This window comes from Hansschlegelia plantiphila (genome assembly GCF_027922265.1).
Lineage (GTDB): Bacteria > Pseudomonadota > Alphaproteobacteria > Rhizobiales > Methylopilaceae > Methylopila > Methylopila plantiphila.
Window position 1 is genome coordinate 279897 of record NZ_BSFI01000004.1, and the last position, 115343, is coordinate 395239.

Here is a 115343-nt window from a genome sequence, read left to right on the forward strand (position 1 = left end):
CGCCTCGATCACGCCGGGGAAGGCGTCGGGCGCGATGGGGTCGCCGGCGCCAGCGGCTTCGGCGAGCTCTTCGAGGAACACGGAGACCGCCTCGGCGTCGTCGCTTTCCGCGCCCTCGCTGAGCGCCTCATAGGCGTGCGCCAGCGCCGCGACGAGCCGGGGCAGTCCGACCTCGCGCTCGGTCGCGCAGGCGGCAAGCGGTCCGAGCGCATGCCCCAGTCGTTCGACGAGATCGAGCGCCGCCGCCCGGTCGTGGGCGTCGAACCGCTTTGCGGGGCCGCGCAGGCTCACATCCGCGTCCGGCGCCAGAGCGCGGGCGATCCCGTCAAGTCCGGCGCCGGGGACGGGCGAACGCAGGATCGCGACGTCGAGCGTGTCGACGGCGCGTTGGTGGGCGCCCGCCAACCGGCAGGCGGGCGCGCGCAGCAGGGTCAGCACGGCCTGGGGGCGCGGGTCGAGCGCGGTCTCGGCCGCGAGCCGGAGCAGGGCGCCGGCGGGCGTGGAGGCGAGCGCGCGGCCGGCGCTGTCGTCGATCGCGATGTCCCAGCGTTCGAGCTCGGCGGCGACCCGCGCCGCGAGGTCGCGGTCGGGCGTCACGAGCGCGGCCGTCCTGCCCGGCGTCGCGATCGCCTCGCGCAGCGCGACTGCGATCGCCGCCGCCTCGCCGCGGGGATGCGGCGCGTCGACCAGTGTGACGCCCGCCAGCGCCGCCGCGACGGTCCCCGCGCCCGGCGGCCGCGAGCCCCAGGCGTCGGTGGTCTCCGCCGGGCGGAGCGCGTCGGCGGCGACGCGCGCGCGAGCCTTGAGCGGCGCGGAAACGTCGCCGAGCGTCCGGATTTCGCTGCGCGCAAGGCCGAGCGCCCGCACCAGCCGCGCGAGGCCGCGTTGCGGGTGGCCGTAGAGGCCGGGCCCGTCACCTTCGAGCAGCAACGTCCAGCTTGAGTCGTCGAGGCCGTCGACGTCGAAGCCCGGCAGCACGACGGCGCCCTGGCTGTGGGTCGCGATCGCCTCGATCAGCCGTCTTGTCGCCGGCGCCGAGCCCGTCGAGCCCGCCGCGATCACCGGGCCGCGGGCCTCTCGCGCGCGACGCGCGGCGGCGTCGAGCTGCAGGCGGCGGCGCCGGCTCGGATCGAGCCGGCCGTTCGCCTCGACATGCTCGGGCCAGGCGCGCAGCGCGACCCGCAGGAAGGCCTGGGTAATCGCCCAGTACTGGTCGTGCTCGCCCGGCGTAAGCGCGTCGAGCGCGCCGACGTCGACCTCCTCCGTCTCGATCGCGTCGATCAGGGTTTCAAGCTCGCCCGCGAGGTGGATCGCGTCGGCGGCGGTGGAGGGGACCAGCGGGCCGTGGGCGGGGCCGAGCCGCAGCGCCGAACGGTCGAGGCTCTCCGCGAATTTCGAGACCAGCCGGGCGAGCGTCAGCCGGCGTTCGAGCGGCGCCGCGGAAGGCGGCAGCTCGGCGTCGGCCTCGTCGAGCGGGTCTGCGAGCGCGAGATCCTCGTCGACGTCGCCGAGCGGGGCGATGCGCGGCAACAGCGTTGCGCGGCCGTCGAGCGCCTCCAGGAAGGCGTCGCGCAGGCCCCGCGCGGCGCGGCGGGTCGGCAGATAGATCGTGGCGTCGGCGAGCGCGATCGGGTCCCCCCGCGGCGCAAAGCCCGGCACGACGTCGCCGTCCAGCAGCCCGCGCGCCAGCGTCGGCAGGAACGCCGCGCCGGCGGGAATGGTCAGGACGTTCGGTCGGGGAGGAGAATCGGCCATCCGTCCGCCAGCATAGCGCGTGGACGCCGGCGCTTCTGCTCCCAGGCTCACGCCGATATCCCGGCTCTTCGGCCGGGACACGACTGCGACGGCGGCGCTTCCTTATCTCTCCCCACGCTGGCGCCGGGAGAGATGGGAGCGCTCACGCCATAGGCGCTGCGATCGCTTCTTCCGCTTCGGTGATGGCCTGCGGCGTGCCGACGTGCAGCCACAGCCCGTCGAGTCGCATGCCGTAGAGACGGTCGCGCTCGATCGCCTCGTTCCACAGCCGGTTCAGCGAGAACGGACCGTCCGGCGCATGGGCGAAGACAGAGCGCGGCATGATGGCGACGCCGGCATAGGCGAAGGGGGTGACTTGAGCCTCGGCGCGGCGGCGAAGCCTGCCGTCGGGAGAGAACTCGAAATCGCCCGCGCCGTCATAGCCGACGCTCGCGGTGAGCGCCGCGATCAGCAACAGCGCGTCCATGCGCGACGGATCCCAAAACGCCATGAGCCGGGCGAGGTTCGAGCTCGCGCCGTCGATCCAGAACGTGTCGGCGTTGAGGATCAGGAAGGCGTCGCCCGCGAGCTGCGGCAGGGCCTTCACGACGCCGCCGCCGGAATCGAGCAGGTTGGCGCGCTCGTCGGATATCGTGATCCGCGGATGGGTGCGTCCGGCGAGATGCGCCTCCATCTGCTCCGCGTGGTGATGCACGTTGACGACGGCGTGCTCGACGCCGGCCTTTTCGAGCTGGCCGAGGGCGTGGTCGATCAGCGCCTGGCCCGCGACCTCGACGAGCGGCTTCGGCGTCACGTCGGTGATCGGCTTCATGCGCGTGCCGAGGCCCGCCGCCAGAACCATGGCGTCGGTGATCCTGTTCAAGCCGCGGTCTCCACAGCGCCGAGATGGGCCTCATACCAGGCGGCGAGATCGCCGAGGTCGGGGTGGGCGAGGTTCGCCGCGAGCGCCCGGCGCACGCGCGGCAGATTGCCGAGATAGCCGGGCTTGCCGTCGCGCTTGGCGAGCCGGACGAAGATGCCGAGGATCTTGGTCGCCCGCTGGGCGCCCATGGTGGCGTAGGCGCGCGCGAACAGGCGCGGCTCGAAGGCGGGGTCCGCCTTGCGGCGCGCCGCGAGGTAGCGCGCGGCGAGCGCCATTTCGAGCTCGTCGTCGACGTCGGCGCGCGCGTCCTGCAGCAGCGAGACCACGTCATAGGCCGGCGGCCCGAGCGCCATGTCCTGGAAGTCGAGCACGCCGAGGCGCTTCAGTCCCTCCTCGCCTCCGCGCCAGGTCAGGTTGGGCGAATGATAGTCGCGCAGCGTCCAGGTCAGCGGCTCCGACAGCACCGGCTCGAGCGCGGCCGCCCACAGCGCGCGGAACTGCTCGCGGGCCTCCGGGTCGGGCGAGAATCCGGAAACCTCCGGCAGGTACCAATCGTTCAGCAGGTCGCATTCCACCAGGAAGGCGGAGGGGTCGTAGAACGGCGGCCGGTAGAGCTCCGCCCCGACGGGGAGCTCGATCGGCAGGGTGCGGGTGTGCAGGTCCGCGAGCAGGTCGATCGCGGCTTCGTAGCGGCCTGCGATCGGCGCGACGCCGACGATCGGCTCCTGGCCGAGATCCTCGACCAGCAGGAAGCCGGTCCTGATGTCGGAGGCGTAGATCTCCGGCGCGCCGTAGCCGAGCGCGCGCAGGCCGTCGGCCACCGCCACGAACGGCCGCACGTCCACCGCGAGCTTGGCGAGCGCGGCGTAGCTTTTTCCGTCGCGCACCGGCGGACCGGCGGGACGAGGCGGGGCGTCCATCAGGATGGCGGTGCGGCCGCCGAGCGAAAGCCGCTCATAGATGCGGCCGGAGGCGTCGCCCTGGATATGGGCGCGGGAGGCCTCGGCCCAGCCAGCCGATTCGAGGAAACGCTGCCCGTCGCGCAGCCGCGCGAGGCGGGCGGCGAACGCGCCATGGCCGCGCAGCCGGGCGCGCCGCGCATCGTCGTTCGACCCGAGGTCGAGGATCAGCTCCAGCCGGTCCGGCGGCAGGTCGGGACCGAGCCGGTCAGGCCATTCGACGAGCACGATCGCGTCCTCGCCCGCCTCGTCCCAGCCGAGCTCCTCGAGCTCCTCGGGGCCGGACAGCCGGTAGAGATCGGCGTGCACGATGACGCCGCGCGGCAGGTCATAGGTCTGGAGCAGGGTGAAGGTGGGGCTCGGCGCCTCGAGCTCCGGGTCGCCGGCCCGCGCCCGCACCAACGCGCGGGCGAAGGTCGTCTTGCCGACCCCGAGATCGCCGCCGAGCGTCATCAGGTCGCCGGGCTTCAGCGCGCGCGCGACGGTGGCGGCGAGCGAAGCGGTCGCGGCCTCGTCGGCCAGCATGACCTCCCAGGTCGGATCGGCGGCGGCCTCGGCCGCCGGCGCGGTCCGCGCGGTGTAGGCGGGCCCTCTCATTCGGCGGCCTCGGTCTCGAGGCTGCGAAGCGGGAAGCGGCAGGTCACGGTGGTGCCTTCTCCGATGTTGGATTCCAGCGAGACCCTGCCGCCATGAAGCTCGACGAAGGACCGCACGATCGACAGGCCGAGACCAACGCCGCGGTGATGCGCGCCGGCGGTGCGGCTCTCGAAGCGGTCGAACACCTTCTCCACCAGCTCGGGCGGAATGCCGCTGCCCTTGTCGGCCACCCTGAAAACGATGTCGTCGGGCGTCCGTTCCGCGCTCACGCTGATGGCGTAGCCGGGCTTGGAGAAGCCGATGGCGTTGGCGAGCAGGTTGAACAGCACCTGCCTGACGCGCTTTCCGTCGGCGACGAAGATCCCGACGCTCGGCGGGCATGAGATCTCAAGCCCGAGGCCCGCCTCCGACAGCCGGTCGCGCACCCCCTCGACCGCCGCGTCGATCGCCTCGCGGACGTTGATCGGCTCGAGCTCCAGAGCCATCGCGCCGGCGTCGATCGTGGTGAGGTCGAGGATGTCGTTGATGATCGCGAGCAGCGCTGAGGAGGAGGACAGGATGTGGTCGACATATTCGCGCTGCTTCTGCGACAGCGCGCCGAGGCGCGGGTCGCCGAGCAGCTGGCCGAAGCCGATGATGTTGGTGAGCGGGGAGCGCAGTTCGTAGGAGACGTGGCTGGTGAAGTCGTTCTTCAGGCGGACCGCGGCCTCCACCGCTTCCGCCCGCTCGCGGAGCGCGCGTTCGACATGGACGCGCGCCGTCACGTCGGTGAAGGTCGCGAGAGTGCCGCCGTCAGGCAACGGCAGTGTGACGACGTCGATGACGCCGCCTCCGTCGCGCTCGACGCGCGCAGCGACCGGTTGCCGCTCATCCGGCATCGCGGTCATGGCCATCCTGAGCTTGCCCCAGAGCGCGGCGTCTGGATCGCGCGCGCGGCAGGCGTTCAGGACGTCCTCGGCGTGCGGGCGGTTCGCGAGCTGCGCCGGGGTGAGCCGCCACAACGCCTCGAAGGCGGGGTTGTGAAGGTGCAGCCGGCCGTCCGAGCCGAACACGGCGACGGCCTCCTGCAGGTGGTCGATGGTCTCGCGCTGGACCTTCGAAAGCGCGTTGAAGCGGCTTTCGAGCGCCAGCCGCTCGGTGACGTCGTCGAACAGATAGGTGACGCCGCCTTTCGGATTCGGGGCCGCGACGACGCGAAGCGTCCGCCCGTCGGGCAGGTGCCACCAGTGCTCGCGGGCCTCGATCGCGCGATAGGCCTCGTGGAGCTGCAGCTTCCAGGTGCGGAAGTCGGCCTGCTCCGGCAGCTTCCGATCGGCGCGCAGCTTGTCGAGGATCGCGGGATCGCTCGGTTCGCCGTCGAGAAAGGCGGGGTCGAGCGACCAGAGGCGGGCGTAGGCCTGGTTGTGGAAGGTCAGCACGCCGTCCGCCGAGAAGATAGCGACGGCGGTCGCGAGTTCGTCGAGGGTGCGGCGGTGAGCGTCCATCTGGCGGGAGAGATCGGCCCGCACGTCCTCGAGCTCCGAGACGTCGGTGGCGATCGCGGCCGAGCCGTTCCGGGAGGGCGCCTCGACGACGTCGAAGATGCGGCGGGAGCCTGCGAACACCGCAGGCGTCCGCTTGCGGAACACGGCGCCCGCGTCGTTGGCGCGCCGGGCGGCGGCGCGCTCGTTCTGGTCAAGGAACTCCGCGCCCTGTTCGACCGCCGCGGGGCCGTCCTTGGCCTCGACCGCGCGGGCGTAGGCTTCGTTGGCGTAGACGAGGCGGCCGTGCTCGTCGCGCAGCCAGACCGGCTGCGTGAGCGTCTCGGCGAGCGCGGTGAAGCGGGCGAGGGCCCCGAGCAGCTCGGAATTGCGGGTCTCGATCTCGGCGCGGGCGAGACGCTCGCCGGTCACGTCGCGGAGCCGCAGGATGACGGAGGCGCCGACCGGCCGTCCGTCGGCCTCGACATGGCCGCTCTGAAGGGTGCGGAGCATCACCCGGAACGGCTCGCCGCGGCGGCGCAGCGCCTCGAGGCGGGTCTCGAGCCCCGCCGCGGCTTCGGGCTCGAGCCAGCTCCCGAACGCGAGCAGCCGCCCGCCCGCGGGCGCGCCGGGTATCCCTGCGAGGTCGCCGACGATCTCCGGCCGGGCCACGCCCGCGCGCCAGACGACGATGGTCTGGGCGTCGCCGGCGGCGAGCGTCTCGGCGACGTCGAGGCGGCGGCGGAGCTCGGCGATGGCGGCGTCCGCCGCCGACTGGCTTTCGACGTGCCGGGCGCGGGCGCGCAGCAGCATGATGGAGGTCGCGACCGCGACGAACACCGCGCCGAGAAACAGCGCGAGCGCCGCGGTCTCGGAGGTCCCGAGCGTCGCGGCCTGCGCGGGCCCTGGAATCAGGGCGACGACGGCGACCGCCGTCGCCATCGTGAAAGCGGCTTGCGGCCGCGGCCTTTCGGACATTTGGCGAAGCCCCCGTCGACGACAGGGCGGCGGATCGCCGTTTCCCGTCCCCGAGCGCGTCTGCCCCCGCGCGCTCGTCCCGAATCGCTTCCCAAGGTACCGGCCAAAAGCGCGGTCCCCAAGAGTCCTTAACGGGAACGGGCGCCGAAAAATCGGCGCCCGTTGCGTCTCAGTACCGGTCGATGTCGGTGAAGATCAGTACCGGTAGGTCTCGGGCTTGAACGGGCCCGCCTGCGGCACGCCGATGTAGCTCGACTGCTTGTCGGTCAGCTTGCTCAGCTTCACGCCGATCTTGTCGAGGTGCAGCGCCGCCACCTTCTCGTCGAGGGTCTTCGGCAGCACGTAGACTTGGCGTTCGTATTTGCCGTCCTTGTTGTTCGCCCAGAGCTCGATCTGCGCGAGCGTCTGGTTGGTGAACGAGGCGGACATCACGAAGGAGGGGTGGCCGGTCGCGTTGCCGAGGTTCACGAGGCGGCCTTCCGACAGGACGATGATCTTCTTGCCGTCCGGGAACTCGACCTCGTCGACCTGCGGCTTGATGTTGTCCCACTTGAAGTTCTTCAGCGCGCCGATCTGGATCTCGCTGTCGAAGTGGCCGATGTTGCAGACGATCGCCCGGTCCTTCATGGCCCGCATGTGGTCGACCGTGATGACGTCGACGTTGCCGGTCGCTGTCACGAAGATGTCGGCGCGCTTGGTGGCCTCCTCCATCGTCACGACCTCGTAGCCTTCCATCGCCGCCTGCAGCGCGCAGATCGGGTCGACTTCGGAGACGAGAACGCGGCAGCCGGCCTGGCGGAGCGAAGCGGCCGAGCCCTTGCCGACGTCGCCGAAGCCCGCCACCATCGCGACCTTGCCGGACATCATGACGTCGGTGCCGCGACGGATCGCGTCGACCAGCGACTCGCGGCAGCCATAGAGGTTGTCGAACTTCGACTTGGTGACGCTGTCGTTGACGTTGATCGCCGGGAACAGCAGTTCGCCCTTCTTGGCGAAGTCGTAGAGGCGGTGGACGCCCGTCGTGGTCTCTTCGGTCACGCCTTTGATGGCGTCGGCGTTCTTGGTGTACCAGCCCGGATGCGACTTGAGGCGCTTCTTGATGGCGGCGAAGAGGATGGTCTCCTCCTCGTTGGTCGCGCCTTCGAGGAAGGCGACGTCGCCGGCTTCCGCGCGCTTGCCGAGGTGCAGCAGCAGGGTCGCGTCGCCGCCGTCGTCGAGGATCATGTTCGGGGTGCCGCCGTCGGCCCACTCGAAGATCTTGTGCGTGTACTCCCAGTACTCCTCCAGCGTCTCGCCCTTGACGGCGAACACCGGGGTGCCGTTCGCGGCGATCGCGGCGGCGGCGTGGTCCTGGGTCGAATAGATGTTGCACGAGGCCCAGCGGACGTCGGCGCCGAGCGCCTTCAGCGTCTCGATCAGCATCGCGGTCTGGATCGTCATGTGCAGCGAGCCGGCGATGCGCGCGCCCTTGAGCGGCTGCGTCGGGCCGAACTCGGTGCGGCACGCCATCAGGCCGGGCATCTCGGTCTCGGCGATCGCGAGCTCCTTGCGGCCCCACGCGGCGAGCGAGATGTCCTTCACGATGTAGTCGGTGAACGGAGCTTCCTTGAGGGCGGCGCTCGAAGTGCTCATTCGGCTTGATCCTTGCGTTTCGAGGGCGCGCGCCTGTAGGCGCCGGCGCCGATCACGTTCGACGGCCACTTCCGTAGCACGCCAGGGGTCGACGTTCAATAAACATATAAAGAAGTCTTTATGTATGACTCCGGGGCTGAGCTTCAGGCGGCAGCCGACCCGTGCGCCGGGGCGCGGCGCACAGGTCGTCATGGCCCGCGGAGCCGCCTTGGGACTGAAGCGCTATCGAAAAGGACGCCGATGATCGGCGGGCGCGCCGCTCAGCGGGCGGGGAAAGCGAAGGCGAGCAGGGCGGAGGAGACCGCGGGGGTCCAGCGCCTGGCGCTCGACGCGACGTCGCTTGGTCGGGAAGGTCCGTTCGCGGCGTAGGACGACAGCGGCTCGTCGCCGGCCCCGCGGAACCGCGCGAAGGCCAGCGCGACGCGCGCGTCGATCGGGCCGGCGCCCGCGACGGAGGCGTCTGAATCGGACTGTGGGGTCGCGAGACGATCCATGTCCGCGCGGACGCCGGCCGATACCGCATCGGCGTCAGGGTTCGCGGCAGTCACGATCCGCCCGAAAGTCATCTCCGCAGGCGGAGCGACGCTCGAGATCGGCCGCCACGCATCCTGGTCGAGAAAGCCGTGGGCAGGCTGCGGATGGGTGAGCCCGGCCTCGGTCCAGAAGACGTCGTCCGCATGACCGGATCCGACAGCGGCTAGCGACGCCGCCGCGCTGATCAGAACCCAATGCTGCAGGCGGCGAATCCGCCGGGGCGTACTCATCCTTAATGCATAAGGCGGGGCGACGACGGAGCCGAGTGGGAAATGCCGGCCTGGGGCGGTTCGTCGCGCCCGTGATATTTCGGCCGCAGTGTGGCCGAAGCGCGGCGCCCCAATGGACGATCACGAGGAAGAGAAGCGCCGATGAAAACAGGATCGTCCGTCACCATCTCTATCGCGCCGCCGGCTTCGGTCCGGCCTGTGAGGGAAGACCCAGACGCATGAGAAGCCGCTCGATCGTCGCGCGTATCCCCTCGGTCGCGCTTGCCGCATTCGTCGCCGCAATGGCGCTTGCGCCCCTCGACGCGGACGCTCGGGCAGGCCGCAGCATGAGCTTCGGCAGCCGCGGTTCGAAGACCTTTTCAGCCCCGCCGCCGACGGCGACCATGCCCGGCGCGGCGCCGATCCAGCGCTCGGTCACGCAGCCCGGCGCCGCGATCGGCGCGCCGTCGGCGATGCAGCCGGCGCGCCGCGGTTTCTTTGGCGGCGGCCTTGGCGCCGGCTTGATGGGCGGATTGCTCGGGGCGGGTCTGTTCGGCCTGCTTGCGGGCAACGGCCTGTTCGGCGGGCTCGGGTCGCTGTCGTCCGTCTTCGGGCTGCTGCTGCAGATCGGGCTGATCTTCATCGCCGTCCGGTTCGTGATGTCCTGGCTCGCCCGGCGCAACGCGCAGCCGTCGCCTGCGGCGGCCGGCGGGCCCTCGAATTTCGGTTTCAGCGGCTTCGGCGGCGGTGGTTCGCGCGATCGGCCGGACGTCGCTCCGCAGCCGGCAGCGCCGCTGACGCTCGAGAAGGCCGATTTCGACGTGTTCGAGCGTCTGCTGTCCGAGGTGCAGGCCGCGTGGTCCGGAGAGGATCTCGGGCGGATGCGCGCGATATCGACGCCTGAGATGGTCGAGACCTTCGCGGACGACCTCGCCGAAGACGCGAGCCGCGGCGTCGTCAACCGCGTCCGCGACGTCAAGCTGCTGCAGGGCGACCTCGCCGAGGCGTGGCGCGAGGGCGGGCGCGACTATGCCACCGTCGCAATGCGCTATAGCCTGATCGACATCACCGAGGATCGGGCTACCGGACGGATCGTCGACGGCGATCCGCAGACGCCCATCGAGGCGACCGAGCTGTGGACCTTCGTCAGGTCCCGCGGCGGAAACTGGCTGCTCAGCGCGATCCAGCAGACGGGCTGAGCAGGTCCGCGTCCGCGAAGCGGCGTCCCGGCTCCTGGCCGGGGCCCGCTATTCTTCTTCGCCGAACCTGTTCTCGACCAGCGCGGCGATGGCGGCCAGCGCCTGCGACGCGTCCGCGCCCTCGGCCTCGACATGGATCGTCGTGCCAGGCCCCGCCGCCAGCATCATCAGCCCCATGATCGAGGTCCCGCCGACGGTCTCGCCTGCGCGGCTCACCCGCACGTCGGCCTCGAAGCGCTCGACGGTCTGGACGAACTTGGCGGAGGCGCGGGCGTGAAGGCCGCGTTTGTTGATGATCGCCAACTCGCAGGAAACGCAGTCGTCACCCGTCTCCACGAGCTCTCCCCCACAGTGAAGTACATTCTTCTTATTTGCCGGAGAGCACGCGGCTCGCGACATTGATGTACTTGCGGCCCGCCTCCTGAGCCTGGATCACCGCCGCGTCAAGCGGAAGATCGGACCGGACGCTCGCGAGCTTGATCAGCATCGGCAGATTGATGCCGGCGATGACCTCAACCTTGCGGCCGTCCATGCACGAGATGGCGAGATTGGACGGCGTGCCTCCGAACATGTCGGTCAGCACCGCGACCCCGTCGCCGCTGTCGACGTCGCGCACGGCGGCGAGGATGTCGCCGCGGCGCAGCTCCATATCGTCCTCGGGATCGATCGTGACAGTCGCGATCTGATGCTGCGGACCGACCACGTGTTCGAGCGCGGCGCGAAACTCACAGGCGAGACGCCCATGGGTGACGAGGACGAGGCCTATCATGCAGTCTCCGCGCAAAACTCATTGCGCTCCGGGTCGGGGCCGCCACGCGCCACCCTGGCGCAGCTGGTCCGGATATAGGGCGCGTGCGGCGCCGAAGACGCCACTTTTTCATGTTGCGCCGCGAACGCAAGGGTAGAAGCGTCACAGGTCGGCCGTGAAAAGCACCTTCGGACGCCGAAAAGCGCCAGCGAGGCCGCGTCGGGATCATTCCGCATCACCGCCAGCCTCGGCAGCCAGACTCCGTTGAGACAGGCGCGCAGGGTGGCGGCGTCCGGGCTTCGCTCCGGTTGCATCTCGATATCGACGACGAATCTGACGACAGCCTCGGCCATCCATGGCGCGGGAGAAATCCCGAGGCCACGGCGTTCGACGAGGCCGGACAGCGTCGCCGGCGGGGAGGCGAGCAGGCGGCCGTTGACGGCGGCGAGCCGCACCCGGTCGTCGGCGACCAGCCGGGCGAAGAGCCCCTGCGCCTCAGCGCGCTCGATCAGCGCCAGCGACAGGCTGGATTTGCCGGCGCCCGACGGACCGCGGATCAGCACGCCGGCCTCGCCGACGACGACGCAGTTGGCGTGGATCGTGGGCGCCGCGCTCACGCCAGCGCCGCCTGCAGGCGCACGACGAAGCGCGCTCCGATCACCTTCGGCTCAACCTCGGCGGACGAGGCGACACGGTTCTCGGCGCGGATGCTGCCGCCCTGCGCCTCGACGATCTGTTTGGAGATCGACAGGCCGAGCCCCGAATTCTGACCGAACCCCTGTTCCGGACGGTCGGTGTAGAAGCGCTCGAAGATCTTTTCCATCGCGTCCGGCCTGACGCCCGGTCCTGCGTCGTCCACCACGATCTCGACGAAGGAGCGGACGCGCCGGCATGTGACCTTCACGACCCCGCCGGGCGGAGAGAACGAGCGGGCGTTGTCGACAAGGTTGGTGATGACCTGCGCAAGACGCGAATCGTGGCCGAGCACGAGATAGGCGTCGCGGCCGCGCGCGGCGTCGGTGACCTTGAGCTCGACGGTGACGCCGCCTTCGCGCGGGGCGACGTTCTGCATGTCGATCACCGTCGTCAGCAGCTTCACCATGTCGATCGGCTCGGCGTCCTGTCGCTGCAGCTCGGCGTCGAGGCGGCTCGCATCCGAGATGTCGCTGATCAGCCGGTCGAGGCGGCGCACGTCGTGCTCGATCACGGCGAGCAGCCGCGCCCGGGACTCGTCGGACTTCGCGACCGGAAAGGTCTCGACCGCCGAGCGCAGCGAGGTCAAAGGATTTTTCAGCTCGTGGGCGACGTCGGCCGCGAAGCGCTCGATCGCCTCGATCCGGCCGTAGAGCGCGCTCGTCATGTCGCGCAGCGCGCCGGAGAGATGGCCGATTTCGTCCGAGCGGCTGGTGAAGTCGGGAATCTCGGCGCGGTGCTTGTAGCGGTGACGAACGCGTTCGGCGCCGTCGGCGAGCTTGCGCACCGGCCCCGCGATCGTGCTGGCGAGCAGCAGCGACAGCAGGATCATGACGGCTGCGGCGACGAGGAACACGCGCATGATCGCGAAGCGCTCGGCCTGGACGATGGCGTCGATGTCGCCGCCCTGCGTCGAGAGCAGCAGCACGCCGGTCACCGCCCGGAAGCGCTGCACGGGAACTGCGACCGAAACGATGATCTCGCCGGCGTCGTTGACGCGCACGACGCTGTTCGGCGAGCCGGTGAGCGCTTTGGTGACTTCCGGGTAGCCGCGGCCGTTCGCGGCGCCGAGTTCGGCGTAGACCGGCAGGTCCGTGCGGCGGAACCAGCCCTTCACGGTGCGCTCGATGGTTTCGAGCACGCCGGGATCGTTCAGCCGCGGGGGCGGCAGGTCGAAGCGCAGGATGTCGCCGCGCGCATAAAGCGAGCGAGAATCGAGCAGCAACGAGCCGTCGCGGTCGTAGATCCGCGCCCGGGTGCGGGTCGGCGTGATCAGCCTGCGCAGCACCGGCGCCACGCGTTCGGGATTGATCGGGAACTCGAGGCTCTGGATGCCTTCCTCGCCGGGGGACGCCGTCTGGCCGGCCTGCAGCTCGATCAGCTTGTCGGGGTCGACATAGAGCTGGTTGGTCTCGACGGTCGCGGAGGAGGCGATCGCGCCGGCGATGATCTCGCCCTGGATCAGCAGGCTCTGGACGCGCGCGTCGATCAGGCCCGCGCGGAACTGGTTGAGGTAGAGGATGCCGGAGACCAGCGCGACCAGGCCGGCGAGGTTCAGCACCACGATGCGGCGGGTGAGGCTCGAGAAGCCCAGCGTCCGCAGGCCGCCGAGCGCGCGGCCGACTTTCGCGCGCCACGGCTCGCGCGCGACGCCTTCTTCCTCGCCTTCAGTGTGGACGATCTCGTCCGCGCGCTCGGCTTCGACGCTCATGTGCTTTCGGACTGAGACGCCTGTTCGCGCTCAGATCTCCTTGAAGCGGTATCCGACGCCGTACAGCGTTTCGATCATGTCGAAGTCGTCGTCACAGGATTTGAACTTCTTGCGAAGCCGCTTGATGTGGCTGTCGATGGTGCGGTCGTCGACATAGACCTGATCGTCATAGGCCGCGTCCATCAGGGCGTTGCGGCTCTTCACGACGCCGGGGCGCATGGCGAGCGCCTGAAGGATCAGGAACTCGGTGACCGTCAGCGTCACCGGCTCGCCCTTCCAGGTGCAGGTGTGGCGCTCCGGGTCCATCATCAGTTGGCCGCGCTCGATCGCCTTGGAGTCCGGACCCTTCACGGCGCCGGGGAGCGGGATCTCCTTGGCGGCGGAACGGCGGAGCACCGCCTTGACGCGCTCGACCAGCAGCCGCTGCGAGAACGGCTTCCGGATGAAGTCGTCGGCGCCCATCTTGAGGCCGAACAGCTCGTCGATCTCCTCGTCCTTCGACGTCAGGAAGATCACCGGCAGCTCGGACTTCTGGCGGAGCCGCCGCAGCAGCTCCATCCCGTCCATGCGCGGCATCTTGATGTCGAAGATGGCGAGATCCGGCGGCGCGGTCCGCAGACCCTCGAGCGCCGCCGCGCCGTCGTTATAGGTCTGGATCCGGTACCCTTCCGCTTCGAGAGCGATGGAGACCGAAGTCAGGATGTTGCGGTCGTCGTCGACCAGGGCGATCGTCGGCATGGCGCCTTCTTCTATAGCATAGACTGCGGCCGATGAACCGGTTCGGCGTGGCTTAAATGTGACCGAGCCGCTTCACTCCCAAGAATGTCAAGCGGTTCGTTCGCGCCAGGCCGGCCCGTACGGAGCTTCAGGACCCAGCATGACCACAGCGAAACTTGCCGCGGCGCCCGCAGCGGGGCGCGAATTCGACCCTGTCGCGACGGCCCGAAGCCTGTTGCGCGCCGCCCGTCGCGCGAGTCTTGCGACGCTCGATCGCGCGGGCGGACAGCCTTACGTCTCCCTGATCGGGATCGCCTCGGACGAGGACGGCGCGCCGCTTCTGCTCGTCTCCAATCTCGCCCGGCACGCCGCCAACATCGCCGGCGACGCCCGGGCGAGCGTGCTCGCCGCCGAGATCGGCGTCGGCGACCCGCTCGCCCATCCGCGCGTCACCCTGTTCGGGCGCTGCACAGCGGTGGACAAGTCCGCGAAGAAAGCGCGCTGGCTGGCGCGGCAGCCGGACTCCGCGATGTATTTCGACTTCGCGGATTTCCACATGCTGCGGCTCGAGCCCGAGGGCGCCCACCTCGTCGCAGGCTTCGGCCGGATCGTGGACGTCGCCTGGAACGAACTTCGCACCGAGATCGGGGATGCGGCCGCCCTGTTCGGGGCCGAGCCCGGAATCGTCGCTCATATGAACGAGGACCACGCCGACGCGACGCGGCTTTACGCGACCAGGCTGCTCGGCGCGCCGGACGGCGATTGGCTGTTCGAGGGCGTCGACCCGCTCGGCTGCGAGCTCGGGCTCGATGGACGCTCGCTCTACCTGCCGTTCCCCGAGCGCGTGACGTCTGCGGCCGACGTCCGCCGCATGCTGGTGCGTCTGGTGGGGGAAGCCAAAGCAGGCGAGGCGGCGGGATAGTGAAAGAAAGCGGTCGCCGCGAGGTCGACGTCGCTTTTCGTGATCCGCCGCCACGGTTATTGTCGCTTGACCGTCACCTTGAGGTCTTTTTTCGCTGGTTGGTGTCGCGCGCTGCGTGATAGCGACCGCGGACTTCTTACGGCCGCTCCTTCGGCGGAGGATCGATATCTTGAGGCAGACCGGCGTATGGAACGAAACCCACGGCGCTGAGGCGTTTGGGTTCGAGGGACTGGCTGGCGTGAGCTGGAACCTCTGCGAGGCGGCTCTCGTCGAACGCGCCGTCCGCCGCGGCGAGGCGGCGCTCAGCGCCACCGGCGCGCTTGTCGCCGAGACCGGCGGATCGCTGGTCCGGGACACCCTCGTGGTTCGCGACGAGACTACGGAGGCAACCGTCCCGTGGCATGCGAACGCCGCGATCTCCCCGGAGGCCTTCGAAGCGCTGCTGCTCGATTTCCTCGGCCACGCCGCCGGCAAGGAGCTGTTCGCGCAGGATCTCCATGTCGGCGCCGGAATGCCGACCCGGGTGTTCTGCGAGCACGCCTGGCGCGCGATGGCCGTGCGCACGATCCTTTCACGACCGGGTCGCGCCGAGCTCGCCGACTTCGCTCCGGCGCTCACCGTGCTCGATCTGCCGAGCTTCCGCATCGACCGCGAGCGCCACGGCGTCCGGTCCGGCGCAGTGATCGCGATCGACGTCGCCCGGCGCATCGTGCTCGTCGGCGGCGCCTGCCCGGCGGCCGCGATCACCGACGCGGCGTTCTTCGTGCTCGGTCATGTCGCGGCCGAAGACGGCGCTCTGCCGTTCAGGGCGGCCGCCAATGTCGGTCCGGACGGCAAGGTGGCGCTGTTCCTCGGCCGCGCCGGCGCAGGCAAGACGACGCTCGTCGCCGATCCGGGCCGGGCGTTCGCCGGGGACGGCGGGTTCGTCTGGGACGCGTCCGGCCTCTCGATCGTCGATGCAGGGCTCAGCGGCGCGACCGAAGGCGCGGCGCCTGACGTTCTCTCCGCCGCCAGCGGCTTCGGCGCGGTGCTGGAGAACGTCGCGCTCGACGGAGACAGCCGAGCGATCGACTTCGGCGATGCGGCCAGGGCCGGCCGCGGGCGCTACGTCTTTCCGCGCCCCGCATCCGCTTATGCAGGCGCGCAGCTCGGACATCCCTCGGACATCGTTATGCTGGTCTCGGACGCCTTCGGCGTGATGCCGCCGATCGCCAGGCTGACGGCCGCGCAGGCCCACTACCAGTTTTTGTCGGGCTACGCTCAGGACGCCGGCTCGACCGAGCCCAAGGCCGACTTCTCGCCCGGCTTCGGCGGCGCGCCGGCGTGCCGCGACGCCGCCGTCTATGGCGAGGCGTTCCGCAATCTGCTCGACGGTCGCGAGGTCCGCTGCTGGCTCGTCAACACCGGCTGGCATGGCGGCGCCCGTGGGACCGGCCGCCGCGTGTCGCTCGATGCGACGCGTGCGCTGGTCGCGGCCGCGCTCGCCGGCTCGCTCGACGGCGTCGAGACCTACACCAACAAACTGTTCGGTTTCGAAATGCCGATCGACGTCCCCGGCCTCGACCCGTTGCTGTTCCGGCCGCGCAAGGCCTGGGGCGACAAGCGGGCGTATCTCGCAGCCGCCCGCAAGCTGCGAGAGCAGTTCCAGGCGAACTTCGCGAAATATGAACCGGAGACGGTCGTCGGAGCGGCGGAGACGTCCGCCGCCGACGACGAGTTCCGCGAAGCCGCGGAATGATCCGAGGAGCGCGGCCCTCGCCGGGCGCCCGCGCCGCCCCAATTGATCTCACATGAAAAAACGACCGCTCGGACGCACAGGCGTCTCCGTCTCCGAAATCGGCCTCGGCTGCATGGGGATGTCGGAATTCTACGGAAATCGCGATGACGAGGAGAGCCTCGCCACGCTGCAGGCGGCGGTCGACGCCGGAATCACCTTCTTCGACACCGCCGACATGTACGGGCAGGGCCACAACGAGGCGTTGCTCGGCCGCTTCCTGAAGGGCCGGGCCGACGATCTCACGATCGCGACCAAGTTCGGCATCGTGCGCGGCGACGATCCGCTCGACCGGCGGATCGACAATTCGCCGGCCTATGTCCGCACGGCGTGCGAGGCCTCGCTGAAGCGACTGGGAATCGAGGCGATCGACCTCTATTACGCCCACCGCTTCACCGGCGAGACGCCGATCGAGGACATGGTCGGCGCGATGGCCGGCCTCGTGGCCGAAGGCAAGGTGAAGGCGCTCGGCCTGTCGGAAGTGTCGGCGGACACGCTCCGCAAGGCCGCGGCGGTTCATCCGATCGCGGCGCTGCAGACGGAATATTCGCTGTGGTCGCGCGAGCCAGAGGGCGAGCTTCTCGGCGCGTGCCGGGCGCTCGGGGTCACCTTCGTCGCCTATTCGCCGCTCGGCCGCGGCTTTCTCACCGGCGCTGTTCCGCAGACCGGCGAGCTTCCCGACAGCGACTACCGCCGCAACAACCCGCGCTTCGCAGGCGAGGCCGGGGCGCGCAACGCGCAGCTTGTGGAGAGCGTCCGGGGAATGGCGACTGAGAAGGGCTGCGAACCCGCCCAGGTCGCGCTCGCATGGATGCTCTGCAAGCAGCCGGACGTCGTGCCGATCCCCGGCACCAAGCGCCGCAAATGGCTCGCGCAGAACGTCGGCGCGACGGAGGTCTCGCTGACGCCGGACGAGATCGCCGCGCTCGACGCCGCGTTCCCGCCCGATGCGGTCGCAGGGACCCGCTACCCCGAGGCGATGATGGGGACGCTTAACCGCTAAGCGTCGAGACGCGGGGAGCGGCTAGAGGAAGGTCGCCCAGGTCACGAGCGCGAAGCAGGGCGCGAGAACGCCCCATGACCACGCCATGTAGCCGAAGAAGCTCGGCATCGCGACGCCCCGGTTGCGGGCGATGGCGAGCACCATGAAATTCGGCGCGTTGCCGATATAGGTGAGCGCGCCCATGAACACCGCGCCGCCGGAGATGGCGGCGAGGGTGTGCGCCTTCGCCGTCATCAGCTCGGCCGCGTTTCCGCCGGCGAGGTTGAAGAAGACGAGATAGGTCGGCGCATTGTCGAGAATGCTCGACAGCAGGCCCGTGAGCCAGAAATACATCGCCGGCCGCGGAGCGCCGGCCTCGTCCGAGACGAGCGCGACGAGCGGCGCGGCGGCCCCGTCGAGCCCGGCTTTCAGGATCAGGATCGCCGGGATCAGCGTCGCGAAGATGCCGGCGAACAGCTTCGCCACCTCGACGATCGGCTCCCATTCGAAGCCGTTGCGCTCGCGGTATTCCGTCGGCGTGATCGCAAGCGAGATGAGCGCGAGCGCAACCAGCGCGACGTCGCGCGCCACCGCCTGAAGCGGCACGCGCGTCCCGTAGAGGTCGAACGAGACGCCCGGGTTCCACAGCCCGCTGAGCAGGATCGCGCCGATGACGCCGGCGAGCAGCGGCAGGTTCCGCAGGCCCGAGAGTCCGACCGTCGAATCCGGCGTCGGGTCGCGCGGCTTCGACGGCTCCTCGCGGGCGAAGAACCAGCGGTCGAGCAGGTAGAACAGCGGCAGGAGGATCGCGACGAGGATCGCGGTCTCGAAGGCGACGTGCCGCGTCGTCCAGAAGAAGTCGACGCCCTGCAGGAAGCCGAGAAACAGCGGGGGGTCGCCGAGCGGCGTGAGCGAGCCGCCGATGTTCGACACCAGGAAGATGAAGAACACGACGACATGGGCGTTGCGCCTGCGCCCGTCATTGGCGCGGATCAGCGGGCGGATCAGCACCATCGAGGCGCCGGTCGTGCCGATGACGCTCGCAAGCAGCGTTCCGATCGCAAGCAGGCCGGTGTTGACCGCGGGGCTCCCGTGGATGTTCCCACGCACCAGCACGCCGCCGGAGATCGTGAACAGCGCGAACAGCAGGATGACGAACGGGACGTATTCGAGCGCCGCGGCGTGGATCGCCTCGGAGGCGACCGCCTCCGGCCCCTCGGCCAGAGCGAAGGGAACGAGCAGCAGCAACGCCCAGAACGCCGCTACCTTTCCATAATGGCGATGCCAGAGGCGCGGAGCGGCCAGCGGGAGGATGGCGATCGACAACAGCAGCCCGACGAGCGGCGCGACCCATACGAGCGAGAGCGCGGCGCCGTCGACATGGCCGGAAATGGCGGGGCCGGTCATGTTCTGATCAACGCGCCTTCTTTCGCCGAGGTCAAATCGATGATCTACGGCTCAAGGCTTCAGGTCCATCGGAACCGCGCCCGGAGCCGCCGTCAATGAAATCGTGACGCGGCGGTTGGCGGCGATCTGCGGCGCGTCGGGGAACATCGGCTCCGTCGAGGCCTTGCCCTGGACGGTGGTGAAGCGCGCGTTCGGGCCGGGCAAACCGTTACGCGATGCCGAGCTTCAGCAGGTCGTGGATATGGATCAGGCCGACCGGCTTGCCCTTGTCGACCACGAACAGCGCCGTGATCGAGCGGCCTTCCAGCTCGCTCATGGCGCTGGCCGCCAGATCGTCCGGCGCCACGACCCGCGGCGCGCGGGTCATGACCTGCTCCACCAGCTTGCCGGTGAGGTCCGGTCCCATGTGACGGCGCAGGTCGCCGTCGGTGACGATCCCGATCAGGGCGCCGTTCTCGTCCGTGACGCCGACGCAGCCGAAGCTCTTGGTCGTCATCACGATCAGCGCCTCCGACATCGGCGTGCCGCGCGCGACGAGCGGTATGTCGTCGCCGTGATGCATCGCGTCGCGCACGAAGGTCAGCACGGCGCCGAGCTTGCCGCCGGGATGAAAGCGCTTGAAGTCGCCGGGGGTGAACTGGCGGCTCTCCAGCAGCGCGACCGCAAGCGCGTCGCCGAGCGCGAGCTGCATGGTCGTCGACGTGGTCGGCGCGAGCCCGTGCGGACAGGCCTCGGCGACCTTGGGAAGAACCAGCACGACGTCGGCCGCGCGCGCGAGCGCGCTCGAGGGGCTTGACGTCACCGCGATCACCGGCACGCGGAAGCGGCGGGCGTATTGCAGGATGTCGCGAAGCTCGGCGGTCTCGCCGGACCAGGAGAACGCAAGCACCACGTCGTCGGCGGTGATCATGCCGAGATCGCCGTGGCTGGCCTCGGCGGGGTGCACGAAGAAGGCGGGCGTGCCGGTCGAGGCGAAGGTCGCCGCGATCTTCCGGCCGATATGGCCGCTCTTGCCCATCCCGCTCACGATCGTCCGGCCGCGGGCTGCGGCGAGCGTCTCGACGGCGCGCGCGAAAGCGGCGCCGAGGCCGGCGTCGAGCGCCCGGCGAAGCCGCGCGAGCCCATCGGTCTCGGTTTCGATCGTCCGCCGTGCGGACTGGATCGCCGCGGTCCTGGTCTCCTGTAGCGCGTCGGTCCCTGGCTCAGGCGTACGGACGGTCGAGGCGGGGAGGGACGGCGAACGAAGCGAACTGACCACGGAACTGCAAACTCCAGAAGACGCCGACTTGGGCGACGCATTACGCGATTCTATCAGCTCGCGCCGCAGCGCGCGACGCCGACGCCGCAGCGGCGCGAGCGTCGTCGCTGCAAGGCTTTCTTAACCATGCCCGTTTCACACTCGTTAACCATGTCGAGGGGCGCGGACGGCGCCTTCGCGGTCACAGGAAGCCATGTCCCGCCGCCGCGCGATCTCCGCCTCGCTGATGTTCGTCGCCGCCATGGCCGCGGCCGGACACGCGCGCGCGCAGACCGCCGAGCAGCGCCAGCAGGCCGCGCAGCAGGCGGACGCCAACCTCGCCGACCAGCAGCAGGACGCCCAGGAGCCGCTGCGCCGGCTCGACCCGTCTCAGCTCGCCGGCGGGGACTATGGCGGCGCCGAGCCGGCGCCGCTCGCCGGCGGCGACTACGGCACGCAGCTCCCCACCGAGACCGACACGGCCGCTCCCCTGACCGAGCCGATCGGCGATCCGCTCGCCGCGGGTCCGGCCGGAAGCCAGCCGCGCACCCGCCCGACGCCGGGTTTCGAGGAGGACGACGCCTACGCGCCGACCGGGGTGCGGGCCGGCGCGTTCATACTGCGGCCCTCGATGGAGGCGGCCGGCGGCTACGACGACAACCCCGACCGCGTCGAGAAAGGCGGGAAGGGCTCGCCCTTCGTGCGGCTGAAGGGAGCGCTCGACGCCCGGTCGGACTGGGAGCGGCACGAGGTCGACGTCAAGATCGACGGTCAGGCTCGCCGCTACACCAATACGGACCGCGACAGCTATGAGCCGAACGTCAACGCCGTCATCGACGGCAGGCTCGACGTCACCGAGCGCACCAAGATCACCAGCGAGCTGCGCGCCTCGATCACCTCGTCCCGTCCGGGCGACGCCGACACTGCGACGGGCCTCAAAGGCGACGAGATCCAGAAATCCGCCGGCGCGACGCTTGGCGTTTCGCAAACCTTCAACCGCTTCAGCCTGAAGCTCGAGGGCCTGGTCGACCGCTACGTCTACAATGACGCCAAGCTGCAGGACGGCTCGACGCTCGACAACAGCGATCGGGCTTACAACTCCTATGAAATCCGGCTGCGGGGCGCCTATGACCTGTCGCCGCGGCTGAAGCCGTTCGCCGAGGTCGCGCTCGACACCCGCGATTACGACAAGAGCACCCTGACCTCAGGCCTCGACGAGAACGGGAACCCAGTCACGCTGACGCGCAAGAACGGGTCGAGCGGCTATGCGATCCGCGGCGGCGCGACCTTCGAGGCGACACGGTTGATCACCGGCGAGCTCGCGGTCGGCTATGGCCGGCAGAACCCGAAGGACAAGGATCTCAAGCCGGTCGACGGCCTGCTCATCGACGGGTCCGTCGCGTGGTCGCCGAGCGCGCTGACGACGGTGCGCGCCACGGCCAGGACCGCGCTGCAGGAGACGACGCTCGAGGGTTCCGGGGGGGTGCTGGGGCGCAGCTTCGGCCTCGAGGTCGAGCATCGCCTGCGCCGCAACTTCATCGTCACCGCCCGCGCCGATTTGGAACGGCAGAGCTATCGCGGCATCGGGCGGGTCGACGACGGTCTGACGCTGGCGCTCGAGACCGAATACCGGCTGAACCGCAGCCTGTCGCTGATCGGCAGCTTCGAACATGAGCGGCTCGACAGCAACGCCGCCGGCGCGGACTACAAGGCCTCGATCGTCGAGGTCGGCATGCGGGTGCGCCGCTGAGCCGTCTGCGCGGACGCATGCCCGACATGCGAAGAAAGGCAAGGAATGGCTAACGCCCGTTAAGCCGCTTCGGCTAGGTACGGGCGCAGTCCAACGTCTCGTGCGACCCCGCTCCGATGTCATCCACCGAACTCCACCTTTCGACCCGCCGGCAGGCGCTCGACGCGACGGCGCGCGGCGTGCTCGCGATGGTCGTCGGCATGGGTTTCCAGGTGTCGAACGACACGGTCATCAAGCTCGCCTCGACGCATGTCCCGATCAACGAGATCATGGCGCTGCGCGGGCCGCTCTCGATCGTGCTCGCGCTCGGCGTGGTCCTTGCGCTTGGGCTTCGCAGGCGGCTCGGCTTCGTCGCGCATCCGCTGGTCGTGCTGCGCTCGGCGCTCGAGGCCGTCTGCTGCCTGATCTACATGACCGCGCTTTCGGGCCTCGGTCTCGCCGAGTTCACCAGCATCATCCAGGCGACGCCGCTGCTGATCACGGGGCTCGCCGTCGCGCTCGGCTGGCAAAGCGTGGGCTGGAGGCGCTGGACGGCGATCGCCGTGGGTTTCGCCGGCGTGCTGCTGGTGGCCAAGCCCTCCGCCGCGGGGATCAACGGCTACGCGGCGCTCGCGCTGCTCGCCGCCTTCATCATGGCGGTGCGCGACCTCGTCACGCGACGTATCCCCCACGAGGCGCCCTCGATGGTCGTGACGCTCGGCGCGACGTTGACGGTGACCGTGCTCGGCTTCGGGCTGGGCGCCGCCGACCCGTCCGCCTGGGTGACGCCGACGGCGCTCGAGGCCGGCTACATCGCCTTCGCGGCCATCCTCGTGGTCGCCTGCAACATGACGATCGTGCTGGCCTTCCGGCTCGGCGACATGGGCGTCGTCGGACCGTTCCGCTATAGCGTCATCCTGGCGTCGCTGATTCTCGGCTACGCCGTCTGGGGCGACCGTCCCGACGCGCTGGCGCTCGCCGGGGCCGCCCTGATCGTCGCGTCCGGGCTCTATGCCCTGCGCCGGGAAAAGCCGCGCCGGATCGCGTCGCCGCCTGACGTCGCGCCGCTCTAGCTTCCGGCGCGATCGCGCCCGCGGCTTCGCTTCACGGCTTCAGCAGCCTTTCGACCTCGGCCCGGAATTCGCCCTTCAGCTCGTCGCGCGTCAGCGCATAGGCGACGTTGGCGGTGAGGAAGCCGAGCTTCGAGCCGGTGTCATAAACCGGGCCGGTGAAGGCGAAGCCTGAGAACGGCTGGACCTCGGCGAGCGCCAGCATCGAATCGGTGAGCTGGATCTCGCCGCCGGCGCCGGGCTCCTGCTTGGACAGCAGGTCGAAGATCTCCGGCTGCAGGATGTAGCGCCCGGAGATCGCCAGGTTCGACTGCGCCGTCCCCTTCGCGGGCTTCTCGACCATCGAGGTCATCTTGAAGCCTTTGCCGACCGCCTCGCCACGGCCGACGATGCCGTACTGGTGAGTCTGGTCGTCCGGCACCTCATAGACGGCGACCACGTTGCCCCCGCCGGCCTCGTCGTAGACGTCGATCATCTCCGCCAGCGCGCCGCGCGGCGCCTGGTGGAGCATATCGGGCAGCAGGAGGGCGAACGGCTCGTCGCCGACGATGTCGCGCGCGCACCAGACGGCGTGGCCGAGACCCAGGGGCTCCTGCTGGCGGGTGAAGCTGGTCTGGCCCGCGCCGGGCAGCTGAGCCTTCAGAATCTCGATCGCCTCGGTCTTGCCGCGCCGCTGGAGCGTGTCGTCGAGCTCATACTGCTTGTCGAAATGATCCTCGATCACGCCCTTGTTCCGGCCGGTAACGAAGATGAAATGTTCGATGCCCGCGGCCCGCGCCTCATCGACGACATGCTGGATCACCGGCCGGTCGACCACGGTCAGCATCTCTTTCGGCACGGCCTTGGTCGCGGGAAGGAAGCGCGTGCCGAGGCCAGCGACGGGAAAGACAGCCTTGCGGATCGGTCGGGACATGAGGGCTCCGGCGGGGAGGAAGTAGGGGCGGCGTCGGATTGGCCGCAGCGAGCGCGTAGATTTGGCGCGGAAGGCGGGCGTCGTAAAGGCGCCATGGATTCGAGGCGCCCGCGATAACGCGGTTAACGGAATGCAAACAGTCTCACCTATGCTTGGAGTTCTGATCATCGCGAGCCGCGTCGAAAACGGGCGCCGCACGCCGCCGGGAGAGACCGCCATGACGCCGCGCAGCACCGCCAAGCCGAGGTTCCCCCGCCTCGCAGCGTTCGCGCTCGGAGCGATGGCGGCCCTCGGCGCAGCGTCCGCCGCGCAGGCCGACGCCCGGTTCGACGCCTTCGTGGCCCGGCTGAAGCCCGAGGCGATGCGGGCGGGCGTCAGCGCCGCGACCTTCGACCGCGCCTTCAAGGGACTGACCGTCGATTCCGAGGCGATCACGAAGTCGACCGTCCAGCTCGAATTCAAGCAGTCGCTCGCGCAGTACATCGACACCCAGGTCTCCGACACCCGCATCGCGAACGGGCTGCAGAACTACCGGCAATGGGGCGATCTGCTTGCGCGCCTGGAACGCAGCTACGGCGTCGATCGCTACGCCATCCTCGCCGTCTGGGGGATGGAGACGAACTACGGCTCGACGATGGGCGGCCACAACGTCATCGAGGCGTTGGCGACGCTCGCCTGCTGCCAGCCGAAGCGGCCGGAGTTCTTCCGTCGCGAGCTGATCGCGGCGCTGCAGATCCTGCAGCAGGGCAACGTCACGCCCGAGAACATGGTGGGCTCCTGGGCCGGCGCGATGGGCCAGACGCAGTTCATGCCGACAAGCTTCAAGGCCTACGCCGCCGACGGCGACGGCGATGGACGGCGCGATATCTGGACCTCCGTGCCGGACGCTCTCGCCTCGACGGCGAGCTTCCTGCACAAGCACGGCTGGCAGCCGGGCCAGACGTGGGGATACGAGGTGCAGCCGCCTTCGGGCGCGCGTCCAGGTTCGACCCTGTCGCTCGCCCAGTGGCAGGCGGCGGGAGTTCGCCGCGCGAACGGCCAGCCGCTCCCGGGCGGCGCGGCGCGAGCGTCGCTCTTCATGCCGGCTGGCCCGAACGGGCCGGCTTTCCTGATGCTGCCGAACTTCCGCGTCATCAAGCGCTACAACAACGCGGATTCCTACGCGCTCGCCGTCGGCCACCTCTCCGACCGGGTGCGCGGCGGCGGCCCGTTCATCACCCCGTGGCCCAATCACGACAAGCCGCTCGACGAACCGGGTCGGATCGAGCTCCAGACGCTGCTCGCCCGTCGCGGCTTCGACGTCGGGGAGCCGGACGGAAAAATCGGCACGGCGACGCGGGCCGCGATCGCGTCCTTCCAGAGGCAGCAGGGCCTGACGGCGGACGGCTACGCCGGCGTCTCGCTGCTGCGGCGGCTCCGCACGGCGCGGTGAGGCCGACCGCGACGCATGGCCCGTCGCGCGGTTAGGTGGTAGCCTGGCGCCCATGAGACGGCTCGTCCTAAGCGCGCTGCTCGCGCTCGTCGCGGGCGCAGAACTATCAGGCGCTTCGCCCGCGCGGGCGCAGGATTATTACCGGCGCTATTATGACGAGGCGCCGCCGTCCTATTCGGACCGGGCGCGCCGGCAGCGCTCCGAGGACGACGGCGCCTATTACGACCGGCGCCAGCGGCTGGTCCGTCAGGAGCGCCGCATCCCGGACCAGGCTGAACGGCGCCGGTCGGGATTCTCGATCCCGTTCCTGGAGCGTCTGTTCGGCCGTTCCGGCTCCAGCGACGACGACGATTCGTCGGGCTGGGGCGCCCGCCGCGACCCCGGCGCGGTCGAGGTGCGTCCGCCGCCCCGAACGATCCGGCGCCGGCCTCCGGCGACCGAGGCCAGGACGCCGCCCCAGCCGCCGCCTCTGCCGCCCAACGTCATCGCCGCGCCGGTCGAACCGCCGCCCCCCGCGACCACGTTCGTCGCGGTGCTTGGCGACGCCATCGCCGACGAACTCGCAGGCGGGCTGGAGGAGGCCTTCGCCGACACGCCCGACGTCGCGGTTCGCCGACACGTCAAGCCGAACGGCGGCCTTGTCCGCGCGGATTATTTCGACTTCGTCCAGGAGGCGCAGAAGGCGCTGGCGGACGACCGGATCGCCTATGCGGTGATCGACGTTGGCGTGAACGACCGCCAGCCGTTCACGGACGGTCCCAGGCTCGCGCCGCTGTCGGACGAGTGGATGAAGCGCTACGCCGCGCGCGTCGACGCCGTGCTCGCGCTGTTCAAGGCGCACGGGACGCCGGTGTATTGGGTGGGTCTCGCCCCGAGCGAAAGCCTGCGGGCGAGCTCCGACCACACCGCGCTCAATGCGCTGATCAAGGAACGCGTCGAGGCGGCCGGCGGAACCTATGTCGACGTCTGGGAAGGCTTTGTCGACGAGGACGGAGCCTACGAAGCGGAAGGCCCGCAGCTCGACGGCCAGATCGGCCGCCTGAGGCTCGACGACGGCGTGCGGTTCTCGAAGGCCGGCGCGCGCAAGCTCGCCCATTACGTCGAGCGTGAGATCCGCAAGGTCTACAAGCCGAAGGCGCCGTCGGCCGACGCCATCGCCGGGGCGGTCGCGCCCGAGGGCGACCCGCAGTCGCCGCTGGCGCCGGCGACGATCCAGGCGGCGCGGCCGCGGCCGCTTTCGAGCCCGCTCGTCGTCCTCACCGCGCCGCGCCGCGCGGAAAACGGCGCGCTGGCGGCCGCCGCGCTCGCGATCCCCGCGCGCGACGCCTCGCCGGACGCCGAGCGCGTGCTGGTCAACGGCGAGACGCCAGACGCCGAGCCAGGCCGCCTCGACGACCATCGCTGGCCAGGCGCGGAGGCGAAGAAGCCGGAGACGCCGGAAGCTCCCAAGCCGTCTTCGGCCTCACCGCAGCCTTAGGCGGCGCCTCGCCCGCCTTATCTCGGAAGCGTCGTCGAACCGGTCAGGAAGATGTCGATCGCATGCGCGGCCTGACGGCCCTCGCGGATCGCCCAGACCACCAGCGACTGCCCGCGGCGCATGTCGCCGGCGGCGAACACCTTGGGGTTCGACGTGACGTAGTTCAGTTCGTCCGCCAGCACATTGCCGCGCTTGTCCAGCGCGACGCCGGACTGCTCGACGAGGCCTTCCTTCACGGGGCCGACGAAGCCGAGCGCGATGAAGACGAGGTCCGCCCTGAGGACGAACTCGGTGCCCGGAATCGGCTGCCGCTTGGCGTCGCCGCGGGCGCATTTCACGCCGACGACCTTGCCGTTCTTGCCCTCGATGCCGAGCGTGACCGCGGAGAACTCGCGCTCCGCGCCCTCCGCCTGGCTGGACGAGGTGCGGAACTTCGTCGGCCAGTACGGCCAGGTCATCAGCTTGTCTTCGATCTTCGGCGGCGTCGGCCGGATATCGAGCTGCGTCACGGTGATCGCGCCCTGCCTGAACGAGGTGCCGACGCAGTCGGAGGCCGTGTCGCCGCCGCCGATGACGACGACATGCTTGCCGCCGGCCTCAACCGGAGTCTCGGGAATGGCGTTTTCGAAGCCGACGCGCCGGTTCTGCTGGACGAGGAACGGCATGGCTTTGTGAACGCCGTCGAGCTCCTGCCCCGGCAGGCCCGGATCGCGCGGTGATTCGGCGCCGCCTGCGAAGAGGACGGCGTCGTGGGCGTCGACGATCTCGGAGAAGGCCATGTCCTTGCCGACATTGACGCCGTAATGGAACGTGACGCCCTCCGCCTCCATCTGCTCGACGCGGCGGTCGATGTGGCGCTTCTCCATCTTGAAGTCGGGGATGCCATAGCGGAGCAGGCCGCCGGCCTTCGGCTCGCGCTCATAGACGTGGACGTCGTGCCCGGCGCGCGCGAGCTGCTGCGCGGCCGCGAGGCCCGCGGGGCCGGAGCCAACGATCGCGACCGATTTGCCGGTCTTGTGCCCGGCCGGCTCGGGAGTCACCCAGCCGTTGCTCCAGGCCTTGTCGGCGATCGCCTGCTCGATGGTCTTGATCGCGACCGGCACGTTCTCAAGGTTCAGCGTGCACGCCTCCTCACAGGGGGCGGGGCAGATGCGGCCGGTGAACTCCGGGAAATTGTTGGTCGAATGGAGGTTGCGGGAAGCCTCCTGCCAGTCGTCGGCGTAGACGAGGTCGTTCCAGTCCGGGATCTGGTTGTGCACCGGACAGCCCTGCGGCCCATGGCAGAACGGGATGCCGCAATCCATGCAGCGCGCGGCCTGCTTGGCGACCTCGCCCTCCGAGAGGGGAAGCGTGAACTCCCGAAAATGCCGAATCCGGTCGGAGGCGGGCTGGTAGCGCGCCTCCTGCCGCTCGATCTCGAGAAACCCTGTAACCTTGCCCATTAATTGGTCTCCTCCCGCGGAGGCCTCGTGCATAACCGCGCGCTCCGGTCCGCCCAGTCGCCCGAGGGCGCTGAACCAGCAGATCGGAAGCGCTATTTAGACCCATTCTCAGAGGTCCCGGAGCGGCCCTCTTAGGCCGTCCGGGACGACGACGCTAGTCGACCGGAAATCATTCCGCCGCCTGCAACGTCCGTGCCTTCTCCATCTCGCGCAGCGCGCGGCGGTACTCGACCGGCATCACCTTGACGAACTTGTTCCGGTAGCCGGCCCAGTCGTCGAGGATCGCCTTGGCGCGCCCCGAGCCGGTGTGCGCAAGGTGCGCCGCGATCAGCTGGTGCAGCCGGTCCTCGTCGTGGCGCGTCATGTCGGGGTCGACATGGATGCGCCCCTTGAACTCGAGGTCGCCGCCATGGTGGTGGAGCTCCTCGAGAAGCTCCTCCTCCTCCGGCACCGGCTCGAGATCGACCATCGACAGGTTGCAGCGAGCGGCGAAGTCGCCGGCCTCGTCGAGCACATAGGCGACGCCGCCCGACATGCCGGCCGCGAAGTTGCGGCCGGTCTTGCCGAGCACCACGACGACGCCGCCGGTCATGTATTCGCAGCCGTGATCGCCCGCGCCCTCGACGACCGCGACGGCGCCGGAGTTGCGCACTGCGAAGCGCTCGCCCGCGACGCCGCGGAAATAGCACTCGCCCTCGATCGCGCCGTAGAGCACGGTGTTGCCGACGATGATCGACTCCTCCGCCACGATCCCGGCGTTCGCCGCCGGGCGCACGATGATCCGGCCGCCGGAAAGCCCCTTGCCGACATAGTCGTTGGCTTCGCCCGTCAGGTCGAAGGTCACACCCGCCGCGAGGAACGCGCCGAAGCTCTGGCCGGCGGTGCCGGTCAGCTTAACGGTGATGGTGTCGTCCGGCAGGCCCGAGCTGCCATGGGCCTTCGCGACCGCGCCGGACAGCATCGCCCCGACCGAGCGGTTGCGGCTGACGATGCGCCGCTCGATGACGACGGCCTCGCCGGTCTCGATCGCGGGGAGCGCGGCCTGGATCAGGTCGCGGTCGAGCACCGCCTCGAGGTGATGGTCCTGCGTCTCGGCGTGGCGGATAGCGACGTCGGCGCCGACCACCGGCTTGGCGAACAGCTTCGAGAAGTCGAGGCCGCGCGCCTTCCAATGGCCGATGGCTTCCCGCTTATCCAGAAGGTCGGAGCGCCCGATGACGTCGTCGAGCTTGGTGAAGCCCATCTCCGCCAGCAGCAGGCGCACCTCCTCCGCGACGAAGAACAGATAGTCGATGACGTTCTCGGGCGTGCCCTTGAAGCGCTTGCGCAGCACAGGGTCCTGCGTGGCGATGCCGACGGGGCAGGTGTTGAGGTGACACTTGCGCATCATCAGGCAGCCCGCCGCGATCAGCGGAGCGGTCGAGAAGCCGTATTCGTCGGCGCCGAGCAGGGCGCCCACCACGACGTCGCGGCCGGTCCTGAGCCCGCCGTCGACCTGCAGCCGCACGCGGCCGCGCAGCTTGTTCATGACGAGCGTCTGCTGGGTCTCGGCGAGGCCGGTCTCCCACGGGCCGCCGGCGTGCTTGAGCGAGGTCAGCGGGCTCGCGCCGGTGCCGCCCTCGAAGCCCGAGATCGTGATGTGGTCGGCGCGCGCCTTGGCGACGCCGGCCGCGACCGTGCCGACGCCGACCTCGGAGACCAGCTTGACCGAAACGCCGGCCTCGGGGTTCACGTTCTTCAGGTCGTAGATGAGCTGCGCGAGATCCTCGATCGAGTAGATATCGTGGTGCGGCGGCGGCGAAATCAGGCCGACGCCCGGCGTCGAGCGCCGAACCTTGGCGATCGCGGCGTCGACCTTGTGGCCGGGCAGCTGGCCGCCTTCGCCGGGCTTCGCCCCCTGCGCCACCTTGATCTGGATCATGTCGGCGTTGACGAGATACTCGGTCGTCACGCCGAAGCGGCCGGACGCGACCTGCTTGATCGCCGAGCGCTTCGAATCGCCGTTCGCCATCCGGACGAAGCGCTCGGGCTCCTCGCCGCCTTCGCCGGTGTTCGACTTGCCGCCGATCCGGTTCATGGCGATCGCAAGCGTCTCGTGCGCTTCGCGCGAGATCGATCCGAACGACATGGCCCCGGTGACGAAGCGCTTCACGATCTCGGAAGCCGGCTCGACGTCGTCGAGCGCCACCGCGTCGCGGCCGCGCTCCTCCGCGGTGCGGATGCGGAACAGGCCGCGCAGCGTCAGCAGCCGCTCGGACTGCTGATTGAGCTCCTGGGCGAAATCCTCGTACTTCGCGAAAGACCGCGTCCGGACTGCGTGCTGGAGATCGGCCACCGATTCCGGCGTCCAGGCGTGGTCCTCGCCGCGAATGCGGTAGCCGTACTCTCCGCCGACGTCGAGCGACGAGCGCAGCACCGGAACGTCCGCGAAGGCGAGCGTGTGGCGCCGCACGGTCTCCTCGGCGATCTCGGTCAGGCCGACGCCGCCGACGGGGGTCGCGGTGCCGGTGAAGAACCTGTCGACGAACTCCCTGGAGAGCCCGACCGCGTCGAAGATCTGCGCGCCGCAATAGGACTGGTAGGTCGAGATGCCCATCTTGGACATGACCTTGAGCAGGCCCTTGCCGATCGACTTGATGTAGCGCGTGCGCACTTCGGTCGCGTCGATGCGCTCGGGAAAGTCGAGCGCCTTGTGCATCGAGGCCAGCGTCTCGAAGGCGAGGTAGGGGTTGATCGCCTCCGCGCCATAGCCTGCGAGCACCGCGAAATGGTGCACCTCGCGCGGTTCGCCGCTCTCGACGACGAGGCCGACCGAGGTTCGTAGGCCCTTGCGGATCAGGTTGTGGTGCACGGCCGCGCAGGCGAGCGCAGCCGGGATCGCGATCCGGGTGGGGGAGACCAGCCGGTCCGACAGCACGACGATGTTGAAGCCGCCATGGACGGCGGCCTCGGCGCGCTCGCACAGCCGGTCGATCGCGTCGGCCATGCCGGTCGCACCCTTCTCGGCCGGATAGGTCGTGTCGAGGGTGCGGGTCTGGAAATGGCTTTCCGCCAGATCATCGATCGCACGGATCTTCTCCAGATCCTCGTTGGTGAGGATCGGCTGGCGCACCTCGAGCCGCTTCTTCTTCGAAGAGCCGTCGAGGTCGAACAGGTTCGGCCGCGGCCCGATGAACGACACGAGGCTCATCACGAGCTCTTCGCGGATCGGGTCGATCGGCGGGTTCGTCACCTGCGCGAAGTTCTGCTTGAAATAGGTGTAGAGCAGCTTCGACTTGAGCGAGAGCGCCGACAGCGGCGTGTCGGTGCCCATCGATCCGGTGGCTTCCTGCCCCGTGGTCGCCATCGGCGTCAGCAGGAGCTTGACGTCCTCCTGGGTGTAGCCGAACGCCTGCTGGCGATCGAGCAGGCTCGGCTCGCTGCGCGGCCGCGGCGGCGGCGCGTCGGGCAGGTCCTCGAGCACGAGCTGGGTCTTCTTCAGCCACTCCTTGTAGGGATTGGCGGCCGAAAGCTCGGACTTGATCTCCTCGTCGGAGACGATGCGGCCCTGCTCGAGGTCGATCAGCAACATGCGGCCGGGCTGCAGCCGCCACTTGCGGATGATCTTGTCCTCGGGAACGGTGAGCACGCCCATTTCGGACGCCATCACGACGAGGTCGTCGTCGGTCTGGAACCAGCGCGCGGGCCTGAGGCCGTTGCGGTCGAGCGTCGCCCCGATCTGGCGGCCGTCGGTGAAGGCGATCGCCGCCGGGCCGTCCCACGGCTCCATGATGGCGGCGTGGTACTCGTAGAAAGCGCGGCGCTGGTCGTCCATCAGCGGGTTGCCGGCCCAGGCCTCGGGCACGAGCATCATCACCGCATGGGTCAGCGAGTAGCCGCCCTGCACCAGGAATTCGAGCGCGTTGTCGAGGCAGGCGGTGTCGGACTGGCCTTCATAGCTGATCGGCCAGAGCTTCGAGATGTCGTTGCCGTAGAGTTCGCTGTCGACCGACGCCTGACGCGCCGCCATCCAGTTGACGTTGCCGCGCAGCGTGTTGATCTCGCCGTTGTGCGCGACCATCCGGTAGGGATGGCTGAGCGACCAGGTCGGGAAGGTGTTGGTCGAGAACCTCTGGTGGACGAGCGCGAGCGCGCTCTCGAACCGCTCGTCGCGAAGGTCCGGGTAATAGGCCGCGAGCTGGTCGGCGAGGAACATGCCCTTGTAGACGATCGTCCGGCAGGACAGCGACACCGGGTAGTAGCTCGAGCCGCGCGGATCCGCGCCATAGATCTCGTTCGAGACCACCTTGCGCAGGATGAACAGCTTGCGCTCGAAATCGTCCTCGCTCTCGATGCCGGCCGAGCGGGCGACGAAGACCTGCCACTGCGCGGGCTCGGTCGGCTTGACGCTTTCGCCGAGCGAGGAGTTGTCGGTCGGAACCTCGCGCCAGCCGAGGAAGGTCTGGCCTTCGGCCGCGATGACGCGCTCGAACGTCGCCTTGACGTGTGCGACGGTCTCCGGGTCGCGCGGGATGAAGACGTGGCCGACGGCGTAGCAGCCGGGCTCGGGCAGCGCGAAGCCGAGCCGCTCGGCTTCGGCGGCGAAGAACCTGTGCGGAATCTGCACCAGCATGCCGGCGCCGTCGCCGGCGCGCGGATCGGCGCCGACGGCGCCGCGATGTTCGAGGTTCTCGAGGATGCTGATGCCGTGCTCGATGATCTTGTGGCTCTTGCGGCCCTTCATGTCGCAGACGAAGCCGACGCCGCAGGAATCCTTCTCGTTGCGCGGATCGTAGAGACCCTGCGCCTCCGGAAGGCCGTCGAGCACAGTCAGCGCGCGGCCGGTAGCGGCCCCGCTCCGCTCCGCGCCGTCGAACGCGCCGTTCTCGATCATCTTCGTCATGGTCAGCTCCATGATCCCCGGAGGCCGCCCGCCCCCATAGACCGCTTGCATGGCCGGACGGCGCGCCTGATTCCCAGACGACCGAAGCCGCGGCGGCCAAGACCCCACAAGGAGCCCCACCACCGCGCCTCAAGCGCCGATTGAATTTCAGAACCGCGCCGTCACGCAAATGGACAGTCTTGCTGTCCTATCTGGTGATCCGGGACGTATCAGAAAAGGGTTGGCCGGTAAAGCGCCGACGTCAAGGGGCGGCGGCGAGGACGGGCGACGGACGCGAGGCGTTCGGGAGCGCTGGTCGCCGCCATGCTTTGCGCGCGGGGGTGACGGCGAGGGCGCGCTCTGGACATCATCGCCGGCGGTTGCGTATCGGGTCGTGAGCTCGCTTTACAACGCCCGTGACTTCGCAGCTTCGAATGATGGGCTCGATGCGCCGGCTTTTTGTCGCCGCACCATCGTCACCTTAGGATCGCCGCGTCATGAACCTCACCAGCGACAACATCGCGCCGGCCCATCATTCGGTGCTCTCCGCGCTCGGCGCCGTGAACGCCGGCTCGTCCGCGCCGTACGGAAAGGACGAGGTGACCGCTCAGGTCGAGGAGCTGCTCGCCGGGATATTCGAGTGCGAGGTCGGGGTGTTCCTCGTCACAACGGGGACCGCGTCTAACGCCCTGGCGCTGGCGCAGATGACGCCGCCGTGGGGCGCGATCATCGCCCATTCCGAAGCGCACGTGCTTCACGACGAGTGCGGGGCGCCGGAGTTCTTCAGCAATGGCGCGAAGATGGTCGGGCTGCCCGGGGTCGACGGCAAGATCACGGCGGACGGGCTGCGCGCCTTGCTCGCCCGCGATTATTGGACGCCGCCGACCCATGTCACGCCGTCCGCCGTCACGCTGTCGCAGGCGACCGAGGCGGGCACCGTCTACCGGCCGGGCGAGATCGCGGCGATCGCCGAGGTCGCCCGTGACCGCGGTCTGCGGGTGCACATGGACGGCGCGCGGTTCGCGAACGCGGTGGCGGCCGTCGGCGTGTCGCCCGCCGAGATGACATGGCGGGCCGGCGTCGAGGCGCTCTCCTTCGGATTCACCAAGAACGGCGCCATGGCGGCGGAGGCGGTCGTGCTGTTCGCGCCCGACCTCATCCGTAACCTCGCCGAGCGTCGCAAGCGGGGAGGGCACCTCTGGTCGAAGGGCCGCTTCATCGCGGCGCAGGCGGCGGCGCTGCTGGAGGACGGGCTGTGGCTGAAGCTCGCCCATCAGGCGAACGCGCAGGCCGCGCGGCTTGCGCTAGGCCTTGAGGCGCGGGGCCTGAAGACGGCGTTCCCAGTGGAGGCGAACGAGGTGTTCGCGCATCTGCCGGCCGCCACCCACGAAGCGCTGAAGGCGCAGGGGGTCGGCTACTATGTCTGGTCGAGCGATTCGATCGCCCCCCACCGTGCGGGCGGGGCCGACGAGGTGATCGCCCGCCTGATCTGCTCGTTCGCCACCGAGCCCCAGGAGATCGACGCCTTCCTGGCCGCGATCGACGGCGCCGGAGCGCAGAAAAAGGCGTCCCGGTCTCCCGGGACGCCCCTGTTCTAGGATCGGTCCGTCGAGAACCCGATCAGGCGGCCTGCGCCTGCGGCTCGACGACCTTGGCGTCGATCGCCTTCGCCGCGCCGGAGCCGATCGGAATCGAGCGCGGCTTCTTCGCTTCAGGCACCTCGCGGACGAGCTCGACATGGAGCAGGCCGTTCTCGAGGCTCGCGCCGGTCACCTGGACGTGGTCGGCGAGCTGGAAGCGTCGCTCGAAGGCGCGGGCGGCGATGCCCTGATGGAGCACCTCGCTCGTGCGCTCCTCTGCGGCCTTCTCGCCGCGCACGGTGAGCGCGCTCTCGCGCACCTCGATGTTGAGATCCTGCTCGCCGAAGCCGGCGACCGCTATGGTGATGCGGTAGGCGTTCTCGGCGGTGCGTTCGATGTTGTAGGGCGGGTACCCCGGAGCGGCGTTCTCCGAGTTCGCGGCTCCGTCGAGCAGCGCGAACAGGCGGTCGAAACCGACGGTCGAACGATAAAGCGGGGCGAGGTCGTAGCTGCGCATGTCATATCCTCCAAAGAGCGACACGATGTCGGCCCGCCATATGGCCGGGCCGTTTTCAAAGCCGTCGCAGCCGTTTTGGCCTGCGACGAAGCTGAGGTGGTGACGTGCCCGGCGGCGTTCAAGAGCGTGTTCGCGGATCGGAAACGCCCCGTCTGCTAAGACCGTCGGGCGGCCCTCGCGCCGCCTCGCCGAGGCCTGTTCCGATGCCGTCCACGCTGTTTCGACTGAACAGAATGCCGCCGCGTTCGGTGCGCGAGGGACTGGTCGCGGCGCCGGGCCTTGCGCTTCCGGCGGGCGCGAGATCCCGCACGCTGACCTCCGCCGACGGCGTGCTGTTGCGGTCGGCGTTCTGGAAGCCGGACGGCGCCGCGCGCGGCACGGTCTGCCTGTTCCACGGCCGCGTGGAGTTCATCGAAAAATACGGCGAGGTCATAGGCGACCTGCTGGCCCGGGGTTTCGCGGTCGCGACGCTCGATTTCCGTGGGCAGGGCGGCTCGCAGCGGCTGCTGTCGAACCCGCTGAAGGGTCATGTCCGCGATTTCGCCGAGTACCGCGCCGACGCCGAGGCGCTTATGCGTCAGGTCGTGCTCACCGACTGTCCGTCGCCTTACTTCGCGCTCGGCCATTCGATGTCGGCGCCCGTCATCCTGTCGCTCGCGGCCAGGCAGCCGCAGTGGTTCGAGCGCCTCGTGCTGGTCGGGCCGATGATAGGTCTGCCGCTCGCCCGCGCCGGCTTCATCGCGCGCGGCCTCGCGACCGGCCTCGGCGGCGTCGGCTTCGCCGGCGCCTTCATCCCAAGCGGAACCAACCGGGTGATGCCGCTCGGCGCCTTCGAAGGCAATCCGGTGACGTCGGATCCCGCGCGCTACGCGGTGGCCGCCGCCGTGATCACGGAAGCGCCGGAGCTTGCGATCGCCTCGCCGACCATCGGATGGGTCCATGCCGCCTTTCGGGCGATGACGGCGACGGCCTCCCCGGGCGCGCCCGAGTCGTTGCGGACCCCGACGTTGATCATGACGGCGGGCGACGACCGCATCGTCGACGCAGTCGCGAGCGAGCGCTTTGCGCGACGGGTCCGCGGCGGCGGCCATCTGCTGCTGCGCGGCGCGCGCCACGAGATCATGATGGAGCGCGACGAGATCCGCGATCTGTTCTGGGCGGCGTTCGACGCCTTCGTGCCCGGCCGGCGCGAACTGGCCTGAAGACCTGCGTCAGCGCGCCAGCGGGTCGGGGCCGTAGCGGTTCGGCCCGCGCGTGCCACGGGCGAAGCCGAGATAGACGAACAGCGTGAGGCTGACGACGCCGGCGAATACGGAGATCGAGATCGGCGCCAGGCTGAACTCCCCGGCGTAGGAGCCGACCGCCGCCGCGGCGCCGATGGCGAGGCCGACCCAGCCGTTGCGGCCGAGGTCATGGAAACGGCGAACGATCAGGGACGCGCCGGCGAACGCGCCGACGGCGAAGGCGGCGAGCGAGAACAGCAGCACGCCGAACGCGCCGTAGGGCTGACTGATCGCCGCCAGTCCGCCGAGGGCGGCGCATACCGCCGCTGCGGCGATCGATCGAGCCCAGTAGGTCAACCGGGGAAGGCGGCCCGAGAAGGACAGATAGTTCCGAGCGAGCCGCGAGAGCATTCGGATCGAACCGGTTTAGCGCCGCGCCAGGCGCTCGATCGCAGCGTCGTGCAGGCGCCTGTCGCCCGCGGCGACGATCCTCCCGCCGTTCGTCGCCGGCCCTCCGTCCCAGGTCGTGATGACGCCGCCGGCGCCTTCGACGATCGGAATCAGAGCGACGATGTCGAAGGGCTTCAGGTCGGCTTCGATGATCAGGTCGACATGGCCGGACGCGAGCATGGCGTAGGCGTAGCAGTCGGCGCTCCAGCGGGTCAGCTTGACCTCGCCTGCGACGCCGTCGAACGCATCGCGCTCGTCGCCCGTGAACATGGTGGGCGATGTCGACATCAGCATCGCGTCGCCGAGGGTCTTGCAGGGCCGCGTCCGCAGCGTCCGATCGCCGCCGCGCCCGCGATAGGTCGCGCTCATGCCGTCGCCGGAGAAGCGCTCGCCGATGAACGGCTGGTGCATCAGGCCGAAGCACGGCGCGCCGCCGCGCATCAGGCCGATCAGCGTGCCCCAGACCGGCATGCCCAGGATGAAAGAGCGGGTGCCGTCGATCGGATCGAGCACCCAAACGAACTCGGCGTCCTTCGACTCGTCGCCGAACTCCTCGCCGATCACGCCATGTTCGGGAAAGGTGTCGCGGATCAACGTCCGCATCACGCTCTCGCCGGCGCGGTCGGCGGCGGTGACCGGGTCGAACACCGCGCCGCGGCTCTTGTCCTCGACCCCGATCGAGGTGCGGAAGAAGGGAAGGATCGCCTCGCCGGAGGCGATCGCAAGGCGATCGACGAATGCTGCGAAATCAACGGCCGTCATGCGGATGAAGCTCCCGATCGCGACGCGATTCGGCGCAGACCCGCGCCGTGTATATGGCCGTTACCCCGTCATGCTGCGGCGCGCAAAAAAATCGCCGGATAATGCGACAGGCGGTCGCATCCGGCGATGATCGAGATTAGCACTTGCTTTTTGTGCGGCGCGGCCGCATCTTTTTGCAGCGCGGCATTGCGATCTTCCATCGCAGCGCCGCTGCCCTCCTTGGGCGTTTCCTCCCTAGACTTAAGGGCCGTTCGCTTTCGCGGGCGGCCCCTTTTTTTGGTCTTAGGTCCAGGCGACGGGACATTGTCCCCATCCCGACGGCATTGCAAGGATTTTCCTATCAGACGATAGGAGCAGGGTTGACGGCTACTCGGCGGCCAGCCGCGAGCCGCCGAGCGCCGCGAACGGCGCCGTCGCGATCTGCTCGACGAAGCGCGAGAGATTGGCCTGCAGGGTTGCGAAGCCCGCAGTCTTCGCATGGGTCTCCTCGTTCATGTAGAGCGCGCGGTTCACCTCGATCTGCAGCGCGTGGAAGCCGCTCGCCGGCGCGCCGTAATGCTCGGTGATGTAGCCGCCGGCGTAAGGCCTGTTGCGGACCACGACGAAGCCGAGGTCGCGCAGCGCCTGTTCGGCGAAATCGACGATCGCCGGCGAGCAGCTCGAGCCGTAGCGGTCGCCGAGCACCACGTCGGCGCGCGGCCGGTCGTCCCGAACGAGCCCGATGGACGGCATCGAGTGGCAGTCGATCAACACGGCGACCCCGTGCAGCCGGTGCGCGCGGGTGATCAGCCGCCGCAGCGTGCGGTGATAGGGCTTGTAAATGCACTCGATGCGGTCGAGCGCCTCCGCCACCGGCAGCCGGCCGCCATAGATCTCCTGCGCCTCGCCGACGATCCGCGCGATGGTGCCCAGTCCCCCGGCGACCCTGAGCGAGCGGGTGTTGGCGAAGGGCGGCAGACGCCCCTCGAACATGCGCGGGTCGAGCTCGTAGGGCTCGCGGTTGACGTCGAGGAAGGCGCGCGGGAAATGCGCGCGCATCAGCGGCGCGCCGCTCAGCGGGGCCGCGGCGAACAGTTCGTCGACATAGGCGTCCTCGGAGCGCCGCAAAGCCCGCGCGTCGAGCCGCGACGCGGCGAGGAAGCTCTCGGAATAGCGCGCTCCCGAATGCGGCGAGTTGAACGTCGCCGCGGCGGGATTGCCGCGCGGCTCGACGACCTCGAAAGCCGCTTCGTTCGTGTCCCTATCGTCCAACCACGACACCTTCCCGCAAAGGCGTTATCCCTGCCGCGAACCCGATTGTTGCCCGCCTGCAAGCCTCGTGTCCATCGCCGCCGCGGCGGAAACGATCTGTTTACCAAAGCGCCGCCTTATGGAATGAATCTCAGTCGTCGCGCGACCAGCCAGGCTTCCCGGACCCGTGATCCCCACCTCAAAAATCCTCCTCGCCGAAGACGACGACGACATGCGTCGCTTCCTCGTGCGCGCGCTCGAAAATGCGGGCCACACCGTGGTCTCCTTCGACAACGGGCTTTCCGCCTATCACAGGTTGCGCGAAGAGCCGTTCGAACTGCTTCTGACGGATATCGTGATGCCGGAGATGGACGGCATAGAGCTCGCGCGGCGCGCGACCCAGCTCGATCCCGACATCAAGGTGATGTTCATCACGGGCTTCGCCGCCGTCGCGCTGAACCCTGATTCGCAGACCCCCAAGGACGCTAAGATCCTGTCAAAGCCGTTCCACCTGCGCGAGCTGGTGACTGAAGTCGACAAGCTGCTGGCGGCCTGAGCGATCCCGCAGCTGACGGCCCGCGACCTCGTTCCGCCGGCTTTGCTGGTCGCGGCGCTGCTGGCCTGGGCCACGGGCGCGCTCGACCGGATCGGCCTCGAGGGGGCGGGCGAAGGGCTCGGAATCGGCGCCGCGGTCTGCGCGCCGCTCTGGCTGCTCAGCCTCTATCGCCGCAGCCGCGGCGGCCGCCGGAACGGCGAGCCCTGATAGGCCGCCGCGCTTGCCAGCCGTCCGGCTATCCGATATAGCCGCGCACTCTTCGGGGGCTGTCCCGCAGCCTCCCGATCACTGAAAATGCGCGGGCCTCAAGCCTTCGCTACGGGCGTGTAGCTCAGCGGGAGAGCACTACCTTGACATGGTAGGGGTCACAGGTTCGATCCCTGTCACGCCCACCACTCATTCTTCAGGGGTTTCCGGATTTTCCGGAGACCCCTTTTTCTTTTGGCGCCGAAGAGGCCGCGAAAACCCGTCGTCAGCCGGCCGCGCCTGCCGCCGGACCTCGGGATGACGACGGCCGTGGACGTCCAGCAGGACTTGGGCGACACGCCGAAGCGCCCTGCGGCGTCCGTGATCGGCGCGCCGCGCCGCATCGCCAAGAGTCCGCTCGCCGCGCCAGTGCGCGAGATGCCGAATCGGATGGGCGGCGGGCCCGGACTCGGCCGCCTTCGCGAGTGGTCCGCGCGGCGCGCCGGGCGTTTTCTTCGCCGTTCCGAGATTAACGCTGCGCGTAGCGGATACGGCTCTCTCGCGCGCTTTGCCCTTTCATCTTCGGCCCGACGCGCAATATGCCTCGTCACGAATGAACGCCGTCGGATGCGCTTGCGCGACCTCCCGATGGCTGACCAAAGGTGTGTCATGAACAAGCTTTCCAACCTTATCCTCGCCGGCGCCTGCTCGCTCGGAATGGCGTTCAGCGCTATCCCGGCCGAAGCGGCCTCCGGCGCTCCCGCGACGATAGCCGGCGTTCCGATGGATCAGATCCAGACGGTCGATCACCGGCGCGGCGGCGGTCGCGGCGGCCATGGCGGTTGGGGAAACCATGGCGGCGGCCGCCACCACGGCGGCTGGGGCGGAGATCGCCATCGCGGCTATTACGGTCGCGGCTATGGCGGACATCACCGCAGCCACACCGGCCGCTATGTCGCCGCCGGCGTCCTCGGTCTGGCCGCAGGCGCAGCGATCGCGGGCAGCAACCGCGGCCATAACTGCCGGTACGTTCGGAATGGTCGGGCTTACTATCGTCCCTGCTGATATCTGGCGAAGGACCCTGCGCCGCTCGATCCCGGATCGGGCGGCGCCTTCTGTCCGGGCCTCGCGCCTCACGTCCATCGTGAGATGCGCGGCTCAGGCGCACGGCTGAATAGGTCGTCGCGAAGCTGCGGCGGGTCGAGGTGACGGCGCGGCCTCCACGGCGCTATTCGGGGACGCCCGCGAAGGTGGCCGCCGCGGATGTCTTCCGCAGATGGTGGAGGGGCACGATCGCGAAGGCGGAGGGGTCCTCTCCCGTGAGCGCGACGCGCCGCACCGGGACGCCATACATGCGCGCGAGATTGGTCTCGTCGACGACCGTTTCCGCGGGGCCTTCGACATGGATGCCGTCCGGAAACAGCAGCAGAGCCCGGTGGGCGACGGCGAGCGCGTGCTCGGGATGGTGCGTCGTGAACAGGATCGAGAGCCTTCGCTCGCGCGAGAGCCTGCCCATCAGACGCAGCACGACCCCCTGATTGGCGAGATCCAGCGCCGAGGTCGGTTCGTCGAGGACGAGCGTTGCCGGATCGCTGGCGAGCGCGCGGGCGAGCAGCACGAGTTGTCGCTGACCACCGCTGAGCCGATCGTAGCGCTGCCCGGCGATCGAGGAGAGGCCGACCTCATCGAGACACTCCTGGGCGCGCGCCGTATCCCTGCGAGCTGGAGCCTCGAAGCGCCCGAGGAAACGGCTGCGGCCGAGCAGGACCATGTCCAGAGCCGTGAGGCCCTGATCGGCGGCCAACGCCTGCGGAACATAGCCGACCGCATCTGACCCGATCCGTTCGCCCTCCCGCGGCGCCAGCGTGCCGCACAGGACGCGCAGCAGCGTCGTCTTGCCCGTTCCGTTAGGACCGAGGATCGCGGTGATCTGCGACTGCGCCGGGGCGAGGGAGAGGCGCCGGAACAGCCAGCGCGAGGGCTGGAACGAGTGGCCTACGTCCCGAAGCGCGATCATCACGCCGCGCCCGCCGCGTTCCGGCGCAGCAGATAGGCGAAGACCGGAGTGCCGACGATCGCCGTGACGATGCCGACCGGGATCTCCGCGGGCGTCAAGTCGCGCGCCAGCGTGTCCGCGATCACGAGGAAGGTCGCCCCCATCAGGGCGGCGACGGGCAGCAGACGGCGATGGTCGGCTCCCACGATCATTCGGGCGAGATTCGGAATGACGAGCCCCACCCAGCCGATCGTGCCGCTGACGGCGACCTGAGCGGATATCGCGAGGCAGGCGGCCGCGAGCAGCACCAGCCGGTCGCGGACCGGATCCACGCCCAGCGTGCGCGCCTCCTCGTCGCCGAGGGCGAGCACGTTGACGCGCCAGCGCATGCCCAGCATCACGATCCCGGCCAGCGCGGTGCACCCGACGACCAGGCCGAGCTTGGGCCAGGTCGCGGAGGCGAAGCTGCCGAGCAGCCAGAACACGACGCCGGGCAGCTTGGTCTCGGGATCGGCGACATAAGTCACGAGGCCGACCAGCGCGCCGCAGAAGGCGCTCACCACCACTCCTGCAAGCACGAGCGTGAGAACCGGCGAGAGGCCGTCGCTGCGGTGGATGGCGAGCACGGCGGCGAGCGCCAGCGCGGCCCCTGCGAAGGCGCCGAACTGGACGCTCAGGCCGAAGTCGAGGAACAGGATCGCGGTCACTCCGCCGAGCGCGGCTCCGGACGCGGCGCCGATCGTCTGCGGGCCGACGAGCGGATTGCGGAAAAGTCCCTGCAGAACCGCGCCGCTCAGCGAGAGACCGGCGCCGGCGGCCGCCGCCGTCAGCACGCGTGGCAGCCGCACGACCTCGACCACGATCCGCTCCGTCGGAGACCAGACCGGCGAGACCTCGGCGATCCGCGCCGCCAGGATCGCGAGCACATGGTCGATCGGCACCGGATAGCGTCCGGCCGTCACGGACCAGAGAAGCGCCGCAATCAGCGCCGCGAACAACGCGACGACGAGGGTCGCCTGCCGCGTCCCGCCGACCGCCGGCGCGGTCCCTCCGGAGACGAGCCCGCCTTGGCTCATCGCGTCAAATACCGTTCGTAGCCGGCCGAGGTGCGATTTTCCTTCGCGAACAGGACGCCGTCGATCTCGTCGTCGCTCAGGGCGTGGCCGTAGAGGAAATCGAACCAGCCGCGCATCGCGCCGCGCAGATCTTTCGCCGGACCTCCGGGATGGAGCAAACCGGCCAGCCAGATCCAGGTCAGGGCCGACTCCTGGCTAGGCGGATCCCAGCGATAGCCGCCGAGCGGCATCCGGTAAACGCGCCGCGACCTGACGGCCTCGACGTCCTGCCAGCGGGGATCGGCGTAAAGATCGGCCGGCATGACCGTGTCGAAATTGCCGAGCAGAACGACCTGCGGGTTCCAGGCGAGGATCTGCTCGATGTTGACCGTCGCGGACGACGGACCGCCAGCGGCGACGTTCGCGCCGCCCGTCAGCCGGATGTAGAAGTCGTTGTACGAGCCGCGACCCGAGGCGCGATAGGCGTCGGAGGCGCGGGCGAGATAGAGCACGCGCGGTCTGCGGGCGTCGTCGAGGCCGGCGAAAGCCGCCTTCATGCTCTCGAGTTCGCGGCCCTGCCGCTCGTTCAACTCGCGCGCCCGCGCCTCCTGGCCGGCGACGAGCCCCATCATCCCGATATAACCCGCCATGTCTTCCTGCGAGCCATAGCGCATGCCGAGCGCCTTGAGGCCCACGCGCTCCAGCGAGGCCAGCGCGTCGTCGCCGGCGGCCGCCCATGCGAAGACGGCGTCGGGGCGCAGCGCCAGAATGCTCTCGACGTTTGGCGCGGTTCCCGCCCCCAGGGTGATGTTCGTCGCGATGCGCGCGTAGCCCGGGAACAGCTTGCCGAGGACGCCGTCCCGCATTGCCGCCGCGGAGGCCGCGTTCATGCCCGCGACGCCGCGCTCGCCTCTGTTGATGGCGATATAGGTTGAGGCGGCCGGCATGGGCAGGAAAACGGCGCGTTCGGCCGGCTTTTCGAAGATGAAGCTTGCGCCGCGTTGGTCGGTCACTTCGACCGCGCGCGCGGGAACGCTCGCCGCTGCTGCGAGCGCGAGCGCGAGGGCGAACCGGCGGGGCGGCCGCCTGCACGGCGTGGCCTCGATCGTGGGGCGTTTCAGCGCCGCCTGCAGGCCAAGCGTCATGTCGCGTGTCATCCAGAAAGCCGGTCGCCATCGCGCGGCGACCGGAAGAAGCCGTTCTGTGTGAGTCCAATGTGCGCAAGTCCACAAGAGCGATAATGACGCAGCCAGCATGTTGTAATTATTCTAGTTAAATATACTTGGAATACGCTTGCTCTGTATATCGAGTATGCATAAGAAATCAGGCGCGTGATCGCCCCTGGAACACTGTATTATGCACAACTGCACATTGAAATATTTTGATATTGCCGACGATCTGGCGAGGACGTCGTGTAAAGGTGACGGGCGTCGTGTGGTGATTTTGAGGTGTTCGGCCTCGTTGTTCGCTCTCACGACGGCTTTGTCGCTGCCCGGGCCGGCTCTGGCGCAGAGCGCGACGTCGGCCGAGACCGTCGAGCTTCCGGCGATCGAAGTGTCGGGCGAGCGGAAGAGTGAGCGCGATTCTCTGCAGCCGCGCGGCGGCAGTCTTCCGCAGCCGCAGACTCTCAATCGCCAGATCACGCAGAGCGCCACCGTGGTCGACCGGGCCCAGATTGAGCAGACGTCTCCAACCGGCCTGCTCGACATCCTCGCCACGGTGCCCGGAATCTCGGTGGCGCGGGCGGGAGGCATCGGCGGCCAGATTTATCTGCGGGGGTTCAGCTCGAACAATTTTCGCTCGCCGCTCTTTGTGGACGGCCAGCGCTTCCGCGGCCGCAACACCCTGCAGCTCAACTATTTCTCGCCCGGTGAGATCGAGCGGGTCGAGGTGATCCGAGGGCCTGCCTCCGTGCTCTACGGCAGCGAGGCGCTGACCGGTCTCGTCAATATCGTGACCCGCACTCCCAGCGGCGATCCGAGCGGCCCCTTCCGGATCACGCATGGCGGCTCTTCGGCCAGCTTCGGCACCGCCGCAAAATCGGTGGCGACGGACAACTGGATCGAGGGCGCGGGCGGCGGCTTCGACTATCTTGCGAGCGTCAGCGGCCGCTGGGGCGACGATTACCACACGCCGCTCGGCAAGGCGCCCAACAGCGACTACAAGAGCCTCGGCGGCAGCCTGAAGCTGGGATACACGCCCACCGCCGGACAGCGGTTCGAACTCGCGTTGCGCCACTACACCGAGGAGGACGGCCGCGCCGGCGGCGTCGGCGGGGCTCCCGGAGCGCCCTACCTGAAAGTCAGGCAGAGCCCGAACGACGTCACGATGGGCCGGCTGTCCTACACCGGCGAATTCGACGGGCCGGTCAAGAAGGTCGAGGCGTCAGTCTACGCAAACTACTACGACACCACGCTCAAGACGAACAGCAACACGATCAACGCCGATGGGATCACGACGCGCCACGTCTCTTCCGGAAGTCATGTCATCGGCCCGCTCGTGTTCGGCGGCCGCGCGGTTGGAACGATCCCGTGGAGCTTCGGAATCGGCGACGTCAAGACGCTGATTGGCGTCGACGCCTTCAAAGAAAATCGCCCGGGGTCCAAGGGTTGGTCACGCGTAACCACGTTTGATCCGGGGACCGGCGCGACGACCGGCGTCACCTTCTCGGGCAAGGCCAAGAACGGGCCGGATACGACGCAGGCCAACGCCGGCGTCTTCATGCTGAACGAATGGACGCCCGTGGAGCCGCTGACGCTCTCCGCTGGCCTGCGCTACGACTGGTTCCACACCACGTCCGAACTCTCGCCGCTGCCGGCTTCGGTCCGGCCCGCCTTCGTCGGCAACAACACGACCGACGGCCACGCGCCGACTGGAAGCATAGGCGCTGTATTCCGTATCCTACCCAACGTCGATCTTCTCGCCAGCGTGGCGACATCCTTCAGAGAGCCGACGAACTCCGAGATGTACGCCTTTTCGGCGACGACGATTCCCAATCCTTCGCTGAAGCCCGAGAAGGGTTTGACCTATGAAGGCGGCGTCCGCTTCCACACCGACGACGCGGAACTGAAGGTCACGGCGTTCGACAGCCATTACAGGAACTTTCTCCAGACCATCGCGGTCAGTTACAATGGAGTCTCGGGCTTCACCCAAAGCCAGAACATCGGCAAGGCGGAAGTCAGGGGCATCGAGGCCGAGGGAACCTGGCAGGCGACCCGGACCATCAACCTCTTCGCCTCGCTTACCTATTTGCACGGCGACAACAAGACTGCCGGCACGCCGCTTCCATTCCTTGCGCCTTGGCGCGGCCGGGTCGGCGCGCAGTACGCCGCGCCCGACGCGTCCTATTCGGTCATGGCGGTGGTCGACTGGGCGACGCGCAAAACACGCATCGTCCCCGCTCAGGAATTCGAAACGGCAGGCTATGCGGTTCCGAAGGTATATACGACGCTGAATCTCGGAAATATCGTCTCCCCGCAGCTCGGAGACACCAAGCTTATCCTCGGCGTGGAAAATGTATTCGATAAAAAATACGCCGATGCATCGACATTCGTGAACGTAGCCTATGATCGGAGCCTGACCAATCCGCTGATCGAGGTCGGCAGGAACTTCACCTTCAAGCTGCAGCACACGTTTTGACGAGCCGACGGTCCGGCTGCCGGAACGGAACCCCGCCCGCCTGGAGAAACGACAGGTGACGACGTTCCCGCCGGTCAGCTCCGTTATCACGATCCAGGGCGAGGAGGAGCCGATCGCAATCGGCTTCTCGGCGGTGGCCGCCTATCACGGTCAGGCAGCGCTCGCGATGCTCGCCGTGACGTTCCAGGCCCTGAAGACGGCGATCGCCCTGCTGTCGCCTGAAGCGCCGCCGCGCCGCGACGATATTTCGATCGTCAGCGGCCATCCCGGACCGGGGGTGCGCGACGCGTTTGAATTCGTCGCGCGGGCCGTGACGCGCGGCGCTTATGCGGTCGACCGTTCGCTGCCGGAGGCGCGGCTCGCGCCGGGCTTCGATATCTCCTACAGCTTCCGCATCACGATCGGCGGCAGAACGGCCGAGCTCGCCCTCCGGTCCGACGCTCTGCCGGAGCGCTTCTTCTCCCTCAACTTCACGCCCGACCGCAGCACAGACGAAAACGCTGAACTGAGCCGGCTGAAACGCGCCATCGCGGCCGACGTTCTCGCCGGGCCGGCCCACGCTCTCTTCGACGTCAGGATCGTGTCCTGATCCGGCCCGCTCTCTATTTCACCTTCGGGCATCCCGACGGCTCCGGGGAAGCTCTGGCGAACCGCGAGGAAGCCCGCGGGCTGATCGAGCGCCGCAGTCTCTACGACTTCGACGAGACCGATCTCGACCGCTATCGCGCGCTGCTGATCGGCATGCACGCCGACCAGCGCTTCCTGGCCAGCCGAGCCGAACGGATCGCGTCTTTCCTCGACGCCGGCGGCACGGTCGTCGCCAACGGCCACGTCGCCTATCCTTTCCTGCCCGGGATCGACTCCGCGAGAACGTCGCCGAACTCCCGACTGGACGATCTGCGCATCCTGAGGCTCGCGTCCCACCCGATCTGGGAGGGCGTCTCCGGAGAGGACCTGACCTTCCGGAAGGGCGTCGCGGGCTTTTACGGGCGCGCCTGGCACGAGCCGCCGCCAGGCGCGCTCGTCGTCAACGCCGTCGGTGCGCCGGAGCGCGCGCTCGACATCCTCTATCCCGTCGGCCATGGGCGCGTCCTGCTCCATGGCGGCAACGACCTCTGGCAGTTCGGCGCGATGGACTCGACGGCGCGCCTCGCGCCGCAGTTTCTGGAATGGCTGCTCGCGCCGGAGGACAGGTCGTGAAGCTCGCCGTGCTCGACGGAGGCGCCTTCTACCATCACGCGACCATCTACGGCCCGCGCTATCGAGACCTGTTCGACCGGCCGATCTACATGCGCGACCTGACGCCCGACGACCTCACCGACGTGGGAGTCCTGATCGTGCCGGATCGGATCAACCCCGACGTGCTGAGGGCGAAAAAGGACGTCCTCACGAACTTTCTCGATCGGGGCCGGACGCTCATCGCGCTCGGCGAGAACCAGGTCGAGACCTGGCTGCCGGGGGTCGGCTGGTCGCCCCGCCCGACGAATTTCTGGTGGTGGCTCGACGAGAACGCGGAGCCCGAGCAGCGCCTTGTCGAGCCGGCGCATGAGTTGTTTGTAGCCGTGCCTTTCGCCGACGCCATCTGGCACTACCATGGCGTGTTGACGCCGCCGGCGGGAGCCCGAACGCTGATCGACGTGCCCGCCGATCCCGAAGGCCGCGACGAAGGCGGAGCGCTGCTCTATGACGACCAGGCGAGCTTCGCGGGTCGGGCGATCGTCTCGACGCTGGACCCCTTCTATCATCACGGCAGCAGCTTCATGCCGGCGACGACGCGCTTCCTCGATGGCTTCCTGCCCTGGGCCCAGAGGCTCGCGTCAGCGGTCTCAGAAATTCCCGGCGCCGGCGCCGAAGATGAACTTGCCTGACGTCCCGTCGTCGAGCGTGAACGTCCCCTGTCCGCTCGAGCCGCTGGAATCGCGCTTGGCGACGATGGTCCCCTTGCGGCCGTTGCTGCAGGCGACCTGAGCCCTGATGTTCGGATCGACCGGCCGCGTGTCGAACACGCCGTCGCATTTGATCTTGCCGTCGGTAAAGGTGAACCGAGATCCAGGCTTCGCGCCTGGCGCCGCGGAGCCGGTGAACACATGATTCTCGCCGCTGATCGCAACAAGCGGAATGGACGATGCGCAGCCCGCCAGGAGCCCTGCAAGCACTACGGCGCTGAAACGAACCTTCACGGGCGCTCCCCTCCTCAATCACGCGATCCATGGCGCGGGCGGGCGCCCGCCCGCGCAGAAAACGCCCAGTAACACAAGGTCCGCCTCCGCCACACCTACGTTGCGGTCGCGGCCACGACGGGCGTCAGCGCGAACAGGCTGGCCGCCGCAGCAGCTTCGAGACTTGGACCGTTTTTCCCACGAACCGCGATACGTCACGGCGCGCGGTCGGCCTGCTGCGGCCGGATGGCGTTTCGGCGTCGCGCATTCTTTCCCTTCGCTCTGATCGCACCGCGAAACTCGTCCCGCTGCTCATGGATCGAGGCTATGACGCGACCCAGCGGGACGCCCAGCTCCACGAGCACGAGTTCCGAGAGGTGCAGGCTGGGTTCAACGTCAATCGGCACCGCGTCCGTCACGCCGAACCGATAGAGCCGCTTCGCCACGGCGAGATCCCGAGCGCGCGCGAAAATCGGCAGCGTGGCGTTCTCCGACCTGACGCCAGCGACGATCGCCTTCGCCGTCTCGGGGGATGTCGGCGTGACCACCAGGGCCCGGGCGTCTGACAGCCCGCAACACCGCAGCATCTCCGGGTTGGTGGCGTCGCCATAGAAAACGCGCGCTTCCGCTTGGCGCCGCGCCCGCCTGACGACGCGTATGTCGTCATCGATCGCGATGAAGGACACGCCATGGCGCGCGAGCATTCGAGCCACGAGGACACCTGTGCGGCCATAGCCAGCAATCACCACAGCCGCCTCCGCTCCGCCATCCGCCGGACCAAACACGGGCGCTTTCGTCTCCCCCGCCGTCCTCGCGAAATGGCGCTCCGCCAACGCCACGAGGAAGGGAATCGTCAGCATCGAGATGGTGACGGCGGCCGTCGCGGTCGCTGCGACGTCAGGCGGCAAAATGTGACCCGAGATCGGGGCGCTCAGGAGGACGAAGGCGAACTCGCCTCCGCCGGCGATGGTCAGGGCGGTCTCGCCTGCGGAAGCGCGGGACAGGCTGAAGCCTCTCGCCGCCAGGAACACCACGGTCGCTTTCGTAGCGATCAGTCCGATGGCGATCATGAGCGTGGCGGTCAGAGACGCGTAGACCCGCGCCAGATCCATCGTCGCTCCGACGGACAGGAAGAACAGCCCGAGCAGCAGGCCCTTGAAGGGATCGATCAGAGCTTCAATCTGGCGCCGGAACTCGGTCTCTGCGAGCAACAGGCCCGCGACGAACGCTCCAAGAGCCATCGATTGCCCGGCCGCAGCCGTGACGAAGCTGGTTCCCAGAATCACCAGCAGACAGGCCGCCATGAACAGCTCAGGGCTGCGCGCCGCGGCGACCCAGCCGAAGAGCGGCCGCAGCGCCAACTGGCCGAACGCCACCAGGGCGGCGACGGCGATCACCCCGGGGCCAAGCGTCTCGATCAGTCGAATCCCGACCGGTCCCTCTGAGCTCAGGAGGGAGACCATGAACAGCAGCGGCGCTACGGAAAGATCCTGGAACAGAAGTATGGCGAAGCTCGTGCGTCCGGCGACGGTCTGAAGACGCCCCCGCTCGGCCAATGTCGGCAGCGCGATCGCCGTCGAGGAAAGGGAGCCGGCGGCGCCGAGGACAACCGCGGACGAAGTGGGTTGGCCGAGAATATAGGCGAGTAGGCCGAGCGCGACGGAGCACGACAGAACCTGCAGGGCGCCGAGGCCGAACACCATTCGCCGCGCGAGCCAGAGCCGCGCTGCGGAAAGCTCCAGCCCCACCATGAACATGAGAAACACAACGCCGAGCTCCGCGAGCGCGCCGATGTCCTCCCCGTTGTTGATCGTGAAGGGAGCGATCCAGGGCGCTTCGCTTTCGAGCCCCCCGAGACCAAACGGGCCAAGAGCCAGTCCGGCCAGGAGAAATCCATGGACCGGACTCAATTTGAGCTGCTTGAAGAGCGGCACGACGACGCCGGCGACCGCTAGGAATACAAGAGTTTCGGAATAGTAGTGGCTGAAGTAGATTTCCACGGAATCCCCGTTCACTGCGACGGTCGGCGCCAATTCAAGGCTGAACTATGCGGACACGACGGCTGCGAAACTCGGCGTAGACGTCGTCCGTCTGATCTCCCGACGCCCCGGCTGAAGCGCGATTCTCGCCGTCTTCGGATGACCGCCGCGATATCCTCCGCCCTGTTCCCAACTGTTCTCAAGGAACCCATGTTCCGGATCAAAGGGGGCGGGTCATGGGCGCAGCCGAGCCGACAAGGGTAGGCGACCGCGGGTCGGCCGTCGACGGGGGGCGGCATGCGGGCGGCGATCCGAGAGACGCGATCAAAGCGTTGATCGCATAGCGGAAGCGGAGGCGAGGGCGCTCTTCACGCGCAGGACGTCGCTCGGCCCCGTCTTTAGGGGGCTACCCTTGTGACGTTCCCTGAGCAAAGATCCTCGGGGAGGCTCAGGATCAAGAGCCGTCAGAGAGCGGCCGTGGGATCCTCCGGCTCCGCGTGAAGGTGGCCGCACAGCGAATGGTCGCCTAGCACCTCGATCACACGGCACTCCCGGATCGAGCCGTGGCGGCAGTCCCCCAGCATGCGTTCCAGTTCGGTCTCGAGCGCCTTGAGCCTGACGATCCTCCTCTGGACCGCGACCAGCTGCTCCTTCGCGATGCGGTCCGCGTCGAAGCAGGATCGATCCGGATCGTCCGACAGCGCAAGCAATTCGCGGATCGCGTCGAGCGCGAATCCCAGTTCACGGGCGTGCCGGATGAAGGCGAGGCGCGTCGCGTGTCGGTCACCATAGGCCCGCTGGTTGCCGGCGGACCGCGCTGGCTCCGGCATCAGCCCGATCGACTCGTAATACCGTATCGTCGGAATCTTGGTTCCAGTCATGGCGGCCAGATCGCCGATCGACCGTCGCCCGGAGTCAGCTCGGTTCTTCGTCATCGAAATGCCTCTTGCAGCTCTAGCCGCTAGAGGTCGTATCACCGTCTCTCGAAATCAATCGCCGGGGAGGCGGACATGGATCGAGCGGCGACGCTCTCGACCGAGCGACATGTTTGGTTCCGGATCGAAGGCATGGATTGCGCGAGCTGCGCGGCGAAGATCGAGACGGTGGTCAAACGCCGTCCGGGAGTTCGCGACGTCGCGGTGAACGTGACCATGGGGCTGGTCGATGTGACGACCATCGCCGATGGACCCGACGACGGCCTCGCCGCATCGATCCGCGGCCTGGGCTTCGGCGTCCGTCCGGTCGCTCCGCAGACCGCGGTCGTCGCCCAGCCCGAGATCGGCGGCTGCTGTGCTCACGATCACGATCACAAGGACCATGGCGTTGGTCACGCCACGCACGATCATGAACCGGCGCAAGCCGGCGCGCCGGACCTTCACGCCGGGCATAACCATGCCGTGGATCCGGACGAGGGCAATGACGCCAAGCGCTGGTGGCAGAAGACGAAGGGCCGGCTTGTCCTGGCGCTTGCCGCGGTCCTTGGCGCTGCATGGCTGATGAGCCTGGCGGAGCCGGCCTATTCGCGCTGGATCTTCACGGCCGCCGCCTTGGTTGGCGTCGTCCCGTTCTCCAAGCGCGCCTTCACGATGGCTCGAGCGGGCTTCCCGTTCTCGATCGAGACGTTGATGTCGGTGGCCGCCATCGGCGCCCTCTTCGTCGGCGCGGCGGAGGAGGCCGCGGTCGTCGTGTTTCTGTTCGCGGTCGGAGAACTCATCGAGGGTATCGCAGCCGGCAGCGCCCGCTCCGGCATTCGCGGGCTCGCCAAACTGATGCCCAGCACGGCGGTGATCGAGGAGAACGGCGCTCTGCGTACGGTGGAGGCCGCCAGCCTGCGGCCTGAACAGACGCTCGTGGTGCGCGCCGGCGACCGGATCGCGACCGACGGCGACATCATCGACGGCACGTCCGACATTGATCAGTCGGCGATCACCGGAGAATCCGCGCCCGTGACGCGCGGCCCCGGCGACGCCGTGTTCGCCGGTAGCGTCAACGCCAATGCGACACTGAAGGTCAGGGTGACCCGCACTGTCGCGAACAACACGATCGCCCGCATTATCGATGAGGTGCAGAGCGCGCAGTCGAAGAAAGCGCCCACGGCGCGCTTCATCGACGACTTCAGCCGTTGGTACACGCCCGCTGCGATGGCGGCGGCGGGGGTCGTCGCGCTGGCGCCGCCGCTGCTGTTTGGCGGCGACTGGACGACCTGGGTCTATCGTTCGCTCGCGCTGCTGCTGATCGCCTGTCCCTGCGCGCTGGTGCTGTCCACCCCCGCCGCGATCGCATCCGGCATCGCCGCCGCCGCTCGGCGTGGGCTGCTGATCAAGAGCGGCGCTGCGCTCGAGGCCCTCGGACGCGTCAAGACCGTCGCGTTCGACAAGACCGGCACGCTGACCGCCGGCGAACCGCGCGTCACCGACGTGATCGCGCTTGGCGCAACCGAACCGGAGGTCGTCGGGCTCGCCGCCGCAGTCGAGAGCGCGTCGAGCCATCCGATCGGTCGCGCGATCCTCGATCGCGCCGAAGCGCTTGGCGTCGCCGTGGCGGAAGTCGCCGAGGCGGCGGCGGAGCCGGGGCGCGGCGTTTCCGGCCGTGTGGCGGGGCGGCTGATCCACGTGCTTGCGCCGCGCGCCGCCGGAAATCGGCTCGGCGCCGAGGCGTCGGCGCGCATCGCCGAGCTTGAAAGCGAGGGCAAGACCGTCGTCGTGGTGGCTGACGACGCCTCGGCGCTCGGCCTGATCGCCGTGCGCGACGAGCCGCGCTCCGACGCCGCCGCGGGACTCTCGGCGCTGAAGGCGATGGGCGTGCGGAGCCTGATGTTGACCGGCGACAACGCCCGCACTGCGGAGGCGATCGCCGGAGGGCTTGGGCTCGAGGCCCGCGCCGACCTCATGCCCGCGGACAAGCTCGCGGCAATCGAGGCGTTCAAGAAGGACGGCCCGATCGCGATGATCGGCGACGGCATCAATGACGCGCCGGCGCTGGCGGCGGCGAACGTCGGCGTCGCCATGGGCGGCGGCACGGAGGTGGCGCTGTCCACAGCAGACGCAGCATTGCTCGGAGGCCGTGTAACCGGCGTCGCCGACCTCATCTCCATCTCGCGGGCGACGCTCCGCAACATCCATCAGAACGTCGCGATCGCGCTCGGTCTGAAGGGTGTGTTCCTCATCACAAGCATCTTGGGCGTCACGTCGCTCTGGATGGCGATCCTGGCGGACACCGGCGCCACCGTCCTCGTCACGGCCAACGCGCTTCGGCTATTGGCGCTCGCAAAAGTTCCGGGAGATCGGCTCGACCGCAGTCGCACGCCGACATGACGCAGGGGGTGGAGCGAGGCTTGGCCCATGCCGCCGGCGCCGCTTAATAAGCTGTGGCGACGGAACGCAGCCACTTAGCCCGCCGTTGCCGGTTAGGAGCACCACCGTATGAGCCTCGACGATCGACAGCGGCCCGACCATGATCGAGATCGGCTGTCGGCGGATGGCAAGCCGCCGGGCAGGGGGAGGTCGATGGCGTGCTTGGTGGCGCTCGCCGTCGCGGTGATCATGGGCGCGATTTTCCTGGCGAACCGACCTGACGCGTGGCGGCAGAACGATCCACAGTTGACCGCGCCGGCGACACGGCCCTAGGCCGACAGGCGACAGGGATCGGGCGCTCGTGGCGAGGCTGAACAGAGCAGCCATCGCGCCTCACCGGCCGCCGGCGGTCGGGCGCGCGCCAGGACTTATCAGCGGACGGTCCCCGAACTCTGATGTTGCAGCTCTGGCCGAGCGCCGACTGACGCGCTGTGGTCTTCGCAAGCTCGACGAGGAAACAAGCGATGCAGCCATCCGGGCCTGTCACGCAATCGTCGCCCATGGACAACGCCATTCCCTCGGCCGCCTACTGGTCGCGGCCTGTCGCCGATGTGAGCGTCGAATTGAAGGCGACGATGGCCGGGCTGTCCTCCGATGAGGCGCGCTCCCGGCTGATGCGGGATGGGCGAAACAGCCTGAGCAGCGAGGGCGGCGCGACGCCGCTCCAGGTCTTCGCCCGACAGTTCTACAGTCCGCTGGTCCTGATCCTGATCTTCGCGGCTATTGTTTCTGCGTTCGTCGGCGAAGGTCACGAGGCGCTGATCATCGGCGTGATCGTGCTTGCAAGCTGCGCGCTGAGCTTCAGCCAGGAGTACAGCGCCTCCAGGGCTATGGAAACGCTGAAGAAGCGTATTTCCAGCAAGGCGACGATCCTGCGCGATGGAGTGGAAACGACCATTCCGACGGAAGAGATCGTTCCGGGCGATATCCTGAGACTGTCGGCGGGCAGCCTGATACCGGCGGATGGCGTCATCGCGGAAGCGCGGGACTTCAACGTCAGCGAGGCCGCGTTGACGGGCGAAACCTTTCCGGTGGTGAAATCTCCCGGTCAGGTGGCTTCGGACGCAGGGCTTTCGGCTCGCAGCAATGTCGTCTTCACCGGAACCTCGGTGCGCAGCGGCACAGCGACCGTGCTCGTGGTGAAGACCGGCAATCGAACGGAGTTCGCCGGCATAGCGGCGTCCATCCAACGCAAGACGCCGGAAACCGAGTTCGCCGCCGGCATCCGCCGGTTCGGCTATCTGATGACGCAGATCATGCTCGTCATCGTCGTTCTGGTGTTCGTCGCCAATCTGCTGCTCGACAAGCCGCTGATCGACTCGCTGCTCTTTTCCCTGGCGCTCGCCGTAGGCCTCACCCCCGAACTTCTGCCGGCGATCATCAGCGTCACGCTATCTCGCGGCGCCCGGACGCTCGCCGGCAACGGCGTCATCGTCAGACGCCTCGAAGCGATCGAGAACCTCGGCAGCATGGATATCCTATGCACCGACAAGACCGGGACGCTGACGGAAGGAGTGATCCATCTCGATGGCTGCTTCGGCGCCGATGGCGAGGCGTCGGCCGATGTGACGCTGTGGGCGCGCCTGAACGCGGTGCTTCAGACCGGACTGAAGAACCCGCTCGACGAAGCCATCGCCGTCTCTTGCGCCGGAAACGACGATCTCGCCGGATACGCCAAGGTGGATGAGATCCCCTACGATTTCGTGCGGAAGTCCCTCTCGGTCGTCGTGCGTGACGGGACCGCCGGGCAGGACGACCTCATGATCTGCAAGGGCGCGGTGCACAATGTCTCCGCGGCCTGCACGTCTGTCCTGACCACAGCAGGACCGGCGCCGCTCGACGACGAACGGCGGATTGCGCTCGAGGAGAGGTTCAAGGCGTGGAGCGCCGAGGGCTATCGGGTGCTCGCGCTCGCGATCCGCCATATCCCCCGGCGCCCGTCCTACAGCCGGTCGGACGAAGCCGATCTCGCCTTCGCCGGCTTCCTGCTCTTCCTCGATCCGCCCAAGCCGGGAATGGCGGAGACGCTCAGGGCGATGTCGGCGCGCGGCATCGGCGTGAAGGTCATCACCGGCGACAACCGCTACGTCGCCCAGCATCTGGCCGCGACGGTCGGACTGAAGACCCACGGCATGATCACCGGCGAAGAGCTTTCGCACATGACGAAGGAGGCGCTGTTCGGACTTGCGCCGAAAACCGATCTCTTCGTCGAGATCGACCCGAACCAGAAGGAACGGATCATCGCGGCCCTGCGCCAGCGGGGCCATGCCGTCGGCTATCTCGGCGACGGCATTAACGACGCCCCTGCGCTGCACACGGCCGATATCGGCATCTCCGTGGAGAGCGCGGTCGATGTGGCGCGCGAAGCCGCGGACATGATCCTTCTGCAACGCGATCTGGGCGTGCTGCTGACGGGCATCGACGACAGCCGCAAGACTTTCGCAAACACGATGAAGTACATCTCGATCACCACCAGCGCCAGCTTCGGCAACATGATCAGCATGGCGTTCGCGTCGCTGTTCCTGCCGTTCCTTCCCTTGCTCGCCAAGCAGATCCTGCTGAACAATTTCCTGTCCGACCTTCCGTCTCTGGCGATCGCCTCCGACAATGTCGACGACGACCAGACGAAATCGCCAAAGCATTGGGATATCGGCTATATCCGCCGGTTCATGCTAATCTTCGGCCTCGTCAGCACAGTGTTCGATTTCATCACTTTCGGCTTTCTGCTCGGGGTCGTTCAAGCGGCTCCCGGAACGTTCCAGACGGCGTGGTTCGTGGAATCGCTGATCACCGAACTCGCCATCGTCTTCATCATCCGGACCCGCAAAGCGTTCTGGCGCAGCAGGCCCGGCAGCCTGCTCGCCTGGCTCAGCCTCGCCACGCTCCTGCTGGCGGTCGCCATTCCTTATCTGCCCTTTGCGGACTGGTTCGGATTTTCGCCGCTGTCACCCTTCGTAATGGGGGGGATACTCGTGATCACCGTGCTGTATCTGCTGGCGTCGGAAGCGACGAAGCACTGGTTCTTCAAGCGCGAAAGTCGCCGAGCGCCTGTGAGGGAAATAGCGCACGTGTGACCCGCAGGGCTCGCGGCTGCGCGCACTCCTCGGACAAACTGGGCGCCGTGGTCGCGCCCGGCGGCTTGCAGGCCGCTGGGCGAGGAACAGACCAAGCGCGCAGGTTGCGACCGGTCGACAAGATCCGAGGTCGTCCGAGGAGGGCGCACGAGCTTGTCTCAGCGCCTTGCGGGCGGCGGTCTACCCGATCCGATTCAACGCGGCGATCGCGTCGGCTGGCAGTTCGAGATCGACTGCGGCGAGGTTTTCGCGCAGGTGGCCGAGCGACGACGTGCCGGGGATCAGGAGGATATTGGGCGAACGCTGAAGCAGCCACGCCAGCGCGACCTGCATCGGCGTGGCGCTGAGCTCCTGCGCGACGCGAGACAGCGCATCGGACTGCAGCGGAGAAAAGCCTCCAAGCGGGAAGAACGGGACATACGCGACGCCAGCGGCCGCAAGTTCGTCGATCAGCGCGTCGTCATCCCTGTGAGCCAGATTGTACTGGTTCTGCACGCAGACGATCTCGACCAGGCCGCGTCCCTCAGCGATCTGTCGCGACGTCACGTTGCTGAGGCCGATATGCCGGATGAGCCCCTGCCGCTTCAGTTCGGCGAGCGCCGCGACCGGCTCGGAGATCGAGCCTTCGGCAGGGCGATGGGCGTCGAACATGATCCGCATGTTGACGACGTCGAGCGCTTCGAGCCCGAGATTGCGCAGGTTGTCCTCCATCGCGCGCTTCAGTTCGTCGGCCGAGAAGGCCGGAAGCCAGGCGCCGTCGTCCCCGCGGCGCGCGCCCACCTTGGTCACGATCACGAGGTCTTCCGGATATGGCCTCAACGCCTCGCGGATGAGTTCATTGGTGACGTGCGGACCGTAGAAGTCGCTGGTGTCGATATGGTCGACGCCCCGCGCCACAGCTTCTCTGAGCACGGCGAGCGCGCCGTCGCGGTCCTTTGGCGGGCCGAAGACGCCGGGCCCCGCCAATTGCATCGCCCCATAGCCCATTCGCTTCACGCGCCGCTCGCCGAGCGTGAACGTTCCGGCTTTGCCGATCTCGGTCATGATTGTCTCCCTGACTGCGGAACACATCTAGGGTCTATCCGTGCGCGCGAAAATCAGGCCCTATCCACACGGGCTGTGCGGAGCGCCGAACAATGGCCGCAGATCTGAGCGACCTCGCGTCTTTCGTGGCGGTCGCAAACGCAGGCGGCTTCCGAGAAGCCGCGCGCGCGATCGGCGGAAGCGCTTCCGCCCTCAGCGAAGCTGTGCGACGTCTGGAGGCGAAGCTCGGAGTGCGCCTGCTGAACCGCACCACGCGGAGCATCGCTCCCACCGAAGCGGGCCGTCGCCTGCTCGAAAGACTGACCCCGGCGCTTGGCGAGATCGAAGCTGCGCTCGACGTCGTCAACGGATTCCGCGACCGGCCGGCCGGGGTCCTGAAGCTCAACGTCCCGGTCAGCGCGGCTCGTCTCGTGCTACCCCGTATCGTGCCGCGCTTTCTGGCCGCCTATCCCGACATCCGTCTGGAGGTGATCGCGGACGACAGGTTCGTAGACGTGCTGGCGGCCGGCTGCGACGCCGGCATCCGCTACGACGAACGCCTCGAGCAGGATATGATCGCGGTTCCTATCGGCCCGCGCAGGCAACGTTACGCGACGGCGGCGGCGCCTGCCTATCTCGACCGGCGCGGCCGGCCCGAACATCCGCGCGATCTGCTGGACCACGCCTGCCTGCGCGGCCAGTTCGCCAGCGGCGCGATGACCATCTGGGAGTTCGAGCGTGACGGCGAAGTCGTGACCCTGGAGCCTGGCGGACCGCTGATCGTTCGGGTGGGCGCCGCTACAGACCTCGCCGTCGACGCTGCGGTCGCCGGAAGCGGAGTGATCCAGCTGTTCGAGGACTGGTTGCGCCCGCATCTCGACAGCGGTGCGCTGGAGCCGGTGCTCGAGCCGTGGTGGCAGGTGTTTTCGGGGCCGTTCCTTTACTACCCAGGCCGCCGCTACTTGCCCACGCCGCTCCGAGCTTTCATCGACTTCACGCGATCGCTGGGCGATGAGGCCGGGCCGGATCAGTAATCAGCCAGCAAAGCTGGAGCGCTCGCGTCCAGCCGCCTTATCGACCGCAGCCAGAAATCAAGTTTTCAATTTAGTCAAAGCCCCAAGAGATAATGATCTTTGACTTCAATGGAGGGGTCGGCCACCTTGAGATAGCTGGAAATGAAAGCATCTCCGAGAGGGCAATGAAATGATAGCCGGCAGTTTTGAGAGATTTCCGAAGTCAATAAGGAAAAATACGTACCGATGCAATCTTCTGTCCAGTGAAGGCGGAGCCTTCATCCTGAATGGGATCGATGAAGAGACCAAAAGCCGGATTAGGATTGAATTTCAGCCTGCGTCAGGCCTCTACTCCGTGCTGAAGGTCGACGGGGCGACATGGTTCGAAAGCTCTGTCGCGGTCGCCTGCAACAAATTCCTGGATCTTTCGGTTTCGCAACGGACCGCCTCGTTCGATGGCTCCGGTCCCGTCAGAGGCGTGTCGTCCCGACTGTCGACGACAGGCCGTCGTTCGGTCGCGAGAGTGCAGATCGACGGCGTCGAGAAACGCCGCTGGAAAGTGGTCGACCGCCTGTCGGACGGCTCGGTGGTGCAGGGCGAAGGCGCGGGGCGCGCCGTCGTTCAGGCGTCGCTCAGCAAGGCGGACAAGTCAGGGCGGCGCATCTGGTCCCGTCGCGTTCACGTCGCGAGCAAGGAGATCGGCGCGCTCGAATTCGGATTGGCCGCTCGGGCGGTGCGAGTGGCGGAGATCGAGACCTCACTGGCGGACGGCGGCGTTTTAACGGCCGAGAAGCGGATCTGGAGAACGGCCGAAGGGGCTTTCCTCTCGATCAGGACCAAGCCGTCAGGCGGCGTTCTCGAAAGCGGGTCCGATGTCCTCGCTCGCGTCCCGGGCCACGTGACGGGCCACGCCGACCGGACCGGCTCGCGCGAGATGGTCACGACCTACCTTGATGGAAGCGTGCGAACCGTCAGGGTGACGGAGACCGCCGGTCCCGCCGGCCGGACGGAAAGCATCGTCTCGCGCTTCGAAGGAAGCAGGGGGATCGAGAGCCATTCCGCCACCAAGAATTTTCATACGCCCGGCGGCATGTCGTGGCGCGCCGAGTCAACGTTCGACACGCCTTTCGAAAAGCGGGATGGGACGTCCAAACGACAGTCGGAGACCTTCGGGGAGGACGGCAGCTATTCGAAGACCGAGGTCACAATCGACGTTCAGGGCGGCAGCGGCACCATCATCATCGACACCGTCACACGCGCGGCGGACGGGACGGGCTCGCAGCACACGACGGTGACCGATCTCGACGGGAACGTGAAGTCCGACGAGACGCATCCGTTGCCGGGATATGGAACGGTCGACGACGAGGATCCGGGAGGGACCGGAGGCGAGGATGGCGGAGACGACGGAACTGACGACGGGGATGACGGCGGAGATGGCGGGGACGACGGCGGAGATGACGGGACCGACGGTGGGGAAGACGGAGACGGCGACGAGGGCGACGGTTCGGGTGAGGACGACCCGCAAGGCGGCGGAGATGACGGCGGCGAATCCGGCGATTGGGACGACGAGGGCGGAGGTGAAGAAGGTCCGAGCCTTCCGCCGCAGAGTTCCGGCGCTTCGATCGACATCGTGCTTGGCGAGCATGAGATCGGCGAGACCGACGACGAATGGGGCTCGGAAGGCGTCTACGGCGCCGCGATCGGCCGGCATCTGAACGATGCGGCCCAATCCGCCGCGCCTACGCACCTGTCCGGATCGGGCTGGGGCGACGCGGGGAGCGAGCGCGGAACCGACATCCGGGCGGCGGCCCAGAGTTCGGGCGTCTATGTGGCGGTGGGCGCCACGGATGGCTGGGACGGCACCAATCCTCGGGCGTTGATCGCGTCCTTCGCCCGGCTCACAAGCCAGATGGCGGGCCAGACCTCGGGTTCAGCGACCTTCCATGTCATGGCCGCGTCCACGGCGAATCTTCGCCTCGGCGCTCAGATCGACAGGGTCTTGGCTCGCGCCGGGACGAAGACCATGCCCACTTGAGCCAGTCACCGGGCCGCCGTCCAAAGAGAAGGTGGAGTTCGGCGGTCAAGCCGATCGGTCTTCAGGGGTTTCCGGGTGTTCCGGAAACCCCTTTTCTTTTGTCGCGTCGCGGCGTCCGACGAGCGTCGCATGGGCCGGGCCGATCGCAACGCTAGCTGGCGGCGTGACGCTTCCTGGGAGGATTCATGCCGAAGACCGACGTCATCATCCCCGAGCCTCCCGAACTGACCTCGCCGTGGCGCACGGAACCCCGCGTCCGGCTGCAGCAGGAGGCCCGCGCCTTCGCCCGCGACGTCGTCCTGCCCATCGCCGACGAGCTCGACCCGCAGAAGGCCGAGATGCCGCGCTCGCTGATCGACCAGATGGCGGCGAAGGGCTGGTTCGGGATCACGATTCCCGCAAAGCACGGCGGCATGGGGCTCGGCGTGTTCGAATACTGCCTGGTGTCGGAGGAGCTGGCGCGGGCGTGGCTGTCGGTCGGCAGCATCCTGGCGCGGGGGCAGGGGCTCGGCACCCAGACGCTCGACGACAGGCGCAGGCTGGAGCTGCTCGCGAAGTCCGCGCGCGGGGAATGGATCGGAAGCATTTCCCTGTCGGAGCCGACGGCCGGCTCCGACCTCGCCGGCGTCAGGACACGAGCGGTGCGCGACGGCGACCACTGGGTGCTGACCGGAACCAAGCGATGGGCGGGCTTCGCGCAGGCCGCGGACTTCATCGAAGTTCTAGCGCGAACGCGCGAGCCGGAGGAGGGCGAGCCGCGCTCGGCGGGACTGGAGCCGTTTCTCGTCGTCAAGCAACCGGGAAGCTTCCCGAAGGGCGTGACCGGCCGCGTCATCGACAAGATCGGCTATCACGGCTTCCTGACGTTCGAACTCGAACTCGACGGCGTGCGCGTGCCGGAGAGCGACCGGCTGACGGGCCTCTATGGCGACGGCGGCGCGGACGCCGATTCCGGCGGCTTCGCGGCCGTGCAGCGCGGTCTCAACATCGCGCGCGTCCACACCGCGGCGAGGGCCGTCGGCGTGGCGCAGGCCGCGGTCGAGGACTGCCAGGCCTATCTGCAGGAGCGCGAGCAGTTCGGCCGCGCGATCGGCGACTTCCAGGCGCTGCGCTTCGCGCTCGCCGACATGGCGGCGGAGGTTCGGCAGGCGCGCGCCTTCTGGCGGCAGGTCGCGCATCTCCTCGACGAGGGCTGCTCCGCCGAGAGCGAGACGGCGATGGTCAAGCTGCTCGCGACCGAGATGGCGGTCCGTGTCACCAGTCAGGCGATGCAGCTTCACGGCGGCAACGGCTACACCACCGAGCGCCGGGTGGAGCGCTATTGGCGGGACGCTCGGCTGACGACGATCTTCGAAGGCACCAGCGAGATCCAGCGCCGCATCATCAGCGACCGCCTGCTGCCGCGGCCTTAGCGCGCGGAGTGGCTGGCCTGCGCGGCGGCCGCGGTCGCGGTCGGCGCGCCCGTCGCGCTCCATTCGGCGAACAGCTCAAGTCCGCGCGGAACGGGCGGGGCCGCGCCTGCGAGCGTCGCGGCGAAATAGTCCAGCGCCGACGTCACGTCGGAGGCGACCGACAGCCGGGCGATGACGCCCGCCGCCGCGGCCCTGTCGTCCGCGCCGAGCGCGGCGTCGGCGGTGGTGAAGACCACCGCGACGCCATGCGCTGCGGCCGCCGCGCCCATGTCGCCGCCCGTCCATCCGTTTGCGAGCCGCAGGCCGACCAGAACGAGATGGACCTTGGCGGACCGCAGCAGCGCGACGGCGGTGTCCCGATCGGCGGCCAGCCCGACGAGCTCATGCCCGGCATCGACGACTATGGGGGCGAGGCGTCCCGCCACCATCATGTCGTCGTCGACGATCAGCACCCGCATGCGGTCTCCCCGAATCACTCCCCATCCGGTGTTACCTCCAGGCGCCGTGCGACGCCATCAGGACGACTACGCGCCTGTGGACGGATCGGTCGCAGCCGCCGCGACCGGCGCCGTCAGCGGTCCCTCGCCGAGATCGCCTCGTGCCATGAGACGGCGCGACGGGCCATGCCGATGTGCTGACGCTCATACATGCGGCCGTCGATCTTGATCGCGCCGCGGCGGGCGTTCTCCGGCAGGTCGAACGCCTCGATCACCTTGCGCGCGCGGGCGACCTCTTCGGCGCTCGGCGCGAAGCAGGTGTTGGCGGGCTCGATCTGGCTCGGATGGATGATGGTCTTGCCGTCGAATCCAAGGTCGCGCGCCTGGCGGCATTCCTCCCGGCAGCCGTCGACGTCGCCGATGTCGTTGAACACGCCGTCGAGGATGGTCAGCCCCTCCGCCCGTGCGGCCGCAAGGGCGAACATGATCCAGGGCATCATCGGCGCGCGGCCCTTCACGATCTGAGCCCAGGTGTCCTTGGCGAGGTCGTTGGTTCCGAGCACGAGGCAGGTGAGGCGCGCGCCGGGGACTGTGCGGCGGGAGGCCGCCACCTCCTTGATGTTGAGGATCGAGGCCGGCGTCTCGATCATCGCCCAGACGTCGATGCTCTCGGGCGCGTCGAGCGCCTCCAGCCGGTTGGCGATGCTCTCGAGCACCGCGGGCGACGAGACCTTCGGCATCAGGATCGCGTCGGGCCGGGCCTCGATCGCGGCCTTGAGGTCGGCTTCGCCCCACGGGGTCTGCGGCGCGTTGACCCGGATGATGAGTTCGCGGTCGCCGTAGCCGCCCTGGGCGATCGCCGCGCAGACCTGCTCCCGCGCGATCTCCTTGGCCTCCGGCGCGACGGCGTCCTCGAGGTCGAGGATCAGCGCGTCGGCGGGCAGCGTCCGCGCCTTCTCGAGCGCCCGCTGGTTGGAGCCGGGCATGTACAGAACGCTGCGGCGAAGGCGGAGGTCGGCCATGGGCGGAGTCCGTTTGCGTGTTCAGATCGCCTCTCGTAGCAGACAAGGCGGGGCGCGGCGTATTCGCCTCAGGTCGCGGCGATGGCGCTGCGGACCTATCCTGTTGCAAAACCACGATTGCCAAACCACCGGGCCGGCGCCATTCCCCGGTCCGGCGCGGCCTGTCGCGCTGGAGGGCCGCTCCGAGGCGGCGGGGAAAAGCGCTCAATGGCCGGCGTCGCTCTGCTGCTTCTGCACGCGACCGTCTACTTCACGGTGATGGCCGCCCTGCTAAAGGCGCGGCGGCGCTACGGCATCGGCCTTTTCGTGTGCGCCCTCGGCGTCATGCACTTCCTCGAGACCTATCTCGCCGCGGTGTTCTTTATAGAACTGCCGTTCGGGCTGCTGTCGCCGGGGTCCACCGTTTTGTTCAGCGGCAAGCTGATGATGTTCCTGTTGCTCTACATCCGCGAGGACGCGGAGGTGGTGCGCCAGCCGATCTACGGCCTGTTCATCGGCAATCTGCTTCTGGTCGTGCTTGCGTTGATCCTGCGGATGCACACCTCCGTCGCGCACCTCGCCGGCGGGGCCCCGGATCTTGGCTTCATCGATCAGATCGGCGTGCTGATGGTGTGGGGCACGCTGCTGCTGTTCGTCGACTGCATCGCGCTGATCCTGCTTTACGAGAATCTGTCGCGGCTGTTCGCGCGCAACGTGGTCGCGGTCGCCTTCGTCAGCGCGTCGCTGGTGCTGACCTTCGACCAGCTCGCCTTCTTCCCCGTGTTGCGCTGGACCAGCGGCGTCCCGTTCTCCGCGCTGGTGGGAGGATTGGTCGCCAAGCTCGGAGCGGCGGCGTTCTACAGCCTTCTGATCGGCGTCTATCTGCGCTTCGTCGAGCAGGGCGAGGACCGCCGGTCGCGGCGCGGCGTGTGGGACGTCTTCCAGGCGCTGACCTACCGCAACCGCTACGAGGATCTGCTCAAGCGCTCGCTGATCGATGAGGTCACGGGCGTTCGCAATCGCGGGGCCTTCGAGCAGACCTGCCGCGAGTGGCTCGACCGACCGGCGCCGGACGGGCGGCCGGTGACGGTCGCGATGGCCGACATCGATCATTTCAAGGCGATCAACGACGCCCTCGGCCACGTCGCCGGCGACGCGGTGCTGCGCTCGGTCGGCGGCGCGCTCGAGCGCTTCGTGCGGAACGGCGACCTCGTCTTCCGCTATGGCGGCGAGGAGTTCGTCCTGCTGGTCAGGGATCTCGACCACGCCGGGGCCGTGACGCTTGCGGAGCGGTTGCGGGCCTCGGTCTCGGAGGAAGTCCGAGCCGCGGACGGCGCCCCTGTGACGGTGAGCGTCGGCGTCGCGACCTCGACCTCCGGAGATCTGCGCGGTCTGCTGCACACCGCAGACCAGCGCCTCTACGAGGCCAAGCGGCTCGGCCGCAACCGCGTCGTCGGCGAGGCCCAGTCGGCCTGAACGGTCTCTAGGCCGCCGCCACCCCACCTTGCGGCGGGGGCACGGCGAAGCCTTCGTCGTCGTACTGGTTGAGCTTGTTGCGCAACGTGCGGATCGAGATGCCGAGGATGTTCGCGGCGTGGGTCCGGTTGCCGCGGGTGTGGCCGAGCGTGTCGAAGATCAGGTCGCGCTCGACGTCGGCGATCGTGCGCCCGACGAAGCCACGCGTCACGCTTTCGGCCGCCTCCGCGGCGCCGCGCGGGCCGGAATCGAGCATCGAGCCGTCCGGCGTGCGGATCACGTCCGCGCCGATCTCCAGCCCCGACGACAGCGGGACCGCGCGGTGGATGGCGTTCTCGAGCTCGCGGACGTTGCCGGGGAAGCGCCCGCGCCCGAGCCCGCGCGCGAGCGCGGGCTCGGCCTCGACCGAGCGCGGCCGCACGGGCATGCCGTTCATGACCGCGTATTTCCCATGGCGATGCGCGTCGCCGCGGTGAGTTGGCCCTTCAGGCGGCCGACTATGGTGAGGCGCATGGGGCTCTCCTTGCTGTCAGGGGCCGACCGATTCCGCCTTCAACCGTCCGACCATCTCGGCGGCGATCATGCGGCGTCCGGCCTCTCCGGCTCCAGCTGAGAGCGCAAGCTCGCCGCCGCCGGCCTCCCCGAACGACCGCAAGAACTGAAGAAGACCGCTCAACCGCGAAACCTCCGGCCGCTCCCCGAAGGAGCGGCGCCCGGCAAGAATTGCCCGGCGCTTGGTAAACGCGGCGTTAACTCCATCGGCGGTCAGCGCAAAAACGAAAACGCCGGCCACGAGGGCCGGCGCGTTTGCGGTCTGCTATGCTTTGTGGATTCAGGCGCGATACTGCTGGATACGCGTCGTGCGGAGGCCGGCGAGACCGTGCCTGTCGATCGACGCCTGCCAGGACAGGAATTCCTCGACGGTCAGCGTATAGCGCTGGCACGCCTCTTCCAGGCTGAGAAGCCCGCCTCGGACGGCCGCGACCACTTCGGCTTTGCGGCGAATGACCCAACGTTTCGTATCCGTCGGCGGCAGATCCGCGACCGTGAGCGGACTACCGTCCGGCCCGATCACGTATTTGGTTCGCCCGCGATGCATTTCGGTCATCGATACTCTCACGCGTCTGACCCGTACTCGACGACGTTACGAGACGTGATTTAACATTTGGCTAAGCGGAAAAGCGGTTTTCGATTGATTTCGAAAGGTTAAGAGAAAGTAATTCAATAGCTAACGATTTATGATCTTTGCGCCTCGTCAGTCGCATCTTGCGCGCGGCATATTTTGCCGCGCCTGGCAGAAACAGCCCGGGACGCCGGCGGTAAATCCCTTGAATTTTCAGGGAATAGCCACGGCATCGCGATTGCTCGGTCTCGGACGACGTCGTGTCCCGAGCGTTTCATGTCCGTTACCGCCGCCATCGCCCCGAACAGCCAGCCGACCGCCGGGCCGGTCGGGTCCGTGCGTTCGAGGGAAGGGAAAGGGGACCGTAAGGGGACGGTCGGAGGCCTTCTCTAAGGCGAAGACCCGAAGACCGAATCGTCCTCCGACTCGATGTCCGCCGCCGCTACGCCGATGCTGACGATCGGCGGCCTGTCGGTTCCGCTCGGCTCGGTCACCAGAGTGCGCGCCCCGGCTTCGGGCGCGTAAGGCGGGCCTTGCTTCCGTCCCGGCGCGTAAGGGGGTAAGAGGACGCGGACATTCCCGAGCCTCTTCAAGCCTTCGACGCCCATGACACTCGATCTCGACCTGCCCGGTCCGCCGGAGACGACCCGGATCGTCGTCGCCATGTCCGGCGGCGTCGACAGCTCGGTCGTCGCCGGCCTGCTGAAGCGGGCGGGCTACGACGTCGTCGGCGTCACCATGCAGCTCTACGATCACGGCGCTGCGACCGCCCGTAAAGGCGCCTGCTGCGCCGGCCGCGACATCCATGACGCGCGCGACGTGGCGGACCGCCTCGGCGTGCCGCACTATGTGCTGGACTACGAAGCGCGGTTCCGCGAGGCGGTGATCGAGCCCTTCGCCGCAAGCTATCTCAAGGGCGAGACGCCGATCCCCTGCGTCGCCTGCAACCAGACCGTCAAGTTCCTCGACCTGCTCGGCATGGCGCGCGACCTCGGGGCCGCTGCGCTTGCGACCGGCCACTACGTCGCGTCGAAGGCGTTGGCCGGCGGGGGCAGGGGACTGTTCCGCGCCGCGGACGGCGACCGCGACCAGAGCTATTTCCTCTATGGCACGACGCCGGAGCAGCTCGCGACGCTGCGTTTCCCGCTTGGTGGCCTGACGAAGCCCGAGGTGCGCGAGGCCGCCCGCGAGCTCGGCCTTTCCGTCGCCGACAAGCCGGACAGCCAGGACATCTGCTTCGTGCCGAACGGGCGCTATTCGGACGTGATCGAGAAGCTGAAGCCCGGCGCCGCCGAGCCCGGCCCGATCCGGCATGTCGACGGCCGCGAGCTTGGAACCCATGAGGGCGTGCTGCGCTACACGGTCGGCCAGCGCCGCGGGCTCGGCGTCTCCGGCGCCGAACCGCTGTTTGTGGTCCGCATCGACGCAGCGTCCCGGACGCTCGTCGTCGGCCCCCGCGAAGCGCTCGCGACCAGAACGATCCGCCTCCGCGCGGTCAACTGGCTCGGGGACGGCGCCTTCGGCGATCTTCCGGCGGAAGGCGTCGCGCTGCGCGCCAAGGTGCGGTCGACACGGCCCGCTGCGCCGGCGCGCTTGCGTCCGCTCGGGCGGGGCGAGGCCGAGGTCGAACTGCTCGACGGCGAGAGCGGCGTCGCGCCGGGGCAGGCCTGCGTGCTCTACGACGAGGCTACGGGCGACCGCGTGCTCGGGGGCGGGATCATCTGCAGTCCACCGAGCGTTCAGGCGCTCCCGGTCCGGCGCGTCAGCGAGGCGATTGCGTGAGCGTTCAGTACGACCTCCAGGGTCAGAAGCAGGCGTACGAAGGCTGGGCCCCCTTCTACGACAAGGTCTATGTGAGGTTTCTGGCGGACGGGCAGCGCAAGGCCGCCGCCGCCGCCGCCGCCTGCGGCCGCGACATCCTCGAGGTCGGCGTCGGCACCGGGCTGGTGCTGCGCTATTATCCTTCGGACGCACGGGTCGTCGGCGTCGACCTTTCCATCCACATGCTCGCCAAGGCGCGCGAGAAGGTTCTGTCGCAGGGGCTCGCCCAGGTGCGCGGCCTCTGTGCGATGGACGCCTGCAATCTCGGCCTGCCCGACGCCTCGTTCGACGCCGTCACCGTGCCCTTCGTCATCACGCTGGTCCCCGATCCCGAAGCCGCGCTCGACGAGATGCGCCGCGTGCTGCGCCCGGGCGGCGAGATCATCGTCGCTTCCAAGATGGGCGCCGAGAGCGGCCTGCGCATGAAGGTCGAGACGGCCCTCGCGCCGCTGGTGAAGAAGGTCGGGTGGTCCACGGACTTCAAGGTGTCGCGCCTCGCTGCGTGGGCGGCCACGACGCCGGACATGCAGGTCGTCGACGTCTTCGACATCTTCCCCGCGCCTTTCTTCAAGATCATCAGGATCAAGCGGGCGGCCTGAGCATCGGCCGCGTCATGATCGCGCTCTGGTCAACCGCGCCGCGGCGCACGACGTAAGCGGCTCATGGCCGACGAAACCGACATCGAACGCAACCGCTTCTCCGCCCGCGCGGCCCGCTACGCCCGCGTGGGCGTCAATGTCGGCGGGGTGGCGGCGCGCGTGGCGGGCGCCCGCCTGTTTGGCGGCGCGGACCGGGCGGACCGGGCCGCCGACCTCAGGGCGGCGCTGGGCGGCCTCAAAGGCCCGATCATGAAGGTGGCGCAGCTGCTCGCGACCATCCCCGACGCGCTGCCGCCGGAATATGCGGCGGAGCTCTCCCAGCTGCAGTCCGACGCGCCGCCGATGGGCTACGGCTTCGTCCGCCGCCGCATGGCGGCCGAGCTCGGCCCGGACTGGATGACGAAATTCGGCTCGTTCGAGAAGGAGCCGGCGGCGGCCGCCTCGCTCGGACAGGTCCACAAGGCGACGGCGCTCGATGGCGCGCCGCTTGCGGTGAAGCTGCAATATCCGGACATGGCCTCGGCGGTGGAGGCGGATCTCCAGCAGCTTCGCCTGCTGTTCGACCTACGCCGGCGCATCGATTCGTCGATCGACACCAGCCAGATCGCCGCGGAGATCGGCGCCCGCATCCGCGAGGAGCTGGACTACCGGCACGAGGCGAAGAACGCCGCGCTCTACAGGCTGATCCTCGCCGGCACGCCGGAAGTGCGCGTGCCCGGAGTGTGGCCGGAGCTTTCCACCGGCCGTCTGCTCACGCTCGACTGGCTCGAGGGCCGCAAGCTGCTCGAGTTCAAGGACGACGCGCTCGAGGTCCGCAACCGGCTCGCGGTCGCGATGTTCAAGGCCTGGTGGGGGCCCTTCAGCTCGCACGGCGTGATCCATGGCGATCCGCATCTCGGCAACTACGCCGCGTTCTCCGAGGACGGCGCGCCGCAGGGGATCAACCTGCTGGATTATGGCTGCATCCGGGTGTTTCCGGCCTCGTTCGTCGGGGGCGTGGTCGACCTCTACGAGGGCCTGCGCGATGGCGACGACGAGCGCGTGGCGCACGCCTATCAGGTGTGGGGCTTCAAGGACCTGAAACGCGAACTGATCGACATTCTCAACATCTGGGCCCGGTTCATCTACGGGCCGCTGCTCGACGACCGGGTGCGCACCATCGCCGATGGCGTGTCGCCCGGCGAATATGGCCGGCGCGAGGCTTTCAAGGTGCAGCAGGAGCTGAAGCGCAACGGTCCGGTGACGGTGCCGCGCGAGTTCGTGTTCATGGATCGCGCCGCGATCGGGCTCGGCGGGGTGTTTCTCCACCTGCGGGCGGAGCTGAACTTCTCCCAGCTGTTTCGCGACGCGATGGCGGATTTTTCCGTTGACGGCGTCGCCCGCAGACAGGCGGCAGCGCTGTCGTCTGTCGGGCTCGAGTCCTGAAACCACAAGACTTTTCGACGTTCAGAGCGCGCCTCTATCATAGCGTCTGGTATGTGGCATGCCAGACTTTCGACGAGATTGCCGCAGGTGCGTCTTTCCGCTACATGGCGACAGAAGGACGCTTCAAGAACGCCAATCAGGGGAAGTTACGGTATGGCCGATCACGCCGTCGAATATGCCACCGCGACCGGGAACGACTACGCCGAGCACGAGCGCACCTATGGTCTGGTGATGAAGCTCGCCAAGGTCGCGACGGCCCATCTCGTCGTGATCCTGATCTCGCTCGCCATCGGCGGCGTGAAGGGCGATTGGAAGATTTGTGGCGTCGGCATCGTGCTCGCGATCGTGACCGGCGTCATCGGCGCGATGAGCCCGAAGGGCAGCCTGATCCCCGCCGCCGTCGCCGGCGTCGTTGTTCTGGGCCTCTACGCGCTGTTCGGCTGACCCCATGCGCATCGCTGTCGCCAAGGAGACGGACCCGGGCGAACCCCGGGTCGCGCTGACGCCTGACGTCGTTAAACGACTTGTCGGCCTTGGCGCAGAGGTTGTGATCGAAAGCGGAGCCGGCCTGAAGGCCGGCGCCACCGACGCCGCCTACAAGGACATGGGCGCGACCATCGCAGGGGCGCGCTCGCAGGCGCTCTCCGGCGCCGACGTGCTGCTCACGGTGCGCCGTCCGGCGCCTGGCGGGCTCGACGGGCTGAAGCCCGGCGCGCTCGTGATCGGAATCATGGATCCTTACGGCAGGTCCGCCGAAATCGGCGAACTCGCCAAGACCGGCGTCTCGATCTTCGCGATGGAGCTGATGCCGCGCATCACACGCGCGCAGGTGATGGACGTGCTGTCGTCGCAGGCGAACCTGGCGGGCTACCGCGCGGTGATCGACGCCGCCGCGGAATTCGGCCGCGCCTTCCCGCAGATGATGACGGCCGCCGGGACCGTTCCGCCGGCCAGGGCCTTCGTGATGGGCGCGGGCGTCGCCGGCCTCCAGGCGATCGCGACCGCCCGGCGCCTTGGCGCCATGGTGTCGGCGACCGACGTCCGTCCCGCCTCCAAGGAGCAGGTGGCGAGCCTCGGCGCCAAGTTCGTCGCGGTCGAGGACGACGAGTTCAAGCAGGCCGAGACCTCCGGCGGCTACGCCAAGGAGATGTCCGATGGCTACAAGGCCAAGCAGGCCGAGCTGATCGCGAGTCACATCGCCAAGCAGGACGTCGTCGTCACGACGGCCCTGATCCCCGGTCGCCCGGCGCCGCGCCTCGTCACCACGGCGATGGTGAAGTCGATGAAGCCGGGCTCGGTGATCGTCGACCTCGCGGTCGAGCGCGGAGGCAATGTCGAGGGCGCGGTCGCAGACCAGGTGGTCGAGGTCGAAGGCGTCAAGATCGTCGGCTACGCCAATGTGGCGGGCCGCCTCGCGGCGTCGTCCTCGGCGCTCTACGCCAAGAACCTGTCCGCTTTCCTCGAGACGCTGATCTCCAAGGAGACCAAGCAGATCGCGGTCGACTGGGACGACGAACTCGTCAAGGCGACGGCGCTCGTGAAAGACGGGACGCCGATCCATCCGATCGTCAAGCCCGCCGATGCGCCGACGCCCGCTCCCGCGGCGGAAGCGCCCTCCGACGTTCCGCCCTTGCAGGAGCCTAGCTGATGGCCGAGCTCACCCCGGACCAGGCGCTCGAACGCGCGCGCGCAGCGGCCGAGGCCGCCCGCGAATCCGCGAACGCCGCGCAGTCCTACGCCGACCAGATCGCCGATTCCGCCGGCGTCGCGCTGCATGGCGCGACCGGCGGCGTGATCGACCCGTTCGTCTTCCGCCTCGCGATCTTCGTGCTCGCGGTGTTCGTCGGATACTACGTCGTGTGGAGCGTGACGCCCGCGCTGCACACGCCGCTGATGGCCGTCACCAACGCGATCTCCTCCGTCATCGTGGTCGGGGCGCTGCTCGCCGTCGGCGTCGAGCTCGCCGGCGGCTCGGGCCCCTGGTGGGCGCGGGCGTTCGGCTTCATCGCCCTCGTGCTCGCGAGCGTGAACATCTTCGGCGGCTTCCTCGTCACCGAGCGCATGCTCGGCATGTACAAGAAGAAGGGCTGACGCCGTGACCGACGTCGTCCAGATCATCTACCTCGTCGCAGGCGTTCTGTTCATCCTTGCGCTGCAGGGGCTTTCGAGCCCGGCGACCTCGCGCCGCGGCAACTACATGGGCATCGCGGGCATGACGCTCGCGATCGCCACCACGCTGTTCGTCTCTCCCCCGCACGGGGTGAGCGGCTGGCTGCTGGTGGTCGGCGGCCTCGCCATCGGCGGCGCGGTCGGCGCGGTCACGGCCAAGCGCATCGCGATGACCGCGATGCCGCAACTCGTCGCCGCCTTCCATTCGCTGGTCGGTCTCGCCGCCGTCGTCGTGGCGGCCGCGGCGCTCTATGCGCCCGAGGCCTTCGGCATCGGGACGTCCGGCGCGATCCACGGGCAGAGCCTGTTCGAGATGTCGCTCGGCGTCGCGATCGGCGCGATCACCTTCTCGGGGTCGATCATCGCCTTCGCCAAGCTCGACGGGCGGATGTCGGGCAAACCGATCATCCTGCCGATGCGGCACGCCATCAACATCGGCCTGTTCGCGCTGCTGGTCGTCCTGATCGCGCTGTTCGTGACGACCCAGAGCATCGCGGTGTTCTGGCTGATCACGCTGGTCGCGCTCGCCTTCGGCTTCCTGCTCATCATTCCGATCGGCGGCGCCGACATGCCGGTCGTCGTCTCGATGCTGAACTCCTACTCCGGCTGGGCCGCGGCAGGCATCGGCTTCACGCTCGGCAACCTCGCGCTGATCATCACCGGCGCGCTGGTCGGCTCTTCGGGCGCGATCCTCAGCTACATCATGTGCAAGGGCATGAACCGCTCCTTCATCTCCGTCATCGTCGGCGGCTTCGGCGGCGAGACGGCGGGCGGAGCGGCCGGCGAGGCGGAGACGCGGCCGGTCAAGCAGGGTTCGGCCGAGGACGCCGCCTTCATCATGAAGAACGCGTCCAAGGTCATCATCGTCCCCGGCTACGGCATGGCGGTCGCCCAGGCGCAGCACGCTCTGCGCGAGATGGCCGACAAGCTGAAGGAGGAAGGCGTCGAGGTGAAGTACGCCATCCACCCCGTCGCCGGCCGCATGCCGGGCCACATGAACGTCCTGCTGGCCGAAGCGCAGGTGCCCTATGACGAGGTGTTCGAGCTCGACGACATCAATCCCGAGTTCCGCGACGCCGACGTCGCCTTCGTGATCGGCGCGAACGACGTCACCAATCCGGCCGCCAAGACCGACAAGACCTCCCCGATCTACGGCATGCCGATCCTCGACGTCGAAAAGGCCGGCACCGTGCTGTTCATCAAGCGGGGCATGGGGTCGGGCTACGCCGGCGTCGAGAACGAGCTGTTCTTCCGCGACAACACCATGATGCTGTTCGGCGACGCCAAGAAGATGACGGAGCAGATCGTCAAGGGGCTCTGAGCCATACTGCCGCCCGGAGGGGCAACGAAAAAGGCCCGCGCGAGCGACTTCTTGCGCGGGCCTTTTTTGTCGCAGTGTTCCGGCGCGTCACGATAGACCGGTCACGGCCTCGAACTCTCGGGGAATGCCCAAGGTATTCCACGACTGCATTGCAGAATTGCGTGAGGCGAATGCCTCGGCCTCTCGTTTTCGTGACATCTGAAACTTAAGCTTCTCCCGTGAGTTAGCCCTGCCGCCCGGCAACCTCGGCTGTCCGACGCTGCGAAAGTCGAATGGTCCTGGTCGCGCCGGCGTGCACGAGCGGGATCTTCGGCATGGAATCGCTGCTTCGCAGGCTCTTCGGTCGCATCGTTCAGCGAGGCGACCTGTTGGTGACGTCGGCGTCGGGGGAGCGCTGGCGCTTCGGCGACGGTTCCGGCCAGCGGGTCGCGATCCGCTTCACCGATCGGCGTGCGCAATGGGGGATATTGCTCGCGCCCGACAAGAAGCTCGGCGAGCTTTTCATGGATGGCAGGCTGATCGTCGAGCAGGGCGACATCTACGCCTTCCTCGACCTCGTCCTCGGCCAGCTCCACGGCCAGCGCGATCCGCTGATCATCAGGATCATCGAACGCGGTCGTATGCTGTACCGCCGTATCGCACAGGCCAATGGCCAGCAGCGGTCGCGTCGGAACGTCGCGCACCACTACGATCTGGACGGCGGCCTCTACGACCTGTTCCTCGATTCCGACCGGCAATACTCCTGCGCCTATTATGAGGACGGGGACGCCACGCTGGAGGACGCCCAGCTCGCCAAGCGTCGTCATATCGCGGCGAAGCTCGTGATGCGTCCGGGCGACCGCGTGCTCGACATCGGCTGCGGATGGGGAGGGCTCGGGCTCTACCTCGCGGACGTCGCAGGCGCCGCAGAGGTGCTTGGCGTCACGCTGTCGAGCGAACAGCTCGGGATCGCGCGCCGTCGCGCGAAGGACGCGGGCCTCGACCGGCAGGTCTCGTTCGAGCTTCAGGACTACCGCACGCTCGGCGGCTCGTTCGACCGCATCGTGTCGGTCGGGATGTTCGAGCATGTCGGGGTCACGAACTACCGCACCTTCTTCGAGACCTGCCGCGACCGGCTGTCCGAGGACGGCGTCATGCTGCTGCACACTATCGGCCTGTCCGACGGGCCGCACTCCAACAATCCGTGGATCGAGAAGTACATCTTCCCCGGCGGCGCGCTGCCTGCGCTGTCGGAGCTCCTGCCGATCATCGAACGCTCCGGCCTCGTGCTGACCGACGTCGAGGTGCTGCGGCTGCATTACGCCTTCACGCTGCGGGACTGGCGGGAGCGGTTCCTCGCCCGGCGTGACGAGGCGCTTGCGCTCTATGACGAGCGCTTCTGTCGGATGTGGGAATTCTACCTCGCGGCCTGCGAGGTCGCGTTCAGGCATCGCAACGTGGTGGTCTTCCAGCTCCAGCTGGCGCGCCGACAGGAGGCCGTCCCCCTGACCCGCGGCTACATCGCGGAGATGGAAGAGGCGCTGAAGCGCGCGGAGCGCCGTGACTCGCAGTCGGCGGTCGCCGCGGAATAGCCGCATCGGGACCTGCGCCGTTCGGGCGCCGGTCCCTCGACATCCCCGCCGATCGCTCCTAACCTCGGCTCCGTTCCGAGGGGCGTCCCGCTGCGATGCGGGGCTGAGATGGCCAGAGGCCGATCCCTTCGAACCTGATCCGGGTCATGCCGGCGAAGGGACGGGACCGACGGCCGAGCCATGCGCGCGGCCTCCCTGACATTTCGTCAGATTTTCCGGATCTCCCGACGAGTACCCCTCGAGGAGATTCCCCATGAACGTGCATATCCCCCCAAAAGACGCGAGGGCCGCGCCCGAAAGCGTCACCACCGGTCCGATCACCGGTTCGCGCAAGGTCTACGCCTCCCCGAAGGCGGACCCCGAGCTGCGGATACCGTTTCGCGAGATCGGCCTGAGCGATCCGAACGAGGCCCCGGTCCGGGTCTACGACCCGTCCGGTCCCTATACCGAGAGCGACGCGGCGATCGACCTCGCCGCGGGCCTTCCCCCGGTGCGCGAGGCGTGGATCGCCGCCCGCGGACTCGACGTCGCGCCGGGCCGGCCGGTGAAGCCGGAGGACAACGGCAACATCTCCGCCGAGAGGCTGGTCGCGCCCTGTCCTGCGACGCGCACGATCCGGGAGGCCGCCTGCGGCCAGATGGTGACGCAATACGAATTCGCCCGGGCCGGTATCGTCACTGAGGAGATGGCCTACGTCGCCCACCGCGAGAACCTAGCCCGCGAGGCGGCGCTCGACGGCGCGGGCGCGCGGCTCGCCGACGGCGACAGTTTCGGCGCGGAAATTCCGGAGTTCGTGACGCCCGAGTTCGTGCGCTCCGAGATCGCGCGCGGGCGGGCCATCATCCCTGCCAACGTCAACCATCCCGAGCTCGAGCCGATGGCGATCGGGCGGAACTTTCTGGTCAAGGTCAACGCCAACATCGGCAACTCGGCGGTGACCTCCGGCGCGGCCGAGGAGGTCGAAAAGATGGTCTGGGCGATCCGCTGGGGCGCCGACACCGTCATGGACCTCTCCACCGGCCGCAACATCCACAACATCCGCTCCTGGATCATCCGCAACGCGCCGGTCCCAATCGGCACCGTGCCGATCTACCAGGCGCTGGAGAAGGTCGACGGCGACCCGCTCAAGCTCGAGTGGGAGGTGTTCAAAGACACGCTGATCGAACAGGCCGAGCAGGGCGTGGACTACTTCACGATCCACGCCGGCGTCAGGCTGCGCCACGTGCCGCTCACCGCGAACCGCGTCACCGGCATCGTCTCGCGCGGAGGCTCGATCATGGCGCGCTGGTGCCTCGCCGGGCACCGCGAGAGCTTCCTCTACGAGCGCTTCGGCGACATCTGCGACATCATGCGGAAATACGACGTGTCGTTCTCGCTCGGCGACGGCCTCCGCCCCGGCTCGATCGCGGACGCCAACGACGCCGCGCAGTTCGCCGAGCTGGAGACGCTGGGCGAGCTGACGAAGGTCGCCTGGGACAAGGGCTGCCAGGTGATGATCGAGGGCCCCGGCCATGTGCCGATGCACAAGATCAAGCAGAACATGGACAAGCAGCTCGCGGTGTGCGGCGAGGCCCCGTTCTACACGCTCGGGCCGCTCACAACCGACATCGCGCCGGGCTACGACCACATCACCTCAGGCATCGGCGCCGCCATGATCGGCTGGTTCGGCACGGCGATGCTCTGCTACGTCACGCCGAAGGAGCATCTCGGCCTACCGGACCGCGACGACGTCAAGACCGGCGTCATCACCTACCGGATCGCGGCCCACGCCGCCGACCTCGCCAAGGGCCATCCGGCGGCGAAGATCCGCGACGACGCGGTGAGCCGGGCCCGCTTCGACTTCCGCTGGCAGGACCAGTTCGACCTGTCGCTCGACCCCGACACGGCGCGCGCGTTCCACGACGAGACTTTGCCAAAGGACGCCCACAAGGTCGCGCATTTCTGCTCGATGTGCGGGCCGAAGTTCTGCTCGATGCAGATCACCCGTGAGCTCCGCGCCGAAGCGCAGGCCATGGGCGACAACGAGCGGCTGTCGCTCGAGGCGGAGGCCGGAATGAAGGAGAAGACCGCCGAGTTCCTCGAAGGCGGCGGCAAGCTCTACGTGGCCGCAGAGTAGAGCGCCTCGTCCTGATGCCTCTCTCCTTTCAGAGCGTGGCGGCCTCGGCTGACAGGCCGAGGTCGGGGGGCCAGGATTGAGCTCGACGCCCGTCCAAGTCGGATGTTTCCGACTTGGATCACGCCCGAGAGCCAACTCCGCAACAGCGGGGTTGGCCGCCCACCGGACCCCGCTCCCAGCGGGGCCGCGCTTCGCGCTACCGCGAAGAGGGGCCAGAGCATCTATCTCGCGCCTTTGGCGAGGTCCTGCGAATTTTCCCGCACTGCGGCAATCGCCATCGCCGCCGGCCCGTGATTGACTGCGAGCGAGCGTCGAAGCAGGCGCGGGCGACACGGGAGACAGCGGCATGACAGACACGGCCACCGCGACGACGACGGCTGACGTGGCGCGCAGGCCAGTGCGCGAAACGGCTGACGGGACGCCGGACGCGGGCGTCGACGTCACCAAACTGCGCAAGGAGATCCTCGCTGAACTCACCTATTCGGTGGGACGATCGCCGGAGACGGCGAGCGTCCGCGACTGGTTCGTGGCGACCGCGCTCGCGGTGCGCGATCGCATCGTCGACCGCTGGGTGATCGAGCACGATTCCGAACACGCGCGCCCGAAGAAGCGCGTCTACTACCTGTCGCTCGAGTTCCTGATCGGGCGCATGCTCTTCGATGCGCTGCACAATCTCGGCCTGACGGAGGCCACCCGCGAGGCGCTCGCGGGGCTCGGCGTCGACCTCGACCAGGTGCGCGGGGCCGAGCCCGACGCGGCGCTTGGGAATGGCGGCCTCGGCCGCCTCGCCGCCTGCTTCATGGATTCGATGGCCTCGATCGGCGTGCCCGCCTTCGGCTACGGCATCCGCTACGACCACGGCCTGTTCCGCCAGGGCATGCGCGACGGCTGGCAGCAGGAATACCCGGAAGACTGGCTGTCCTTCGGCAATCCCTGGGAGTTCGCGCATCCGGAAGTCGACTATCCCATCGGCTTCGGCGGCTATGTCGAGCAGGTGAACGACGGCGGCAAGCCGAAGCACATCTGGCGGCCGGCTGAGAAGGTCGAGGCGGTCGCCTTCGACATGCCAGTGGTCGGCTGGCGCGGGCGCCACGTCAACACGCTGCGGCTGTGGTCGGCGCGCGCCCCCGACCCGATCAGCCTCGACGCCTTCAACCGCGGCGACTATGTCGGCGCGCTCGCGGACCGGGTGCGCATCGAGTCGATCTCGAAGGTGCTCTATCCCTCGGACGAGACGCCCAATGGGCAGGAGCTCCGCCTGAGGCAGGAGTTCATGTTCGCCTCGGCTTCGCTGCAGGACCTCGTCCGCCGCCATATCGAGGACTATGGCGACCTGCGCACGCTGCCGGACCACGTCGCGATCCAGCTCAACGACACCCATCCCTCGATCGCCGTGCCGGAGCTGATGCGCATCCTCGTCGACCTGCACGACCTGCCCTGGGCGGAAGCCTGGCAGATCACGGTCGCGACCTTCTCCTACACCAACCACACGCTGCTGCCCGAGGCGCTCGAGAGCTGGCCGGTGTCGCTGATGGAGCGGCTGCTGCCGCGCCACATGCAGATCATCTACCTGATCAATGCGCTGGAGCTCGAGGGCGCGCGCGGGAAGCGGCCGGGCGACGACGCGCTGCTGGCCTCGATCTCGCTCATCGAAGAGGGCGGCGGCCGCCGCGTCCGGATGGGCGTCCTCGCCTTCGTCGGCTCGCACAAGGTCAACGGCGTGTCGGCGCTGCACACGGAGCTGATGAAGCAGACGGTGTTCCGTGACCTGCACGGGCTGCATCCCCACCGCATCACCAACAAGACCAACGGCATCACCTTTCGACGCTGGCTGGCGCAGTGCAATCCGCGGATGACGCAAATTCTGATCGACGCCGTGGGCGTCGAGGTGCTTGACGATCCGTCGCGGCTCGAACGCCTGATCCCGATGGCGAGGGATTCCGCGCTTCAGGAGGCGCTCTACGCCGCCAAGCGCGAGAACAAGATGGAGCTCGCCAGGATCGTGGCCGACCGCAACGACGTCTGGGTCGATCCCGACGCCCTCTTCGACGTCCAGATCAAGCGCATCCATGAATACAAGCGGCAGCTGCTCAACATCCTGGAGACGGTCGCGATCTACAATGCGATGCGCGCACAGCCGATGCGCGCCTGGATGCCGCGGGTGAAGATCTTCGCCGGCAAAGCGGCGGCCAGCTACCGGCAGGCCAAGCTCATCATCAAGCTCGCGAACGACGTCGCGAAGGTCGTGAACTCCGACCCGACGGTGCGGGGTCTGCTGAAGGTGGCGTTCCTGCCGAACTACAATGTCAGCCTGGCCGAAGTGATCATTCCGGCCGCAGACCTTTCCGAGCAGATCTCGACCGCCGGCATGGAGGCGTCGGGCACCGGCAACATGAAGCTCGCGCTCAACGGCGCTCTCACCATTGGCACGCTCGACGGCGCCAATGTCGAGATCAAGGAGCACGTCGGCGACGACCACATCTTCATCTTCGGCCTGACCGCGCAGGAGGTGGAGGCGAGAAAGCGCAAGGGCTTCGACGCCCGCGCCGCGGTCGACGCCTCGCCGACGCTGAAGCAGGTGCTCGACGCGATCCGCGACGGCGTGTTCTCGCCCGACGATCCAGGCCGCTACCGCGAGCTGGTCGACGGGCTGCTCGACCACGACAATTTCCTCGTGACGGCGGACTTCGACGCCTACTTCGCGGCCCAGCGCCGGGTCTACAAGCTCTGGCGCGACCGGGCCGCCTGGATGAATTCGAGCATCATCAACACGGCGAACATGGGCTGGTTCTCGTCCGATAGGACGATAGGTGAGTACGCGAGCGAGATCTGGGACGTGAAGCCGACACTGGGGTGATCCAGGCGGCCCACGCGGAAACCCGGCCGCAGAGAGTCGAGTAGGGAGACGCCCGCGATGACCGCCGCAAAGACGCCGTTAGGCCCGCCATACGCCCGCGGGGCGATGGCGTTCATCCTCGCGGGCGGCCGCGGGTCACGGCTGATGGAGCTGACCGACAGGCGCGCCAAGCCTGCGGTCTATTTCGGCGGCAAGTCGCGTATCATCGACTTCACGCTGTCGAACGCGCTGAACTCCGGCGTCCGGCGCATCGGCGTCGCGACCCAGTACAAGGCGCACAGCCTGATCCGCCACATGCAGCGCGGCTGGAACTTCTTTCGCTCCGGGAGCAACGAGAGCTTCGATCTGCTGCCGGCGAGCCAGCGCATATCGGAGGACGCCTGGTATCTCGGCACGGCCGACGCGGTGTTTCAGAACATCGACATCATCGAGGACTATGCGCCGCGCCATATGATCATTCTGGCCGGCGACCACATCTACAAGATGGACTACGAGCAGATGCTCGCCCAGCACGTCGAGAGCGGGGCGGACGTCACCGTCGGCTGCCTCGAAGTGCCCCGCGCGGAGGCGCACGCCTTCGGCGTGATGCACATCGACGAGCACGACCGCATCATCGATTTCCTTGAGAAGCCCGCCGATCCGCCCTCGATGCCGGGCCGAAGCGACGTCTCGCTCGCGAGCATGGGCATCTACGTGTTCGACACGCAGTATCTGTTCGAGCGGTTGCGTGAGGACGCGGCGGACCCCAACTCGGCTCGCGACTTCGGCAAGGACATCATTCCTGCGATCGTAAGACACGGCAAAGCGGTCGCGCATCACTTCGCGCGCTCCTGCGTGCGTTCGGCCTCGGAGAAGGAGCCCTATTGGCGCGACGTCGGCACGGTCGACGCCTATTTCGAGGCGAATATCGATCTCACGGATTTCGTGCCGGCGCTCGACCTCTACGATCACAACTGGCCGATCTCGACCTACGCCGAGGTCACGCCGCCCGCGAAGTTCATCCACGACGAGAACGACCGCCGCGGCTGCGCGGTCTCGTCGCTGGTGTCGGGCGGTTGCATCGTCTCGGGCGCGAGCGTGAGGGAGTCGCTGCTCTTCACCGGGGTGCGCGTGAACTCCTATTCCGAAGTCCAGCGCGCTGTGATCCTGCCTTACGCCGAGGTCGGTCGCTCCTCGCGGCTGAAGAACGTGGTCCTCGACCGCGGCGTGAAGATCCCCGAGAAGCTGGTCGTCGGCGAGGATGCGGAACTCGACGCCGCGCGCTTCCGCCGGACCGAGAAGGGAGTTTGCCTCATCACGCAGTCGATGATCGACCGGCTGTAGGCTCGCGATGATCTGCCTCTTTTGAAGCATCGCGTCGGAGGCCGGCGCCCGCTACCATCTCCTCCCGCCACGTCCTTCGCCAAGCCGCTCAGCCCAGATGATCAACGTCCTCTCCGTCGCCTCGGAGGCCTATCCGCTGGTCAAGACCGGCGGCCTTGCCGACGTCGTCGGCGCCCTGCCGCGGGCGCTCGCTCCGCACGGCGTCGCGATGGCGACGCTGCTGCCGGGCTACCCTGCCGTGATGACGGCGATCCCCGACCGTGAGACGGTGGCGTCGTTCGACGATCTGTTCGGCGGCCGAGCCTCGGTCGTGCGTGGTCGGATCGACGGGCGCGACCTCCTGGCGGTCGACGCGCCTCATCTCTACGCCCGCGACGGCGGTCCTTACGTCGACGCCTCCGGGGCCGACTGGCCGGACAACGCGCAGCGTTTCGCGGCGCTCGGCAAGGTCGCCGCCGAGATCGGCCGCGGCGCGACCGCGCTGCCCGCGCCGCACATCGTGCATCTGCACGACTGGCAGCCGGGGCTTGCGCCGGCCTATCTCGCCTATGGCGGCGGAGAGCGGCCAAGGATCGTCGCGACCATCCACAACATCGCCTTCCAGGGGTGGTTTCCGGCCTCGCTGGCGCCGGCGCTCGGGCTGCCGCCGGAGGCGATGGGGGTGGAGGGCGTCGAATATTACGGCGGCGTCGGGTTCCTGAAGTCCGCGCTCTACTTCGCCGATCGCATCACGACGGTCTCGCCGACCTACGCCTCCGAGATTCTCGAACCGGACGGCGGGCTCGGCCTCGAGGGGCTGCTCAGGGCCCGCGCCGACGTCGTCTCGGGCGTGCTGAACGGCGTCGACGTCGACGTCTGGGATCCGCAGACCGACCCGCGCCTCGCCGCGCGGTTCTCGGCGCAGGATCTGTCAGGGCGGCGGGTCAACAAGCAGGCTCTGTTCGCGCGCTTTGGGCTCGATCCCGCAGGCGACCCGCTGACCTTCGGCGTCGTCAGCCGGCTGTCGAGCCAGAAGGGCCTCGATCTGCTGGCGGACGCGGTCCCCGTGCTGATTGGTCTCGGCGCCAGTCTCGCGCTGCTCGGCGCAGGCGAGGCGTGGCTCGAGGAGCGGTTCCGCGCGCTCGCCGCCGCCCATCCCGGCCGGATCGGTTGCGTGTTCGGCTACGACGAAGAACTGGCCCACCTCGTCCAGGGCGGCTGCGACGCGCTCATCGTGCCGTCGCGGTTCGAGCCCTGCGGGCTGACGCAGCTGTGCGCGCTGCGCTACGGCGCGACGCCGGTGGTCGCGCGCGTCGGCGGCCTCGCCGACACGGTGATCGACGCCAACCCGATGGCGCTCGCCGCGGGCGTCGCCACCGGCGTGCAGTTTTCGCCGGCGGGCCAGGCGCCGCTCGAATCCGCGCTCCGCCGCACGGCCGCTCTCCACGCCGACCGCGACGGCTGGCGGCGGCTGCAGGCGAACGGCATGGCGACCGACGTGTCGTGGAGCGCGTCGGCCAAGGCCTACGCCGGGCTCTACCGCGATCTGCTCGGCTGAAGAACGGCGCCGAAACTGTGGCGCAGGCGACACGAGCCGAGAGCAAAAGTCGTTCCAGACGCAAACGCGCTCACGCATGCTGAAGTCGCGCGTTTAACCTGCATGGGGGAATGGGGAGTCGCGAGGCTCCTCCGCGACCGGCGGCGACGCCCCGGGCGCGCTTTAAGCGTCAGGGTATGTAATGAAGTCAGCGTCGATCGGCCTTGCGCGCGCCTGTCTGGCGTCCGCGGCCATGGCCCTTGCGGCACTCGTCTCCGGCTGCTCCACCGCGCCGTCTTCCGATCCGATCGCGGCCGCGATGGCGACCACCTATCCGTCGGCGCTCCCGGTCGAGTATCGGCGGCAGGAGGTCGTGGACACGACCGGCGAGGCGCCGGGAACGATCGTGATCGATACCGGCTCCAAGTTCCTCTATTTCGTCGAGCCGGACGGCAGGGCGATGCGCTACGGCGTCGGCGTCGGCAAGGAGGGCTTCGGCTGGACCGGCCAGGCCAAGGTCGGCGCCAAGCAGGAATGGCCGGACTGGGTTCCGCCGCCCGAGATGCTGCAGCGCCGGCCGGAGTTACCGCTTCGCATGTCCGGCGGTCCGGAGAACCCGCTCGGCGCGCGGGCGATGTATCTCTACAAGGACGGCAAGGACACCCTGTTCCGAATCCACGGCACCAACGAGCCGCTGACGATCGGGAAGGCGATGTCCTCGGGCTGCATCCGGATGATCAATTTCGACGTCCAGGACCTCTACGAGCGCGTGCCGGTGGGCACCAAGGTCGTGGTTCGCTGACGACGCGGCGCAGCTCGCCGGCGTCGTCCGGCGAGCCGCGGACCTGATCGGCCGGGGGCACGCCGTCAGACGGGCCTGCGACAGCCCGGAAACAGAAAACGCCGCCGGCCACAATGGTCGACGGCGCGGACTCGATACCTAGGGGAATGTGGGACGATCAGTGGATCGTCGGCGCCAGTGGCTGCAATCGTGTCATTTCGTCTTTGATGCGGAGTTTCTTCCGCTTAAGTGACGAGACTTTGACTTCGTCGGTGCTGGGGTGCGTGAGTTCGACTTCAATCTCACGTTCGATCGCGCGATGCTTTTTCTCGAGCTCGGCGATATGTGACTCCATCGACATTCGGCACGTCTCCCTTTGTTAAGATCGACCCCGGGAGCATGTCACGAGAGCGGGCGGCTGTCGAACGAAGATGGGCGGGACGGCTTCACCTCCGCGTGCGAGGTTGACCAACTTCGTCGGGGCGAGCCTTGCCGGTCTTCGCGTCGGCGGCGATAATCGCGACCTGACATTTGTGGCGTTGACGGACGGGGGTCTATGGCGGGGCGAGACGAGGAGAGGCGGGTCCAGGAGCAGGCGGCCCGAGAAGAGCTCGCTCGTCTTCGCGAAGAGCATCGCGACCTCGACAATGCGATCGAAGCGCTCGAGCGCCTGGGCTCCACCGATCGGCTCGCCGTCCAGAGGCTGAAGAAGCGCAAGCTCAGCCTGAAGGACCGCGTGGCCTTCCTCGAGGACCAGCTCACCCCCGACATCATCGCGTGACAGGGCTGCGGCGGACCCCTTCGGCGCGACGATCGGACGAGGCTGTCCGCCTTGCCTGCGGCCTGGGCGGCGCCTATGGTCGACCCATCGTCTCACCCGTCCTGGAGCATGCCTAGATGGTCGCGGATGTCCGCGCCGAGCCTGCGCCTGTCGCCATCGTCATGGGCAGCCAGTCCGACTGGGCGACGCTCGTCCACGCCGCCGAGACCCTGCAGCAGCTCGAAGTCGCGCATGAGGCGCGCATCGTCTCCGCACACCGCACGCCGGATCGCCTCGTCGCCTTCGCCAAGGGCGCGAAGGCGGAGGGTTTTCGCGTCGTGATCGCCGGCGCGGGCGGCGCCGCGCATCTTCCGGGCATGGTGGCCTCGATGACGCCGCTGCCGGTCTTCGGCGTGCCCGTCCAGTCGAGCACGCTGTCGGGCCTCGACAGCCTGCTCTCCATCGTCCAGATGCCGGCGGGCGTGCCGGTCGGAACGCTTGCGATCGGCAAGGCCGGCGCGGTCAACGCCGCGCTGCTTGCGGCCTCCGTGCTCGCCCTGACCGACGACCGTCTCGCCGCACGTCTTGCGGCCTGGCGCCAGGCGCAGACCGACGGCGTCGCCGACGCTCCAGTCGGAGGCTCATGACCACGATGGCCCTAGCGCCACTCTCTCCCGGCGCCACGATCGGCGTTCTCGGCGGCGGCCAGCTCGGCCGCATGATCGCGCTCGCCGCGGCGCCGCTCGGCCTCAAGGTCCACATCTACGCGCCGGACGCGCACAGCCCGGCCTTCGACGTCGCGGCCGAGCGCACCGTCGCGCCCTACGAGGACGAGACGGCGCTGGCGATGTTCGCCGAGAGCGTCGACGTCGTCACCTACGAGTTCGAGAACGTGCCCGCCGAGACCGCGCGGCTGGTGGCGCAGCACAAGCCCTTGTTTCCCGGCGAGAAGGCTCTCGCGACCACGCAGGACCGGCTGACCGAGAAGACCTTCCTGCGCAATCTCGGCCTGCCGACGCCGAACTTCGCGTCCGTCGACGACCGCGCCAGCATGGCGGCGGCGGTCGCGGCCGTCGGGCGTCCCGCGGTGCTGAAGACACGGCGCTTCGGCTATGACGGCAAGGGCCAGACGCTGGTGCGCGAAGGCGTCGCGCTCGACGCCGCGCTCCAGATGATGGGCGGCCAGCCGGCGATCCTCGAGGCCTTCGTGCCGTTCCGCGCCGAGGTTTCGGTGGTCGCCGCGCGCGGCCGCGACGGCGGCTTCGCGACGTTCGACATCGTCGAGAACCGCCACGAGAACCACATCCTGCGCTCCTCCCATGTTCCGGCGGCGGTCAAGCCGGAGACCGCGGCCTCCGCCATCGCGATCGCCCGCAAGATCGCGCAGGCGCTCGACTATGTCGGCGTGTTCGCGGTCGAGATGTTCCTGGTCGACGGACCGACCGGCGAGCGCGTCGTCGTCAACGAGATCGCCCCACGGGTGCACAATTCCGGACACTGGACCATCGAGGGAGCGGCGACCAGCCAGTTCGAGCAGCATGTCCGCGCGATCGCCGGGTGGCCGCTCGGCGCCACGACCACGCGTGGCCGGGTGACGATGACCAACCTTCTCGGCGCCGAGGCCAACCGCTGGCGCGAGCTGCTGGCGGAGCCCGGGACCGCCGTTCACCTCTACGGCAAGGGCGAGCCGAAGCCGGGCCGCAAGATGGGACATGTCACGCGCGTCGAGTGACGGCGGCCCGCGCGCCCGCGTATGGCGCTTTTCTTCGCATGGACAAGGGGCTCGCCCTTTGCTATCCATCGACGGGATAGGCGGCGCGCGGCAACGTGTGCGTCGCCTTGTTGTTTTTGGGCCCGCTCGCGGAGCCCGTTCCGCCGACCCCGAATTGCAACCCGAGGCACGACGTGCAGGTTCTCGTTCGCGACAATAATGTCGACCAGGCCCTCAAGGCCCTCAAGAAGAAGATGCAGCGCGAAGGCATCTTCCGCGAAATGAAGCTCCGCGGCCATTACGAAAAGCCGTCCGAGAAGCGCGCCCGCGAGGAGGCCGAGGCCGTCCGTCGCGCGCGCAAGCTGGCCCGCAAGCGCGCCCAGCGCGAAGGCCTGCTCCCGGCGCCGAAGAAGAAGTGATTCGCTGAATTCTCCCGCGCTCCGTCGCGGCGAGGAGCGAACAGTGCGCCCGCCCGGCAACGCCGGCGGGCGTTTTTGCGTCTTGCGCGGCCCATCGGCGGGGTTCGCCCGGATTTCGCTTCGGGAAATCCCAATCCTGCCGCAATCGCCCTATGTCTGACGGGCGTAAGCTGCAATCGGCGGTAAGGCGGTGGGGTCAATGAACGGTCGCGAGATGTCCAAGCTGCTGAGCCGCGCAGGCGTCATCGCCCTCGCGGCGCTCTCCGTCGCAGCCTGCGACACGATGGGCGGCGGAGGCGGCCGCTCCGTCGACCCGGACGTCTACGCCGCGCGTCAGTCCGACCTCGGGTCGCTCACCCAGGTCGTGAACGCCAATCCGACCGATCCCGAAGCGCTCAACATGCGCGGCTCGGCCTATGCGCGGCTCGGCCAGTACGACAACGCGATCGGCGATTTCAACCGCGCCATCCAGCTCAACGGCTCGTTCGCCAAGGCCTACGCCAACCGCGCGCTGGCCTACCGCTCGCAGAAGAACAACGCCGCCGCGCTCGCCGACTACAACCGCGCGATCGAGGTCGATCCTGGCTACGCCGCGGCCTATGTCGGGCGCGGCAACCTCTACCGGCAGACGGGCCGCATCGACGACGCGCTCTCTGACTACAACAGCGCGATCAAGGCCGACCCGAACAACGCGCAGGCCTGGCACAACCGCGGCCTGATTCACCAGGCGCAGGGCCGCAACGAGGACGCGATCGACGACTTCACCAAGGCGACCGCGATCTCGGTGACGGCGGCAGAGCCCTATGTGGGGCGCGGCATGAGCTATCTCGCGCAGAACGACGTCAACGCCGCGATCGACGACTTCAACACCGCGCGGACGCTCAATCCCAAATATGTCGACGCCTGGGTCGGCCGCGGTCTGGCGTTCGAGAAGCGCGGCGACACGAACAATGCGCGCGCCTCCTACGCCCAGGCGCTGAACCTGGACCGCAACGACCCCCGCGCGACGGAGGGCTTCCGCCGCGTTGGCGGCAAGGCTGGCGAGACCTACTCGGAGCACTGACGGACTCTCTATGGCGCGCTTGTGCTCTTGAAGAGCCAAGCTTTGCGCCCGGCGCGCGCGGGGTGGGACGTCGCGTTAGCGCGCCCGTTTCACGCCGAAACGACCGCCGTCCCCCGGCCCGAAGCGCCGGGGCCCAGACGTACGGGAGCTGCCGGGCTTGTCCCAGTCGTGGTTCTGATTTCGGCTGGATGACGACGCGGGCGCGGCCCACGGCCTCCGGCGGATCGTCGCCGGCGTCTCATCCTGATGAAGCCCGAAGGGCGGTCTCAACGCGCGCGCCCGGTTTGGCGGCGGGAAAGCTGCGTTGCAAAGTCGTAGCCGGCGGTCCGGTTCAGGCGCGGGCGAAGATCACCACGTTGCCGTCGTCGTCTTCCGCCGCCTCGCGCACCGCGTCCTGCCGGGCCGAGGTCTCGTCGAGGCGCTCGCGCAGGCCGCGCACGGCGACCAGCATTTCGAGGCCGAGGCCCAGAGGGGCGCACATCAGCGTCGTGGCGTAGACGTCGAGGGCCTGTCCGAGAAGTTCCGCGTCCTGGCGGGACACTGAGAAACTCAGCGAGTCCATGGGTCACACCCCGTCGACTCCCGACCCGCCGGGCGCCCCCGTTAGGCGCAATTGCGGTCGCGCGTCGTTTGTCGACCGACATAGAAAACCATGAATCGCAGCAAAAGACATAGGCGGATAGGCTAGGTCAGTCCGCCGCAGTCAGGAACGCGACCGGCAACTGCAGCAGATCGGCCAAGAGCATCTTGGGGGAAAGCGTGATGGCGCGGCCGGTCAGTCGATCGATCATCTTGGCGCCCTCCAGCGTGTTCGGAAGCGTGACGTGATCGTCCTGCAACAGTTCGGCGCGCAACAGTAGCGACGGGGCCGGCGCGAGTCGGCCCGCCACCGTCCTAAGCCCGATGACGAGCGCGGCCTCCGTGTCCCGAAGGCGGGCGAAGGCGACCAGGTGGCCTGCGATCGGCCCGCTCGATCCCAGGGGAAGATAGTCGCCCTCAGAGAACAGTTTCGGCCGCTTCGCCCGCTCGGCGAGCGCGGCGGCCATCACCGCCTGTTTGACGGCGCCGTCATGCCAGCGTCCCGCGGCCTTGATGGCGGCGGCGCCTGCCGCGAGCGTCGTTTCGCGGGCGGCGTAATCGACCGGCCGGCGATTGTCGGGGTCGACCAGCGTCAGATCCCAGAACTCGGTGCCCTGGTAGACGTCGGGAACGCCAGGGACCGTCAGCTTCAGCAAGGTCTGGAGCAGGCCGTTCGCCGCCCCCGCCGGACCGATGCGGGCGGCGAATGCGGCGATGTCCGCGCGGAGCGGCAGGTCCGGCTCCGTCAGGAGTTTCGTCAGCAGGCCCTGCGCGGCGGATTCGTAAGGCTCGTTCGGCGCCGACCAGTCGGTCTGGAGTTTCGCCTCGCGCAGCGCCTTCTGCTGCCAGCGCGCGAGGCGCTCGGCGAAGGCCCTGCAGCCCTCAGTGTCGTTCGGCGACAGGTCGTGCGGCCAGGCGCCGACCAGCGTCTGGTACAGGATCTGCTCGTCGGCCGCCGACGGCGCGTCGGCGCCCCGCAACGGCGCAGCGGCCTCCCGCCAGCGCGTGACGGCCGCGATCCACTCGTCGGGAATTTCGCTCAGCACCGCGAGCCGGGCGCGCACGTCCTCGCCGCGTTTGTGGTCATGGGTCGAGGTGGTGAGCATCGCGTTGGGGAAGGTGTTCGCCTTCGCCGCCATCTTGTCGTGAAAGGTCGGCACGTCGATCGAGAACGTCGCGACGTCGAAGCCGACGTCGGTGCGCGAGAGCAGCTTGCCGTAGCGATAGAAGGCGGTGTCCTCGACGGCCTTGGCCGCGACGGGCGCGGACAACTGCTGGAAGCGCTGGATCGCCCGGTCTCTGGCCGCGAGCTGCTCGGCGGGGCCGACCTCGCCGCCGAGCCAGCCGTCGAGCAGGTCGAGCACGGGCGCGTCGGCCGGCAGGATCGAGGCGCGCGCCTTCTCCAGCGCGCGGGCGAAGATCGGCTTGTCGGCCTCGGTGCGGCCCCGATCGGGCGACGCATAGGTGCGGTAGGCCGGGAAGTGCGCCAGAAGCTCGATCAGCGCGCGGCGGATGGCGGCGCGCGGCGTGTCGCGCGTCCGGTAGTCGAGCCGCGCCAGCGCATGCAGGGCGTTGGTCGCCTGATCGAGCTGGGCTGAGAACGAGCGGTCGAGGATCTCGCGGCGCGCGGTCTCCTCCTCGACGTGGAAGTCCGACGGCCGGCCGGAAATTTCCGCCCAGAAGGCCGAGAGCTTCTCGTCGCCCGAGGCGGCGTGCAGCAGCGCGCTGACGTCGTCCATGAAATCGTAGCCGCTCGCGCCGTCGACCTTCCAGTCGGTCGGAAGGTTTTCGCCGGGGCCGAGGATCTTCTCGATCACCAGATAGGCGGGCTGACTGGCGAGAGCGCCCGGACGTGCGCTCTGCGCGGCCTCCAGATGCTCGCGCAGGCGGCGCGCATAGAGCCGGGGGTCGGCGAGCCCGTCGATGTGGTCGACGCGGAAACCGTCGATCAGGCCCTCGGCGTAGAGCTTCAGCAGCAACTCGTGGGTCGCCTCGAACACTGCGGGGTCGCCGATCCGGAGACCGGCGAGCTCGTTGACGTCGAAGAAGCGGCGCCAGTTGATCTCGTCGCCCGCCACCGTCCAGGACGCCAGCCGCCAGTTCTGTTTTTCGAGCAGCGTATGGAGCCTCGCGCGGCCCTCTTCGGAGGTCCCGTCATAGGCGTCGAGACCGTTGGTCTCGACCTCCTGCCGGTCCTCCGGCCGCAGCGGGAACAGGTGGTCGGCGTAGCGCAGCGCCAGGCCGCCGCGCCGTCCCTCATGGGTGAGCTTCAGGTCGCCGGAGGCGAGCGCCTCGCCGTAGGACACGCCGAGCGTCGGCACGAGGATCTTGCCGTGCAGGGCGGGATCGGCCGGCGTCCAGTCGATGTCGAAGAAGTGCCCGAACCGGCTGCCGCGGCCATGCGCCAGCACGTCGAGCCACCAGGCGTTGTCGTCGCCGCCGACCGCCATGTGGTTCGGCACGATGTCGACGATCATGCCGAGCCCCTCGGCCCGCAACGCCGCGACGAGTTCGCGAAAACCCTCCTCGCCGCCGAGCTCGGGGTTCACCGTCGTCGGGTCGACGACGTCATAACCATGCATCGAGCCGGCGCGGGCGGTCAGGATCGGCGAGGAATAGAGGTGGCTGATCCCGAGCTCGCGCAGATAGGGCGCGAGCGGAATCGCCTTCGAGAACGGGAAATCCTTGTGGAACTGCAGGCGCATCGTCGCGCGCGGCGGGCTTGCGGGATCCTGCGGATGCGTCACGCGTCGCGTCTCCTGTTCAGTGTCCTGAGCCTCGCGGCCGGGGCGCTTTCCGCCAGCATGTCCGGCGCCGGGTTCGGCAGCCGCCGTCGCCAGTTCGGATGCTCGTCGAGGGTGCCGGGAAGGTTCGGCTGTTCGAGCTGGCCGAGCGCGTCCTCCATCGGCAGCAGCACGAGCTTCGACGGCGTCGTCGAGAGAAACGCCACCGCGGCGTCCACGACCACGTCCGGCGCGTCGGGCGCAGGCGGATCGCCCGCGGCGACGTCCGCCGCGACGAAGGCGCGCCAGAGCGCGGACCGCTCCTGCTCGCGCTCCAGCCGGTCGTTCGCTGCGGTCTCGCCGAACTGGCCGCCGGCGACGGAGGCGCGCAGATCGATGTCGGCGCCGGACCACCACCCCGCCGTGGTCGGCAGGTCGTGCGTCGTCGTCATCGCGAGCGCGTCCGCCGGGTAATAGGAGGGCGGGAAGAATCTTCGCTCGTGGCGCTCGAACTGCAGCACGCGCATGCCCGCGACGCCGGCCTCCGCCAGCCGCTCTCGGAAGCCTTCCGGCACCGTGCCGAGATCTTCGCCCACGACGACCGCTTCGTTGCGCAGCGACTCCAGCGCCGTGAGACGAAGCATGTCGTCCACGGGGAAGGCGAGATAGGCGCCCTCGGTCGCCTTCGCGCCCTCCGGCGCCATCCACAGCCTCGCGAACCCCATCGCGTGGTCTATGCGGACGCCGCCGGCGTTCTTCATGCAGGCGCGCAAGGTCGCAAGGAACGGCGCGAAGCCGGATGTCTTCAGCGCGATCGGCGAGAAAGTGGCGAGCCCCCAGGCCTGGCCGTTCGGGTTGAACAGATCGGGCGGCGAGCCGACGGAGAGGCCCACGAGCACATCCTGCTGCCGGCTCCAGGCGTGGCTGCCCCCGGCGTCCATGCCGACCGCGAGGTCGGAGATCAGGCCGATCGCCATGCCCGAGTCGCGCGCGGCCTTCTGCGCTGCGGCGAAGGATCGGTCGGCGATCCACTGCAGGAAGACGTGGAAGTCGACCTCGCCCGCGTGTTCCGACGAAAACTCTGCGACCGCCGCGCTCTGCGGGTCGCGCAGGGCCTCGGGCCAGCTCCGCCAGTCCCACTGACGCATGTCCGCGCCGAAGCGCGCGGCGTGCAGCGCCTCGAAGCGCGCATGCCGCTCGAGCAGGTCGCCGCCTTCGGCGCGGAACGCGTCGAAATCCATGGCGAGCCTGCCGCGCCCGCTCTCCGCGCATTCCACGGAGCGGAAGCTCTCGAACAGCTTGCGGAAGGTGGCGAGCTTGGCGCGGGCGGAGTCCGGCCAGTCGATCAGCGGCGCCGATTCCAGAGCGCGGCGGATGTCCGCGACGCCGGCGGCGCGCGAGGCTTCCTCGACCCGGTCTTCGCTGAACAGGAAATCCGGGTCGGCGTGGAGCGCGTTCAGGAACAGCCGGCTCGACGGCGAGTATGGTCCGAAATGGTGCGGGTCGGCGGTGAAGCCGGCGTGCAGCGGACTGAGCGCCAGCGCGTCGGCGCCGGCGCGGCCGAGCGTCTCCGCCAGCGTCGCGACGCCGCCGAGATCGCCGATCCCGCCATCCCCTCTGCGGGTGAGGCCGTAGACCTGAGCGGCGAGCCCCCACATCCGGCGCCCGCTCGCCGCGTCGACGATGCTGCGGCCGCGCGGGGGGGCGACGGCGAGCGTGACCCCGCCGTCCCTGGTCTCAAGCCGATGATAGCCCGCCTCCAGGATGGGCCGCATCAGCGCGCGGCCGTCTCCGGCGTCGCCGAGGATCACGTCGAAGGTCTCGCCGTCCTCGCGGATCAGGCGCGCCGCCGTTCCGGGCTTTCCGGGAACCGGGACCGTGTGGCCGACGGTCGCCGTGACGAGCGCTGCGGGCGCGCCGGCGATCTCGCTCAGCCGCTCCAGCGACCCGCGGGTCTCGGTCTCGCTGTCGCAGCCGAGCCCAAGCGCCGAGAGCAGCCGCCGAAGCGTCTCGGGCGTCACCGTGCGGGATTGGCCTGCCTGATCAGTCCAATGAACCGAAAACCCGGCGCGCGCGGCGAGGTCACGAACGGCGTCGTCTTGGCTCAAGCTGCTGGCTCCAGCAAAGCGACGGTGGAGAAGCCGGGCAGGCTGCCGGAGCGCGCGGCGTCAGCTGCGCCGATGGGGGATTCAAACAGCACGGTGCCCTCAAGGCTGGGCAGAGGAACACGACTATCGGCGAGGTTGATCGCGAGGGTCAGTTTCGCGCCGTCGCCCATCGTCCACCGCGAGACGACGGCCTTCTCGCCGACCACGTCCGCGCCGGCGGACCGGCAGCCCGGAATGCCCGGCGTGATCTTCGCCGCGCGGATCGCGAGCAGCTTGCGGAACAAGGCGGTGCGCGCCTCCGCCCGCTCGGAGTGCGGCTCGGGGATCGAATTCTCGAAGGTCGTCACCGCATTCGGGTCCGGGATCTCGGCGCCGGCGAAGGCCGCGAACTTGGCGAATTCCTTGCGCCGTCCGTTCCGCACGGCCTCGGCGAGTTCCGGCTCGTGGTCGGTGAAGAACAGGAAGGGAGTCTCGCTCGCCACCTCCTCGCCCATGAAGATCATCGGGATGTGGGGGGACAGCAGCAGCGCGGCGGTCGCGGCTTCGACGCCCTCCGGCGGGGCGAGCGTCGTCAGCCTGTCGCCGAAGGCGCGGTTGCCGATCTGGTCGTGGTTCTGCAGGAAGCTGACGAAGGCGGTCGGGGGAAGATGGTCGCTCGGCGTGCCTCGCGGCTTGCCGTTCTGATGCGGGGACGGATCGCCCTGGTAGACGAAGCCGTCCTGCAGCGTGCGGGCGAGCTTGCCCGCCGTGTCCTCGACGAAGTCCTCGTAATAGCCTTCGCGCTCGCCCGTCAGCAGCACGTGAAAGACGTGGTGGAAATCGTCGTTCCACTGGGCGTCGACCTCGCCTGCGAGGTGACTCTGCTGATTGAACTCGTTTTCGAGGATGAGGTGCAGATGGCGGCCATTCTCGCTCGCGCGGACGGCGGCCGCGGTTTCGTCGATCCAGTCCTGCTCGGAAATCGCATGCACCGCGTCAAGCCTCAGCCCGTCGAAGCGGTACTCCTCCAGCCAATAGAGCACGTTCTCGGTGAAGTAGCTGCGCACTTCCGGGAGACGGAAGTCGATCGCTCCGCCCCACGGCGTGTGCAGGTCCTCGCGGAAGAACTCCGGAGCGGCGGCGGGGATGTAATTCCCGTCCGGTCCGAAATGGTTGTAGACCACGTCGAGGATCATCATCACCCCGAGCTCGTGAGCCTGGTCGATGAGGCTCTTCAGCTCTTCCGGCGAGCCATAGGCGGCGTCGGGAGCGTAAGGCAGCACGCCGTCGTAGCCCCAGTTCCGCGCGCCGGGGAAATCGGCGATCGGCATCAGTTCTATGGCGGTGATCCCGAGTTCGGCGAGCAGCGGCAGCGCCTCGGCCACGCCGTTGAAGCCGCCGAAGCAGCCGACATGAAGTTCGTAGACCACGGCCTCGTGCCAGGGCCGGCCCTTCCAGTCCGCGGTTTTCCAGTCATAGCGCGCCGGATCGATCACGATGCTCCAGCCGTGGATGTCGCCGTCCTGGAAGCGGGAGGCGGGGTCCGGCACGCTCAGCCCGTCCGGCAGATGGAAGCGGTAGCGGGCGCCTGCGGGAGCTTCGATCGTCTTTGAGAACCAGCCCTGCGCGTCGCGCTCCATCAGCACGGGGTCTCGGTCGCGAATTTCCAGGCGCACCTCGGCGTGGGCGAGCGCCCAGAAGCGGAAGGTCGTGCCGGAATCGGAAAAGGCGGCGCCGAAGGGGAGGCGTCGTTCAAAACTCGCAGTCAAAATCATCAATCTCCAGGCGCATGCGTCTGCCGGCGCTTCGCCGGCTGGGCGGACGCAAGGGAGAGGCCGAGCACGGCGCTCTGGGCCGCGACGGTTATCGCGTCTTGCTCGATCACGCGTTCCGGAGCCTCGGGCCGCGCGCTGTCGATCAGCAGCACGGTCGAAAGCGCAGGGGGCGGAAGAGTGAAAACGCGATCCTCCGCGGTCGGATTTAGCATCAGGGTGAGGATAGGCACGGCGCCGTCGGCGCGGCGCTCCGCCCGGCGCAGCATTAACGTCCTCTCATCATGGTCGTTCCACGCCTCCGAGCTGATCGGAGCGCCGCTTTCGTCGAACCAGGCGATGTCGAGCACGCCGGGGAAGGGCTCCTCCCGACCGTGCAGGAATCGCTTGGAGCGCAGCACCGGATGGGCGCGTCGCAGCGCGATAAGTCGCGCCACGAAGGCCGTCAGCGCCTCGCCCCCCTCGGTCGAGGCGAGCCGCCAGTCGATCCACGACGTCTCGTTGTCCTGGGCGTAAGCGTTGTTGTTGCCGCCCTGGGTGCGCTGGAACTCGTCGCCCGCGAGCAGCATCGGCGAGCCGTTGGCGAAGAACACCGTGGCGAGCATCGCCCGGGCGAGGCGCGCGCGGAGCGGCTTGATCTCGGGATCGTCGGTCGGTCCCTCCACGCCCCAGTTCGAAGAATAGTTCTCGCCATGGCCGTCGCGGTTGTCCTCGCCGTTCGCGAGGTTGTGGCGATCGACGTAGGCGGTCGTGTCGGCGAGCGTGTAGCCGTCGTGGCTCGCGACGTAGTTGATCGACGCCCAGGGCCTGCGCGATCGCCGATCGAACAGGTCGCTGGAGCCTGCGAGCCGCGCCGCGACTTCCGGGCGCTGGCCGCTGTCGCCACGCCAGAACCTGCGGATGGAGTCACGGAACTTGTCGTTCCATTCGGCGAAGCCCGGCGGGTGATGGCCGAGCTGGTAGCCGCCGGGGCCGATGTCCCAGGGTTCCGAGATCAGCTTCACGCGCTGGAGCGCCGGATCCTGCCGGATGGCGTCGAAGAAGCCGGAGCCGGGGTCGAAGCCGTGCGCCTCGCGGCCGAGCGTGACGCCGAGATCGAACCGGAACCCGTCGACGTGGTAGGCCTCGACCCAGTAGCGCAGCGAATCCATCACCATCTGCAGCACGCGCGGATGGCTGAGATTCACAGTATTGCCGGTGCCGGTGTCGTTGACGCAGTAGCGCCAGTCGGTCTGCACCAGCCGATAGTAGCTGGCGTTGTCGAGGCCGCGGAACGACAGCGTCGGCCCTTCCTCGCTGCCTTCCGCGGTGTGGTTGTAGACGACGTCGAGGATCACCTCGATGCCCGCCGCATGCAGCCGGCGCACCGCGACCTTCAGCTCATTCAGGGAGCCGTCGGAAAGGTAGCGCGGCTCCGGCGCGAAGAAGGCGAGCGTGTTGTAGCCCCAGTAGTTCCTGAGGCCCTTCTCCACCAGCACGCGGTCCTGCACGAAGGCGTGGATCGGCAGGAGCTCCACGGCGGTGACGCCGAGGCGCTTATAGTGCTCGATCATCACGGGGCTCGCGAGCGCCGCGAAGGTGCCGCGCTCGTGCGCGCGGATGTCCTGCCGCAGCATCGTCAGCCCGCGGACATGCGCCTCGTAGATCACCGTCTCGTCCCAGGGCGTGCGCGGCGGCCGGTCGTCGCCCCAGTTGAAGGCGCCGTCGACCACCACGCCCTTCGGCATGCCGGGCGCGCTGTCGCGGCGGTCGTAGGACAGGTCGGCGCGCGGGCTGTTCAGGCGGTAGCCGAACATCGCGTCGGACCAGCGCACCTCGCCCGCGATCTGCTTGGCGTAGGGATCGAGCAGCAGCTTGTTGGGATTGAAGCGTTGGCCGTGCTGCGGGTCGTAAGCGCCGTGCGCGCGAAAGCCGTAGAGCAGCCCGGCGCGCGCGTCCGGCAGATAGCCGTGGAACACCTCGTCGGTGCGCTCGGGAAGCGCGACGCGCGCGATCTCGCGCCGTCCTGACGGATCGAACAGGCAGAGGTCGATCTGGTCGGCGTTGGCCGAGAACACCGCGAAGTTGACGCCCAGCCCGTCCCAGGTGGCGCCGAGCGGGTAGGGGGATCCAGGTTCGAGGTTCGCTGTCATGGGCGAAACGATATGCGGTCCTGGCGAAGGAGACCAACAGGCGGCCGCAGCCTCCCGTCTTCCCGTGTGAGAGAAGGTCGCGGACGTTGGAGGCGACGGGCGGATAAGGAATGGTTTCTGCAGGTCGCGTCGGCGACGGACGCGCCCGACGCCCGGGGATTATTCATCGTGTCCCGCAAGGGGAGAGCGACGCGCCGGGGTCGGGCCTGTCCGGGAAGCGGGCCGCCGCCGCCGGTCGCTTCAGCCCGGCCGCAGCGCGACCACGCCGAGCGGCGGAAGCGTGAGGTCGAGCGACTGCGCCTCGCCGTGGCCCGCGACGTCGATCGTCGGAAGTCCGCCGCCGTTGCCCACGTTCGACCCGCCATAGATGCCCGCATCGGTGTTGAGGATCTCGCTCCAGTGGCCCGCCACCGGCACGCCTATGCGATATCCATGCCGGGGCACCGGCGTCATGTTGGCGACCACCAGCACCGGCGGGTCTCCGGCCTCGCCCTGGCGAAGGAACGCGAACACCGAGTTCGTCCGGTCGTCGCCGATCACCCAGCGGAAGCCGGCGGGCTCGCAGTCCCTGGCGTGCAGCGATCGTTCCGACGCATAGATCCGGTTGAGGTCGCGAACGAGCCGCTGAACGCCGGCGTGGTTTGGGTCGTCGAGCGCGGCCCAGTCGACCTGATCGTCGTGGTTCCATTCGCGGAACTGCGCGACCTCGCAGCCCATGAACAGCAGCTTCTTGCCGGGGTGCGACCACATCAGCCCGAAAAGCGCGCGCAGGTTGGCGAATTTCTGCCAGGCGTCGCCGGGCATCTTCTGCAGCAGCGAGCCCTTGCCGTGCACCACCTCGTCATGGCTGATCGGCAGCACGAACTTCTCGGAGAAGGCGTAGACCAGCCCGAAGGTGATGCCGTCGTGGTCGTACTGACGGTAGATCGGGTTCTGCTCCATGTAGTGGAGCGTGTCGTGCATCCAGCCCATGTTCCACTTGTAGTGGAAGCCGAGGCCGCCCTCGGTGGTGGGCTTGGTGACGCCCGGCCAGGCGGTCGATTCCTCGGCGATCATGATCGCGCCGGCGGCCCGCTCGCGGACCACTGCGTTCATGTGCTGAATGAAGCCGACAGCTTCCAGGTTCTCCCGGCCGCCATACTGGTTCGGCACCCACTCGCCGGCCTTGCGGCTGTAGTCGCGGTAGAGCATCGAGGCGACCGCGTCGACGCGCAGTCCGTCGACGTGGAAGCGCTCAAGCCAGAACAGGCCGCTCGCGATCAGGAAGTTCTGAACCTCGCGCCGGCCGAAATTGTAGATCGCGGTGTTCCAGTCGATGTGGAAGCCCTCGCGCGGGTCGGCGTGCTCGTAGAGCGCCGTGCCGTCGAAGCGGTAGAGGCCGTGGCTGTCGGTCGGGAAATGCGCGGGCACCCAGTCGACGATGACTCCGATTCCGGCCGCATGCGCCGCATCGACGAAGCGCGCGAACTCCTCCGGCGCGCCATAGCGGCCGGTCGGCGCGAAAAGGCCGAGCGGCTGGTAGCCCCATGAGCCGCCAAACGGATGCTCGGAGATCGGCAGCAGTTCGACATGGGTGAAGCCCATGCCGGCCACATAGGGGATCAGCTTCTCGATCGCGAAATCCCAGTCGACGTCGCGGTCGCCCTGCTTGAGCCAAGAACCGAGGTGGACCTCGTAGAACGACAACGGCGCGGTTTCGGCGTGCTTGGCCGCCCGTTGCTCCATCCATGCCGCGTCGGTCCAGGCGTAGGGCTCGACCGAGGCCACGACCGAGGCGGTCGAGGGCGCTTTCTCGGCCGACCGCGCCACCGGGTCCGCCTTGTCCGGCAGGATCGCGCCGTCCGGTCCGATCAGCGCGAACTTGTATCGTTCGCCGGGGCCGAGGCGCGGGATGAATATCTCCCACACGCCTGACGGCTGGCGCAGGCGCATCGGGTTGCGGCGGGAATCCCAGGCGTTGAAGTCGCCGATCACCGCGACGCGCCGGGCGTTCGGCGCCCAGACGGCGAAGCGGACGCCGGCGACGCCGTCTATCGTCATGGGGTTCGCGCCGAGGGCGCTCGCGAGCTCGAAGTGTCGGGACTCGCCAAGCAGATGCAGGTCGAGGTCGCCCAGAAGCAGGCCGAAGGAATAGGGGTCCTCGGTCTCGAAGGTGGCTCCCGGCCAGCGGATCCGAAGCAGATAGGGATCGACGCCCTTCACCGGACCCTCGAATACGCCGGTTCCGTCGAGCTCCGTCAGGACGCCGACGACTTCGCCGCCGTCCCGGGCCACCACTTCGACGCCTTCGGCGCCCGGCAGGACCGCGCGGACATAAGGGCCCGCCCCGTCGTCGCGACGGCCGAGCGCCGCGAACGGATCGCCATGGGTTCCGTTCGCGAGCGCCTGAAGCGTCGCGCGGTCGAGCGATGAGACCTCGGTCATGCCTGGTCTCCCGCGTAAGCCAGCAGGCGTTCGGCGAGCGCATGGAGCCCGCCGAGCGGAACGTCGATCCAGGCTGGCCGGTTCGCCGTCTCGTAGGCGACCTCATAGGCCGCCTTCTCGATCAGGAACATGTCTAGCAACTCCGGTTGCACTGCGCCTCCCGCGGCCTCGACGCTGGCGCGGTATGCGTTGAGGAAGGCCTCCGCGGCGTCGCCGCGGAAACGTTCGAGGAACTGGTCGCGGCGCGGACCGCCGATATGGGGCGACGCCTGCTCGTTGCGGCCGACCATCGCGGCTGCGTAGTCGAAGGACCGCAGGACGCCGGCGACGTCGCGCAGCGGACTGGCCTTGCCGCGGCGCTCCTCGAGCGGCCGCGCCGGTTCGCCCTCGAAGTCGATGAAGATCGCGTCGCCGCCGGAGACGAGGATCTGGCCGAGATGAAGGTCGCCGTGGATGCGGGTCATGATCGACCCGGTCCCCGCGTCGGCGAGCCGCCCGATCAGCGCGATCAGCGCGTCTTTGCGGGCGATGATGGAGGCCGCGCGATGGTCGTCCTCCTCGCGGTCCCAGGCCGAACGGCTTTCGAGCGCATGAACCGCGCCCTTGACCAGCCCGGTCGCCCGCGCCTTCCAGGTCTCGACATCCTGCGTGCCGGCGGGCGCCGGCGCGAAATCCTGGTCGTCGCTGGGGCGCGCCAGCACCGCGTGAAGCTCGCCCAGCCGCGTGCCGAGATTGGCCGCAAAGCCCGTGAAGTCGTTGAAGCGGTAGTCGTCCGTCATCTCCCCGCCGCCTGCGCCGGCGTAGTCGTCGAGCGCCCGGGACAGATGATCAAGCGTCCAGGTCCAGGCGTCGCCCTGGTTCGAGACGTACCCCTGGATGATCGCGAGCGTCGCCCGCGTCCCGTCCGCGCCGACCTTGACCATCTCGCCGAGGAACGGCGCCGCGTTGGCGTAGCCCTGCTCGGTGAGATAGCGCCCCATCTCGGCTTCCGGATGGGCGCCGGTGGCGATCTTGCGCAGCAGCTTGATCATCAGCGCATCGCCGGCGATCAGCGAGGAGTTCGACTGTTCGGCCGACAGCCAGCGGATCTCGGCGTCGTCGGGCAGGTCGGGGATCTCCGCGCCTTTCGAGGCCTCGAACTGGATCGTGTCCTCGCCGCTCGGGAGCTTCGCGCCGGCCTTGAGGGAGCGGGCGATCGCGAAGGCGAAGCTCGGCAGCGCGAAGGCGTCGGTGAGGAGATGCACCTCGCGGCCCTTGCGAACGCGTGCGAGCGCAAGCCTGCTTGCAAGCGAAGACAGCCCGTCATCTTCGGCGACGACGGCGAGCGGCAGCAGCCAGCGGCTCGGCTCGGCGCCGCCGGTCACCTCGATCTCGATCAGCCCGATGTCCTCGCCGCCGCCCGAAATCCGCGACATACCCTTGATGCGCGGGATGATCTCCTTCTGGTCCTTGCCGCCGAACCAGCGGCGCTTGGCGAGATAGTTCGGCAGCACCGCGGTCTCGAGCGCTTTGCGGGCCTCGGTCTGCATGGCGTCGTCGACGCCTGCGCGCAGCACCAGCGTCTCGTAGTCGGCCATCGGCTCCGGCGCCGGCGTGTGCCAGTCGGGCGTCTCGCTCTCGCTTGCGAGCTTGAACCAATAGAAGCCGTAGGGCGGCAGGGTCAGCAGATAGGTCAGCTGGCCGATCGGCGGGAACACCGAGCCGGCCGTGAGCTCCACAGGCACGCGGCCGTCGAAGTCGGAGAGCTCCAGCTCCACGGCCTGCGGGCTGCGGCCCATATTGGCGACGCAGAGGATCGTCTCGCCGTCATGCTCGCGGAGATAGGCTAGGATCCGCCGGTTCGACGGGTACAGGAATCGGATCGAGCCGCGGCCGAAGGCCGGGTGCTGGCGGCGGGTCGCCAGCATGCGGCGGTGCCAGTTGAGCAGCGAATGCGGATCGCGCGCCTGCGCCTCGACGTTCACGGCGTAGTAGCCGTAGAGCGGATCCATGATCGGGGGCAGCACGTTCGACGCGAAGTCCGCCCGCGAAAAGCCGCCGTTGCGGTCGATCGACCACTGCATCGGCGTGCGAACGCCGTCGCGGTCGCCAAGATGGATGTTGTCGCCCATGCCGATCTCGTCGCCGTAATAGATCACCGGCGTGCCGGGCATCGACAGCAGCAGGCAGTTCATCAGCTCGATCCGGCGCCGGTCGCGCTCCATCAGCGGCGCGAGCCGCCGGCGGATGCCGAGATTGATGCGCGCGCGCCTGTCGGTCGCATAGGTGTTCCAGAGGTAGTCGCGCTCCTTGTCGGTCACCATCTCGAGCGTCAGCTCGTCATGGTTGCGCAGGAAGATCGCCCACTGGCAGTTCTCCGGGATCGCCGGGGTCTGGCGCATGATGTCGGTGATCGGGAAGCGGTCCTCGCGCGCGATCGCCATGTACATCCGCGGCATCAGCGGGAAGTGGAACGCCATGTGGCATTCGTCGCCGTCGCCGAAATAGTCCTTGGTGTCCTCCGGCCACATGTTGGCTTCGGCGATCAGGAACCGGTCCGGATAGGTGCGGTCGAGCTCGGCGCGGATCTTCTTCAGGACGTCGTGGGTCTCCGGAAGGTTCTCGTTCGAGGTGCCGTCGCGCTCGATCAGGTAGGGCACGGCGTCGAGCCGCAGCCCGTCGATTCCGAGGTCGAGCCAGAACCGCATCACGCCGAAGACCGCCTTCAGCACCGCCGGGTTGTCGAAGTTCAGGTCCGGCTGATGGCTATAGAAACGGTGCCAGAAATACTGTCCGGCGACCGGGTCCCAGGTCCAGTTCGAGCGCTCGGTGTCGAGGAAGATGATGCGCGTGCCGGAGTACAGCGTGTCGCTGTCGGACCACACGTAGAAATTGCGGTGGGCCGAGCCCTTCTTCGCCGTCCGCGCCCGCTGGAACCAAGGGTGCTGGTCGGAGGTGTGGTTGATCACGAGCTCGGTGATCACCTTCAGGCCGCGCTTGTGGGCCTCCTGGATGAAGCGCTTGACGTCCGCGAGCGTGCCGTAGTCCGGCGAGACGTTCTTGTATTCGGCGATGTCGTAGCCGTCGTCGAGCCGCGGGCTCGGGTAGAACGGCAGCAGCCAGATCACGCTGACGCCGAGGCCCGCGATGTAATCGAGCTTCGAGATCAGGCCGGGAAAGTCGCCGATGCCGTCGCCGTTCGAGTCGAAGAACGATTTGACGTGCAGCTGATAGATGATGGCGTCCTTGTACCACTGCGGATCGAGACCGTCGGCGGTCACGACCGTGCCGCCGGGCTTAGACAGATCGGCATGGGAAACTGGCGCGTTCATCAAGCTACTCCCGCAGGCCGTGTCACCCTCCAGACATGGAAGGGCAGTTCGTTCGGATTGAGGTAGATCCACTGGCTCTTGCCGGTCAGCGTGAAGCTGTTGCCGCGCATCAGGTCCTCGACCTGCACCGTGGCGCCATCCGGCAGTCCGAACTCCCAGAGCGGCAGTTCGTAGGGCGCATGCTTCTCGTCATGCGGGTCGAGCGAGATGAAGACCAGGATCATGTCCTCGATCCCGGCGCCGTCCGCCGCCGTCCGCGACTTGCTGAAATACAGCACCGCGTCGTCGAAGCAGTTGTGGAAGTGGACGTCGAGATGGCTCTGAAGGGCCGGATTCTCGCGGCGGATGCGGTTCAGCCGCGTGATCTCCTGGACGATGTTGCCGGGCTGGTTCCAGTTGCGCGTGCGGATCTGGAACTTCTCGCTGTCGAGATACTCTTCCTTGCCGGGCAGCGGCGCGGACTCGCAGATCTCGAAGCCGCTATACATGCCCCACAGACCCGACAGCGTGGTCGCCAGCGCCGCCCGGATCAGGAAGCCGGCCCGGCCGGACGTCTGGAGAAAGAACGGGTTGATGTCGGGCGTGTTGACGAAGAAGTTCGGCCGGAAGAAGTCCTTAGGCGCCGTGGTCGACAGCTCCGTCAGGTACTCCATCAACTCGTATTTCTGATTTCTCCAGGTGAAGTAAGTATAGGACTGTGAGTAGCCGACCTTGGCGAGGCGGTACATCACCTTCGGGCGGGTGAAGGCCTCCGACAGGAACATCGCTTCGGGGTGGCGTGCGCGGACGTCGCCGATCATCCACTCCCAGAACGGCAACGGCTTGGTGTGCGGATTGTCGACGCGGAAGATCGTGACGCCCTGGTCGATCCAGAACAGCACGACGTCGCGCAGCGCCTGCCACAGCCCAGGAATCGCGTCCGGCCCGTAGAAGTCGACGTTGACGATATCCTGGTACTTCTTCGGCGGGTTCTCCGCGTATTTCATCGAGCCGTCGGGCCGCCACTTGAACCAGCCCGGATGCTCCTTCAGCCACGGATGGTCGGGCGAGCACTGGATCGCGAAGTCGAGCGCGATCTCGAGATCGTGGTCGACGGCGGCTTTGACGAGCGCCCTGAAGTCGTCGAGCGAGCCGAGTTCAGAGTGGATCGCGTCGTGGCCCCCGGTCTCGTCGCCGATGGCGTAGGGGCTGCCGACGTCGCTCGGTCCCGGCGTCAGCGTGTTGTTGGGGCCCTTGCGGTTGGTGATCCCGATCGGATGAATCGGGGGGAAATAAAGCACGTCGAAGCCCATGTCGCGGATCATGGGCAGGCGTTTGATGACGTCCCGGAACGTGCCGTGCTTCGTCGGGTCGCCGCTCTCCGATCGTGGGAACAGCTCGTACCAGCTCGCGAACCCGGCCTCGCGCCGCTCGACGTCGACCGGATAGAGCTCCGTCCGCGACGCGAAGTGATGAGGATCGGCCGCGACCGCCGCGGCGTGCGTCTCGGGAGAGAGCAGAGCCTCGACCCGCGCCTTGGTGTCGAGCGCCCGCGTCTTCAGGATGATGTCGCTGAGGGCGCGCGCGAGGTCGGCAGGCGCATTGGCAGCGGCCTCTTCCAGCAGATGGAGGCCCTCGTCGGTCTCGAGCGCGACGTCGAGGCCGGCCTCGCGCTTTTTTGTCAGGTCGCGGCGGAACGTGCCGAACTCGTCCCACCAGGCCTCGATCGCGAGGTCGTGACGGCCGATCTGCTCCGGCGTGAACGCCGCCCGCCAGCGATCGTTCAGCAGGAACGTCATCGGCTCGCGGCGGAACTCCTGCTCGTTCGGGCCGCGCCACAGCACGTCGGCGCGCAGCACTTCATGACCGTCGGCGAACACGTCCGCCTCCACGGTCACGGACCGCGCCACCACCGTTTTCACCGGAAACCGCCCGCCGTCGACAGTCGGCGTCACAGCCTCGATCGCGATCCGTGGACGCGTCGCGGCGTCTGCGGCGTCGGGAGAGGCTTGAAGCATCGCAATCTCCGTATCAATGAACAGAAGTCCGGGCGGCGTGGCGCCTTCTCGGAACCCGACACATCGGTCGGAGGTTTGTCCCGACAACCCCTCTGCGTCGCTAAGGAAGGCCGGGATGAACGACCACGAGCGAAAAATTCGGAACGCCGCCTATCGTCTGTGGGAGCAGGCCGGCCAGCCGGAAGGACGAGACCATGAGTTCTGGCTGAAGGCGGAAAAGTCGCTGAAGGACGAGCCGGTGGGCGGACCGAAAGGCACGTCTCCGAAGAAGGCCGCGATGCCGATGGAGCCGGTCGAGAAGACGCCTCCGCAAAAGCCGGGCAAGCTCGCCACTGTCGCCTCGGATCTCGCCGCCGCGGATGCGGGAAAGGCCCAGAGCGCGACGAAGGGCCGGGCGAGCGCGAAGGCGAAGTCCGAAAGCGTCGCGGCCGAGCCGCCGGTTTCAGCCAACGATCCCGCCGTGGAGCCGTCTAAGAAGGCGTCGCAAGCCGCGGGGCTGACGCCAGGCGCCGTGTCCAGGGCGAAGGCGCGGGGGAAGGCCACGCAGGCCAAAGGGAGCTGAAGAGCCGATTGCGCGCCGCCGGCCGGGAACGGCCGCAAGATTGAACCGTTGTGCGCGTAAGTGGATGAACGTGGGAAACTCCGGCCTGCGGAACGAGGGGCGACAGCACATATGAGTGAGATAAAGACCGACCGCCGGGCCGAGGCCGGGCGGCCGACCCAGCTTGGCGCGACTTTCGACGGGCAAGGCACGAATTTCGCGATCTTCTCGGCCTATGCGGAGAGGGTCGAGCTCTGCCTGTTCGACGAGCAGCAGAACGAGATCGAGCGCGTCACCCTCCCCGAATACACCGACGAGGTGTGGCACGGCTATCTGCCGGAGATCGTCCCCGGCCAGCTCTACGGCTACCGCGTCCATGGCCGCTACGCCCCGGAAGAAGGCCACCGTTTCAACCCGAACAAGCTGCTGCTCGATCCATACGCCAAGTCGATCGTCGGCTCGATCGAGTGGAACGACGCCCATTTCGGCTACACGCTCGACGCCGAGGAGAAGGACCTCTCCTTCGACGAGCGCGACAGCGCGCCGTTCACGCCGAAATGCGAGGTCGCCGACACCGCCTTCGACTGGCAGGGCGACGTCAAGCCGAATGTTCCCTGGGACAAGACGGTGTTCTACGAGACCCATGTCCGGGGCTACACCCAGCTGCATCCGGGCGTGCCGGAGAACCTGCGCGGCACCTTCGACGGCCTCGGCCAGAAGGCCGTCATCGACCACATCAAGTCGCTCGGCGTCACCTCGGTCGAGCTGCTGCCGATCCACTGCTTCCTCGACGACCAGCACCTGCTCGACAAGGGGCTCAGGAATTACTGGGGCTACAACACCATCGGCTTCTTCGCCCCGATGGGGCGCTACGCCGGCGGCGGCGCCAAGTCGGGCCGCGCCAGGCTCGCGAGCTTCAAGCACATGGTCCGGGCGTTCCACAACGCCGGTCTCGAGGTGATCCTCGACGTCGTCTACAACCACACCGCCGAGGGCAACGAGCTCGGGCCGACGCTGTCGTTCAAGGGCATCGACAACCTCAGCTACTACCGGACGATGCCGGACAATCATCGCTACTACATCAACGACACCGGCACCGGGAACACGGTCAACACCAGCCATCCCCGCGTGCTGCAGATGATCACGGACTCCTTGCGTTACTGGGTGGAGGAGATGCACGTCGACGGCTTCCGCTTCGATCTCGGCACCATTCTGGGCCGCGAGCCGGAAGGCTTCGACCAGCGCGGCGGCTTCTTCGACGCGGTCGGGCAGGACCCGGTGCTGCGCAACGTCAAGCTCGTCGGCGAGCCGTGGGACATCGGTCCCGGCGGCTATCAGGTCGGCGGCTTCCCGCCCGGCTGGGCGGAGTGGAACGACAAGTACCGCGACACGGTCCGCGATTACTGGAAGTCCGGCGCCGGCCATATGGGCGACTTCGCCGCGCGGGTCACAGGCTCCGGGGACGTGTACGACCACCGCGGCCGCAGGCCATGGGCGGGCGTCAACTTCATCACCGCCCATGACGGCTTCACGCTGAACGACGTCGTCTCCTACAACGAGAAGCACAACGAGGCGAACGGCGAGGACAATAAGGACGGCCACGGCGACAACCGCAGCTACAATTACGGGGTCGAGGGCGAGACCGACGATCCCGGCGTCGTCGCGGTCCGGGAGCGCCAGAAGCGCAACATGCTCGCGACGCTGATCCTGTCCCACGGCACGCCGATGATCCTGGCCGGCGACGAGTTCGGCCGTTCGCAGGGCGGCAACAACAACGGCTACTGCCAGGACAACGAGATCTCCTGGGTGCGCTGGGAGCTCGACGAGCAGGACGAGATCCTCCTCGCCTTCACCCAGCGTCTGCTCAAGCTGCGCGCCGACCACGCCATCCTGCGACGCGCGAGCTTCCGCGACGGCATGGGCGTGACCTGGATCAATCCGGGCGGCGGCGAGCAGACGCCCGAGCAGTGGGCGGACCAGGGCGCCGACTGCATCGGCCTTCACCTCACCACCGCCGACGGCGAAGAAGCGATCATGATCTTCAACAGCCACGAAGGTCCCGTGCCCTTCGTCCTCCCCGAGCGGGATGAGGGCAAGCCGTGGACCGTCGTCGTCGACACCGAACGTCCCGCCGAGGACTCCGCGCGCCAAACGCCAGGCGGGGCCGACCCGATCGAGGTTCAGGGCCGCTCGATGCTGCTGCTGATGTGAGCGAGGGGCGGCGCCGGGCGATCCGATTCTGAGACGGCTTGGCGCCGCCGACGCGTGAGCGCTATCCGCCCGTCACCAGATGCGCGAAGCAAGAGGCGAGGGCGGGGGGAATGCCGGTCGCGTTCATCTCGACCTCGGATTTGATGTCCTGATACTCGTCGGGCCGCCCGACGCCCGGCGACAGGTAGACGCGCTCGGAGCGGGCAGGGTCGGCCTTGAAGAACAGGTAGATCGGATCGGCCGTCTTCGGGTCGACGTGGTAGATCCGCCATTCGCCCATCTGCAGCTTGCGGTCGATGGGGAGCGCGCCCTTGGATATCTGGCGCCCGACCGCCGCCGCTTCCGCCGGGCTCGACGCGCCGGCCGATATGGCGACGCCCGGGCAGGGACCGGCCGAGGCCGTCGCGGCGGAGCCGGTCGCCAGCATGAGGCTCAAAGCAAGGCGCTTCATCAACGGGTTCCCCTGAATGGCCGGACGGCCGGCGTGAGTCTTCGCCTTGCGGCCGCGCCACTGTTTCTGCGTCACTGTGGCGACGAAATGGCCGCGCCGGGAGGCCGTTGGCGAAATCTCGGGCGGGCGTCGTCGTTGTGCTTGAGCCCCTGATCGGCTAGGGTCGAGGCCCGCGTGCGACGCTGCTTATGCGGCGCCCTCCGATTCGCGCGCGCGCCGGAACAACGACCGCATCCGGTCAGGCCCACAAACCGGCAGGTGTTATGGATTTCCTCAAGCCACGGTATACGCCGATGAACCGCCGCCGCCGTATCTATGAAGGCAAGGCGAAGGTCCTCTACGAGGGCCCCGAGCCCGGCACTCTGATCCAGCACTTCAAGGACGACGCGACAGCGTTCAACGCCAAGAAGCACGAAGTGATCGACGGCAAGGGGGTGCTGAACAACCGCATCTCCGAGTTCATCTTCCAGAACCTGAACGACATTGGGGTGCCGACGCACTTCATCCGCCGGCTGAACATGCGCGAGCAGCTCATCCGGGAGGTCGAGATCATCCCGCTCGAGGTGGTGGTGCGCAACGTCGCCGCCGGCTCGCTCGCGACCAAGCTCGGCCTTGAAGAGGGCACCCAGCTGCCCCGGTCGATCATCGAGTTCTATTACAAGAACGACGCGCTGAACGATCCGATGGTCTCCGAGGAGCACGTCACGGCCTTCGGCTGGGCGAGCCCTCAGGAGATCGACGACATCATGGCGCTCGCGATCCGCGTCAACGACTTCCTGTCCGGCCTGTTCCTCGGCGTCGGCATCCGCCTCGTCGACTTCAAGATGGAGACCGGCCGGCTCTGGGAGAACGACACGGTGCGCATCGTCGTCGCCGACGAGATCTCTCCTGACTCGTGCCGCCTGTGGGACATCAAGTCGAACGACAAGCTCGACAAGGACCGTTTCCGCCGTGACATGGGCGGCCTCGTCGAGGCCTACACCGAGGTCGCGCGCCGGCTCGGCATCCTGCCGGAATCAGACACGCCGAACGGCCGTGGGCCAGTGCTGGTGACGTCGAAGGACTGATTCGCGTCGTCGTCCTGACGCCAAGATTAAAACGCCCCGTTCGAGAAGAGCGGGGCGTTTTCTGTTTTTCGGCGTCTTCAACGCCCGCTGAAGCTTATGGGGACGCAGAACGTGAGGCGCTCGTTCGGTAGGTCGGCTGGCGGCGCCGGAAAATAACGCGACGCCTTCTTGACGATGCGCCTCGCCTCGTCGCCGAACGGGGTCCTCGCAGAGTGGCGGTCGAGCTTGACCTCGAGGAGCTTGCCCTGGCGATCGACGGAAAAGGTCACGATCGCCCGGCCGCGTCCCGAGATCGCGTAATAGACGTAGGGCGGTTGGGAATGCATGAGGATTAGGCTGTAGAGCACCGTCTCGTACTGCGACATGTCCTTGCGGGCTTCGGCCGGATGGACGCTTGCGAGCGTCACGAACGTAAATAGCGCGGTCGCAATGACCGACGTGGCGAAGCGTGGCATGCGCATGGAAGATTCCCCCGAATCTCGATCGTCGAGAATGTCCGCAACCCCTCTTGCGCGACAAGAGCTACTCTGCGGGCGCCGTGAGCGGTCGACGGTAAAGCCGTCGCTGTGGTCTTTCCGTCACCCGCTGCTCGCGTCTCCGCGCTCGCTCGCCCGGGAGATCGCGAGGCCCCCTCGCTGTTGGGTGTGGCCTTCGGTCCGTTCAGGCTTTAAACGCTCCGTCTGACAACGACCTCTAATCCGGAGCCGATATGAAGGCGCGCGTCACCGTCACGCTGAAGACCGGCGTTCTCGATCCGCAGGGCAAGGCGATCCAGGGCGCGCTCGGCTCGCTCGGCGTCGACGGCGTCGAGAGCGTCCGTCAGGGCAAGCTGTTCGACGTCGAGCTTGCGACCAGCGATCCGGCCGAGGCCGAGGCGACGCTCAAGGCGATGTGCGAGAAGCTGCTCGCGAACACCGTGATCGAGAGCTACCGTTTCGAGATCGCGGGATAACAAGAAGACAAAAAAGGGAGGCCGAAGGCCCATGGCTCGCATCAGCCGCATGTCCGTTCTCGCGCTCGCCGCGGCGCTCTCGGCGGCGACGCCCGCCTTCGCCCAGGCGCCGGCGCCTGCGGGCGCCGCTCCCGCAGCGCCTGGCGCCGATGGTCCTCCGCCCCCCGGCTCGCCCGAAATGATCGTCGGCCCCGACAGCGCCTTTACCCTGACCCCCGACGGCAAGGACTGGACGAAGTTCCAGACCGTCCGCCAGATCGGCGTCAAATGCTCCGACAAGGCCTGCGGCGGCGACCGGGTGTTCTGCCTGATCCAGACCCGCGCCGCGGCGGACGCGAAGCCCGGCGAGGCCGTCTCCGAGAGCAGCGCCAACGCCTTCGGCCAGCACCTGATCGAAAGCTCGCCCAAGGAGATGAAGGCCTCCTATGTCGAGCCGTTCTCGGAGAAGCGCATCGGCGCCAATCTCGGCCGCTGGGCTGAGATGAAGGCCGAGGGCGAGCCCGGATCGATCCGGTTCAGCCTGTTCCTGGTGCAGGTCAAGGCCCGCGAGGTCGCTTTCAACTGCGTGGCGCCCGCCGACAAGTGGGCCGTCCATGAGCCAAAGATCGAGGCGGTGCTCGCCGCGTTGCAAGTGACCCGTTGATCCGGCGCCAGCGCGCTCCAGCCCCTTTCGAGGTTCAGCCGAAATGAACGCCGTCGTCATCCTGTTTCCCGGCTCGAACCGCGAGCGCGACGTGGCGAACGCGCTGAGGCGCGCGGGCGGCGTGGCGCCGAAGATCGTGTGGCATGGCGAGACCGAGCTTCCGGCGGGGACGGACCTTGTCGTGCTGCCCGGCGGCTTCTCCTATGGCGACTATCTGCGCTGCGGCGCGATCGCGGCGCGTTCGCCGATCATGGACGCGGTGCGCGCGCACGCGGCGCGCGGCGGCCTTGTGCTCGGCATCTGCAACGGCTTCCAGATCGCGGTCGAGGCGGGCCTGCTGCCCGGCATCCTCACCCGCAACGCCAACCTCCGCTTCCTCTGTCATGCGCAGCACCTGAGGGTGGAGCGGAACGACACCCCCTTCACCAGACGCTACGCTGAAGGCCAGACCATCGAGGTCTGCATCGCGCATGGCGAGGGCAACTATTTCGCCGATGAGGAGACGCTGAAGCGGCTCGAGGGCGAGGGGCGCGTCGCCTTCCGCTATTGCGACGCGAATGGCGAGGTCGGCGGCGCCGCCAACGTCAACGGCTCGATCAACGATATCGCCGGCGTCTATTCCGAGACCTTCAACGTGCTCGGCATGATGCCGCACCCGGAGAACTTGGTGGACGCGGCGGTCGGCGGGATCGACGGCGCGGCGTTGTTCGCAGGCCTCGCAGAGGCCGCATGACGGCGGCGGGGAAGGTTCGCGTCGGAGTGGGCGGCTGGACCTTCGAGCCCTGGCGCGGCGTGTTCTATCCGGCCGACCTCGTCCAGAAGAACGAACTCGCCTACGCCGCCGAACGCCTCACCGCGATCGAGGTCAACGGCACGTTCTATGGCGCGCAGAAGCCGGAAAGCTTCGCAAGATGGGCCGCCGAGACGCCCGACGGTTTCGTGTTCTCGCTGAAAGGCCCGCGCTACGCGACCAACCGGCGCGTGCTTGGCGAAGCCGGCGAATCGGTCGAGCGCTTCCTCGATGGCGGCATGAAGGAACTGGGCGACAAGCTCGGCCCGCTGATGTGGCAGTTGCCGGCGACGAAGAAATTCGACGCAGCCGACATCGAGGCGTTCCTCAGGCTGCTGCCGCCCGAGCGCCACGGACTGAAGCTGCGGCATGTCATCGAGACCAGGCACGACAGCTTCGCCGACCCCGCCTTCGTCGACCTGCTGCGGAGCGCCGACGCGGATGTGACGCCGGTCGTGCTCGACGATCCCGATCATCCGATGATCGCGGACGTCGCCGCCGACTTCGTCTATCTGCGCCTGGAAAGGGCCCAGGAGGACGTCGAGACCGGCTACCGCTCGGAGGACCTCGACGCCTGGGCGAAGCGGCTGAAGACATATGCCGAAGGCGGGACGCCTGGCGATCTGCCGACGCTGACGGCGGTGAAGCCAGCTAAGAAGCCGCGCGACGTCTTCGCCTTCTTCATCTCCGGCGCGAAGGTGCGCAACCCGGCGGCGGCGATGGCGATGATCGGGCGGCTTTGACGCGAGCAGGGGAGCTCGCGGCCCCCCGAGACTAGCATGCCGCGTCCCATTGGCGTAGCAAGGCGCGGCCCCCTTCCGAACCCGCTTTCCCGCGAGACCGATGACGCAGACCGAGCCCGCCATCACGCCCGATCTCGTCGCGGCGCACGGCCTTAAGCCCGACGAGTACGAGCGCGTCCTCGCGCTGATCGGGCGGGAGCCGAGCTACACCGAGCTCGGAATCTTCTCCGCGATGTGGAACGAGCACTGCTCGTACAAATCCTCGAAGCGCTGGCTGAAGACGCTGCCGGTGACCGGCCCCCTCGTCATCCAGGGGCCCGGCGAGAACGCCGGCGTGGTCGACATCGGAGACGGCGACGTCGTCGTCTTCAAGATGGAGAGCCACAACCACCCGTCCTTCATCGAGCCCTATCAGGGCGCCGCGACCGGCGTCGGCGGCATTCTCCGCGACGTCTTCACCATGGGCGCGCGGCCCGTGGCCGCTCTCAACGCGTTGCGCTTCGGCGACCCGGAGCATCCGCGCACGCGCCATCTGGTGTCGGGCGTCGTCGCGGGCGTCGGCGGCTACGGCAACTCGTTCGGCGTGCCGACCGTCGGCGGCCTCGTCGGCTTCCACACGCGCTATGACGGCAACATCCTGGTCAACGCCATGGCCGTCGGTCTCGCGAAGGCCGACGCGATCTTCTACGCCAAGGCGTCCGGCGTCGGCCTGCCGGTGGTCTATCTCGGCTCCAAGACCGGCCGCGACGGCATCCATGGCGCGACCATGGCGTCCGCCGAGTTCGACGAGGGCTCGGAGGAGAAGCGTCCGACCGTGCAGGTCGGCGACCCCTTCGCCGAGAAGCTGCTGCTGGAGGCCTGCCTCGAACTGATGGCGTCGGGCGCCGTCGTCGCGATCCAGGACATGGGCGCCGCCGGCCTCACCTGTTCGGCCGTCGAGATGGGCGCCAAGGGCGATCTCGGCATCCGCCTCGATCTCGAGAACGTGCCGACCCGCGAAGAGGGCATGACCGCCTACGAGATGATGCTGTCGGAGAGCCAGGAGCGCATGCTCATGGTGCTCCACCCCGAGAAGGAGGAGGTGGCGCGCGCGATCTTCGTGAAGTGGGGCCTCGACTTCGCGGTCGTCGGCCACACGACCGACGACCTGCGCTTCAAGGTCTACCTCAACGGCGAGCTCAAGGCCGACCTGCCGATCAAGGAGCTCGGCGACGAAGCGCCGGAATACGACCGCCCGTGGGTCGAGACGCCCAAGAGCCAGCGCGTCGAGGCGGCGAACGTCGACGCGCCCTGCGACACGCGCGAGGCGCTTCTGACGCTGATCGGCTCGGCCGAGCTTTCCTCCCGGCGCTGGGTCTGGGAGCAGTACGACCACATCATCCTCGGCGACACGGTGCAGAAGCCGGGCGGCGACAGCGCCGTCATCCGCGTCGAGGGCGGCCCCAAGGGTCTCGCGCTCACGGCCGACGTCACGCCGCGCTACTGCGAGGCGGACCCCTTCGAGGGCGGCAAGCAGGCGGTGGCGGAAGCCTGGCGCAACCTGACCGCCGTCGGCGCGACGCCGCTCGCCGTCACCGACAATCTCAATTTCGGCAATCCCGAGAAGCCCGAGATCATGGGGCAGCTCGTCGGCTGCATCCGTGGGATCGGCGAGGCGTGCCGGGCGCTCGACTTCCCCGTCGTGTCCGGCAACGTGTCGCTCTACAACGAGACGCAGGGGCGCGGGATCCTGCCGACCCCGACGATCGGCGCGGTCGGGGTGCTTGCTGACGTCGCCAGGAGCGCGACCGTCGCCTTCAAGCGCGAGGACGAGGCCATCCTGCTGATCGGCGACGGCAAGGGCTGGCTCGGCCGCTCCTGCTGGCTGTGGTTGGTCGCGGGGCGGGAGGAGGGCGCCCCGCCGCCCGTCGACCTCGCGGCCGAACGCCGCAACGGCGACTTCGTCCGCAGCATGATCGCGGCGGGGGTCGCGACCGCAGTCCATGATCTCTCGGACGGCGGCCTTCTGGTCGCGGTCGCCGAGATGGCGCTCGCCGGCCGCATCGGCGCGCGGCTCGACGCCCCTCATGGCGCGCCGCACGGCTATTTCTTCGGCGAGGATCAGGCCCGCTATCTCGTGACGGTGGCCGAGCCTTCGGTCGGCATGGTGATCGACGCCGCGAGCGCCGCCGGCGTGACGGCGGCGCGGATCGGGACCACCGGCGGCGACCGATTGATTCCGGGCGACGAAGCCCCCATCCTGTTGGAAGAGCTGCGCGAGTCCCATGAGGGCTGGTTCCCGCGCTTCATGGCGGGTCCGGCGGTCGACGCCGCGCCTGCATCGTAAACGGAGGCCTTGCGACCGATGCCGATGGACGCCCGCGAGATCGAGCGCATGATCCGCGACGCGCTGCCCGACGCCGAGGTCACGATCCGCGACCTTGCGGGCGACGGCGACCATTACGCCGCGACCGTCGTCTCCGAAACATTCCGCGGCAAGAGCCGCGTCCAGCAGCACCAGATCGTCTATCAGGCGCTCAAAGGGCAGATGGGCGGAGCGCTGCATGCGCTTGCGCTGCAGACCAGCGCCCGCCCCGCGCCTGAACCCGACACAGCGAAAGGCTTCGTATTATGAGCGCGAGAGATGAGATCGCCGACGCGGTCGCCAAGAACGACGTCGTCCTGTTCATGAAGGGCACGCCGCAGTTCCCGCAGTGCGGGTTCTCCGGACAGGTCGTGCAGATCCTCGATTATCTGGGGGTGCCCTATCAGGGCGTGAACGTGCTCGCGAGCGACGAGATGCGTCAGGGCATCAAGGAGTTCTCGAACTGGCCGACGATCCCGCAGCTCTACGTCAAGGGCGAGTTCGTCGGCGGATGCGACATCGTCCGCGAGATGTTCCAGGCCGGC

At 68.3% G+C, this 115343-nt stretch carries 96 protein-coding genes, 1 tRNA gene, 1 pseudogene and 1 riboswitch (2 of these 99 cut by a window edge); of the genes and pseudogenes, 53 read left to right on the forward strand and 45 right to left on the reverse strand.

Annotated elements, in window-relative coordinates:
* From addB to PKE75_RS04725, 6 genes are all read right to left on the reverse strand, one after another.
* Positions 1-1755: the 5' portion of a double-strand break repair protein AddB gene (gene addB / locus PKE75_RS04700; RefSeq protein WP_271167538.1), read on the reverse strand. The gene continues 1311 nt to the left of window position 1, outside the view; only the first 1755 of its 3066 coding nucleotides appear in the window; the start codon lies at positions 1753-1755; its stop codon lies beyond the left edge, outside the window.
* Between the two features lie 142 nt (positions 1756-1897).
* On the reverse strand, positions 1898-2596 hold the full coding sequence (locus PKE75_RS04705) for a nucleotidyltransferase family protein (protein WP_271167655.1): 699 nt from the start codon (positions 2594-2596) through the stop codon (positions 1898-1900).
* A gap of 17 nt (positions 2597-2613) precedes the next feature.
* Entirely contained in the window at positions 2614-4173 is a 1560-nt protein-coding gene (gene tsaE, locus PKE75_RS04710) for a tRNA (adenosine(37)-N6)-threonylcarbamoyltransferase complex ATPase subunit type 1 TsaE (RefSeq protein WP_271167539.1), read from the reverse strand.
* Positions 4170-6611, reverse strand: coding sequence for a sensor histidine kinase (locus PKE75_RS04715; protein ID WP_271167540.1), 2442 nt, complete (start codon positions 6609-6611; stop codon positions 4170-4172). The genes tsaE and PKE75_RS04715 overlap by 4 nt, the downstream gene beginning before the upstream one ends.
* Before the next feature lie 195 nt (positions 6612-6806).
* Positions 6807-8243: an adenosylhomocysteinase gene (gene ahcY / locus PKE75_RS04720; protein ID WP_271167541.1), complete on the reverse strand. Its 1437-nt coding sequence runs from the start codon at positions 8241-8243 to the stop codon at positions 6807-6809.
* A 260-nt stretch (positions 8244-8503) separates the two neighbouring features.
* Positions 8504-9007 (reverse strand): hypothetical protein, encoded by a 504-nt coding sequence (locus PKE75_RS04725; protein ID WP_271167542.1) that lies wholly within the window; start codon positions 9005-9007, stop codon positions 8504-8506.
* Between the two features lie 218 nt (positions 9008-9225).
* On the opposite strand from PKE75_RS04725, the gene PKE75_RS04730 reads away from it, so the two are divergent.
* On the forward strand, positions 9226-10185 hold the full coding sequence (locus PKE75_RS04730) for a Tim44 domain-containing protein (RefSeq protein WP_271167543.1): 960 nt from the start codon (positions 9226-9228) through the stop codon (positions 10183-10185).
* A 48-nt stretch (positions 10186-10233) separates the two neighbouring features.
* Here the strand turns inward: PKE75_RS04730 and PKE75_RS04735 are convergent, their stop codons facing one another.
* The 5 genes from PKE75_RS04735 to PKE75_RS04755 are packed head-to-tail and all read right to left on the reverse strand — an operon-like array spanning position 10234 to position 14075.
* Positions 10234-10521: an HPr family phosphocarrier protein gene (locus PKE75_RS04735; protein ID WP_271167544.1), complete on the reverse strand. Its 288-nt coding sequence runs from the start codon at positions 10519-10521 to the stop codon at positions 10234-10236.
* 31 nt (positions 10522-10552) lie between these two features.
* Positions 10553-10954 carry a PTS sugar transporter subunit IIA gene (locus PKE75_RS04740; RefSeq protein ID WP_271167545.1) on the reverse strand — a complete coding sequence of 134 codons (402 nt, stop codon included), beginning with the start codon at positions 10952-10954 and terminating at the stop codon, positions 10553-10555.
* Complete coding sequence (locus PKE75_RS04745) at positions 10951-11550, reverse strand: HPr kinase/phosphorylase (RefSeq protein WP_271167546.1); 600 nt, start codon at positions 11548-11550, stop codon at positions 10951-10953. Before PKE75_RS04745 ends, PKE75_RS04740 begins: the two co-directional genes overlap by 4 nt.
* On the reverse strand, positions 11547-13337 hold the full coding sequence (locus PKE75_RS04750) for a sensor histidine kinase (RefSeq protein WP_271167547.1): 1791 nt from the start codon (positions 13335-13337) through the stop codon (positions 11547-11549). Before PKE75_RS04750 ends, PKE75_RS04745 begins: the two co-directional genes overlap by 4 nt.
* 30 nt (positions 13338-13367) lie before the next feature.
* A complete protein-coding gene (locus tag PKE75_RS04755; RefSeq protein ID WP_271167548.1) occupies positions 13368-14075 on the reverse strand; it encodes a response regulator transcription factor in 708 nt (235 codons plus the stop codon).
* Between the two features lie 139 nt (positions 14076-14214).
* Here PKE75_RS04755 and PKE75_RS04760 point away from each other — a divergent pair, with 139 nt between their 5' ends.
* The 3 genes from PKE75_RS04760 to PKE75_RS04770 all read left to right on the forward strand — a co-directional run bounded on the left by PKE75_RS04760 (position 14215) and on the right by PKE75_RS04770 (position 17753).
* Entirely contained in the window at positions 14215-14976 is a 762-nt protein-coding gene (locus tag PKE75_RS04760) for a HugZ family pyridoxamine 5'-phosphate oxidase (protein WP_271167549.1), read from the forward strand.
* Positions 14977-15145: 169 nt separating this feature from the next.
* Complete coding sequence (locus PKE75_RS04765; protein WP_271167550.1) at positions 15146-16714, forward strand: phosphoenolpyruvate carboxykinase (ATP); 1569 nt, start codon at positions 15146-15148, stop codon at positions 16712-16714.
* A gap of 52 nt (positions 16715-16766) precedes the next feature.
* Complete coding sequence (locus tag PKE75_RS04770) at positions 16767-17753, forward strand: aldo/keto reductase (protein WP_271167551.1); 987 nt, start codon at positions 16767-16769, stop codon at positions 17751-17753.
* Positions 17754-17774: 21 nt separating this feature from the next.
* Here PKE75_RS04770 and PKE75_RS04775 read toward each other — a convergent pair whose 3' ends face one another.
* From PKE75_RS04775 to PKE75_RS04785, 3 genes are read right to left on the reverse strand one after another with little or no spacing between them, the layout of a single operon-like run.
* The gene (locus PKE75_RS04775) at positions 17775-19139 is read right to left on the reverse strand and encodes a sodium:proton antiporter (protein ID WP_271167552.1); all 1365 of its coding nucleotides are present in this window, start codon (positions 19137-19139) and stop codon (positions 17775-17777) included.
* A gap of 51 nt (positions 19140-19190) precedes the next feature.
* Positions 19191-19343, reverse strand: a complete 153-nt coding sequence (locus PKE75_RS04780; RefSeq protein ID WP_271167553.1) for a hypothetical protein — start codon at positions 19341-19343, stop codon at positions 19191-19193.
* Positions 19344-19347: 4 nt separating this feature from the next.
* Entirely contained in the window at positions 19348-20397 is a 1050-nt protein-coding gene (locus PKE75_RS04785; protein WP_428979105.1) for a KpsF/GutQ family sugar-phosphate isomerase, read from the reverse strand.
* A 193-nt stretch (positions 20398-20590) separates the two neighbouring features.
* Between PKE75_RS04785 and PKE75_RS04790 the strand changes: the two genes are divergently transcribed.
* Both PKE75_RS04790 and PKE75_RS04795 read left to right on the forward strand, forming a co-directional pair.
* Positions 20591-22126, forward strand: coding sequence for an outer membrane beta-barrel protein (locus tag PKE75_RS04790; RefSeq protein ID WP_271167554.1), 1536 nt, complete (start codon positions 20591-20593; stop codon positions 22124-22126).
* A 116-nt stretch (positions 22127-22242) separates the two neighbouring features.
* Positions 22243-23178 (forward strand): DMT family transporter, encoded by a 936-nt coding sequence (locus PKE75_RS04795; RefSeq protein ID WP_271167555.1) that lies wholly within the window; start codon positions 22243-22245, stop codon positions 23176-23178.
* A 31-nt stretch (positions 23179-23209) separates the two neighbouring features.
* Here the strand turns inward: PKE75_RS04795 and PKE75_RS04800 are convergent, their stop codons facing one another.
* The gene (locus PKE75_RS04800; RefSeq protein WP_271167556.1) at positions 23210-24088 is read right to left on the reverse strand and encodes a UTP--glucose-1-phosphate uridylyltransferase; all 879 of its coding nucleotides are present in this window, start codon (positions 24086-24088) and stop codon (positions 23210-23212) included.
* 217 nt (positions 24089-24305) lie between these two features.
* Here PKE75_RS04800 and PKE75_RS04805 point away from each other — a divergent pair, with 217 nt between their 5' ends.
* Positions 24306-25520, forward strand: a complete 1215-nt coding sequence (locus PKE75_RS04805) for a lytic murein transglycosylase (protein WP_271167557.1) — start codon at positions 24306-24308, stop codon at positions 25518-25520.
* 52 nt (positions 25521-25572) lie between these two features.
* Positions 25573-26997, forward strand: a complete 1425-nt coding sequence (locus PKE75_RS04810; RefSeq protein WP_271167558.1) for an SGNH/GDSL hydrolase family protein — start codon at positions 25573-25575, stop codon at positions 26995-26997.
* 17 nt (positions 26998-27014) lie between these two features.
* On the opposite strand, the gene PKE75_RS04815 is transcribed toward PKE75_RS04810, so the two are convergent.
* Both PKE75_RS04815 and gltB read right to left on the reverse strand, forming a co-directional pair.
* Positions 27015-28439, reverse strand: coding sequence for a glutamate synthase subunit beta (locus PKE75_RS04815; RefSeq protein WP_271167559.1), 1425 nt, complete (start codon positions 28437-28439; stop codon positions 27015-27017).
* A gap of 169 nt (positions 28440-28608) precedes the next feature.
* Positions 28609-33333: a glutamate synthase large subunit gene (gltB, locus tag PKE75_RS04820; RefSeq protein ID WP_428979107.1), complete on the reverse strand. Its 4725-nt coding sequence runs from the start codon at positions 33331-33333 to the stop codon at positions 28609-28611.
* Positions 33334-33797: 464 nt separating this feature from the next.
* Here gltB and PKE75_RS04825 point away from each other — a divergent pair, with 464 nt between their 5' ends.
* Entirely contained in the window at positions 33798-34898 is a 1101-nt protein-coding gene (locus PKE75_RS04825; RefSeq protein WP_271167560.1) for a threonine aldolase family protein, read from the forward strand.
* A 22-nt stretch (positions 34899-34920) separates the two neighbouring features.
* Here PKE75_RS04825 and PKE75_RS04830 read toward each other — a convergent pair whose 3' ends face one another.
* On the reverse strand, positions 34921-35397 hold the full coding sequence (locus PKE75_RS04830) for an Hsp20 family protein (RefSeq protein WP_271167561.1): 477 nt from the start codon (positions 35395-35397) through the stop codon (positions 34921-34923).
* 203 nt (positions 35398-35600) lie between these two features.
* Here PKE75_RS04830 and PKE75_RS04835 point away from each other — a divergent pair, with 203 nt between their 5' ends.
* The gene (locus tag PKE75_RS04835) at positions 35601-36599 is read left to right on the forward strand and encodes an alpha/beta fold hydrolase (protein ID WP_271167562.1); all 999 of its coding nucleotides are present in this window, start codon (positions 35601-35603) and stop codon (positions 36597-36599) included.
* 9 nt (positions 36600-36608) lie between these two features.
* Here the strand turns inward: PKE75_RS04835 and PKE75_RS04840 are convergent, their stop codons facing one another.
* From PKE75_RS04840 to PKE75_RS04855, 4 genes are all read right to left on the reverse strand, one after another.
* Positions 36609-37031 (reverse strand): DUF805 domain-containing protein, encoded by a 423-nt coding sequence (locus tag PKE75_RS04840; protein WP_271167563.1) that lies wholly within the window; start codon positions 37029-37031, stop codon positions 36609-36611.
* A 15-nt stretch (positions 37032-37046) separates the two neighbouring features.
* Positions 37047-37832: a histidinol-phosphatase gene (hisN, locus tag PKE75_RS04845; protein WP_271167564.1), complete on the reverse strand. Its 786-nt coding sequence runs from the start codon at positions 37830-37832 to the stop codon at positions 37047-37049.
* A 68-nt stretch (positions 37833-37900) separates the two neighbouring features.
* Entirely contained in the window at positions 37901-38032 is a 132-nt protein-coding gene (locus PKE75_RS04850) for a hypothetical protein (protein WP_271167565.1), read from the reverse strand.
* Positions 38033-38198: 166 nt separating this feature from the next.
* Positions 38199-39083 carry an N-formylglutamate amidohydrolase gene (locus PKE75_RS04855; RefSeq protein WP_271167566.1) on the reverse strand — a complete coding sequence of 295 codons (885 nt, stop codon included), beginning with the start codon at positions 39081-39083 and terminating at the stop codon, positions 38199-38201.
* A 169-nt stretch (positions 39084-39252) separates the two neighbouring features.
* Here PKE75_RS04855 and cpdR point away from each other — a divergent pair, with 169 nt between their 5' ends.
* The 4 genes from cpdR (at position 39253) to PKE75_RS04875 (ending at position 40869) form a co-directional block, all read left to right on the forward strand.
* A complete protein-coding gene (gene cpdR, locus PKE75_RS04860) occupies positions 39253-39618 on the forward strand; it encodes a cell cycle two-component system response regulator CpdR (RefSeq protein WP_271167658.1) in 366 nt (121 codons plus the stop codon).
* A gap of 42 nt (positions 39619-39660) precedes the next feature.
* On the forward strand, positions 39661-39825 hold the full coding sequence (locus PKE75_RS04865; RefSeq protein WP_271167567.1) for a hypothetical protein: 165 nt from the start codon (positions 39661-39663) through the stop codon (positions 39823-39825).
* Between the two features lie 113 nt (positions 39826-39938).
* Positions 39939-40013: transfer RNA gene (locus PKE75_RS04870), tRNA-Val, on the forward strand.
* Between the two features lie 460 nt (positions 40014-40473).
* Positions 40474-40869 (forward strand): hypothetical protein, encoded by a 396-nt coding sequence (locus PKE75_RS04875; RefSeq protein ID WP_271167568.1) that lies wholly within the window; start codon positions 40474-40476, stop codon positions 40867-40869.
* A 163-nt stretch (positions 40870-41032) separates the two neighbouring features.
* Here the strand turns inward: PKE75_RS04875 and PKE75_RS04880 are convergent, their stop codons facing one another.
* From PKE75_RS04880 to PKE75_RS04890, 3 genes are read right to left on the reverse strand one after another with little or no spacing between them, the layout of a single operon-like run.
* Positions 41033-41821, reverse strand: coding sequence for an ABC transporter ATP-binding protein (locus tag PKE75_RS04880; protein ID WP_271167569.1), 789 nt, complete (start codon positions 41819-41821; stop codon positions 41033-41035).
* Entirely contained in the window at positions 41821-42876 is a 1056-nt protein-coding gene (locus tag PKE75_RS04885; protein ID WP_271167570.1) for a FecCD family ABC transporter permease, read from the reverse strand. Before PKE75_RS04885 ends, PKE75_RS04880 begins: the two co-directional genes overlap by 1 nt.
* Complete coding sequence (locus PKE75_RS04890; RefSeq protein WP_271167571.1) at positions 42873-44012, reverse strand: ABC transporter substrate-binding protein; 1140 nt, start codon at positions 44010-44012, stop codon at positions 42873-42875. The genes PKE75_RS04885 and PKE75_RS04890 overlap by 4 nt, the downstream gene beginning before the upstream one ends.
* Positions 44013-44211: 199 nt before the next feature.
* On the opposite strand from PKE75_RS04890, the gene PKE75_RS04895 reads away from it, so the two are divergent.
* From PKE75_RS04895 to PKE75_RS04910, 4 genes are all read left to right on the forward strand, one after another.
* Positions 44212-46494 (forward strand): TonB-dependent receptor, encoded by a 2283-nt coding sequence (locus PKE75_RS04895; protein WP_271167572.1) that lies wholly within the window; start codon positions 44212-44214, stop codon positions 46492-46494.
* A 55-nt stretch (positions 46495-46549) separates the two neighbouring features.
* Positions 46550-47083, forward strand: a complete 534-nt coding sequence (locus PKE75_RS04900; protein ID WP_271167573.1) for a hypothetical protein — start codon at positions 46550-46552, stop codon at positions 47081-47083.
* Positions 47084-47235: 152 nt separating this feature from the next.
* Positions 47236-47694: a hypothetical protein gene (locus tag PKE75_RS04905; protein ID WP_271167574.1), complete on the forward strand. Its 459-nt coding sequence runs from the start codon at positions 47236-47238 to the stop codon at positions 47692-47694.
* Entirely contained in the window at positions 47691-48362 is a 672-nt protein-coding gene (locus PKE75_RS04910; RefSeq protein WP_271167575.1) for a hypothetical protein, read from the forward strand. The genes PKE75_RS04905 and PKE75_RS04910 overlap by 4 nt, the downstream gene beginning before the upstream one ends.
* On the opposite strand, the gene PKE75_RS04915 is transcribed toward PKE75_RS04910, so the two are convergent.
* From PKE75_RS04915 to PKE75_RS04925, 3 genes are all read right to left on the reverse strand, one after another.
* Positions 48321-48674 carry a hypothetical protein gene (locus PKE75_RS04915; RefSeq protein WP_271167576.1) on the reverse strand — a complete coding sequence of 118 codons (354 nt, stop codon included), beginning with the start codon at positions 48672-48674 and terminating at the stop codon, positions 48321-48323. The two genes, PKE75_RS04910 and PKE75_RS04915, sit on opposite strands and share 42 nt — an antisense overlap.
* Before the next feature lie 194 nt (positions 48675-48868).
* The gene (locus PKE75_RS04920; RefSeq protein WP_271167577.1) at positions 48869-50668 is read right to left on the reverse strand and encodes a cation:proton antiporter domain-containing protein; all 1800 of its coding nucleotides are present in this window, start codon (positions 50666-50668) and stop codon (positions 48869-48871) included.
* A gap of 428 nt (positions 50669-51096) precedes the next feature.
* Positions 51097-51567 carry a MerR family transcriptional regulator gene (locus PKE75_RS04925; RefSeq protein WP_271167578.1) on the reverse strand — a complete coding sequence of 157 codons (471 nt, stop codon included), beginning with the start codon at positions 51565-51567 and terminating at the stop codon, positions 51097-51099.
* A 75-nt stretch (positions 51568-51642) separates the two neighbouring features.
* On the opposite strand from PKE75_RS04925, the gene PKE75_RS04930 reads away from it, so the two are divergent.
* The 3 genes from PKE75_RS04930 (at position 51643) to mgtA (ending at position 57059) form a co-directional block, all read left to right on the forward strand.
* Positions 51643-53946: a heavy metal translocating P-type ATPase gene (locus PKE75_RS04930; RefSeq protein WP_271167579.1), complete on the forward strand. Its 2304-nt coding sequence runs from the start codon at positions 51643-51645 to the stop codon at positions 53944-53946.
* A 108-nt stretch (positions 53947-54054) separates the two neighbouring features.
* Complete coding sequence (locus tag PKE75_RS04935; RefSeq protein WP_271167580.1) at positions 54055-54258, forward strand: hypothetical protein; 204 nt, start codon at positions 54055-54057, stop codon at positions 54256-54258.
* Positions 54259-54485: 227 nt separating this feature from the next.
* Positions 54486-57059, forward strand: a complete 2574-nt coding sequence (gene mgtA, locus PKE75_RS04940) for a magnesium-translocating P-type ATPase (RefSeq protein ID WP_271167581.1) — start codon at positions 54486-54488, stop codon at positions 57057-57059.
* A 180-nt stretch (positions 57060-57239) separates the two neighbouring features.
* Here the strand turns inward: mgtA and PKE75_RS04945 are convergent, their stop codons facing one another.
* Entirely contained in the window at positions 57240-58103 is an 864-nt protein-coding gene (locus PKE75_RS04945; protein WP_271167582.1) for an aldo/keto reductase family oxidoreductase, read from the reverse strand.
* Between the two features lie 92 nt (positions 58104-58195).
* On the opposite strand from PKE75_RS04945, the gene PKE75_RS04950 reads away from it, so the two are divergent.
* From PKE75_RS04950 to PKE75_RS04960, 3 genes are all read left to right on the forward strand, one after another.
* The gene (locus PKE75_RS04950; protein ID WP_271167583.1) at positions 58196-59116 is read left to right on the forward strand and encodes a LysR family transcriptional regulator; all 921 of its coding nucleotides are present in this window, start codon (positions 58196-58198) and stop codon (positions 59114-59116) included.
* Positions 59117-59450: 334 nt separating this feature from the next.
* A complete protein-coding gene (locus PKE75_RS04955) occupies positions 59451-61130 on the forward strand; it encodes a hypothetical protein (protein ID WP_271167584.1) in 1680 nt (559 codons plus the stop codon).
* A 185-nt stretch (positions 61131-61315) separates the two neighbouring features.
* Positions 61316-62542: an acyl-CoA dehydrogenase family protein gene (locus PKE75_RS04960; RefSeq protein ID WP_271167585.1), complete on the forward strand. Its 1227-nt coding sequence runs from the start codon at positions 61316-61318 to the stop codon at positions 62540-62542.
* On the opposite strand, the gene PKE75_RS04965 is transcribed toward PKE75_RS04960, so the two are convergent.
* Together PKE75_RS04965 and PKE75_RS04970 are read right to left on the reverse strand one after the other, a co-directional pair.
* Positions 62539-63000 carry a response regulator gene (locus PKE75_RS04965; RefSeq protein ID WP_271167586.1) on the reverse strand — a complete coding sequence of 154 codons (462 nt, stop codon included), beginning with the start codon at positions 62998-63000 and terminating at the stop codon, positions 62539-62541. The genes PKE75_RS04960 and PKE75_RS04965 overlap by 4 nt on opposite strands.
* A 113-nt stretch (positions 63001-63113) precedes the next feature.
* Entirely contained in the window at positions 63114-64001 is an 888-nt protein-coding gene (locus PKE75_RS04970; RefSeq protein ID WP_271167587.1) for an HpcH/HpaI aldolase/citrate lyase family protein, read from the reverse strand.
* Positions 64002-64208: 207 nt separating this feature from the next.
* On the opposite strand from PKE75_RS04970, the gene PKE75_RS04975 reads away from it, so the two are divergent.
* The gene (locus PKE75_RS04975) at positions 64209-65456 is read left to right on the forward strand and encodes a GGDEF domain-containing protein (RefSeq protein WP_271167588.1); all 1248 of its coding nucleotides are present in this window, start codon (positions 64209-64211) and stop codon (positions 65454-65456) included.
* Between the two features lie 7 nt (positions 65457-65463).
* Here PKE75_RS04975 and PKE75_RS04980 read toward each other — a convergent pair.
* From PKE75_RS04980 to sciP, 3 genes and pseudogenes are all read right to left on the reverse strand, one after another.
* Positions 65464-65916: pseudogene (locus tag PKE75_RS04980) on the reverse strand (helix-turn-helix domain-containing protein); the annotation flags it as partial.
* A 69-nt stretch (positions 65917-65985) separates the two neighbouring features.
* Positions 65986-66132, reverse strand: coding sequence for a hypothetical protein (locus tag PKE75_RS04985; RefSeq protein ID WP_271167589.1), 147 nt, complete (start codon positions 66130-66132; stop codon positions 65986-65988).
* 156 nt (positions 66133-66288) lie between these two features.
* The gene (gene sciP / locus PKE75_RS04990) at positions 66289-66564 is read right to left on the reverse strand and encodes a CtrA inhibitor SciP (protein ID WP_271167590.1); all 276 of its coding nucleotides are present in this window, start codon (positions 66562-66564) and stop codon (positions 66289-66291) included.
* 621 nt (positions 66565-67185) lie between these two features.
* On the opposite strand from sciP, the gene mnmA reads away from it, so the two are divergent.
* The 13 genes from mnmA to PKE75_RS05055 all read left to right on the forward strand — a co-directional run bounded on the left by mnmA (position 67186) and on the right by PKE75_RS05055 (position 84099).
* Positions 67186-68361 (forward strand): tRNA 2-thiouridine(34) synthase MnmA, encoded by a 1176-nt coding sequence (mnmA, locus tag PKE75_RS04995; protein WP_271167591.1) that lies wholly within the window; start codon positions 67186-67188, stop codon positions 68359-68361.
* Complete coding sequence (locus PKE75_RS05000; RefSeq protein ID WP_271167592.1) at positions 68358-68999, forward strand: class I SAM-dependent methyltransferase; 642 nt, start codon at positions 68358-68360, stop codon at positions 68997-68999. The genes mnmA and PKE75_RS05000 overlap by 4 nt, the downstream gene beginning before the upstream one ends.
* Before the next feature lie 63 nt (positions 69000-69062).
* Positions 69063-70424 (forward strand): ABC1 kinase family protein, encoded by a 1362-nt coding sequence (locus tag PKE75_RS05005; RefSeq protein ID WP_271167593.1) that lies wholly within the window; start codon positions 69063-69065, stop codon positions 70422-70424.
* Positions 70425-70577: 153 nt separating this feature from the next.
* Positions 70578-70868 carry an aa3-type cytochrome c oxidase subunit IV gene (locus tag PKE75_RS05010; RefSeq protein WP_271167594.1) on the forward strand — a complete coding sequence of 97 codons (291 nt, stop codon included), beginning with the start codon at positions 70578-70580 and terminating at the stop codon, positions 70866-70868.
* A 4-nt stretch (positions 70869-70872) separates the two neighbouring features.
* Positions 70873-72072, forward strand: a complete 1200-nt coding sequence (locus tag PKE75_RS05015) for a Re/Si-specific NAD(P)(+) transhydrogenase subunit alpha (protein WP_271167595.1) — start codon at positions 70873-70875, stop codon at positions 72070-72072.
* Positions 72072-72515: an NAD(P) transhydrogenase subunit alpha part 2 gene (locus PKE75_RS05020; protein ID WP_271167596.1), complete on the forward strand. Its 444-nt coding sequence runs from the start codon at positions 72072-72074 to the stop codon at positions 72513-72515. Before PKE75_RS05015 ends, PKE75_RS05020 begins: the two co-directional genes overlap by 1 nt.
* Before the next feature lie 4 nt (positions 72516-72519).
* A complete protein-coding gene (locus PKE75_RS05025) occupies positions 72520-73914 on the forward strand; it encodes an NAD(P)(+) transhydrogenase (Re/Si-specific) subunit beta (RefSeq protein WP_271167597.1) in 1395 nt (464 codons plus the stop codon).
* A 314-nt stretch (positions 73915-74228) separates the two neighbouring features.
* Positions 74229-75485, forward strand: a complete 1257-nt coding sequence (locus PKE75_RS05030; protein WP_271167598.1) for a cyclopropane fatty acid synthase — start codon at positions 74229-74231, stop codon at positions 75483-75485.
* 68 nt (positions 75486-75553) lie between these two features.
* Positions 75554-75663, forward strand: a riboswitch (TPP riboswitch).
* Positions 75664-75738: 75 nt separating this feature from the next.
* Entirely contained in the window at positions 75739-77601 is a 1863-nt protein-coding gene (gene thiC, locus PKE75_RS05035) for a phosphomethylpyrimidine synthase ThiC (protein ID WP_271167599.1), read from the forward strand.
* A gap of 346 nt (positions 77602-77947) precedes the next feature.
* On the forward strand, positions 77948-80458 hold the full coding sequence (locus PKE75_RS05040) for a glycogen/starch/alpha-glucan phosphorylase (RefSeq protein ID WP_271167600.1): 2511 nt from the start codon (positions 77948-77950) through the stop codon (positions 80456-80458).
* Positions 80459-80515: 57 nt separating this feature from the next.
* The gene (glgC, locus tag PKE75_RS05045; protein ID WP_271167601.1) at positions 80516-81781 is read left to right on the forward strand and encodes a glucose-1-phosphate adenylyltransferase; all 1266 of its coding nucleotides are present in this window, start codon (positions 80516-80518) and stop codon (positions 81779-81781) included.
* A 97-nt stretch (positions 81782-81878) separates the two neighbouring features.
* The gene (gene glgA, locus PKE75_RS05050; RefSeq protein WP_271167602.1) at positions 81879-83318 is read left to right on the forward strand and encodes a glycogen synthase GlgA; all 1440 of its coding nucleotides are present in this window, start codon (positions 81879-81881) and stop codon (positions 83316-83318) included.
* A 232-nt stretch (positions 83319-83550) separates the two neighbouring features.
* Positions 83551-84099, forward strand: coding sequence for a L,D-transpeptidase (locus PKE75_RS05055; protein WP_271167603.1), 549 nt, complete (start codon positions 83551-83553; stop codon positions 84097-84099).
* A 157-nt stretch (positions 84100-84256) separates the two neighbouring features.
* Here PKE75_RS05055 and PKE75_RS05060 read toward each other — a convergent pair whose 3' ends face one another.
* Entirely contained in the window at positions 84257-84439 is a 183-nt protein-coding gene (locus PKE75_RS05060; protein ID WP_271167604.1) for a YdcH family protein, read from the reverse strand.
* Between the two features lie 195 nt (positions 84440-84634).
* Here PKE75_RS05060 and PKE75_RS05065 point away from each other — a divergent pair, with 195 nt between their 5' ends.
* From PKE75_RS05065 to PKE75_RS05085, 5 genes are all read left to right on the forward strand, one after another.
* On the forward strand, positions 84635-84859 hold the full coding sequence (locus PKE75_RS05065; protein WP_271167605.1) for a YdcH family protein: 225 nt from the start codon (positions 84635-84637) through the stop codon (positions 84857-84859).
* A gap of 116 nt (positions 84860-84975) precedes the next feature.
* A complete protein-coding gene (gene purE, locus PKE75_RS05070; protein ID WP_271167606.1) occupies positions 84976-85485 on the forward strand; it encodes a 5-(carboxyamino)imidazole ribonucleotide mutase in 510 nt (169 codons plus the stop codon).
* Between the two features lie 5 nt (positions 85486-85490).
* Positions 85491-86570, forward strand: a complete 1080-nt coding sequence (locus tag PKE75_RS05075; RefSeq protein ID WP_271167607.1) for a 5-(carboxyamino)imidazole ribonucleotide synthase — start codon at positions 85491-85493, stop codon at positions 86568-86570.
* Positions 86571-86743: 173 nt separating this feature from the next.
* A complete protein-coding gene (gene rpsU / locus PKE75_RS05080; RefSeq protein ID WP_271167608.1) occupies positions 86744-86968 on the forward strand; it encodes a 30S ribosomal protein S21 in 225 nt (74 codons plus the stop codon).
* A 214-nt stretch (positions 86969-87182) separates the two neighbouring features.
* Positions 87183-88031, forward strand: coding sequence for a tetratricopeptide repeat protein (locus tag PKE75_RS05085; protein ID WP_271167609.1), 849 nt, complete (start codon positions 87183-87185; stop codon positions 88029-88031).
* A gap of 331 nt (positions 88032-88362) precedes the next feature.
* Here PKE75_RS05085 and PKE75_RS05090 read toward each other — a convergent pair whose 3' ends face one another.
* The 8 genes from PKE75_RS05090 to PKE75_RS05125 all read right to left on the reverse strand — a co-directional run bounded on the left by PKE75_RS05090 (position 88363) and on the right by PKE75_RS05125 (position 105056).
* Positions 88363-88572, reverse strand: coding sequence for a hypothetical protein (locus tag PKE75_RS05090; protein ID WP_271167610.1), 210 nt, complete (start codon positions 88570-88572; stop codon positions 88363-88365).
* Positions 88573-88720: 148 nt separating this feature from the next.
* Positions 88721-91357: a malto-oligosyltrehalose synthase gene (treY, locus tag PKE75_RS05095; protein WP_271167611.1), complete on the reverse strand. Its 2637-nt coding sequence runs from the start codon at positions 91355-91357 to the stop codon at positions 88721-88723.
* Positions 91354-93441 (reverse strand): 4-alpha-glucanotransferase, encoded by a 2088-nt coding sequence (gene malQ, locus PKE75_RS05100; protein ID WP_271167612.1) that lies wholly within the window; start codon positions 93439-93441, stop codon positions 91354-91356. The genes treY and malQ overlap by 4 nt, the downstream gene beginning before the upstream one ends.
* Positions 93438-95195 (reverse strand): malto-oligosyltrehalose trehalohydrolase, encoded by a 1758-nt coding sequence (treZ, locus tag PKE75_RS05105; protein ID WP_271167613.1) that lies wholly within the window; start codon positions 95193-95195, stop codon positions 93438-93440. The genes malQ and treZ overlap by 4 nt, the downstream gene beginning before the upstream one ends.
* Positions 95195-97324, reverse strand: coding sequence for a glycogen debranching protein GlgX (glgX, locus tag PKE75_RS05110; protein WP_271167614.1), 2130 nt, complete (start codon positions 97322-97324; stop codon positions 95195-95197). The genes treZ and glgX (PKE75_RS05110) overlap by 1 nt, the downstream gene beginning before the upstream one ends.
* Before the next feature lie 240 nt (positions 97325-97564).
* Positions 97565-99748: a 1,4-alpha-glucan branching protein GlgB gene (gene glgB, locus PKE75_RS05115; RefSeq protein WP_271167615.1), complete on the reverse strand. Its 2184-nt coding sequence runs from the start codon at positions 99746-99748 to the stop codon at positions 97565-97567.
* On the reverse strand, positions 99745-103059 hold the full coding sequence (treS, locus tag PKE75_RS05120) for a maltose alpha-D-glucosyltransferase (protein ID WP_271167616.1): 3315 nt from the start codon (positions 103057-103059) through the stop codon (positions 99745-99747). The genes glgB and treS overlap by 4 nt, the downstream gene beginning before the upstream one ends.
* Complete coding sequence (locus PKE75_RS05125; protein WP_271167617.1) at positions 103059-105056, reverse strand: alpha-1,4-glucan--maltose-1-phosphate maltosyltransferase; 1998 nt, start codon at positions 105054-105056, stop codon at positions 103059-103061. Before PKE75_RS05125 ends, treS begins: the two co-directional genes overlap by 1 nt.
* Positions 105057-105171: 115 nt before the next feature.
* On the opposite strand from PKE75_RS05125, the gene PKE75_RS05130 reads away from it, so the two are divergent.
* Both PKE75_RS05130 and glgX (PKE75_RS05135) read left to right on the forward strand, forming a co-directional pair.
* Entirely contained in the window at positions 105172-105618 is a 447-nt protein-coding gene (locus tag PKE75_RS05130; RefSeq protein ID WP_271167618.1) for a DUF2934 domain-containing protein, read from the forward strand.
* Between the two features lie 111 nt (positions 105619-105729).
* Positions 105730-107808 carry a glycogen debranching protein GlgX gene (glgX, locus tag PKE75_RS05135; protein WP_271167619.1) on the forward strand — a complete coding sequence of 693 codons (2079 nt, stop codon included), beginning with the start codon at positions 105730-105732 and terminating at the stop codon, positions 107806-107808.
* Between the two features lie 61 nt (positions 107809-107869).
* Here glgX (PKE75_RS05135) and PKE75_RS05140 read toward each other — a convergent pair whose 3' ends face one another.
* Entirely contained in the window at positions 107870-108259 is a 390-nt protein-coding gene (locus PKE75_RS05140) for a hypothetical protein (RefSeq protein WP_271167620.1), read from the reverse strand.
* Positions 108260-108522: 263 nt separating this feature from the next.
* Here PKE75_RS05140 and purC point away from each other — a divergent pair, with 263 nt between their 5' ends.
* Positions 108523-109326 carry a phosphoribosylaminoimidazolesuccinocarboxamide synthase gene (gene purC / locus PKE75_RS05145; RefSeq protein ID WP_271167621.1) on the forward strand — a complete coding sequence of 268 codons (804 nt, stop codon included), beginning with the start codon at positions 108523-108525 and terminating at the stop codon, positions 109324-109326.
* Between the two features lie 77 nt (positions 109327-109403).
* On the opposite strand, the gene PKE75_RS05150 is transcribed toward purC, so the two are convergent.
* The gene (locus tag PKE75_RS05150; RefSeq protein ID WP_271167622.1) at positions 109404-109781 is read right to left on the reverse strand and encodes an energy transducer TonB family protein; all 378 of its coding nucleotides are present in this window, start codon (positions 109779-109781) and stop codon (positions 109404-109406) included.
* Between the two features lie 254 nt (positions 109782-110035).
* Between PKE75_RS05150 and purS the strand changes: the two genes are divergently transcribed.
* The 7 genes from purS to grxD form a co-directional block, all read left to right on the forward strand.
* Entirely contained in the window at positions 110036-110278 is a 243-nt protein-coding gene (gene purS / locus PKE75_RS05155; RefSeq protein ID WP_271167623.1) for a phosphoribosylformylglycinamidine synthase subunit PurS, read from the forward strand.
* Between the two features lie 31 nt (positions 110279-110309).
* Entirely contained in the window at positions 110310-110921 is a 612-nt protein-coding gene (locus PKE75_RS05160) for a hypothetical protein (RefSeq protein ID WP_271167624.1), read from the forward strand.
* Positions 110922-110964: 43 nt separating this feature from the next.
* A complete protein-coding gene (gene purQ, locus PKE75_RS05165) occupies positions 110965-111654 on the forward strand; it encodes a phosphoribosylformylglycinamidine synthase subunit PurQ (RefSeq protein WP_271167625.1) in 690 nt (229 codons plus the stop codon).
* Positions 111651-112454: a DUF72 domain-containing protein gene (locus PKE75_RS05170; RefSeq protein ID WP_271167626.1), complete on the forward strand. Its 804-nt coding sequence runs from the start codon at positions 111651-111653 to the stop codon at positions 112452-112454. Before purQ ends, PKE75_RS05170 begins: the two co-directional genes overlap by 4 nt.
* Positions 112455-112554: 100 nt before the next feature.
* Positions 112555-114780 (forward strand): phosphoribosylformylglycinamidine synthase subunit PurL, encoded by a 2226-nt coding sequence (gene purL, locus PKE75_RS05175; protein WP_271167627.1) that lies wholly within the window; start codon positions 112555-112557, stop codon positions 114778-114780.
* Between the two features lie 18 nt (positions 114781-114798).
* Complete coding sequence (locus PKE75_RS05180; protein ID WP_271167628.1) at positions 114799-115068, forward strand: BolA family protein; 270 nt, start codon at positions 114799-114801, stop codon at positions 115066-115068.
* Positions 115065-115343, forward strand: partial view of a Grx4 family monothiol glutaredoxin gene (grxD, locus tag PKE75_RS05185; protein ID WP_271167629.1) — the 5' portion only. 54 nt of this gene lie beyond the right edge of the window; the window shows 279 of its 333 coding nt (coding positions 1-279); the start codon lies at positions 115065-115067; its stop codon lies beyond the right edge, outside the window. Before PKE75_RS05180 ends, grxD begins: the two co-directional genes overlap by 4 nt.

Bases quoted from the DNA above. Each gene is read 5' to 3' on its own strand.
- PKE75_RS04705 (WP_271167655.1), bottom strand. From the start codon at position 2,596: ATGGTTCTGGCGGCGGGCCTCGGCACGCGCATGAAGCCGATCACCGAC.
- tsaE (WP_271167539.1), bottom strand. From the start codon at position 4,173: ATGAGAGGGCCCGCCTACACCGCGCGGACCGCGCCGGCGGCCGAGGCC.
- PKE75_RS04715 (WP_271167540.1), bottom strand. From the start codon at position 6,611: ATGTCCGAAAGGCCGCGGCCGCAAGCCGCTTTCACGATGGCGACGGCG.
- ahcY (WP_271167541.1), bottom strand. From the start codon at position 8,243: ATGAGCACTTCGAGCGCCGCCCTCAAGGAAGCTCCGTTCACCGACTAC.
- PKE75_RS04725 (WP_271167542.1), bottom strand. From the start codon at position 9,007: ATGAGTACGCCCCGGCGGATTCGCCGCCTGCAGCATTGGGTTCTGATC.
- PKE75_RS04730 (WP_271167543.1), top strand. From the start codon at position 9,226: ATGAGAAGCCGCTCGATCGTCGCGCGTATCCCCTCGGTCGCGCTTGCC.
- PKE75_RS04740 (WP_271167545.1), bottom strand. From the start codon at position 10,954: ATGATAGGCCTCGTCCTCGTCACCCATGGGCGTCTCGCCTGTGAGTTT.
- PKE75_RS04750 (WP_271167547.1), bottom strand. From the start codon at position 13,337: ATGAGCGTCGAAGCCGAGCGCGCGGACGAGATCGTCCACACTGAAGGC.
- PKE75_RS04755 (WP_271167548.1), bottom strand. From the start codon at position 14,075: ATGCCGACGATCGCCCTGGTCGACGACGACCGCAACATCCTGACTTCG.
- PKE75_RS04760 (WP_271167549.1), top strand. From the start codon at position 14,215: ATGACCACAGCGAAACTTGCCGCGGCGCCCGCAGCGGGGCGCGAATTC.
- PKE75_RS04770 (WP_271167551.1), top strand. From the start codon at position 16,767: ATGAAAAAACGACCGCTCGGACGCACAGGCGTCTCCGTCTCCGAAATC.
- PKE75_RS04775 (WP_271167552.1), bottom strand. From the start codon at position 19,139: ATGACCGGCCCCGCCATTTCCGGCCATGTCGACGGCGCCGCGCTCTCG.
- PKE75_RS04790 (WP_271167554.1), top strand. From the start codon at position 20,591: ATGTCCCGCCGCCGCGCGATCTCCGCCTCGCTGATGTTCGTCGCCGCC.
- PKE75_RS04795 (WP_271167555.1), top strand. From the start codon at position 22,243: ATGTCATCCACCGAACTCCACCTTTCGACCCGCCGGCAGGCGCTCGAC.
- PKE75_RS04800 (WP_271167556.1), bottom strand. From the start codon at position 24,088: ATGTCCCGACCGATCCGCAAGGCTGTCTTTCCCGTCGCTGGCCTCGGC.
- PKE75_RS04805 (WP_271167557.1), top strand. From the start codon at position 24,306: ATGACGCCGCGCAGCACCGCCAAGCCGAGGTTCCCCCGCCTCGCAGCG.
- PKE75_RS04810 (WP_271167558.1), top strand. From the start codon at position 25,573: ATGAGACGGCTCGTCCTAAGCGCGCTGCTCGCGCTCGTCGCGGGCGCA.
- PKE75_RS04815 (WP_271167559.1), bottom strand. From the start codon at position 28,439: ATGGGCAAGGTTACAGGGTTTCTCGAGATCGAGCGGCAGGAGGCGCGC.
- gltB (WP_428979107.1), bottom strand. From the start codon at position 33,333: ATGGAGCTGACCATGACGAAGATGATCGAGAACGGCGCGTTCGACGGC.
- PKE75_RS04825 (WP_271167560.1), top strand. From the start codon at position 33,798: ATGAACCTCACCAGCGACAACATCGCGCCGGCCCATCATTCGGTGCTC.
- PKE75_RS04830 (WP_271167561.1), bottom strand. From the start codon at position 35,397: ATGCGCAGCTACGACCTCGCCCCGCTTTATCGTTCGACCGTCGGTTTC.
- PKE75_RS04835 (WP_271167562.1), top strand. From the start codon at position 35,601: ATGCCGTCCACGCTGTTTCGACTGAACAGAATGCCGCCGCGTTCGGTG.
- PKE75_RS04840 (WP_271167563.1), bottom strand. From the start codon at position 37,031: ATGCTCTCGCGGCTCGCTCGGAACTATCTGTCCTTCTCGGGCCGCCTT.
- hisN (WP_271167564.1), bottom strand. From the start codon at position 37,832: ATGACGGCCGTTGATTTCGCAGCATTCGTCGATCGCCTTGCGATCGCC.
- PKE75_RS04850 (WP_271167565.1), bottom strand. From the start codon at position 38,032: ATGGAAGATCGCAATGCCGCGCTGCAAAAAGATGCGGCCGCGCCGCAC.
- PKE75_RS04875 (WP_271167568.1), top strand. From the start codon at position 40,474: ATGAACAAGCTTTCCAACCTTATCCTCGCCGGCGCCTGCTCGCTCGGA.
- PKE75_RS04880 (WP_271167569.1), bottom strand. From the start codon at position 41,821: ATGATCGCGCTTCGGGACGTAGGCCACTCGTTCCAGCCCTCGCGCTGG.
- PKE75_RS04885 (WP_271167570.1), bottom strand. From the start codon at position 42,876: ATGAGCCAAGGCGGGCTCGTCTCCGGAGGGACCGCGCCGGCGGTCGGC.
- PKE75_RS04890 (WP_271167571.1), bottom strand. From the start codon at position 44,012: ATGACACGCGACATGACGCTTGGCCTGCAGGCGGCGCTGAAACGCCCC.
- PKE75_RS04895 (WP_271167572.1), top strand. From the start codon at position 44,212: ATGCACAACTGCACATTGAAATATTTTGATATTGCCGACGATCTGGCG.
- PKE75_RS04905 (WP_271167574.1), top strand. From the start codon at position 47,236: ATGCACGCCGACCAGCGCTTCCTGGCCAGCCGAGCCGAACGGATCGCG.
- PKE75_RS04925 (WP_271167578.1), bottom strand. From the start codon at position 51,567: ATGACGAAGAACCGAGCTGACTCCGGGCGACGGTCGATCGGCGATCTG.
- PKE75_RS04930 (WP_271167579.1), top strand. From the start codon at position 51,643: ATGGATCGAGCGGCGACGCTCTCGACCGAGCGACATGTTTGGTTCCGG.
- PKE75_RS04935 (WP_271167580.1), top strand. From the start codon at position 54,055: ATGAGCCTCGACGATCGACAGCGGCCCGACCATGATCGAGATCGGCTG.
- mgtA (WP_271167581.1), top strand. From the start codon at position 54,486: ATGGACAACGCCATTCCCTCGGCCGCCTACTGGTCGCGGCCTGTCGCC.
- PKE75_RS04945 (WP_271167582.1), bottom strand. From the start codon at position 58,103: ATGACCGAGATCGGCAAAGCCGGAACGTTCACGCTCGGCGAGCGGCGC.
- PKE75_RS04950 (WP_271167583.1), top strand. From the start codon at position 58,196: ATGGCCGCAGATCTGAGCGACCTCGCGTCTTTCGTGGCGGTCGCAAAC.
- PKE75_RS04960 (WP_271167585.1), top strand. From the start codon at position 61,316: ATGCCGAAGACCGACGTCATCATCCCCGAGCCTCCCGAACTGACCTCG.
- PKE75_RS04965 (WP_271167586.1), bottom strand. From the start codon at position 63,000: ATGCGGGTGCTGATCGTCGACGACGACATGATGGTGGCGGGACGCCTC.
- PKE75_RS04970 (WP_271167587.1), bottom strand. From the start codon at position 64,001: ATGGCCGACCTCCGCCTTCGCCGCAGCGTTCTGTACATGCCCGGCTCC.
- PKE75_RS04975 (WP_271167588.1), top strand. From the start codon at position 64,209: ATGGCCGGCGTCGCTCTGCTGCTTCTGCACGCGACCGTCTACTTCACG.
- sciP (WP_271167590.1), bottom strand. From the start codon at position 66,564: ATGACCGAAATGCATCGCGGGCGAACCAAATACGTGATCGGGCCGGAC.
- mnmA (WP_271167591.1), top strand. From the start codon at position 67,186: ATGACACTCGATCTCGACCTGCCCGGTCCGCCGGAGACGACCCGGATC.
- PKE75_RS05005 (WP_271167593.1), top strand. From the start codon at position 69,063: ATGGCCGACGAAACCGACATCGAACGCAACCGCTTCTCCGCCCGCGCG.
- PKE75_RS05010 (WP_271167594.1), top strand. From the start codon at position 70,578: ATGGCCGATCACGCCGTCGAATATGCCACCGCGACCGGGAACGACTAC.
- PKE75_RS05015 (WP_271167595.1), top strand. From the start codon at position 70,873: ATGCGCATCGCTGTCGCCAAGGAGACGGACCCGGGCGAACCCCGGGTC.
- PKE75_RS05020 (WP_271167596.1), top strand. From the start codon at position 72,072: ATGGCCGAGCTCACCCCGGACCAGGCGCTCGAACGCGCGCGCGCAGCG.
- PKE75_RS05030 (WP_271167598.1), top strand. From the start codon at position 74,229: ATGGAATCGCTGCTTCGCAGGCTCTTCGGTCGCATCGTTCAGCGAGGC.
- thiC (WP_271167599.1), top strand. From the start codon at position 75,739: ATGAACGTGCATATCCCCCCAAAAGACGCGAGGGCCGCGCCCGAAAGC.
- PKE75_RS05040 (WP_271167600.1), top strand. From the start codon at position 77,948: ATGACAGACACGGCCACCGCGACGACGACGGCTGACGTGGCGCGCAGG.
- glgC (WP_271167601.1), top strand. From the start codon at position 80,516: ATGACCGCCGCAAAGACGCCGTTAGGCCCGCCATACGCCCGCGGGGCG.
- glgA (WP_271167602.1), top strand. From the start codon at position 81,879: ATGATCAACGTCCTCTCCGTCGCCTCGGAGGCCTATCCGCTGGTCAAG.
- PKE75_RS05055 (WP_271167603.1), top strand. From the start codon at position 83,551: ATGGCCCTTGCGGCACTCGTCTCCGGCTGCTCCACCGCGCCGTCTTCC.
- PKE75_RS05060 (WP_271167604.1), bottom strand. From the start codon at position 84,439: ATGTCGATGGAGTCACATATCGCCGAGCTCGAGAAAAAGCATCGCGCG.
- PKE75_RS05065 (WP_271167605.1), top strand. From the start codon at position 84,635: ATGGCGGGGCGAGACGAGGAGAGGCGGGTCCAGGAGCAGGCGGCCCGA.
- purE (WP_271167606.1), top strand. From the start codon at position 84,976: ATGGTCGCGGATGTCCGCGCCGAGCCTGCGCCTGTCGCCATCGTCATG.
- PKE75_RS05075 (WP_271167607.1), top strand. From the start codon at position 85,491: ATGGCCCTAGCGCCACTCTCTCCCGGCGCCACGATCGGCGTTCTCGGC.
- PKE75_RS05085 (WP_271167609.1), top strand. From the start codon at position 87,183: ATGTCCAAGCTGCTGAGCCGCGCAGGCGTCATCGCCCTCGCGGCGCTC.
- treZ (WP_271167613.1), bottom strand. From the start codon at position 95,195: ATGATTTTGACTGCGAGTTTTGAACGACGCCTCCCCTTCGGCGCCGCC.
- glgX (WP_271167614.1), bottom strand. From the start codon at position 97,324: ATGACAGCGAACCTCGAACCTGGATCCCCCTACCCGCTCGGCGCCACC.
- glgB (WP_271167615.1), bottom strand. From the start codon at position 99,748: ATGACCGAGGTCTCATCGCTCGACCGCGCGACGCTTCAGGCGCTCGCG.
- treS (WP_271167616.1), bottom strand. From the start codon at position 103,059: ATGAACGCGCCAGTTTCCCATGCCGATCTGTCTAAGCCCGGCGGCACG.
- PKE75_RS05125 (WP_271167617.1), bottom strand. From the start codon at position 105,056: ATGCTTCAAGCCTCTCCCGACGCCGCAGACGCCGCGACGCGTCCACGG.
- PKE75_RS05130 (WP_271167618.1), top strand. From the start codon at position 105,172: ATGAACGACCACGAGCGAAAAATTCGGAACGCCGCCTATCGTCTGTGG.
- glgX (WP_271167619.1), top strand. From the start codon at position 105,730: ATGAGTGAGATAAAGACCGACCGCCGGGCCGAGGCCGGGCGGCCGACC.
- PKE75_RS05140 (WP_271167620.1), bottom strand. From the start codon at position 108,259: ATGAAGCGCCTTGCTTTGAGCCTCATGCTGGCGACCGGCTCCGCCGCG.
- purC (WP_271167621.1), top strand. From the start codon at position 108,523: ATGGATTTCCTCAAGCCACGGTATACGCCGATGAACCGCCGCCGCCGT.
- PKE75_RS05150 (WP_271167622.1), bottom strand. From the start codon at position 109,781: ATGCCACGCTTCGCCACGTCGGTCATTGCGACCGCGCTATTTACGTTC.
- purS (WP_271167623.1), top strand. From the start codon at position 110,036: ATGAAGGCGCGCGTCACCGTCACGCTGAAGACCGGCGTTCTCGATCCG.
- PKE75_RS05160 (WP_271167624.1), top strand. From the start codon at position 110,310: ATGGCTCGCATCAGCCGCATGTCCGTTCTCGCGCTCGCCGCGGCGCTC.
- purQ (WP_271167625.1), top strand. From the start codon at position 110,965: ATGAACGCCGTCGTCATCCTGTTTCCCGGCTCGAACCGCGAGCGCGAC.
- PKE75_RS05170 (WP_271167626.1), top strand. From the start codon at position 111,651: ATGACGGCGGCGGGGAAGGTTCGCGTCGGAGTGGGCGGCTGGACCTTC.
- purL (WP_271167627.1), top strand. From the start codon at position 112,555: ATGACGCAGACCGAGCCCGCCATCACGCCCGATCTCGTCGCGGCGCAC.
- PKE75_RS05180 (WP_271167628.1), top strand. From the start codon at position 114,799: ATGCCGATGGACGCCCGCGAGATCGAGCGCATGATCCGCGACGCGCTG.